Origin of the sequence: Kibdelosporangium aridum, from assembly GCF_900176515.1 — a bacterium.
Classification (GTDB): domain Bacteria; phylum Actinomycetota; class Actinomycetes; order Mycobacteriales; family Pseudonocardiaceae; genus Kibdelosporangium; species Kibdelosporangium aridum.
Genome location: NZ_FWXV01000012.1, coordinates 113,360 through 228,702, shown reverse-complemented (window position 1 = coordinate 228,702; position 115,343 = coordinate 113,360). Strand labels below are relative to the sequence as shown.

Sequence of the window (115,343 nt, the reverse complement as noted above, 5' to 3'; positions counted from 1 at the left end):
TGAGCTGATCCAGGTCGGGGTCATCCAAGTCGGCCATGCTCACGGGATATCCATTCCGCACCTCGCTCAAGCCTGGGGTGGCCTCGGCGCGGGCAAGGCGAAGCGACGGACCAGGTAGTTGAGTGCGGCGCCGATCAGCAGCCACACGAGCGCCGCGGCGCCGTAGTTGAACAGCACCGCCGCCTTGTCGGAGTCCGGCGCGAACAACCCGTCGAAGCCGAGCGACACCGCACCGGAGAAGCCGTCGATGAACGACGCGAAACCGTTGTCCGGGTTCGCTTCGGCGAGTACCAAAATGATCTGGAAGGCGAGCACGACCGCGAACAGCCCGCAGACGAACGTGATGGCCGCCCGGACCATCCGGACGGTGCGCACCCGCTGCGCTCTTCTGGCGTCCTCCGCTGCGGCCGGTGTCGCCTGACCACCTTCCTGGCCTGCGCTCTGGCCAGGTAACGGTCTGGTCCGCTGCGGATCAGGTTCCGGATATGTCATCACTCGATGGTCGCACCGCGTGGCCGCTTCCGCTTGACAGCCGACCCTGGTTGACGGCGTGACCTGCGGGGTATCCGGTCGGCGGAGTGATCATCGAGCGCCGGAGGGCCGTACCGTGGGCTTCATCGTCTTGCTGCTGGTGATCTGGCTGGCCTTGTCCGTACTCGGGTTCGCGATCAAGGGCCTGATCTGGCTGGCGATCATCGGCATCGTGCTGTTCCTGGCCACGGGCGCGTGGGGGTACTTGCGCCGAGGGGCACGTCGATAGGGCTGCATGGCTGCACTGGTCTATGCCGCCGCGGGCGCGGCAATGCTGGCAGCGGCGTTGCTGCCGAGGCTGCTGGGCAAGGCACCGGTCTCGATGCCGATGGTGTTCCTCGCGGTCGGGGCGGTGGCGTTCGCGCTGATCGACAGCCTGCCCGATCCGGACCCGATCAAACACGCCAGCGCCACGCAGCACCTGACCGAGCTGTGCGTGATCATCTCGCTGATGGGCGCCGGGCTGGCCCTCAACCGGCCGGTCGGCTGGCGGAGATGGGCCACGACCTGGCGATTGCTCGCGATCACGATGCCGCTGTCGATGCTCGCCGTCGGGCTGCTCGGCTGGGCGGTGCTCGGGCTGGGGGCCGCGGCCGCGGCCCTGCTCGGTGCCGCGCTCGCGCCCACCGACCCGGTGCTGGCCACCGAGGTCCAGGTCGCCGAGCCCGCCGACGACAAGGACCAGGACGACGACGAGACCAGGTTCGCGTTGACCTCCGAGGCCGGGCTGAACGACGGCCTGGCGTTTCCCTTCACCTACCTGGCGATCGCGCTGACCACGACGGCGCCGGGCTGGGTGCTGGAGTGGGTCGCCGTCGACGTGGCGTGGCGGCTGGGTGTCGGTGTGGTGTTCGGACTGGCGATCGGCTGGCTGCTCGGCAAGATGTTCTTCAGCGTCCGTTCCGAGAAGATCCGGCTGGCCGAACACGCTGAGGGGTTTGTCGCGCTGGCAGCGGTGTTCCTGACCTACGGCCTGACTGAACTGGTTGAGGGATATGGGTTCGTGGCGGTGTTCGTCTGCGCGTGCACTGTGCGTGCGGCCGAACGATCACACGGCTATCACCGGATTCTGCACCAGTACATCGAGCAGACCGAACGGATGCTCACCGTCCTGATCATCTTCCTGCTCGGTGGTTCGGTGGCGACCGGGTTGCTCGCGGGCGTGCGATGGCAGGAAGTTCTTGTTGCCGCGGCTGTTTTGCTCGTGGTACGGCCGTTGGCGGGGCTGGTCGGGTTGATCGGGGCTCGTACCGGTCCGAGAGAACGGATGGTGGTCGCGTTTTTCGGCGTCCGCGGGGTGGGTTCGCTGTTCTACCTGACGTACGCCGTGTCGTCCGGGCATTTCACTCAACCGGAAGCGTTGTGGCGGATCGTGGCGATGGTGGTGATCGGTTCGATCATCGTGCACGGCATCACCGCGTCGCCGTCGATGCACGTACTGGACAGGATCAGGGCCCGCGACGCCACATGAGTCCGCTATAGACGAAATCTCCGGACACGCCGCCGCGTGTCCGGAGATCTCTTGTCCTGACGAGGTTGTCAGTTCATCGGCACCAGAGTCCAGCGCTGCCATGGGTCACCGCGGTCGGCCCACTGCCTTACCGCCGTCGCGTTCCCATGATCCGGAGGGTTGTAGGCCTCGACCACCTTGGCCGAGTGCACGCTGCGAAGGGCGAGAGTGCCGTTCGCGGCGGTGGTGAACTCCCACTGCTGTGTGCTGCCGAAGTGGCAGTCGTACTGGACGATCGGGTTGAGGTTGTGCAGTTCACCCTGACGCAGGTCCAAGCACTTGCCCGAGTGGCGGTTCTTCAGCCCGTAGACGTTGTTGCCCATGCTGACCACGTCCCAGATCTGCTTGACGCCGGCGACGCAGTCCCAGAGTTCCATGGCCGCGAGGTTGTTCAACGCCTCCTGGCCGATCAGACCGGCGGTCTGGATGCAGCGTCCGGATTGGACTCCCTTGATCTCGACCGCCTTGTGGGTGACCGTCGTGGTCTGGTACGCGTTGGTGGTACCGCCATCGTTGCTGGCGTCGATCCGGCCGTTCTGGAACGTGTTACGGCTTCCCTTGGGCAGAGCGGTCTCGTCGGACGTCGGGTAGCCGAGGAACGACCGCTCCGCACCGAGTTCCCGGTACTTCGTCGCGATGGCACCGTAAACCAGACTTGCGTTGGTAGTGGGGTGCTGGTAGATCGCGGCGCCACCGAGGGAGAAGTTGACGACCTTGCCAACGCCGTCCGCGGTGGGCTGCGCGTCGGAGAGCGGGTAGCCCAGTTTGGCGAGCCCGACGTTGTGGTACTTCCGGTCGATCGAACCGGTGAGCGCGACGGTGCCGTTGCGCGGGGTGATGATGACCGACCCGCCGGAGAACATCTGCCAGCGAGCGCCTTCGGTGCCGAAGGGCGCCTCCGCGCCATAGGCAAGGCCGAGACCCTCCTCGAAGCCCAGCGCGGCGAACTTGCGGTGGATCTCGCCCTTGATCTCCTTGATGCCGGAGCTCGAGTGTTGGATGGTGCCTCCGGTGAACCGGCTGTAGACGACCCCTGGGGAGTACGTGATCTCGTCGGTGACCGGGTAGCCGTACGGGCCGATCTCCCCGCCGGAGGCCGCCCAGGTGTTACCGACGGCACCGTAGACCACGTGCGCACCCGTCTGCGGGCCCCAGATGATGTGGTAGTATCCGCCGCCCGGCCTGCCGATCCGGATCACCTGGCCCTTGCCGTCCTTGGTCGGCACCTGGTCGAACAGTTCACCTTGAATGGCGTTCGGGCCGCCGACGGCAAGGAACTTGTCCAGGACTGGTCCATTGTAGACAACGTGCACCGTGATGCGCCGGTAGTCCGATCCGCCGGTGTTGACCATGTCGGACGTCAGGTAGAGCCGGCCCTTCTCGTATGGTTTGTAGCCGAGGTTGTTCGCGTCCAGGACCGCCTCGCCGGTCGGCTTGCCCAGGCTGGTACGCAGGTTCGCGTCCGAGTTGTAGCGCCGGTCCATCGGCAGCAGCGGCGTCGGAGGTTCGGCGTCCCACTTGGCGGGGATGTTGGTGAAGCTGTCGTGGTCGGCGCCGGTGACGGTGAGGTATTTCTCCATGTTGCCGACAGGGCGTAGGACGATCGCGTCCGCGTTGCCGCGTACGCACCAGGTCGCGTCGATTTTGAACTGGCTGGTGCCGTCGGTCGGGGCGACCTTGCCGTCAACGCCGTAGTTCACCGGAACCCGGGCGTCATCCGGTGCGCCGCGGTAGCGGCCGGTATCCCGGACGAGGTAGTTGTGCGGGCGGCTGACCGACTGGAAGGAGAAGCATTCCGGGTTGCTCAGCCCGGGTTCGATCTTCCACTGCTGCTGCTTCTTCTGCTCTTCGGTGGTGTCTTTGCGCCACGGCACGATCACCGGTGTACCGCCGTGATCGGCCACGTAGGAGTCCACACCGTTGTAGGCGTTGATCCGCAACGTCTGAGTGCGGTGCTGGTACTGCCCAGTGGCCAGGAACTCGGTACGGTCATCCGGGGTACCGGCGAGGGCGGCGTCGGCGGCTTTGACCAATTCGGGGTAGACCAGGCTCTTGTCCGCCCGGGTCCGCAGCTCGACGATCTGACGGGTGCGTTCCTCGTCCACTCTGGCCAGGTGGTTTCTGATGTCGCGCAGGCGTGCGGCGACTGCTCCTTCGTTGATGAAGGCGGTGAACGCGGCCTCGGTGAAGACGCGGACGGCTGCCTCGGCGGATTTGTAGACCTCGCTGCCGTTGGGTGCGGCGTTCCAGACCGCCCAGACGAACTGCTGGTTGGACATCTTGCTCAGCCGCACTGCTTCGGCGGAGTCGACCTGGATGGCGAACCCCGCGACGGACAGCCGGGCGGCTTCTTTGCGCAGCTCCTCCTTCTCCGCCTCGGTCTTGTCGGCTCGCTCCTGGATCAGCCGGTTGGTGTCGTTCCTGTGCTCGGTGTGGATGCCGACCCTGAGGAAGTCCCACTGTGCCTCGGCGTTGCCCTGCAACGCGATCCGGGCGGCTGCCCGGACGGCCATGTTGTTGTGGGTGTGTGCGTTGAGGTCGATGTGGACGATGAAGTCGTACACCGACTTGGCCAGGACGGTCTCGTTGACCGGCAGGGAGATCGCGGTCAGGGCCTTGGCCTTGGTCTCGTATTCCGCGCGTCGGCGTTCGTTGCGCTCGGTGATGAGCCGGTGGTCTTCGGCGTGTGCCGCGTGGATGCCGGTCTTGATGAACCGGCTGCTGGCCTCTTCGCCGTCGATCGCGAGTGCGGCGATGGCCGCCTCTCGCTTCTTTTGGTGCATGGGTTCGAGTGGCCGGTTGCGGTCCAGCTCGTCTGCCTTGTAGTAGATCTTCGCGACGAACCCGCGCTCGGTCTGGCCGAGCCAGTCGGGGTCCAGCGTGACACCCACGAGCGCGGCGGCGTCGGCCCGCTGGATATCGTTCGACGGGTCCTCGGCCGCCGCCGCGGCTTGTGGCGGCGCCGCGAGTGCGACCTCAGGTAAAGCGACGCCGGCAGCCGCGACCATCGCGGTGCCGACGATGAATCTTGTGAAGGCTCCCTGGTGCCGTGCCGTGGGCACGGCGGAACCTCTGAATCTGTTCAAGGACATCCTCCCCTTGGATGAACGCGCGACCCGAAGTGTTCGGATTTAACGCGCGCTAGTCAAAGCGTTTCCGCCTCGGCTGAACCCTGGACAAGGGTTCTTTACGAGTGACTCCGACGTATGCCATAGTCGCCCGAGTTTCGCTGTCTGCGCACAATTCCGGGGGGACTGGGGATGAAATTACGCTTGACGGTCAATGTCCTTCTTGTTGCGGTATTGATCAGTGGCGTTGGGACTAATGTCGCTGCGGCGAACGGGCTAGCCGCGGCGGAAATAGCGAGTGTTTCAGGTATCGAGAGTTCGCCCTATTACCGCATTGTCCGGACGACCGCGCTCATTCACTCGCAGGAGCTCGTCCGGGCATCGGCATGGCGGGCGCTGCGGTCGGCCGATGGTGACGCGGCACTGCTCAGGTACATCCTGACCGGGCTGAACGAGGCCAAGCGGCTGGCCGAGAAGCAGGAGGCGCGGAACAAGGATTTCGCCCACCGGATCGCCAAGGTCTACACAGCGCAGTTCTCGCCGCGAGTGCACGCCGCGGCGCTGGAAGCCATCGAGAAAGGCCCCGTGGTTCAGGAGCACTTCGCCCGCGTCGGTTTCGCTGAGGCGAAGGCGCTGGACGACGCCGCTCGCGAGGCGGATGAGCAGCACAAACAGCAGATCCTCGAAGTGGATCGGGACTTCGTGCGGCTGCTGGCTCAGCTGGATCCCGGCCAGCACGTGCGGCTCGCCGCGCAGCACGCGATGCGCAACGGCGGCACGGAGGCCGACCTGCGGGTGTTCTTCGCGTCCGACTGGATGGCCGCGGCCGCGCTGGACATCGACCTCTACCGGATGCGCACCCTCGAGGCGGGTGTCCAGTTCCACGCGGTGATCCAGCAGCTGGTCCTCGACGCCAAGGATGCCGAGCGTGAGGCGCTGGCGGCCAGCGGCACCGCGGCCGAGATCGCTCGTGCGGTCGCCGCCCGTGCTTGGGCGACGACCAAGGAGAAGGCCGAAGTCGCGCGGCAGGCATGGGAAGACGAAGCGGCGGCGTGCGCCGAGCAGGCGCGGTACTGGCGAACCGTCATCGAGCGGGCCCAATCGGGTTCCGATCCGGTCTGGGCCGCGATCGCGGCAACGGCCGACAAGAATCGTGGCGCCTGGACGGGTGACGGCACAGTGGCCGATGGTGAACGGCTGCACTGGGTCAATGTCGAAAAAGAGGCCGACGAAGGCCATGCCCGAATGACCGCCCCGGCATAACTGTCCTTTTAGTAACTCCTGAAATAACTCATCCCTCTTTCGGCTTGGAGAGCAGGCTTTCTTCGGCATGAAAAAATTACCCAGAAGACCGGTTGTTCTCGCTGTGGTTGTCGCGTTGTTCGCGGGAATCGTCAACGGGAGCGCGACAGCCGCGCCAGAGCGCGTGGAACAGTCCCAGGTGCAGAACGAGCCGGATCCCGATCAGGAGCAGCTGCTCGCGCAGCTGGAGCGGGACCTGATCGCCGATATCGCCGGGTCCGACCGCGAGGACGAAGAGGTTCGTACGGCCGCACGGGAGACGCTGCGCAAGCTCGAAGCAGGGGACCGGGCCGCGGCGCAGATCTTCTTCGACGTCGGCTATCCAGCGGCGAAGGCGAAAGCGAAGAAGCGCAAGGAAGACGCTGACGCCGCCAACCGGGCGCAGATCCAGCCGCTGGCGGGCACTGGTGGCCCCGCGTTCCGGGCCGCGGTCGACCGTGCGCTGCGGGGTGATGCGCGCGCCCGCGAGGAGTTCCTGGCGTTTGGCCGGGATATCGCCGCCGAAGAGGATCGGCGCAACGGCGCTCACGAGAGGGAGCTGAAAGACCGTCGGCGGGCGCACGTGCAGACGGCCGCCCAGCTCGGTGGCCCTGAGGTGTCCAAGGCGGCGAAAGCGGCACTGGCACAAGGGGATGCGGCCATCGAGGAGTTCCTCAGGACCGGCTATCTGGCCGCGGCCCAGCGCGATGCCGAGGAGCGGGAACGGCAGCTCGCGGAGCTGGAGCGGCAGCGCAAAGAGGCCGCGGCGGCCTCGGAGCTGGCGCAGCGGACCGCGCGGGCGATGCGTGCCCGGACGGCGTTGCTCGCCGCGCACGCTGATGGCTTGAAATTCTTGGAGCGCACGGCGAATGACATGACGCTGGCGGCGAACGCCTCCCGTGAGGCGGCCAGGGTCCTGGCCGCGGACCTGGCCGGGGGCACGTATCACGCCGAGTTGTACCAGCGGGCCAAGGACGATGTCGCGCGCCAGCTCGGATACGCGGTGACGGACGCGGCCGCGGCGCAGAGTGCTGCGAACGTGGCGCGTACCCAGGCGAACATCTTGGTAGAGAACCAGATGCCGCATGGCGCGCAGTGGGCCAAGGTCGTGCAGGGCATGGGCGCGTCCGCGGAGGCGGCCAAGCTGGCCACGCAGACGGCCGTGCACGCGGTGGACGCGATCACGGCTGAGGCCGCGGCCACGGACGCCACCGAGAAGGCCAAGGCGCACATGGAGAACGCCAAGCGGTGGAACGCGACCGCCAAATCCCACGCCGACTCGGCCAAGGAACTCGCCACGGCGGCGAAGGAACAAGCTCTCGCCGCGGCGGACGCGGCTGCGCGAGCCAAGCAGGCGCGCCTTGACGCGGAAACCGCGTTGACTCGGGCGCAGGCGCACGCAGAGAACGTGAAGCGGGCCAGGACGACCGCTGAAGTCGAGCGGAACACCGCTGCCGAGAAGCGCGACGAGGCCCAGCGGTGGCGTGACGAAGCCGGGCGCAAACGCCTCGAGGCCGAGGCCAAGCAGCGGGAAGCGGCAGCACAACGGGCGATCGCCCAGCGGGAGGCGGGTGTCGCGGCCGCCAAGCGTCAGGACGCCGAGGCGCTGCAACGTACTGCCGCGCAGAAGCGCCGGGATGCCCAAGCACAGGAGCAGATCGCGGCGGATGCCGCGGCTGGTGCCCGCGCCCAGGAGAAGACCGCTTTGGACGCCATGAGACACACCCAGGATCTGGCGTCGCAGGCGAATCAGCTCAGGCAACAGGCTGAGGAGGCCAGCCGCTCGGCGGACACCGCCGAGAAGAAGGCCAAGGCGCTGGAGGACTTGGCCCAGCGGGCTGCTGGGATGGCCGACGCCACCCCGCAGGCGAAGGAGGCGGCACGGGTAGCGGCTCAGCAGGCCAGGACTGACGCCACCACTGCCCGCCAGGCAGCCAACGACGCACGAACTGCTGCCAACGATGCCGGTGCGGCCGCTGAGCAGTCCCGTGCGGCGTCCATTGCGGCCGATGCCGCGGCGGGACGTTCCCGTGCGGCAGCGGACCGTGCGCAGGCGGCTGCTTCAGCGGCAAGAGCAGCGGCCAACGAGGCTGAAGCCGCTGCGGAGAAGTCACGTGCGGCGGCCAATGAGGCGCAAGCGGCTGCGGCGCGGGCGAATCAGGCGGCCAACCAGGCCGAGACCGAAGCAGCGGCGGTCCACGCCGAGGCGATCAGGGCGAACGCTTCGGCTGAGGAAGCCACGGCGCAGGAGGCTCGTGCGGCCGACAACGCCCGCAAAGCCGTCGAACTTGCCAACCAGGCGGCATGGGAATCAGTCCAGGCGCTCGACGCGGCCCGGCGGACGCAGGACGAGGCCAACGCTTCGGCCATCGAGGCGGCCACAGCGGCCACACAAGCGGGCATCGCGACCCGGTCGGCTGCCGCGGCGACGCGGTCATCCTCGGCGATCGCCACCCCAGCGAGCACCGCGATCGACCTGACGAGCCCGTTCGCTGAGTCCGATGTGGACGCTGACTTCGTCGCGATGGTGGCCGCACGGGCCCGTGACCTCGGTGACTCACACCAGCGAGCGGCGAACCAGGCCGCGGCGAACGCCGCCGAGCAGGCCAGGCAGGCGGCAGCGGCAGCGGAGACCGCCCAGGGTGAGATCGCCCCAGCGTTCCACTCCGCGTCCGAGGCAGCGAAAGCCGCGCAAGAGGCAGCCAAATCCGCGGCGGCGGCGCAAGTGTCGGCTGCGGCTGCCGCGGTGGATGGAGCCGCAGCCCGTGCTGCGGCGGCACAAGCCAACGCGGTGGACGCGCAGGCACAGGCTGATGCCTTGGCCGCTCGCGCTGCGGCCAACGAGGCAGCGGCGGACGCGGCATTGGCCGGCCGTGCTGCCGATCAGGCTGAGGCCGATGCTCGTGCGGCACGTCAGGCGGCGAACAACGCGACTCGTGCGGCGGATGAAGCCAGGGCGGCCGCTAACCGTGCCACCCGGGATGCCGACGCGGCAAGGGCCGCGGCCGCCCAGGCGCAGATCGACGCCGATGAAGCACGTAAATCCGCTGACCGAGCGAACGAGCATGCCCTGGCGGCTGAGGAATCGGCGAAGAACGCCGAGAACTACGCGCGAGAAGCCGAGAAGAGCGCGGCCAACGCCGAGGCCAGTGCCAAGAACGTCGAGGCGATGCTCGCCCAGATGCTTGAGCAACTGCGGCGCGAGGCCGAAGAACGGAACCGGCGGGAGATCGAGGAAGTCATCACCGACGAGTCCGAGATCTCCGGCCTGACACCGGAAGAGGAACAGGCGCTGCGGGAAGCGCGGGGACAGCAGGGGATCGACGAGTTCAACACGGCACGGGCGAACGCGAACAAGACCCTTTTGTCCTACATCGAGGCCGAGGGCGGGCAGATCCTGCTCGACCTGATCGGCTACACCGACGCCAAGCGCTGCTTCACCGAAGGCGACTTCATCGCGTGCGTGATGACGGTGCTCAACGCGATTCCGATCGCCAGGCTGGCCAAGGTGCTGTCCAAGATCCCTGAAGCGGTCTCAACGGCCGTCAAGATCGTCAAGGGCCTGCGCACCTTCAAGGACGTCGTGACGCTCGGCCGCCGGGTGGCCAAGCAGATCAAGGAGTACGTCCAGCGCTACATCAAGAAGTGCAAGACCGGCATCGGTTCGAAGGCTCAGGGGCCGCGCTGCGACGTGGACCAGGAACAGTTGTGGGACCCGACCAAGTCGCCGAAGCCGGGGGAGACGCGGAGCAATCCGATCCCGTTCCCTCTCGCTCTGCACGACCCCCTGTTCCCCAAGCTGGAAGATGAGGACAAGAGAAGGGACAAGAGTTGCTCGGCTGGCACCGACCGGTGGGAGTTCAACACCAAGATGCATGACTTCGGTCCAGCACTGCGAGCCACGGGCGGCGCAGCCTGTGTCCTGAAGACCTCGGGCATACCGGGAAACCCGGCCACACCTGCCGGCCTTGACCCGAGCAAGCATGACAAGGGGCACATCATCGGGGCGGCCTTCTATGGGTCGAACGAGGTGAAGAACATCGTGCCGCAGTTCAGAACGGTGAACCGGCGATGGATCAACCTCTATCTCGAAGCGAAGGTCCGGCGGGCGCTGAAAGCCGGTGACCGGGTGTACATGGCGGTACTGCCGTACTACGGGCAAGATCCCGCGGTGCCGGAGAGGATGTACTTCTATGCGTACGGAATGAAGACCGACTTCCGGTGCATCGGGATGATGGAGAACACCGAGACTGCCACAAAACCAGCTGACTGTCTGATCTGATGACGTCACGCCTTGCCGACAATGTCGTCGGCAAAGCGTGACCGTTTCGAGAAAGGTCAACGAACACCTGGCGAATTTCGTCGAAGAGTTCGACCTGAAGCTGGAAGTCGCACGGCTGTCGCGGGAGGAATGCGACCTCTACGAGGTGTTTCCGGAGCCAGGAGGAGTGATCCCGTTCGCCTCCGACCTAGCGGGCGGGTCACTTTTCTGGCTGCCTCGGACATCCGATCCCGACGAGTGGCATGTGGTCTACCAAAGCAGGGACAGTCCCGAAGACTGGACGACAACGGAACTGTCGATGACGGCCGTGATGTTCGAACTGGTGACCAGTCAAGGCACTGACAACATCCTCGGCTGGGAGATCACCGAGCGGTCCTTCGTGCCTTTCTAGGATCAGCGGACGCGACGGCCGGTCTCGGCGCAGGAATACCCGCCGAGTGCCTCCACTTCGGCCTGGAACTCCGGGCGCGACAGCAGATCCCACAGCGGTGCGAGCAAGTCGTTGGACAGGTCGTCCGTGCGCAACACGAGGTCGTACGGTTCCTGCGCCACTGGCACGAAGTCCAAGTTGAAGGCACGCGCCGCGGCAAGGATCCCCAAGCCGGTGTCGGCGCGACCGGCGGCCACGGCGGCAGCGACGGCCAGGTGGGTGTGCTCCTCGCGGGCGTACCCGGGGATCGTGGTCGGGTCGATCCCCCGCTGATTGAGCTCGTAATCCAGCAAAGCCCGGGTTCCGGCACCGCGTTGACGGTTGACGTACCTCAGGTCCGGTTGTGTGAGGTCGTCGATTCCCTTGAGGCCCAGCGGGTTTCCCGGTGCCACGATGAGGCCCTGGTCGCGGTGCACGAGCCGGATCACCGCGATACCGTCACCGAGCAGTTTGTCCACATAGGGCAGTGTGTATTCGCCCGTTGCCGGGTCGAGCAGGTGGGAACCGGCGATGTGGCACAGTCCGTCGCGCAGTGCGACGAGTCCGCCGAGTGACCCGACGTTCGAGGACGCGAGGGTGATCAGCGGGTCGGCGGCGCGCAGTGCGGATGCCGCGAGGTCCAGCACGAGGTCGTGCGAGCCGATCGCCACGATCGTCCGGTTGATTTCACTGAGCCCGCGCAGGAGTTCCACGCGGACTTCGGATCCGGCGTGATGGCCCTCGACTCCGGCGGGCACGAGGAGCAGGCCGTCCGCCCGGACCAGCGAGGTGAGCACACCAGCGCCACGCGGCAGCGGAGTAGCGACGACTTGGTCCTGGGCGCGGCCGAGGCGGACGCGTACCCAGTCGTCCATTCCGAAGGCGGACGGGAGTTTGCGGGCCAGCCGGGCCGTTGTGGACGGTCGTTCGCGTGGTGCGGCGCCTTCGAGTTCGGCCAGCACTGGCGCGGCGAAGATGTCGAACGTCAACGCGGCCGACACCGGGTACCCGGGCACGCCGAGAACTGGCGTCGCCGGGTCGCCTTTGGCCGTCCCGAGCACGACCGGGTGGCCCGGGCGTACGGCAACTCCATGTACCGCAACGGATCCCGCGCTGGCGACTACGCGTGCCGTGTAGTCGTCGCGGCCCGCGCTGGAGCCGGCGATCAGCATGACGAGGTCGGCGTTCTCGGCGGCAGCGCGCAATGCCGTGGTGATGGCGTCCGGGTCGTCCACGACGACGTCCGTCACCCGCGCCTCGCACCCGGCCTCGCGGGCCTGCGCGGCGAGCATCAACGAGTTGGTGTCGAGGATTTCGCCGGGCCGCAGTTCCGACCCGATCGGCCGGATCTCGTCCCCTGTCGGGATGATCGCGACGACCGGCGCACGCCGGACCGCCAGCTCGACCACTCCGGCAGCGGCACAGGCGGCGACGTCAACGGGACGCAGCCGATGGCCTTGCGGCAATAGCAGTTCCGCCGCGCTGATGTCCTCACCGATGGACCGGACGTGCTGGTACGGCGGCACAGCGGCATGCAGCTCGGCGCCTTCGGCCGTCCGGTGCACGTGCTCGCGCATGACAACCGCGTCATAACCCGGAGGGAGCGGGTCGCCGGTGTCGACGACCTCGAAGTCGGTCACGACGACGGGACTTGTCTCCGACGCACCCACGGTGTCGGATGCGCGGACCGCGATGCCGTCCATGGCTGACGAGTCAAAGGCCGGGGAGGAGCGTTGAGCCCACACCGGGGCTGCCGTCACGCGGCCGACGGCCTCACCGACGGGCACGCGGATCGTCTCCACGCGCGCTGGGCATCCCGCGGCGGCGCGTGCCTCCCGCCAGGCGGCGTGGGCCTCGGCGGCGGGAACGTCGGAGACGAAGGGGCTGTTCATGGGTACAGCGTGACATCCACGTCGATCCCGGCGTCCAGGCCGGTCGCCGGTTCGGGAATGATCACGTACCCGTCCGCCCGGGTGAGCACGGACAGCAGCGCGGACGGCCCGAACAGCGGCTCGGCCACGCCGTCGGTGACCTTGACCTGGATGATGTCCAGCCGTCCCGCCGCGGACGCCAGGTCACGCGACAACCGGGCACGGACATTCGGCCGTGCGGGAGGCTTGTCGCAGCCGCTGATCCGCCACAGCAGCGGGATCCCGATCTGCCCGAACACGACCAATGCGGACAACGGGTTGCCCGGCAGGCCGATCAACGGCACCCGATCCGACGAACCTCGGCCGCACTCAGCCAGGAGCGTCGGTTTGCCGGGCTTGATGGCCAGCCCGTGACACCACACATCACCCACGGCAGCCACCGCGCCCGCGGTCTCGTCCCGTGCGCCGACTGACGACCCGGCCGAGACGACGACCAGGTCGGACTCGGGCAGGACCTCGGTCAGTTTCTCCTTCAGCGCACCGGGTTCGTCCGACACGATGCCCGCGATCACGGGCTCGCCGCCTGCCTCGATCACCAGCCCGGCCAGAGCGGAGGCCGTGGCATCCCGGACCTGGCCCGCGGTCAGGTGCGCAGTCTCCGGCGGGACGACCTCGTCCCCGGTGGAGATGATCGCCACCCGCGGCCGGGCGTGCACGCAGATCGACGTGACTCCGGCCGCGGCGAGAAGGCCCAGGTCAGGCGCTCGTAGTGGACGGCCGCCGGTGACGAGTGGGGCTCCGGCGGCGACGTCGTCATCGGCACGGACGATGCCGCCACCCGGCGCCACCGGCCGTGTCACCTCGATCGTTCCGGGCATGGTCTCGGCCGTGTACTCGACCATGACGACCGCGTCGGCGCCGTCGGGAATCACGCCACCGGTCGGCATCGCGACGCAGGCCCCCGGTTTGACGGAAACCGCTGGCGCCTCACCCATCCGGACCGAGCCGATCAGGTCCAGATAGGACGGCAGGCCTTCCGACGCGCCGTACGTGTCGGCCGCCCTGACCGCGAAGCCATCCACAGTGGACTTGGCAAAACCTGGCAAGGCTTGCGGCGACAAGATGTCGGCGGCTGGCACACGGTGCAAAGCCGCCGACAACGGAACCTCTTCGACTCCAGTGCGATGAGCTGGACGGAAACCCGCCAGTGCCTCGGCGACCGTGCGGGTGGTGAAGAATTCGCGTCCGCTCAACGTCCTGGCTGTTCCTTCGATCCTTCCGGCTTGGGCTGCGGACGTGCGGCTGCCCCGCCCTTGCCCAAGCCGAGCACCGAGACCACCGGGCCGAGCGCCACCTGGCCGAGGCCGCAGATGGAGGTCTTCCGCATGGCCTCCTCCAGCTGCAGGATCTTCCCGCGCTGCGCTTCGTCCAGAGTGGACCCAGAGTCCAGCACGCCACGCAGCAACGTGTGCGCCTTGGTCGACCCGACCCGGCACGGCACGCACTTGCCGCACGACTCGTTGCGGAAGAACCGCAACACGTTCGTCGACGCGGCCAGCAGATCCGTACCCTCAGCCAGAACCACGAGCGCACCCGAGCCGAGCATCGTGCCCGCCTTGGCCAAGGTGCCGAAGTCCAGCTGAAGGTCGAGCTGGTCCGGTCCGATGAAGTTGGACGACGCGCCACCGGGCTGCACCGCGCCGACCTCGGCGCCGTCCAGCACGCCACCAGCGGTGTCGATCAGCTCGCGGACGGTCGTGCCCATCGGAACGCAGTACACGCCGGGGTTCTGCACGTGCCCGGACACGGCGAAGAACTTCCAGCCGACCGACTCGCCGACGCCCTGCTCGGCCCACCATTCGGCGCCGCGCTGCAGGATCACCGGCACGTCGGCGAAGGTCTCCACCGAGTTGATCAACGTCGGCCTGCCGTGCAGACCGTAGTTGCCGGGGAACGGCGGCTTGTTGCGTGGCTCGCCGCGGTGGCCCTCCATGCACTCCAGCAGCGCGGTCTCCTCGCCGAGGATGTAGCCGCCAGGGGAGACGAAGATGTCCAGCTGCAGCCGTTTCCCGCTGCCGCAGGCGTCCGCGCCGATCACACCGGCCTCGCGCAGCGCGGCGATTTCCTCGCGCAGCACGTGCTCTTCCGGCCCGTACTCGTGCCGGATGAAGACCCAGCCTTCCTCGGCGCCGACCACGGCCATCCCGAGCAGCAGGCCCTCCAGCACCAGGTGCGGCTGGTCGGCAAGGATCTGGCGGTCCTTGAAGGTGCCCGGCTCGGACTCGTCGGCGTTGCAGATCGCGTACTTCACCGTGCCCGGCTGGGCCGCCGCGACCAGGCCCCACTTCTGCCCGGTCGGGAAGCCCGCGCCGCCCATTCCCCGCAGCCCCGAGTCCTTCAGCGTGGCCACAATGGACTCGGCGCTGATCTCACCGGCCAGGAACGCCCGCAGGGACTTGTACCGCTCCACGACACCGGACCCGGCCGGGTACGGGTCGTTCGGCCACGGCTCAGCCCGCCGCGAGGCCGAAGCGTGCCCGACACCCTCGCCGCGCGCCGACGTGACCAAATTGTCCACTTCGGACACGGGTGTCGGGTGCTCGTTGACCGCGGCGGCCGGAGCGACGTCGCAGCGGCCGAGGCAGGACACCTCGACCAGTTCGACGTCGGTGTCCTGACCGTACTTCGCCTTGATCTCGGCGATCCGGTCGTCGCCGGACCGCAGCCAGCAGGACAGGTCGTGGCAGACGCTCAGCTGGACCTTCTTCGGCGGCGTGGTGCGAAAGTGCGGGTAGAACGAGATCAGGCCCTCGATCTCGTACCGCGGCCTGCGCACCTCGCGGGCCAGTTCCTCCAGCTCTTCGCGAGGCAGCCAGCCCAGCCTGGCCTGGATCGCGTTGAGGGCCGGGATCAGCGACGGCCCGGGGAACTTGCCTGCCCGCGCTTCGACACCTGCAACCCGCTCAGGACTGATCGTCATTCCGCGACTCCAACCGCTTCGACGGCCTCCGCGTGCGCGGCGCCCAACGCCTCGACTTGCACGGCACAGAACTTGAACTCCGGGATCTTGCCGTACGGGTCGATCTCGTCGATGGTCAGCAGGTTCGCCGCGGCTTCCCGGAAGTGGAACGGGATGAAGCAGTTGCCCAGCTGTTCCCGGTGCGAGATCCGGACCTGCAGCTCGATCTCACCGCGCCGCGAACGCACCCGGACCCGCTCGCCGTGCGCCAGACCGCGGTCGGCCGCGTCCTTCGGGTGCAGGTACACCTCGGGGATCGGCGAGATCGTGTCCAACGCGAACGACCGCCTGGTCATCGACCCGGTATGCCAGTGCTCCAGCAATCGCCCGGTGTTCAACACGAGCGGGTACTCCGCGTCCGGCAGTTCCTTGGCGGGCAACCACTGCGCGGGAACGAGGTGCGCGAGGCCGTCGTCGGTGTTGAACCGCTCGTCGAACAGCACGACGGTGCCGTCGGAGTGCTCCGGGTCCTCGTTCGGGTAAAGCTTCCCGGACAGGCCCAGGTTGTCGTGCCGCAGGTTCTTGTACGACGGCATCAGCGCGACCATCTCGTCGAAGATCTCGCTGGGCGACGAGTAGTCCCAGTCCAAGCCGACGCGCTTGGCGATGTCCTGGACGATCTCCCAGTCCACCCGGGCCTGGCCCGGCGGGTCCATCACCTTGCGGCCGAGCTGCACGCGCCGGTCGGTGTTGGTGTAGCTGCCTTCCTTCTCCAGGTAGGAGGACGCGGGCAGGATCACGTCGGCGAACTCGGCCGTCTCGGTGAGGAAGATGTCCTGCACGACCAGGAAATCCAGTGCTGCAAGGGCTTTGCGGACCTTGTTGATGTTCGGGTCGGACAGGAACGGGTTCTCGCCGAGCATGTACATCCCGCGCACGCCGCCCGGCTTGAGCACCGAGCCGATGATCTCGGTGACCGTCAGGCCGCGGTTCGGGTCGAGCTGCGTACCCCACGCCTCCTCGAACCGCTTGCGTGTCGCGTCACGGTCCACGCCTTGGTAGTCCGGGTAGAACATCGGGATCAGGCCCGCGTCCGACGCGCCCTGCACGTTGTTCTGGCCGCGCAGCGGGTGCAGGCCGGTGCCGGGGCGCCCGACGTTGCCGGTGATCGAGCACAGCGCGATCAGGCAGCGCGCGTTGTCCGTTCCGGTGGTGTGCTGGGAAATTCCCATGCCCCAGTAGATGACGCCCGCACCGGCCTCGCCCCATTCCTTGGCGACCGTGCGGATCAGGTCCGCGTCCACGCCGGTGATCTGGGCGGCGCGCTCCGGCGGGTAGTCCGCGACTGTGCGCGCGAGCTCGTCGTAGTTGGAGACGCGCTCGCGGATGAAGTCACGGTCGATCAGGCCGAGCCGGATCACCTCGTGCATGATCGCGTTGTAGAACGCCACGTCCGTGCCCGGCTTGACCTGGCAGTGGTAGTCGGCGTGCTCGGCGACCGTGCTGGCGCGCGGGTCGACGTAGACGATCTTCGTGCCGCGCCTGCGGGCCTGCTTGAAGAACGAGCTCGCGACCGGGTGGTTCGCGGTCGGGTTGGACCCGGTGATGATCACGATGTCGGCGTTGGCCACGTCGCCGTAGGTCGTGGACACGGCACCGGAACCGACGCCTTCGAACAACGCCGCGACCGAGGACGCGTGGCACAGGCGCGTGCAGTGGTCGACGTTGTTGGTGCCGAACCCGGCCCTGATCAGCTTCTGGAAGAGGTACGCCTCCTCGTTGGAGCACTTCGCCGAGCCGAACCCGGCGATCGCACCGGGACCCTGGGTCGCGTGGATCTCCTTGAGCTTGCTGGCGACGAGGTCGAGCGCCTCTTCCCAGGTGGCCTCGCGGAAGTGCGGCATCACCTCGTCGTAGTCGACCAGGCCGCCGGGCTTGCGCCTGCCGTCCCGGCCTTTCTTGCCGCCGCTGCGTTCGCCGCCGTTGCCCGCACGGCCGCGGTCGTTGTGCGAGTCACCACGCACGTCCGCGGACAGCGCGCCCTTGGGGTACGAGGACTCCTTGCGGATCAACGGGACCGTCAGCCGCTGAGGTGAGGCCGCGTAGTCCCAGCCGTACCGGCCCTTGACGCACAGGCGGCTCTTCGAGCCTGGCTGGTCACGGCCTTCGGCGAACGAGATCGCGCCGCGCTCGCGGTCCACGTAGTAGGTCAGCGCGCACCCGACGCCGCAGTACGGGCAGACGCTGTCGACCGCGTCGAGCTGCTCGCGTGGCTGGATCGGGATGAGGTTGATCGGCTTGTTGGTCAGCGCACCGGTCGGGCAGGCCTGCACGCACTCACCGCACGTCACGCAGGAGCTCTGGCCCATCGGGTCGTTGAAGTCGAACGCGATCTTCGTCGAGTAGCCCTTGCCGGACCGGCCGATCACGTCGTTGCCTTGGATGTCGTCACAGGCACGCACGCAGCGGTCGCAGAGGATGCACGCGTCGTGGTTGACGTTGATGACCGGGTTGGACGTGTCGATGCCGCGACCGGAACCGCACGGCAGGTCGGTCGTCTCCTTGGCCACGTCGAACTGGTCGGCCAGCTCCAGCAGGAGGTTGTCGCCGGTCGTGGTCTGCTTGGGGTCCTCGGCGCGGTCGGGCTGGTCGGACAGCAGCAGTTCGGTGAGCGTGGCGCGGTTGCGCTCCAGCTCAGGTGTGTCGGTCTTGACCTCCATGCCGTCTTCGCACGGCCGGACACACGCGGCGGCGAAGACGCGCCCGCCCGTGTCCACGACGCACATGCGGCAGACGCCGACGGGGTCATAACGTTCGTTGTGACAGAGGACCGGAATATCCACGCCGACCTGCTTGGCAGCGTCGTAGATGCTCGTTCCCTCGGGCACGGTGACAGATTGGCCGTCGATGCTCGCCGTGATTGTGCGCACGGCTGTGGTGGGCTCGTCGACTGCCGTCATAGCTGACCTCCGTCAGTGGAGCGTATGCCGCATACAACATACGCCATACAATCACGCATCGAGGAATAGATCTGGCAAGTCCGCCGTGCTTACGCGTCCTGCCTCGTCAAACCCACGCGCAACGTAATAACCGTTGATCATCGTCTGCAAGCGGTCGGCCGTGAGTGTGGCGGTCCGGCCGGACGCGAGCTGCAACGGCGTCTCCAGCATCCGGGCGGGGAGCGTGTCGTCGGCTGCCGTCGCGCCTTCCCGCAGGTTGAAGGCCCTTTTCGCACGTACGATCCGGCTCGCCGCGGCCCGCAGCTCGGCTGCGTCCATGTCCCACCCGGTGACCAGCGACAGCAGCGTGGCCCACTCGGTGAACGGGTCCTCGAAGACGCCACGGAGGAACTTGCACAGGATCATCGAATCCATCACCGCGGCGCGGTCTTCGGTGCCGATCGCGGCGGCCACATGGGCAGCACCACCGTCGAACCGGTTCACGTCGCCGGACAGATCGGCCTCGTACGCGCCTGAGCGGTTGTGGTCGGCGCCCCGGGCGTTCACCGCGAGGCCCAACGCCATCGACTGCAGGCTCCTGGGCTCGTAACCAGGCAGTTCCAGGCCTTTGACCTGCGGTGCGAAGTCGATCGAGCCGTGCCCGACCCGGGCTGCCGCCTGCCGGGACCCTTGCGCGAGCAGTTCGCCGAGGCCGGGGGACCGCTCGCCGATGGCGTCGAGGGCCTTCAACAGCGCTTGTCCGTCGCCGAACTTCAACCATGGCTCGTCGATCAGGCCGCGTTCGACGCACTCCATCGCCCACGCGATCGTGCCGCCCGCGGAGATCGTGTCCAGCCCGAGCTCGTCGCAGCGGGCACTCGCGGCGAACACGTCATCCGGGTCGGAAACCCCGCACAACGGGCCCAATGCGAAGACGTTCTCGTACTCCATCCGCTGGCTGCCGCCACCCTTGCGCGAATAGATGTGCTCGCAGCCGATCGAGCACGACGCGCAGCTGTTGCGTGCCACGCCGCGCATCTCGTGCAGCTCTTCGGCGGCCAGCTTCGGCGCGCCCTCGAAGGTCGCGGCCGTGAAGTTGCGCGTGGGCAGCGTGCTGACCGCGTTGAACGCCAGCAGGTTCGCCAACGTGCCCAGCTCGCGGTACTTCGCCGTGGCCGGGCCGAAGCTGCGTTGACGCAGGTCCTTGGCGGCTTTCAGGACACCGGCCTGGTCGGCCACCGCCACCTTGGTCGCCGAGCGGACCAGGACGGCCTTGATGTTCTTGGCGCCAAGCACGGCCCCCAGGCCGCCGCGCCCGGCGTGCCTGCCGTCGTGGCTGATCGTCGCGTACCGGACTTGCCGTTCCCCGGCGGGACCGATCGCGGCTGTCCGCCAGCCGCGGCCGAACCGTTCCCGCGCTTGGGTTTCCGCCTCCGACGCGGGCAGCCCGGCGAGTTCCGGCGCCGGTTCAAGGCGTGCCCCGTCGCCGTCGATGAGCAGCACGGACAGTTCCGCGGCACGGCCGCGGATCACGATCGCGTCGTGCCCGGTCAGCTTGCCCGCGATGGCGAACTGGCTGGACGCCAGCGCGTCCGTGAGCAGCCCGGTCAGCGGGGACTTCGCCACCACCGCGAACTTCGCGCTCGTGGTGAGCGGCGTGCCGACCAATGAGGAGAACACGAACGCCAGCGGCGCCTCGGGAGCAAGCGGATCAACCCGCGCCGGGGCCAGCCGGTGCATCAGCCACGTACCGAGGCCGACACCACCCAGATACGCCCGCAGCACGCGCTCGTCCAGCTCGAACGGCGTACCGGACGCGCTGCGGGCGTCGACGTCGACGATCAGAGCCCGTCCGAAGAAACCACCAGCCGCCATGCTCAGAACTGTATGCCTCCTGGCTGGCGAAAAGCTCATCAGCCGCCGGCGTCGGCGGAGAGGAACGCCACTGAATCGCCTGCTACGAGCGGCAATTTGGCATCCCGGGTGACTTGGTCGCCGTTCACCGCGGCCACAACGTGCCGGTTGAGTTCCAGCCCGGCCTGCCCGGCCGCCTCACCCAGCGTGGCGGCCTGGATGTCGACCGGCCGATGCCCGTCTTTCCCAGCCAGCGCCCCGAAGCGCTCGACAGTGACCGTCGGCGACGGGCGGTTACGGGCAGCGGCGTAGTCCTCCGGCGTGTTGATGTTGAGAACGGACTCCAAATCCGGATCAAGGCGCTTGAGAGCGCTGTCATCCAGCAGCTGCGCGTCGTCGAGTTGCGCGACTTCGCAGTGCTTGACGAGCATGCCCGGCCGGAGGTCCCCTTCGCCGATCAGCTTGGTGATCAACTCCGCGAGGGACGTCCGATACCCAGCGGCCAGCGGCTGCCGGAAGCCGCGCGCGAACGGCAGCAGCATGTCGGCTTTGGTGTCGTTCAGGCCGCGCAGCACGCGCCGCACGAACGCGGGGTGCAGGAACGGCATGTCCGTCGAGCAGACGAAGGCTATGTCGGATCGGTCGGCGACGGCAGCGAGCCCGGCCGCGACGCCTTGCATGGGGCCGAGGCCCTCCACGGGGTCTTCGACAACCGCGACGCCGGCAGGGAGATCAGGCAAGGTCTGGCCTGGTGCGGCGACTACGACGACAGGTCCCTCGACAGTCCGGCTCAGCAGGGCAGCCGTGCGGTAGAGGAACGTCGAACCGTGCCACTCCAGCCCGGCTTTCGGGCGACCCATCCGCGTGGATCGGCCACCGGCCAGGACGACACCCGCTGCACTCCGCACGATGCGGATGATAGGTCAGGCCGATCGAGCGGAGTCCGGCCGGACAAGTTCAAGGGCACTTGAAGTCAAGCACTGGACCATTCGGGTGGCGGTGTACCGGAAACGCGGTCACGACCAGGGCAACCCTCATAAAGTTCGGTGTGTTGTGAGTAACACAGGGGAGACCGCCTCACACCCGCGACGGGACGATTCCGAACCCTGGCGTGCATGTCTGCGCGACGAGGACACCGGGGAAATCCTGGGTGCGGGAGTCGTGCTGACCGAAGGCGTGGTGCTGACCTGCGCACACGTCATCCAGAAGGCGCAGGGCTACAAGCCCGGCTCCGAGACTCCCGATGTCGCCGTCGCCGTCGAGGTGATGGCGCAGGACGAGCTGGCCTCGGCGCGGGTCATGCCTGGCTGTTGGGTTCCGCCGACGGAGGACGACCGCGGGGACGTGGCCCTGCTGCGCATGGATCGCGCGATACAGCCTGAGCCGCGGGTGCAGCTTCGGCGCCTGCGCTGTCCACGCGGTCGGACAGTCCACTCCTACGGCTTCCCGTATGTACGCGCGTATGGCATCTACGCCTCGGCCGTACTGTCTGGATGGGCTGGGCCTGGCGGGGAGTGGATCCAGATCGACTCGGTGCCCCAACGGGAGGTCATCCGCCCTGGGTTCAGCGGGGCTGGTGTGGTCGACGAACGCACTGGCGCGGTGGTCGGCATCGCGGCGATTGCCTATCACAGCGACCTGTCCCATCTGGCGTGGATGATCCCGGTCGACGTTGTCGCGGAGTACCTGCCGGCGTTCCGCGAGTGGCTTGGACCGGAGATCCCTTGTGACCGGTGGGCCTCGCCCGCGGGCGCCATTCTGATCGCCGTCGGCGCGCACGACGAGGCTGCCGTCGCGGGCATCCACGTGCCCAACATGGTTGATGCGGCTGGGAAGTCGGCCGACGAGGTGTATCGGGTCCTGCGGGACACACCGGCTTCCGAACCACGCGGCTCGGAGCCGGTCGGCGTGACCGGGATCGAACAGGCCCAAGAGCCCGAGAAGGTGCTCGACAGCGTGGTCGGCCCGATGGTCCGCAACGGAGCCACGGTTGTGCTGCGGTTGAGTGATGAGAACTCGCCGACGGCCAGGCTGGTTCGGCAGCGGCAGCGCGACGCGCTGCGTGTCCGGATCGACGCGCTCACCGAAGGCGTCGCGGATCTCGCCCAGCGCGAGGACCTTGCCAGGACACACCGCCGTCGGGCACAGGCACGGCTGCGTCCGCCACCCAAGATCACCGAACTGTCCGCACTCGCCGCCGAGCTCCAGCTGCCGCTCGCCGCATTGCGCAGCAGCGTTGACGACACGGACCCGGATCGCTTACGGCGTGCGGTGGAACGCTTCGAGCGCAAACTCGACCGTTACCTCGACCAGGTCGAGCGGGTCGCCAGGGAAGCGGACGCGGCGATGCTGGTGCTCGAGCGTCTGCGCGGTCTGGTGGCCAGCTACAACGCCAGGGCGGTCCAGCATGGCCTGTTGGAGGACAAGGAGCTCGAACAACCTCTACGCGCAGCACGGGAAGCTCTCGACGCGTATCCGTGCGATCTGAACATCGCCGAGGCACGGGTGAACGAGTATGTGCGCGCGGTGCAACACCGCCTTCGGGCAGGCCAGTGATGACGCTGACCTGCTGCGGAAAGCCAGTCAGTGTCACGGGATTCTGTGACGTCTGTGGCTGTCGCCGGGTCGCACCACCGGGGAGCACGCAGTCCACCCCGGGCGAATCGAAGCGCAGTGACCCGAGTTCGTACAGCGGCACGTTCGCGGCGGACGAGCTGTACTCGCTTCCTCCGGTCGAAGTGGACGATCCGGAAGCCGGCCTGCAGGCGGATCCGGTCTACAAGGAGGAACGGCAGTTCTGCGCCAACCCAGCCTGCAATGCACAAGTCGGCAGACGGATCGAGCACCAGCCGCCGATGCGGCGAGGCGTCTGTCCTTTTTGCGAGACGCCGTTCTCCTTCGTTCTCAAGCTCAAGCGCGGCGAGGTGGTGGCCAACCGCTACGAGGTGCGCGGATTCCTGGCCGCCGGTGGCATGGGCTGGATCTACCTGGCCAAGGACCGTGAGCTGCGGGACACATACGTCGTGCTCAAGGGGATGATCAATCCCACGCACGCGCAGCGGCTGAACCTGGCAGTGGTCGAGCGGGACGCGCTGACCCAGCTCAACCACCCGAACATCGTGCGGATCATCGGCTACGCCGAGCATCCCGACCCGGACACCGGCGAAGCCGACCACTACATCGTCATGGAGTACGTCGCCGGGAAGACCTTGCAGGAGCTGCTGCACGGCGGTTTCGAGCTACGGCTGGAGCACGTCACTGCCTACGGCCACGGGATCCTGTCCGCCCTGGCGTACATGCACGACGAGAAGAAGTTGCTCTACTGCGACATGAAGCCGGACAACGTGATGCACGCCGGTACGAGCGTCAAGATCATCGACCTTGGTGGTACCAGGGCGATCGGCGACCGCGACAGTGCGAGGGTTGTCACGGAGAAGTTCGTGGACAGCGAGGAGCTGGCGACCAAAGGGCTGACCGTCCGATCCGACGTGCGGACTGTGGGCATGACGCTGGCGATGTTGCTCGAACGGGCCAAGAGCCGCGAACCGGAGCCCGATCGGATGGCCGTCGGACTGGAGTCCCTCGAGCTGCTGATCGCCAGGGCCACCGAGAAGTACGACAAGAGGTTCGTCTCGGCGAAGGAGATGCTCGAGCAGCTGGACGGCGTGCACCGCGAGCTGCTTTCCCTACGCGATGGCCATGCACGGGCGGTGCCGTCCGCCCGTTTCGAGGACATGGTCGAGTTGCTGGACGCTGGTCTTGGCGCGGTACCCAGCTCGGACCGGTGGACCGCGAAGCTGGCCAGGAAGAACGAAGACGGAGTGCCGGCCGACGCGATCGACGATGGTTTGCCCGAGCCGGCGTCGGCCGCCAGCCGGCTGCCACTTCCCTGGATCGACGAGAACGACCCGGCGGCCGACCTGTTGTCCAACACCAGAGTGCTGGCTGAGCCACGGAAACGTCTGCGCGAGTACGTCGAAGAAGGCGGGCACCTGACTCACTCGGTCGAGCTCAACCTGGCTGCGGCGAGGGTGCACCTGGAGCTGGCTGCGGCGAGTGCGCAGCCGGAGCCGGGCGAGCTGGCCGATGCCGAGCAGCGCATCATGCTGGCACAGGAGAACCTCGGCGGGCGAGTGGCTTACGACTGGCGGATCGCGTGGCACGAGGGCTTACTGCGGCTGGCGAAGGGTGAGGTGGCGCTCGCTGAGGACCGGTTCCGCAAGTGCTACGGGTCGCTGCCCGGTGAGGAGATTCCCAAGCTGGCCATCGGCTTCTGCCTGGAACAGCGCGGCTACGCCGCAGACGCGAGCAAGTATTACGACGCCGTGCGGTGCCGGGACCCCCGGCAGGCGAGTGCCGTGTTCGGGTTGGCCAGACTCGCGCAGCGGCAAGGCGACCGGGAGGGCGCGGTATCCATTTTGGACGGATTGCCCCGGGTGTCCCGGCACTACTACGCGGCCAAGATCGCGGCGGTCCGGATCCTGCTGGCTCATCTGGCCAACCGGAAGCCGCAGGCCAAGGACATCAACAATGCCGCCGATCGGGTGCCCAAGTTGTTCCTGGACGGCGGCGAGCCGGACGGCGAAGCTCGGCAGCGGATGGTGGCACTGCTGCGCGAGGCCGCGTTGCGGCGGGTGTGGCGCTCCAGGCCCGACGCGCCGCAGCTGGACGGTGCCGTCGCCGAGGACGTCAGCGAGGACGGATTGCGCAAGCTGCTGGAAAGGTCCTACCAGGAGCTGGCCAAGCACGCCCGCGACCGGAAGGCGCACGACACTCTGATCGACCGGGCCAACTCGATCCGACCGTGGAGCTGGTGGTGACCTCGTTCTCCGTTGAGCTGAGCCAGAACAAGTATCTATCCACTTCGGACAAATATGCGCACGCCGTGTTCGTCGTGCGGGCCGAAGGCGGGCCTGCCGAACCTGTGGCCGCGGCCGAGGTGCTGCTGGTGGACTGCTCCAGCTCGATGGACTGGCCGCCGACGAAGATCGCCAACGCCCGGCGCGCCGCGGCGGCGGCGATCGACCTGCTCAGGGACGGCACGTTGTTCGCGATCGTGGCGGGTACCGAGCAGGCGACGATGCGTTATCCGGTGACCGAAGAGCTGTGTGCGGCCAATCCCGAGACGCGGGCCAGAGCCAAGGCTGTCGCGGCGAACCTGACCGCCAGCGGCGAGACCGCGATGAGCACATGGCTGGCACTGGCGGATCGGCTGCTGGCCCGGCATCCGAACGCGATCCGGCACGCGCTGCTGCTCACCGACGGGGTCAACCATGGTGAGTCACCGGCGGTGCTGCACCGGGTCGTTGACGAGTGCCGGGGCCATTTCACTTGTGACGCAAGGGGAATCGGCGACGACTGGGACCCGGAGGAACTGCGGCGGATCGCGTCGGTGCTGCACGGCACCGCGGACGCGGTGGTCGAGGACGACGAGCTGGCCGCCGACTTCGGCCGGATCATCCAGTCGGCCATGGGCAAATCGGTGCGTGAGGTGAGACTGCGGATCGTCACCCCGCCGTTCGCCCGGGTCGAGTTCGTCCGGCAGGTCGTGCCCACCCAGGTGCAGCTGGCCGGCCATGATCCGGCAGGCGGTGGCGTGGAGGTGTCGACCGGCTCGTGGGGACCCGAGACCCGTGAATTCCTGATCTGCCTGCGGCTTGACGACCTCACCGGCCGACCCCAAGGGCAGGACCTGCAGTTCGGCCGGGTGGAACTGGTGACCGAGGACGACGTGGGCGCGCTGCCCGACCCGTTGCCGATACTCGGGCATATCACCACCGACGTGTCGTTGTCCACCCGCATCGACGACAAGGTCCAGTGGCACACCCTGCAGGCCAAGCTCAGCGAAAAGCTCGGCGAGGGCTGGGCATACTACCGCGAGGGCGACCTGGATGCCGCCGCCCGCGCATGGGGTGAGGCCGCCCGGATCGCCACGAAGCTGGGTGACGAGAAGGTCCTGCGGCGGCTGCGGCGGCTGGTGGACATCGAAGACGCGACGCGCGGGGTCGTCCGGCCCAAGGACTCGGGGCGCCGACGGGACGGGTTCTCGCTGATCCTGTCCTCTCATTCGGAGCTGTCCGGCACACCGCGCGAGCAGCCAGTCCACCAGGACGGCGAGCCAATCCAATGCCCGGAGTGCGAGACCTTGTCCCCACCCGGCTCCAAGGTGTGCATGGCCCATGGGCACCCACTCGGTCCGGCTCCGGGAGGTGCTTCGTGAGCTGGATCCGCGGGTTCGGCCAACGGGTTTGGCAGGCGACGCGGACCGCCGTCGGGTTCGACGACAGCACTCGGCGTGCCATGCACGGCATGCGGATCACATTGGTGATCCTGACACTCATCGTGTTGGTGGCCACCACGTGGTCGACCGCCCTGCTTCGCTCCACTGTGGACGAAGTGCGGACCAGGACCGCGCCGGGACTGCTGGACGTCACCTCGGCGCGGGCGGCACTCGTCACGGCGGACCGAGCCGCTGTGGCCAGCTTCGACGCGGGCGCGGCCAAATGGATGGGGCCGGGTAGCGAGTACCAGAACGCGCTCGCGCTTGCCAACCAGGATCTGGCCCGCGCGGCCGAGAACGGCGTGGTGGGCGTGCAGTTCCTGGTCGGGCTGCTCACCGCGTACAGCGGATGGATGAGCGACGCCGACGCGTACTCGCGTGGCGAGGACAACCTCCTGCCCGGTGCGGTGAACCTGTGGTACGCCTCGCGGTTGCTGCACGACGACGGCGAGGGGATCCTGAAGCACCTCGACGACCTCAAAGCCAGCCAGCGCGCCAAACTGGAGCGTCAGCTGTCCACGGGGTGGCTGAATCCCGTCACCGCACTGGTCTGGGTGGTTCCCGCGCTTCTGTTGCTGGCAGCCCTGATCCGCGCACAAGTGTTTCTGGCGCTACGGTTCCGGCGGCGACTCAGCCCGTGGCTGGTGGGAGCGACCGCACTGTTGATCGCGCTCATGATGGCCAGTGCTCCATGGACTCAACCCGGAGGAGATACCCGCGCAGCAGCCGAAGAACTGTACAAACTGGTACCTGTTCCCCAGCCGCCCGCACCGGGTGAGCCCAAGCCGATCGAACCCAGTGAGGCTGATGCGCTGAAGTGGGTGAGCAAACAGTGCGCAGGGGCCGGGCAATGCGGTGACACGATGGCCTTGCTGGCGAACAGAACGATCGCGGCCGAAGTGAAACCGATCGCCCCCGCCGACGCCACCCGGGTGACTGCCGGGTTCGGACAGGCTGGTGACGTCGGCTGGCTGCCCGTCGTGATTCCCGTGCTGGGAACCGCGGTCCTGCTGTTCGTGTTCCTCGGTCTGCGCCGCCGGATCAACGAGTACGGGTATTCCTGATGAACCGCGCCAAGGCATTGATCGCCACCCTGCTGCTGTGCGCCAGTTCGGTGACGGGGTGCGCGGCGTTCGCCGCACCCACGCTCACCGTGCTCGGGCCGTGGACCGGCGGTGAGGAAAGGGCTTTCCGCACTGTGCTCAGCAGGTTCACCGAACGGACCGGCATCGAGGTGCGGTATCAGGGCACCAGGGCGGTCAACCAGGTACTGCAAGCCGACGTCCAAAAAGGACAGGCACCGGACGTGGCCGCGCTGCCCAGCGCCGGAGAACTCGCCCGCTACGCGCGGTCGAACGACCTGATTCCGCTGCGCAGCGGCACTCTGTCCGAACAACAGTACGGACAGCAGTGGCGGCAGTTGCTCAACCTGGGCAAAGCCGAACGGTACGCGGTGCCGGTGAAAGCGGATCTGAAGAGCGTGGTGTGGTTCAACGCCAGGGTTTCCGATCGCAAGCCGCGGACGTGGGACGAGCTGCGGACACTGACCAGCGACCTGATCGGCCGCGGGCTCACGCCGTGGTGCCTCGGTCTTGAGGCGAACTCGACCTCCGGCTGGCCGGGCACCGACTGGATCGAGGACATCCTGCTGCGCCAGGCCGGGCTGGCGAACTACCAGAAGTGGGTCGCCGGTACCCTGCCGTGGACGTCGCCCGAGGTCAAGCAGGCGTGGTCGAGGTGGGGTGAGCTGATCGGGCTTCCCGGCGCGGTGCGCGGCGGCCAGAGCGGGGCGTTGCTCACGTATTTCCTCGACGCACAGAAGACCATGTTCGACTCGCCGCCCGGGTGCGTGCTGGAACACCTGCCGTCGTTCGCCATCGGTGGGTACCCGCCCGAGAGCCAGCAGCGGTTCGACTTCTTCCCGTTCCCCGCGACTGTCGCGAACGGACCGCCCGCGTTCCACGTCGGCGTGAACCTGGCGGGGATGTTCCGGGACAGCAACGCGGGCAGGGAACTGATGGCGTTCCTGGCGTCCGAGGAAGCGCAAAAGATCTGGCCAGGGCTCGACGGCAGCACCGCGTTCTCGGTGAACGAGCGCGTGCGCGACAGCGGGCTCTACGACAACCGTGCGGTGAGCAAACAGGTTGCGCAGATACTCACGTCGAACAACACGCTGTGCCTTGACGCTTCGGATGTCATGCCAGGGGAATTGGCGGATGCGTTCTCCCGAGGGGTGCTGACGTTTGTCGCGAACCCCAGCCGGTTGGACGACGTTCTGGAAGGGTTGGACAAGGTCCAATCCGGACTGCCCACGCAGGACCGGTTGGCTGTGTCGTGCAGTAGATGAGGTCGTGCAGCAGAGGAGAGGGAGGACAGATGCCGGAGCTGGTGCGGTTTCCGCTCGAGGTCGGCGGGTCGGTGCTGGTGGAGGTGGAACCGGAACCGGGCATGCAGCGCGCCGCCAGGCCGGGATCGGTGCTCAAGGAGGCGTCCGCGACCTTGGAGCGAGCGTTGCACCAGGTCAGGGACGCCGCGTCGGCGGCGATGGCCGAGTTCCTCGCGATGCCACGCCGCCCGGACGAACTGGAGATCAAGTTCGGCCTGAAACTGGACGCCCAAGCCGGTGCGGTGATCGCGCGGACCGGTATGCAGGGCCAGTTCGAGATCAAGCTGAAGTGGATACGCGACGGCCTGGTCCCGGCACCGGCCGAGGAGCAGCCGCCGCCCGAGGCCTGACCGGGATCAGCTGACGCGCAGGCGGTCGGCCAGTTCGAAGGCTTCCACGGTTTTCGGGTGCGCCTTGCCCAGTTGGGCGTGCAGGATCTGCGCACCCCGGCGCGCGAGATCCGCGGCCGACGGGTCGTTCAACGCGTGCACGGCTCGGGCTTTGAGCAGCAGGGCGTACCCGATGTACAGGTGGTCTGGTGCGTAGCTGGCCTCGCGGATCTGCAGCGCCCGCGAGATCAGCGGGACGGCTGTGGCGTAGTCGTCGAGGCCGAGGTGGAGGTTCGCCAGCGCGATCAGGTCGAAGCTCACGTACGGGTCGTCCGGCCCGTGCGCCGCCTCGTCGATCTGGAGCGCCCGTTCGGCCAGCGGCAGCGCCGCTTCATCGTCACCGAGCCGGTGCATGATCCGCGCCAACGTGGCCAGGTCCGTTGCGATCGCTGGACTTTCCGGCGGCAGGGCGGACTCGTGCAGGCGCAGGGCGCGTTCCGCGAGCGGGCGTGCCTTCTCCGGCGCGCCGAGGTCCTGGTGGATCTGTGCCAGGGCGATCAGGTCGAAGCCGAGCTCCGCGTCCCGGTCCTCGAGCGCCTCGTCGATCGCGAGGGCACGTTCGCACAACGGCAGCGCCATCGAGCGATCCCCGATGCTCAGGACGTACTCCGATGCCAGCCTCAACAACACCGCCGCCTCCGCGGCGCACTCGGCCGGTGGATCGTCCTTGGTCACCGCCAACACATGCGGAAGCAGCTCCTCCCACCGCTCTCGCGCATTCGGGTCCCCGTGGATGTCGTGCGGGACGGCCGCGAGCAGTGCACGCGACACCTGAGTCCGAGTGTCCACGTGTACGTCGTCCGGCATCGAAGCCCGGATGGCGGCCTGGACGAGCCGGTGCAGCAACAAGGTCGTTTCCCCACGCCGCGCGAGACCGAGGCCGGCCAGAGCGCCGACGGTCGTGTCCCACACCAGCGGGTCGGCCACGGCGGCAAGGGTGTCCGGAGTGAACAAGTCCAGCGGAATCGGCTCTGGCGCCAGCAAGGCGCACAGCTGAAGCAGCCGGACCGCTTGGGGCTGGTCGGCTTCCAGGTTTCGCACACTGAGTTGCCACAGGGTGGAGACCACCACCGCTGGCCGGTCGGTCAGCTCGCCCTGCCCGATCATGTCCTCCAACCGGGACGTCAGCAGAGCGAGGTAGGCCTCGGGCGCTGTGTGGTTGTAGTCCATGTATCCGGCCGCTTGTTCCAACGCCAGCGGCAGGTCGCCCAGTCGTTCGGCGATCTGCTCAGCCACCGCTTCGGTCATCCCGGGCACCCGGCGCAGCAGCAGCTGGACCGACTCCTGCCTGCCGAACACGTCCAGGTCGATCACGCCCGCCCGGCTCGACCAGCCGCTCACCCTGGTCGTGACAAGGATGTGGCCGTGGCTCACCAGATCGCCCGACGGCAGCGCGTGCGCGAGCGTGCCCGGTTTCTCCCCGTTGTCGAAGATGATCAGCCAGGGCCTGCGGTCCACCAGCTTGCCGTACACCTTCGGGAAGACCTGGTCGGTGCTGACGTCGGTCAGCCCGAGTTCCCTGGCGAGCGATGCGAACTGAGGCGCCACCAGTTCGGGCTGCTCGGCGTCGACGAAGGCGACGAACCGGTACTTCGACCGGTAGCGGTAGGCGTACTCGACCGCGAGCTGCGTCTTGCCGACACCGCCCAACCCGTGCACGACCTGTGTCGTGACGTCGTTCGCTGAGTTGAGGCGCTGGCGTAGCTCCCGCAGAACGGCGTCGCGGCCAGTGAAGTTGGAGTTGCGCGGCGGGAGCCGGTACGTCGCGGGCGCGGGTAGGTCCTTCGCCTTACGGGTACGGCTTGGTGACTGCCAAAACCCGAATAACGCGAGGGGAATGAGGAGCAGCAGCACCACCCACGGGTTGGTGCGCACGAAGTCGAGCGGTCCCGGCCACCGGCTCTGCCCTGACGCCGCGTTGAACGCGAGGCTGCCGAGGAACAGCACGAGCAATGCGGCCACCGCGCTGGCCAGCGTCCGCCACATGGCTCCCTCTCGACGCCCAAATCAACAGCCAGCGGATCTTAACCCAGCGGCCGGATCGGCCGAGGCGGAGTGAAATTGACCGGTTACGTCAGGTGAAAGCGCTGGTGAGTGCAGTAGATCACGCATAACGGACGATTGAAGTTAGGCTAGGCTGCCCTCATGTCTGCGGCTGCTGGGGCAATGTTGGCTGGTCATGAGCTGATACTCGCCCATCACGACCACGAGGTGGTGCACGGTGTCTCGCTGGAGCTGACTCCAGGCGCCATCACGGCCCTCGTCGGTCCCAACGGCTCCGGCAAGTCGACGCTCCTGCGGTCCCTGGCTCGGTTGCACAAGCCCAAGGGCGGTGACGTCCATCTCGGCGAGCGCGCTGTCTGGAACGGATCTGCGTTGTCCGGCAAAGAGTTCGCGCGCAACGTCACATTGCTTACGCAGCAACGGCCTACACCGTCTGGTGTGTCCGTCAAGGACGTTGTGGGCTACGGGCGGCACCCGTATCGCTCCGGGTGGCGCGGGATCGACCCGGACGGCCCCGCTGCCGTGGCGAAGGCAATGGCGATGACTGGCGTGACTGAAATGGCCGACCGTGGCGTGGACGAGTTGTCCGGCGGTGAGCTGCAACGCGTGTGGCTCGCGTCCTGCCTCGCCCAGGAGACGTCCGTCCTGCTGCTCGACGAGCCGACCAACCACCTCGACCTGCGCTACCAGGTCGAGATCCTCGACGTTGTCCGTGACCTCGCCGTCGACCACCAGGTGGCCGTCGGCGTCGTGCTGCACGACCTTGACCACGCCGCCATCATCGCCGACCGCGTTGTTCTGCTGTCCCAAGGGAAAGCCCTCGCGAGCGGCACCGTGAAGGAAGTGTTCACGGCGCAGAACCTCACCGCGGCGTACGGCGTCGCGGTGCAGGTCGCGGACGATCCAGTGACTGGCTCGCTGCACTGCCGTCCGGTCGGCAGGCACACCCCCAAAGTTTGAACCAATACACGGAGAAACGAGCCATGCGCATCCCTGTCCTCATCGCGGCCACCGCGATGCTGTTGTCCGCCTGCGGAACCACAGAGACACCAACCACTCAACCCACCGAGAACGCCGGCGGACCGGTCAAGGTCACCGACGTGCGCGGCAAGACCGTCGAGTTGAAGTCCGCCGCGAAACGGGTCGTCGCCCTGGAGTGGGGTGAGGCCGAGATGGTCGTGTCGCTGGGTGTGATGCCGGTCGGAGTGGCCGACACCGCGGGCTACAAGACGTGGGATACCGCTGCGCCGCTTGACGCTTCGGTCAAGGACATCGGCAAGCGCAACGAGCCGAGCGTCGACGCGATCGTGGCGCTGAACCCGGATGTCGTCATCATCGCTGAGGAGCGTGACTCGACGCTGGTGCCGCAACTGGAGAAGTACGTGCCGGTCGTCGTGACGAAGTCCAGCGACGCGAGCCGCAACTTCGCCCGGCTGCGCGAGGACCTCAAGCTGATCGCCCAGACCGTCGGCAAGAGCGCCGAAGCGGACAAGCTGCTGTCCGAAATGGACGCCAAGCTGGCCGCGAGCAAGACGGCGCTTGCGGCGAAGGCCGGTACGCCGTTCCTGATGGCCGACGGCTGGCTGGAGGGCAGCACGGTCAGCATCCGCCCGTTCGGCAAGGGCTCACTGGTCTCTGACATCGCCGAGCAGATCGGCCTGCGCAACGCGTGGACGGGCCAGGTCGACGCGCAGTGGGGCCTCGGCCAGACCGACGTCGAAGGACTGACCGCGCTCACCGACCCGAACACGATCCTGCTCTACAGCGCGTCCGAAGAGGACGTGTTCACCACCGGACTCGCGCAGAACCCGGTGTACCAACGGCTTCCGTTCGTGGTGTCCAAGAAGGTCTACAAGCTCCAGCCCGGCACGTGGACCTTCGGCGGCCCGAAGTCCGTTGTGCACATCGCTGAGCAGATCACGAAGGCGCTCGCCTGACCGTGCGCAGCGCCGTCGTGACGGCGGCGGCCGTGGTGGCAATCGCCGCGCTCGCCGCCGTCCATCTCACTCAGGGCACAGCCGATACCGGTGTGCTCGATGTGCTCCGCGCCCTCTTCGGTGATGGCGACGAGCAAACACAAGCGGTTCTCTCGGGTTCTCGCGTGCCGCGCTTGCTCACCGCGCTGCTGCTCGGCATTGCGCTGGGCGTCGCGGGCGCGGGTATGCAGTCCGTGGCACGCAACCCGCTCGCCGCACCCGACACGCTCGCGGTCAACGCGGGCGCATGGCTGGCCGTCGTTGCGATCTCCGCGTTCGGCCTTACGCTGCCGACACTGCCTGCGGGTGCGACGGCGTTCGTCGGAGCCCTCGGCGCGGCTGTCGTAGTGCTCGGCTTGTCCGGCGCTGGCTCGACGACGCCAAGGCTGATCCTGGTCGGCTCAGCCGTGACGCTGGCCTTGCAGTCGATCACGATCCTGCTGCTGCTGATGTACGAGCAGGAGACGTCAGGCCTGTTCGCCTGGGGAAGCGGCTCGCTGAGCGTGGCGAACCTCGACGCCACAGCGCAGATGGCACCCGTCGTGCTCGCCGCGACCGTGGCACTGGTCGCGATGGGACGGTCGCTGGATCTTCTCGCGTTGGGTGACGACAACGCGACCGTGCTCGGGCTTAAAGTGCAGCGCACGCGCATCGGTGCGGTGCTGCTGACTGTGGCGCTGACCGCTGCGGCCGTCACGGTCGCGGGACCGGTTGGGTTCGTCGGTCTGTGCGCTCCGGTGATCACGCGCTTGCTGACGCCGGGAGAGGGACGGCATCGCGTGCTGCTGCCGTTGTCCGGTTTGGTCGGTGTGGTGCTGGTGCTTGGCGCGGACGTGCTCCTGCGGGCCGCGATGGGATCGGCCGAGGCGTTGCGCGTGCCCACTGGCGTCACGACAACGTTGCTGGGCGCGATCGTGCTGATTTGGCTGGCGCGTCGCGGCCGCTCCAGCGGCTCCCGGCCACAGGCCCCGGCTGGGCGCGTGAGTGTGGCAGGTTCACGGCGGCGTCTGGCCAGCACGAGCGTGGTTGTCGTAGTTCTGCTGATCGCCGCGCCGATCGTGGGCATGTTGCTTGGGGATCGCCTGGTGCTGCTGGGCGACTTGGTGAACTGGATGTCCGGCACGACAGGCAACGCGCTGACGTTCGTGCTCGACCAACGTCTGCCCCGGGTGCTGGCCGCTCTCACCGCGGGCGCCGCGCTTGCCGTGGCTGGCTGCGGTATCCAGTCGGTGAGCCGTAACCCGCTCGCTGAACCGGGGTTGCTCGGCATCACGTCCGGTGCGGGTCTTGGCGCGATCGGCCTGATCACGTTCGTGCCGCTGGCCGGTACGTGGCAGATCACCGGCGCGGCCGCGTTGGGTGCCGCGGCGGCGTTCGCGCTGGTCTACGGCCTGGCGTGGCGTTCGGGCCTGGACACCGACCGGCTGGTGATCATCGGCATCGGCCTGTGGTCGGGCGGGATGGCGCTGATCACCCTGCTGATCGTGACCTCGGACCCGTGGAACACCGCGAAAGCTCTGACGTGGCTGTCCGGCTCCACCTACGGCCGCACGCTCGATCAGGTGCTGCCGAGTGCGATCGCTCTGCTCGCGCTGACACCGTTGCTCTGGTCCCGCCATCGCGAACTGGATCTGCAGAGCCTCGACGAGGACACACCGCGCATCCTTGGCCTGCCCATGGAACGCTCACGCATGGTGATCCTTGTCGCCGCAGGCATTCTCGCCGCGACAGCAGTGTCCGCGATCGGCGTGGTGGCATTCATCGGCCTCGTCGCACCGCACTTGGCCCGCTCCCTTGTCGGCGGCCGTCACGCGCGCGTGCTCCCCATCGCGGCGGCACTCGGCGCCATCCTCGTGAGCGCCGCGGACACGTTGGGGCGCACCGTGATCGCCCCCGCGCAAATACCCGCGGGCCTCGTGATCGCTCTCGTCGGCACGCCTTATTTCGTCGTGGTGCTTTGGCGGACGCGGCAAGCCACCACAACGACGTGAATTGGCCTCCGCCGATCCGGTCGTGCCGGACCGGCGGAGGCGCCATCGGACACAACTACTCAGGCAGATCCGCCTTTAGTAGTCCCAAGGCCAATCGATCGCGATCGGCCCGACCACCGACTGTTGTCTGATTTTGTCCCAGGCGAAACCGTACTTGTTGAATACCGCGGCGCTGACGATGTGGCGGTAGCCGACGGAGCTGTCCCAGATGTAGACCGGGTCCGCGACGGTCAGCTTCGCGAGATGAGCATTGTGGAGTTCGACATACGTGGGATAGCAGCGTACGAGGTTGTCGTACGTCACGATCCCATCCCAGCTGTTCCACAGGTTGAAGTATGTGGCTTCGTCGGGAATCAAACGCAGCGTGAACTCCGGGTCGATCAGGTACACCTCGGCGAATGCCGATTGTTTTACTCGCTGGCCGGGTTGTGGGCAGTCGGCATCCACAGTGGCGGGTTTCGCGGTCGCGGACATCGCATCCGCTGCGACCGGTTTCGGTGGAGTAGGCGAGGCGTTCGCGGCTCCCGTTGTGCCGAGGGAGAGCGACAAGCCTGCCATGAGGACGACTGCGGCAGAGCGGAAGCGCCACCTGGTTTTCATCTTTGTCCGACCCCCTGTGTTTTTGTGTGTGAACTCACGCATTGAAATTAGTGAACTCGGGTTGGTGACTTTCTTGGATGTGCCTGAGCTGCGGAGACCTGGAGATGGTTCCGTGTGCTGCGGCAAAGTTGCCGCCGGGGTTGCCCCTGATGGACGTCGCGCAGCGTGACCGTTCGCGGCATCATGGGACACCGCAAGCCTGTGGGGGCGGGGGATGACTGATCCGAACGTGGGGGAGCTCGGTGCCGCTGTTCGCGCATACCGGGCACGCAATGGGTTGACACAGCGAGACATGGCCGAACTGGCCGGCATCAGCGAACGCGCGCTGCGTTACATCGAAAAGGGAACGATCCAACGACCGCGGCAGGCGTCGATCCGGCAGTTGACGGCCATCCTGCAGCGATCCGGTGGGCTGGCCATGGCCGTGCTCGGCCCGCTGGTTGTGCGTCGCGGCGATCGGCCAGTGGTGATCGCGCGCCCGCAGCTGCGTAGTTTTCTCGGGTTGCTCGCGTTGCATGCCAACCAGGTCGTGTCGCACGCGGAGATCATCGAGGTGCTGTGGGGACACGAACCGCCTGGGACGTACCGCGAATTGCTGCACGGGATGGTGTCGCGGCTGCGAAAGGTCCTTGGCAGCGATGTCATCAGTACCCGCCACTCCGGCTATCGGCTCGACATCGATCCGGATCAGCTTGACCTGCTCCAGTTCGACGCGGCGCGCGAATCCGGTGACGTGCGGACGATGGCGCGAGCCCTCGGGTATTGGCGGTCGAGCGTTCTGGAGGATCTGCCGGAAGCCGTGCGGCACCACCCGACCGCGATCGCCATCGACAAGCGGCGATTGGCGACTGCGCTTGCCTACGCCGAAGCAGCCATGGCGCAAGGCGAGTCTGCGAAGGCCGCCGACCAATTGAGGTTGTTGCTACCCAATGAGCCGCTCCATGAAGGGCTGCACGCCAAGCTCATGCTGGCGCTCGCGGCAAACGGCCAGCAGGCGGAATCGCTCGCGTTGTACGCCGAAATCCATGATCGCCTTGTTGCCGAACTAGGCGTGCGGCCAGGCGATGAGTTACGCAAGGCGCATGTGCGCGTCCTGCGAGGCAAGGTTGCTGGACGTCCGGAATCTCAGCAGCAGCTTGCTCCCGCTCAATTGCCCGCTGACGTCAACGGTTTCGCCGGACGCGGCGGTGATCTGGCGCGTATCGACGCACTGCGGACCAAGCAGCTCGTGGTGATTCACGCGATCGCGGGCATGGGCAAGACGGCGCTGGCCGTGCGCTGGGGGCACCGCGAGCTGGCGTCGTTCCCGGATGGCCAGTTGTACGTCAACTTGCGAGGTTTCGATCCTGTGGCACCGCCTGTGGATCCGGGACACGTGCTTGGCCGGTTCCTGCGAGCGTTCGGCGTCGATCCAGCCGGGATCCCGCAGGACACCGACGAGCGCGCCGCTCAGTTCCGCTCACTCCTCGCGGGCAAACGGGTGCTGGTCGTGCTGGACAACGCGGCCACCGCCGATCAGGTCCGCCCCCTGTTGCCTGGCACGACATCCTGTCTTGTCCTGGTCACGAGCCGCAACCGGCTCAGCCCCCTTGTCGCAATCGACGGCGGGTGCCCCCTCGCCCTTGCCCCACTCGAGCCTTCGGAAGCGTCAACGCTGCTGGAAAACGCACTTGGCCGGACACGAGTGGACGCCGAGCCTGCGGAAGCTGCCGAGCTGGCGAGGCTTTGTGGTCACCTCCCGCTCGCATTGCGGCTTGCGGCAGGGAAACTGTCGTCGCGTCCACAGCAGACGATCACCGAGGTCATCGGTGAACTGATCGGAGAGTACGGCCTCGCCGCGTTGCGACTCGCCGACGACCCACGGGCGAGCGTCAGCGCGGCGTTCGACCTTTCGTACGCGGCGCTCGATCCAGCGGAACAAACTCTGTTCCGCCGCCTGGGGCTCATCCCAGGTCCCGATTTCACCGTGCCCGCGGCCGCCAGTCTGCTGGACACTCCGGATCCACACCAAGCAGCCGAGCTGCTTGACCGGCTGATCGTCGCCAACCTCGTCGAGCCGTACGCCTCGGGCCGCTACCGCCTGCACGACCTCGTTCGCTTGTATGCCACGGAAATGTGCGGCGATGACAGGGATGCCTATGCCCGTCTGATGAACTGGTACCTGAACAAGGCACGAGCAGCCGCACGCCTGCTGCACGCCGACTTGCAATACCTCGACGACGGCCAGCCGTCACCGGCAGACGTCATGTTCGCGGACGCCGGACAGGGACGGGCTTGGCTGCAGGCCGAGGAGGTGAACATTGTCGCCGCCATCCGGGACGCGGCAGGCTCCTCGGTCGCATCGATGGCATGGCTTCTGGCCGATGCCACCAACGGCTACTTCTTGATGCGCATGCGCAATCTAGACGAGTGGCATGTCAGCACCCGAGCCGCCATCAAAGCGGCTGAACAAGTGGGAGATGGGCGTGCACACGCAGCCATGCAGCTCGCGGTTGGCGCAGCGTACTGGCGCGTCGGTGACCTGAAGAGGTTTGTCGAGTCCTGTACCCGCTCATGGGAACTGGCCAGGCGGGTCACATGGGAGCTCGGCATGGTGCACTCGTCGGCCTTCATCTGTGAGGGAAAACTAGGGCTCGGCCTGGCTCGCGAAGTGATGGAACCGGTCGAGCGCCTGATCGCCGATTCCCGCACGCGAGACTTCACCATTGGTGTGGTGCACGGCTTGATCCTGCGGGGAAGCGCGTTGGCTCAGATGGGTGAACTGCGCTCCGCGGAGCGATCCATGCGGGAAGGGGTGGCCATCGGCAGCCAGAGCAACTCCGTGGTCATACTCGGTGAAGCTTTGCGTTGCCTTGGCGGTGTGTACTCACAACTCGGACGGACACGGGAAGCCGAGCAGGCCTACGCCGATTCAGCAGTGGCTGCCAGGCGATCGGGCGCTTGGCTCCAGCAGATAGGCCATCTCATCGTGATGACAAGGCTTGCGTACCAGTCCGGTGATCGGGAAACCGCTGAAAGCCTTGTCCAGCGAGCACTGACGCTCGGCGAGGAGTCCGGCAACCGGGTGTCGCATGTGGACGTGCTGGGTTTCGCGGGCTGGCTGTTCAGCGCCTGCGGCTGTTTGCCAACAGCTTTCGAACAGTACCGAAGAGCACGTGAGATCTCACACCAAGGCGATTTCATCTTCGCCGAGGCTGAGGCACTGATCGGTCTTGCCCGCACAAGCGTTCAAATGGGGGACAACAGTGCGGCGCTTTCCTTCGCGCGGCAAGCTCTTTCCATCGCTGAGACCCAGGGATACCAAGTGGTCATCGGCCAGGCGTTGACCGCGTTGGCCGAAGCCGAAATCGAACAGGGAAACTTGGCACAGGCGAAAACCTACGCTCGCCGCGCACTGGATGTGCACCGGCGGACCGGCCACGAGCCAGGCGAACGAACGACTTTGAAGATCATCGAGAAGGCCTCGTGAGGAATCTCAGTCGAGTCGGTCATGGCTGATCCTCAGTTCGCGCTTGAGGATCTTGCCGGTGGCGTTCTTGGGCAGTTCGCCGACGATCCGTACCGTGCGCGGGTACTTGTAGGCGGCGACCTTTCCCTTGACGAAGTCCCGCAGTTCGTCGGCGGTGGCAGTAGCCGGGGGCTTCAGTGCGACGACCGCAGCGACCTCCTCGCCCAGTTCGGTATGCGGCACACCGATCACCGCGGCTTCGCCGACGGCGGGGTGTTCATAGAGGACTTCCTCGATCTCCCGTGGGTAGACGTTGTAACCGCCACGGATGATCATGTCCTTCTTCCGGTCCACAATGTAGTAGAAGCCGTCCTCGTCCTGGCGGCCCAGATCGCCGCTGTGGAACCAGCCGTCCCGGATCGCCTTCGCGGTCTGTTCCGGCTTGCCCCTATAGCCCTTCATCACGTTGTGGCCCTTGATCGTGATCTCCCCGATCTCGCCCGGCGGCACGTCTTCGCCGTGGTCGTCGACGATGCGGAACCGCACTCCGCTGACCGGCGTGCCGATCGAACCCGGCCGTCGCTTGCCGGGCACGTTGAACGACGCGATCGGTGAGGTCTCCGACAGCCCGTACCCCTCCATGATCACGCAGCCAAACGCTTGCTCGAACGCGGTGATCACCTCGGCGGGCAACGGCGCTCCGCCGGCGAGGCAGACCCGTAGCGACGACAAGTCGTGGTTCGCCCGGTCGGGGTGGTTGGCCAGCGCCACGTACATCGTCGGCACGCCTTCGAACACGGTCACCTTGTCGCGCTGCAGGACTTTCAACGCCTTGGCCGCGTCGAACCTCGACATCAGGGTCAGGCAGCCGCCCACGGCGACCACCACGTTGAGGCCGACTGTCTGGCCGAAGACGTGGAACAGCGGCAGCGCCCCGAACACCACGTCCTCGGCGGTGGCCTGGATCAGGTCGCGGACCGCGATCTCGACGTTGCGCATCAGGTTGGCGTGCGTAAACTCCGCGCCCTTGGGCCGCCCGGTGGTGCCGGACGTGTAGAAGATCACCGCAGTGTCCTCATCGGCCCGATCGACAACATGGTCGATCGGTGGCGCGGCAGTCAATGACCCGTCGACGACGACGCACGCCGTGTCGGCCAGCTTCGCGCCCGCCTTGGCTCCGGGCTGGAAGTCCTCCCACACGAAGAGCACCTTGGCGCCGGAATCGCTGAGGTAGTACGCCACCTCGCGCTCCTTGAACAGCGGGTTCATCGGCACCACAACCGCACCCGCGCGCAGTGTCGCGTAGTACAACACCGCGAACTGCGGCACGTTCGGCAGCATGATCCCGACGCGATCACCTGGCTGGACACCGTGTTCGGCGAGTAGCCCGGCCGCGCGTTTCGTCGCGTCGTCCAGCTCTGAGTACGTCAGCATCGTGTCGTCCAGCCTGATCGCGACACGATCCGGGTACTGGGCCGCCGTGCGGGCGAGGTTCGCGGCAAGGTTCACGACGGCCATAGTCGACAGAGGTCCCACGTCCCGCCTATGTTCGGCGGTACAAAACGTCCCCGGCTTCGGTGTGCGGCGATGACACACTTGCGCTGTGCGAAGCAGCAGGCGGGAACTTCCGGACGAGGGCGTGGCCAAGCTGGTGGCGGAGGCCGAGCGGCGGTTGCCCGAGGTCACCGACAGTGCGGTCAAGAAGGTCCAGGCGGCCATGGAGGTGTACCGGGCCGGAGCCGTGATACCGCCCGCCGAACTGCGTCAGTACGTCGAAGCCAACCTGCGTGAGATCGTGCACGGCCTGTCCGCACCCGGCACTCCCGAACTGACCAGGGCGCGTGTGACGGGCAAACGCCGCGCCGAACAGGGCGTGCCCCTGTCGGAGGTGGTGCGTGCCTTCCGGATCGGGTTCGCCGAGATCTGGAACGTCCTGGTCGAGGAGGCCGACCGGGTGGGCCCGGACATGGTGCGCACGCTGGTGTCGGCGGCCACCACGCTGTGGTACCTGGCCGACGACTTCGCCGAGGCGATGAGCGAGGCTTACCGCGACACCGTCGCCGAACTGGCTTCCCGGCAGCGGCAGCAACGCTCGGCACTGGTCGAAGCCCTGTTCTCCGGGCAGCGGCTCGACCAGGCCGCGCTGTGGCAGATCTCGGAGCTGCTGCAGATGCCGATCGACGGGTTGTTCCTCGTGGTCGCCGCGGAGTCACCGGAGCTGGGCGAGGAGGCGTTGCCCAGCATCGAGTCCAGGTTGGACGCGATGAACCTCGGCTCCGCGTGGCGGCTCACCCCGGAGACACAGGTCGGGGTGATCTCCTTGCGGTCCACGGCCGCGCAGGCCCCGGTACTCGACCTGTTGCGGCGGCACGCCACGTCCCGCATCGGTGTCAGCCCCGCTTTCAGCGGCCTGATGAGCACTCCACGGGCATTGCACTTCGCCACGGTCGCGCTCGCCAGCCTGCCGCTCGGCCAACCGGGTGTCTTCCAGTTCGACGACTCACCGTTGACCGCGTTGGTGGCCAGCGCGCCGGAGGAGGCGACACAACTGGCGCACCAGGTGCTCGGCGGCGTACTTCAACTCGGCGACGAAGGCACTGTCCTGCTTGACACCCTGCAGGCCTGGTTCGACTGCGCTGGGTCTACAAAGGACACAGCGGACCGGTTGTTCTGCCATCCGAACACCGTCCGGTACCGGTTGCGCGGGCTACAGGACATAACCGGACGTTCCCTGACAAATCCGGCACACCAGGCGGAGTTGCTCACCGGGCTGCGCGCCATCGGGACGTACCCCAAAGGCGAGCCCTTGGCATGACGTGACAACCGGGTGACGTGGATCCTGTGGCCCGGCACATGGGCCCTGGCGGGCACCGCTTCTAGGTTCGAGAACGTCCGGCTCGTTCTCCTGCTGGCGGCGTTGCCGCCCACAGAGGTGATTCATGTCCGCTTCCAGCACAGTCACGCCGGTGCGCGGTCGCCGGGTCGCGCTCGCCGCGATGGTCGCCGCGTCGATCGAGTGGTACGACTTCTTCATCTACGCCACGGCTGCGGCGCTTGTCTTCGGCAAGGCATTCTTCCCCGGAGTCAGTCCTGTCTCGGCGACGCTCGCCTCGTTCGCCACCTTCGGCGTCGGGTTCGCCGCCCGGCCGTTGGGCGGGATCGTGTTCGGGCACTTCGGCGACAAGCTCGGGCGCAAGCCGATGCTCGTGGTGTCCCTGCTGTTGATGGCCGTGTCCACCACGCTGATCGGTCTGCTGCCGACGTACGCGAGCATCGGCGTGTTCGCCCCGTTCGCCCTGGTACTGCTGCGAATCTGCCAAGGGCTGGCGATCGGCGGCCAGTGGGGTGGCGCGATGCTGCTGGCCATCGAGTCCGCGCCACCGGGCAAACGCGGGCTGTACGGCAGCTTCGTACAGGTGGGCGTCCCGATCGGAATGGTGCTGGGCAACACGGTCTTCCTCGTCGTGGCTGCGATCGTGAGCCCGGCGCAGTTCGACGCATGGGGCTGGCGGATCCCGTTCCTGCTCAGCTCGGTGACCGCGCTGATCGCGTTCTACATCCACCGGCGAGTCGACGACACGCCCGAGTACCTGGCCGCGGAATCGCCGGGGCGGCGCCGTTCCCCGGTCATCGAGGTGGTGCGCAGGCACCCGACGGCTGTGCTGTTCGCGTCCAGTGTCTACATCGTCCTCAGTGCAGCGTTCTACATCCTTGCGGCTGGTCTGCTGGACTACGGGACACGCACGTTGGGCATCCCGAAAAGCTCGATGCTGCTCGCGGTTCTGGTCAGCGTGAGCTCGATGGTGCTGACTCTGCCGCTGTTCGCGGCGCTGTCCGATCGAGTGGGACGCAAACCGGTCTTCGCGGTGGGAGCGGTGGCCACCGGGATATCGGTCTTCGCGGTGTTCCCGTTGGTCGAGACACTCAACGTGGGACTGGCCATCCTCGGCCTGGTGATCACGATGACCACGATCGCCATGATGTACGGCCCGCAGGCTGCTCTGTTCGCCGAGATGTTCCCCGCCCACTTGCGCTATTCGGGTGCTTCGTTGGGCTATCAGATCGCCAACGTGATCGGTGGCGGATTCGCCCCGTTCGTCATGGTCCTGTTGTTGGAGTCCACCGGGAGTTCGTTGTCGGTCGCGGTGTACATCGCCGTGCTGGCCGTGATCGCGTTGGTGGCACTGGCTTTCATCTCTGACAGGCATGAAGTCGATGCCGAGGTGAGCCGCTGACGAGTACGCACTCTGATCCGCGGGCGGACAACCGTTCGCGGCCGCATGCGTCTGTAGCTGTGCACCGCAGTCCATGCGAAGGTCAGGGGGTTGTTTTCCATGATGACATTCCAGGTCGGGCGAACACGGCGCTTGGCGACCGGGGCGTTGACCGCCACTGTCGCGATGGCTGTGCTGACCGGAACGGCACACGCCAAGGACACACATACGCTGGCGTACATCGGATATTCCGACAACCGAGGACAGGGCACCATCCTGGTCAGCGACGCGGACACGCACGAGGAGGTAACGCGTATCCGAGTGGCAGGCAGACCGAATGGCATCACCGCCACCCCGGATGGCAACTTCATCTACGTCGCCACAGAGTCCACGCCGGGTGTGCAGATCATCGACACCCACACGCACGAGATCATCCAAGAAGTCTCGGTGGGCGGCGGCTGGGCGAACAAGATCGCGTTCAACTCCGGCGGTGATCTCGCCTATGTGGCACAGGGTTCGAGTGGAGCGGGCGGCAGCCGCGGCCGGGTCTACATCGACGACGTCGCGACGGACCAGGTGATCGGCTCGTTCAAAGCGGGCGAATGGCCCACCGACATCGTCATCACCCCTGACGACACGCGGGCGTACGTCACGTCTTCCGAGTCGACCAACGTCTGGGTGATCGACCTGGCCACGCATTCGCTCATCGCCACCATCAACATGGGCGGCCCTTCCTCACCACGGCTCGCATTGTCGCCGGACGGCTCGAGCCTGTTCGTCACGAGTGGTGCCCGGCTGTCCGTGATCGACGTCGCCACCAACACGATCGGCAAGCACTTGGCACTGAGCGGACGGGCTGCCGGTGTTGCACTTAGCCCGGACGGTGCTCGTGCTTATGTCGGTGAGGTCCGCGAAGCGGGCTTCAAGGGCGTTGTGACCACTGTGGACACCACGGATCTTGCCAAGATCGGTGAGTCCGTTGAGGTCACCGTGGGCAAGTTGGCGGTTTCCCCGAGTGGAGCGGAAGTCTATGTGACCGGTGACGAAGGCAACACCGACACCGTGGTGCTCGAAGCCGAGACGGGCGAGATCCACACGGTCCTGCCCGCGCTGGAGAACGACCGGCCGTCCACAGTGACACTGGTTGCCGTGCCGAACGACTGAGCCACCAGCAGGTCTCCGGTACGTGGCCACCACCACGTACCGGAGACACGTTGATCACTTGACGGGAGTGATCGTCCAGCGCTGGTAGTCGAGCGTGACGTCCCACGCCATGATGACTTGCGTTCCGTTGGCCGTGCCACGGCTCTTGGCTTCGATCACCAAGCCCGTCGGGTCACGCAGGGCCAGCGTGCCATCCGGGGCGGTGGTGAACTCCCACGTGAAGTCGCACGACGAGGTCTGGCTGACATAAGGCGGGACCTGTGAGCTACGCATGTGCACCAAGCACAGTCCGGAGCTCCGGTTCTTCAGGGTGTACTTGTTGTTGCCCCGGCTGATCACGTCGAAGATCTGGTTTGTGCCTGCCGTGCAGTCCCACAGTTCGGCGTGGGCCCCGGTGTGCGTGCCGGCCATCTGCATGCAGCGGCCGGACGCGAAGCCCTTGAACTGGATGGCGCGGTGGGGCATGGGAACGGTCTGGTACCCCCACGCGAAACCGCCGACGGTGTTCTTGTCGATCCGGCCTTTCTCGAAAGTCTGCCGCCAGACGTACTCCAGCCGGACCTCGTCCGTGAGGGGAGCGCCAAGGCCCGCTTCGAAGCCCATCGCGGCGAACCGCTGGTGGATCTCGCCCTTGACCTGCCGGATGCCAGCGTTGGGCACATAGTAGATGGTGCCACGGGTGAAGCGGATGTAGACGATCCCCGCGTCGCCGTAGCGCTCAACGTCAGTGACCGGGTAGCCGTACGTACCGGTCTCCGCGCCGTTCTCAGCCCAGACGTCGCCGACGGAGCCGTAGACGATGTGGGCGTTCGTCTCGGGACTCCAGACGATGTACAGGTTCTGCCCGCCGGAGTTCGGCTTTTCGATGCGGACGACCTGGCCCCTGCCGTCCTGGGTCGCGACCTGGTCGCTGAACTTGCCGCCGAGGGGGTTCGGCCCGCCCAGCGAGAGCAGCTTGTCCAGGATCGGTCCTTTGTAGACCACGTGCACCTCGGGGCGTTTGTGGCTGCCGTAGTCGTTCGCGACCAGGTGGAGCCGGCCCTTCTCGTATTCCTTGTAGCCGAGGTGGTTTTCGTCGAGCACCGCGTCGCCGACCGGCTTGCCGAGCCGGTCACGCAGGCCTTGGTCCGAGGCGTAGCGCCGGTCCATCGGCAACTGCGGTTGCGGGGCTTCGACGTGCCAGACAGCCGACTGGCCGCCGTTCTCGTTGTCGATCGCGCCAACCACGTAGAGGTAGTTGGACGCTGTCTCGACCGGGTGGATCGAGATCCCTGCCCCGTTGCGCTTCACACACCAAGTCGCCTTCGCCTTGAACTGGGCGGTGCCGTCGGTCGGGTCGACTTTGGCGTAGGCGCGCAGCTTCTGCGGCACCGAGCCCCCGGCCTTGGTGGACAAGTCCTTGCGCCAGTGCAGGTAGTGGTTGGGGCGACTGACTGACTGGAACGAGAAACAGGTCGGATTGCTGAGTCCAGGCTCGATCTTCCAGGCATGCGCGGGGTGGGCGCCGGGCCGCCACGGTGCCATGACGACGTCACCGTTGTTGTCGGCGATGTAGCTCTCGGCGAGGTCGAAGCGCAATGACTGGTTCTGGTTCTCGTACTGGCCGACGCGCAGGAACCGTTCCCGATCGGTCGGGCTGCCGGCAAGTGCCGCGTCGGCGGCCGCGACCAGTGCGGGGTACACCAGGCTGTTGGCCGCACGGGTGCGCACCTCGGTGATCTGGCGGATGTACTCCTTGTCCCGCCTGTCCAACGCGATCTGGATGTCACGCAGGCGAGCCTCCCGCGCACCCGTGTCGATGAACTTCTTCCACACCGCCGGGTCGAGGCTGCGCACGGCTGCCTCGGCGGCGCCGGCGACCTCGGTACCGGCCGGCGCGCGATTCCAGACTTCGATGACGAAGTCCTGGTCGGTCTTGGTGATCAGGTTCTTCGCCTGTTCACGGTCGTAGCCCAGCGCGTGGTAGGCGGCATTGGCCTTGGCTTCCCGCGCGAGCTCCGCGGCCTTCTCCGCCTCCGTCTTCTCCTTGTCCTCCCGGATCAGCCGATCCAGGTCCTTGCGGTGCTCGTCGTGCACTCCGACCGTGAGGAAGGCCCACTGCGCCTCGGCCGTCCCGCTCAGCGCGACACGGGCGGCTTGTTTGACAGCCATGTCCTTGTGGTTGTCGGCATTGAGCTCGAGGTGGACGATGAATTCGAAGACCGGCTTGGCAAGGATGATGTTGTCGACGGGGATGCTCAGCGCCGCGGCGGCTCTGGCCTTGGCCGTGCGTTCTTCCTCCTGCCGCTGCCGCCGGTCGGTGACGATCGTCCGATCTTGGTCGTTCGCGGCGAAAATGCCGGCCTTGATGAACTGAAGGCACGCGGCGTCACCGGCGGCGAGCGCGGCGATGGCCGCTTCCTTCAGCTTCTGGTGCTCGGGTTCCAACGGGCGCGGCTTGTCGCGGTCGTCTGCGATGTAGTACATCGCGGCGACGAAGTCGCGGTCGCCGAGCGTCAGCAAGTCCTCGCCCGCCTCGATGCCGAACACCCTGGCGGCTTTGCTCTTCTCGATGTACGTGGCCTCGTCCGCTGCTGCCGCGGCAGCAGCAGGCGGTGGGGTAAAGACCACTGTGGACAACGTCATGCCGGCAGCCGCGGCTATCGCGGTGCCGACCACGAGTCTTCTCAGACCACCCCGGCGCCGTGCCGGTGGCACGACGGATGAACCCCTGCATCTGTTCAAGTACAGCCTCCCCTTGAAGAACGCGTGAGACCTAAGAGTTCGGTCTCGAACTCGCGCGACCGAAAGCTTTCCCTTGTGCCGGTCGAGCGCAAATCGCTCACGATCAGATGTGACCAGTTCGTGATCTGTAGATGTGATGCAGATCACCACGCTTTACGCGTGTACCGTAACTGTGCCATAGTCGGCGCGCTGTGTACGCACGCAATTCCAGGGGGGTCTTGGAATGAAAAGGCGCACGGTGCTCAATGCTGCCCTTGTCGCGGTGTTGGCCACCGGCATCAGTACTACCGTCACTACGGCGAACGGATTAGCGACAGGTGAAACGTTAGGCATTTCGGCTGTCGAGGACTCACCCTTTTATCCCATCGTTCTGCGTAACGCGCTGCATCACCCGGAGTCTTTGGTGCGGGTGGCGGCGTGGCACGCGTTGTGGTCCGACGAGTGGGAGGTGGCACTTCCCGCGTTCGTCACGCACGGGTTTGCCGAGGCCAGGGTGCTGGCCAGTCAGAAACACGCACGGAACCGCGATTTCGTGCAACGCGTCGTGAACACCTACAGTCCGCAGTTCTCCCCGAAGGTCCACGCCGAGGCCCAACGGGCGCTGAAGGGCACCGACGCGGATCGGGACAACTTCGTCCGCGCCGGTTTCGCTGCGGCGAAAGCGCTCGACGAAGCCACCCGAGAGGCCAATGAGCAGGAAAAACAGCAGATTCTGCAAGCCGATCGCGACTTCGTGGCCATGCTGGCAGGGCGGGATCCAGGCGAGCACGTGCGCCTGGCAGCGCAGCACGCGTTGCGAGCGGGTGGCACAGATGCCGACCTCCGGGCGTTCTTCGCGTCGGAGTGGATGGCGGCTGCCGCCGTGGACGTCGACATTTTCCGGCTCCGCAGCCACGAGGCCGGTATTCGCTACTACGCGGTGATTCCGCAGTTGATCGCGGACGCCCAGGACGCGGAACGGGAAGCGCTGGCGGCCAGCGGGGCGGCCGCGGAACAGGCTCGCGCGGTCGCGGCCCGGGCGTGGGCGACGACCAAGGAAAAGGCCGAAGCCGCGTGGAAAGCCTGGGAAGACGAGGCGAAGGCCTGTGCTGACCAGGCGCTGTACTGGCGCACGATCATCGAGCGCGCCCAGGCCAATATCGGCCCAGTGTGGGCTGCCATCGCGGCGACTGCCGACAAGAATCGCGGCACCTGGACATCGGAAGGCACTTTCGCCGACAACGAATCGCAGCACTGGGGAGCTGTGCAGCGGCAGGCACAAGACGGCTACAACCGGATGACCACTCCAGCCTGACGCTTTTTTCCTATTCCTGAATAATTCTTTCCCTCTTTCGACTTGGAGAGCAGGGTCGCTTTCGCATGAAAAAATTACCCAAGAGACCGGTCATTCTCGCCGTGGTGTTCGCACTGCTGGCGGGAATTGCCGGACAGGACGCGGTGGCAGCGCCCCCGGACGCGCCCGCGCGGCCTGCCGTGACTCAGCACCAGCAGGCCGCGGCGGAACCAGATCCGGAAATGGAACGGTTGATCGCCCAGCTGGAGCGGGATCTGATCGCCGATATCGCCGGCGCCGACAGTGAGGACGAAGAGGTCCGCGCGGCGGCACGGGAAGCGCTGCGCAAGATCGAAGCCGGTGACCGGGGCGCGTACCAAGTCTTCTTCGACACGGGGTACAAGCAAGCCAAGGCGCAGGCCAAGAAGCGCAAGGAGGCGGCCGACGCCGCCAACCGGGCGCAGATCGAGCCCCTGCGCGGCACAGGAGGACCGGCGTTCCGCGCCGCGGTCGAACGCGCGTTGCAGGGCGATGCCTGGGAACGGGAATCGTTCCTGGCGTACGGACGTGACCTCGCCGCGGAGCAAGACCGCAAGAGCGGCGCCCGCGAGAAGGAGCTCGCTGACCGGCGGCGGTCGCACGTGGAGATGGCGGCGGCGCTCGGCGGCCCTGAGGTGTCGGCCGCCGCGAAAGCCGCGCTGGCGCAAGGGGATGCGGCGATCGCGGAGTTCCTGAGGACCGGTTATCTCGCGGCAGCCCAACGTGATGCCGAGAACCGGGAGAAACATCTCGCGGAACTGGAAAGGCAGCGCAAGGAAGCCGAGGCTGCTTCGGAGCTCGCGCAGCGCACCGCACGGGCGATGCGCGCCCGGCAGAACCTGCTCGCGGCCCATGCCGATGGCGTGAAAGCGTTGGAGCGTACGGCCAATGACATGACCTCGGCCGCGAATGCCTCTCGGGAAGCGGCCAGGGTATTGGCCGCGGATCTGGCCGGGGGCACGTATCACCCCGAGCTGTACCAGCGAGCCAAGGATGAGGTGGCACGGCAGCTCAGGTATGCGGTAGCGGACGCTGAGGCGGCGCAGCAGGCTGCCGCAGGTGCCCGCACACAGGCTGCGATCTTGGTCGAGAACCAGATGCCGCACGGCACGCAGTGGGCCAAGGTCGTCGAGGGCATGGCCGCGTCGGCCGAGGCAGCAAAGCAGGCCGCGCAGACCGCTGTCCACGCGGTGGACGCGATCGCCGCCGAAGCCGCGGCCACCGACGCCACCGAGAAAGCCAAGGCACACGCGGAAAACGCGAAACGGTGGCGGGAGACCGCGGAGTCCCACGCCGCTTCGGCGGCGAAACTTGCCGCAGCGGCAAAGGAACAGGCGCTCGCTGCGGCGGATGCGGCTGCACGGGCCAAGCAGGCCCGCGCGGAAGCAGAAGCCGCACTTCGTAACGCGCAGACCCATGCGGCGAACGTGAAGCAGGCGCGCGCAGACGCCGAACGTGAACGCGACGTCGCCGCGGCCAAGCGGGCTGAGGCGGAGCGGTGGCGTGACGAGGCCGCGCGCAAGCGCGCGGAGGCCGAGGCCAAGGCGTTAGAGGCCGCACGGCATCGTGATACCGCACAACGGGAAGCTGCCAACGCTGACCAGAAGCGTCAGGAAGCCGAGGCGCAGCAACGTATTGCCGCACAGAAACGGCAGGACGCGCAGGCGCAGGAGCAGATCGCCGCGGACGCGTCGAAGAACGCCCGTGCCCAAGAGAAAACCGCCATGGACGCCGACCGGGACGCTCAAGCCCAGGAAACCAAGGCGCACCAGGCCAGAGAGAACGCCGCGGAGATCACGCGGTCGGCGGACACCTTGGAGAAGAAGGCGCAGGCGCTGGAAGAGTTGGCGCGGCGGGCTTCCCAGGCCACGGAGATCGCGCAGGCCGACAAGGACAAGGCATGGGCCGCGGCACACCAGGCCCGCGCCGAGGCCAACACCGCACGCGAAGCAGCCCGGCAGGCACAAAACGCCGCCGCGGAGGCGGGAGTGGCCGCGCAGCGGTCACGTCAGGCCGCGATCGAGGCGGACGCTGCCGCTGGCCGTTCACGTGCGGCTGCGGACGCCGCACAGGCTGCCGCTTCGGCAGCGCGAGCAGCCGCGAACGAGGCCGAGGCCGCTGCGGAGAAGTCCCGTGCTGCGGCCAATGAGGCCCAGGCAGCGGCGGCGCGAGCGGATCACGCCGCCGACAGGGCCGAGTCCGAGGCAGCAGCAGTGCACGCCGAAGCTATGCGCGCCAATGCCGCAGCCGAAGAAGCCACCGCGCAAGAAGCGCGCGCGGCGGACAACGCCCGCAAAGCCGTTGAACTGGCGAACCAGGCAGCATGGGAGTCGGCCAAATCGTTGGACGCGGCCCGTCGGACACAGGATGAGGCCAACGCTTCGGCGATCGAGGCGGCGACGGCGGCCACCCAAGCGGGCATTGCCACCCGTGCTGCCGCCGCGGCTCGGCTGTCGTCGTCCGGCATTGCTGACCCGGCGAACCGTGCGATCGAGCTGACCAGCCCGTTCTCGCCGTCCGATGTGGACGCTGACTTCGCCGCGATGGTGGCCGCGCGGGCGAAGGACGTCGGCAACTCCCAGGTCGAAGCCGCGAACCAGGCGGCACAACGCGCGAACGAGCAGGCCCAGATCGCGGCCAAGGCGGCACGGGAAGCGGCAGGCGAAGCCGTAGCGGCCTTCCAAGCCGCTTCAGCTGCCGCGAACTCCGCGGCCGAGGCAGCCCGATCCGCAGCGGCGGCTCAAGTATCGGCGGCTGAGGCAGCCGTCGACGCGGCCGCCGCACGAGCGGCTGCCGCCCAAGCCAACGCCCTTGATGCCGAGGCACAGGCCGACGCCCGGGCCGCTCGTGCGGCAGCCAACCAGGCAGCGGCTGACGCGGCACTGGCAGGCCGGGCCGCTGACAAGGCCGAGGCTGACGCTCGCGCGGCCCGTCAAGCCGCGGATCAGGCCACCCGCGCGGCCAACGAAGCCAGCGCGGCCGCAACTCGGGCAGAACAGGCTGCCGCCGCGGCGAAGGCAGCCGCCGACCAGGCACAGATCGACGCCGAGGAGGCTCGTAAAGCCGCGGAGCGGGCCCAGCAACACGCCAGGGACGCGGAAGCGGCGGCGAAGAATGCCGAGGACTACGCCAAGAACGCTGAAAAGCGGGCCGAGAACTCCGAAGCGAGCGCCAAGGACGTCATGGCGATGCTGGCGCAGATCCAGGAAGAGCTCCGCAAGGAGAACGAGGAACGCCAGCGCCGCGAGGTCGAGGAGACCATCAACGACGACAGCGATGTTCCTGAGCTGACCGCGGAGGAGGAAGACGCACTCCGCAAGGCACAGGGACAGGCGGCTGTCGACGAATACCGTGCGAACAGGGCCAAGGCCAACAAGAAGCTCGAGACGTTCATCGTCGAGCAAGGCGGGCAGATCCTGCTTGACCTGATCGGCTTGCCCGACGCCAAGCGCTGTTTCGTCAACGGTGACTTCATCTCCTGCGTGATGACGGTCATCAACGCGTTGCCCATCCTGAAGCTGGCCAGGGTCCTGACGCAGATCCCGGACGCTGTGTCCGCCACGATCCGAATCGTCAAGGGCCTGCGCACCTTCAAGGACGTCGTGGTCGCCGCCCGCAAGACAACCAAGAAACTCAGGGACGCCGCCCTGAAGTGGATCAGGTGCAACAAGGGCGGCGGTGGCAGGCCTGCCGCCGACTGTGACCTGGAAGCTGAGCCTGAGTGGGATCCACACCAACCGCCTTACCCCGACCCCCGGCCGGATCCCTACCCGTGGCCGGGGCCGGCCCCCGTGCCGGCTCCGGGCGTCGACACCGACAAGGACTGCCCCGAGGACAGCAGGGGATGGATCGACAACGACCGCATGCAGACCTTCGACTTCAACGGCGGTAAGAACAACGCGAGCCGAGCCACCGGTGGAACAGCGTGCATCATCAGGATTCTGCCGCGAGAAGCGGGAGATCCGTACACGCCTGTCGGGTACAACTCGGCTTTACACAACCGGGGCCATCTCATCGGATCCGTGCTCGGTGGTTCGAATCGGCAGGAAAACATAGTGCTGCTGTACATCAGGGCGAACGAACCCGTGATGAGAACCATCGAAGGAAAGATCGACCGCGCGGTGCGCAACGGTGAACAGGTGTACCTTCGGGTCAGTGCCTGGTACAGGGACAGCACGGCCTACTACCCGGAAAAGGTGTACATCAAGGCGTGGGGAATGAAAAAGACATTCCGGTGTATCGCGTTGATCCAGAATATCCCGCACTCGCCGTCGACAGAGTGTCACTAGGCTGATAACATGCCTGGCCGACGTCACCGCCGGTCAGGCATGTTTTGTCGCCTCGATTCCGCATTGTGGGGTTCACTCGATGACCGGTCCTCGCGACCTCGTCAATCGCATCGCTGCCGCCGTCGGCTGGACAGGATCCGTTTCACCGGAACTTGACTGGGACGTGGTCGAGGGCAGGCTCGGAACTCGGTTGCCCGCCGATTACAAGCAGTTCATGGAACGGTTCCCTTCGGGCATGTTCCGCAACTCCATCAGGATCTTCAATCCGTCCAAGGACGCGGCGAACATGGCTCGGTTCACCGCGGAGTTCGAACGCATCCTCGAGTGGGTCAGAATTGTGCGGAATGAGTTCGCGGACTTTGCCTCGTACCCGCCTTTTCCAGAGCCGAAAGGGGTTATCCCGTTCGCCGGTATCGCCGCAGGCGGTTCGCTTTTTTGGGTGCCGTGGACGGCCGACCCGGACAAGTGGCACGTGGTGTACCAGAGCGGGCACAGCCCCGATGACTGGACGAGAACAAGGCGGTCGATGACGGACGTGATGCTCGAATTCGTGACCAGTCGCAGCACACGCAACATCCTCGGCTGGGACATGTCCGAGCGCGACCGGTCGTTCGAACCCTTCGATCTCTGACGAAGGCTGATTGGTCGACGGCACCTGGAAACCGGTGGAGTAGCCACTTTCGCCGTCTTCGCACCACCGACCAGCCTAAGCGTCGAGGTGCGACCTGGCTGCTTCACAACCCCGCCGAGGCCGCCAGCAGCCGAATGCTGTCGGGTTGTGGGCGGCCGCCATCGGCGCCCTCTGGCACCTCGCCGGGTCACGCGCGAGAGTGACAGCAACTGTCGCAGAACCAACTCTCGTCGCTACCCGGGCCGTCGGCGACGCCCGTAAGCAATCAGCCCGCCGCTGACTCCGCGCCTGTCCGGATGTCGCGGGCGAACTGACCTGCCCGAGCGAGTGCGTCGGCGGCTTCGGGCAGGAATGACCAGAAGATCTGGAAGGCGTGCGTGGCGATCGGGTACAGCTCCAGCTGGGCGTCGACGCCGTGCGCACGGGCGTGGTCGACCAGCCGGTGTGCGTCCTCTACGACGATGTCACCCGTCCCGACCTGCACGAGCAGCGGCGGAAGACCGGACAGGTCCGCGTGCAGCGGGCTGACCAGCGGGTCGTCGAGAGGGTGACCGGCAAGGTAGAGCTGGATGAACTGGCGCAGCTGCGCGACGCTGACCGGCGGGCTTTTGCCATCGCCCGGTTGGTCACGCAGCGTGCTGCAAGTCGGGTCGATGGCGCCGGGGCTGAACAGGACCGCGCCGCCTGGCATCGGCATTTGTTGCTGTTTGAGGGTGTTGAGCAAGGACAGGGTGATGCTGCCGCCTGACGAGTCGCCGACGACCGTGATCTGGGACGCCGGCACCCCGGTCTCGAGCATCCATTGGTAGACCACGAGGATGTCTTCGAGCGCGGCGGGGAACGGGTGCTCGGGCGCCAACCGGAACTCAGGAACGAGAACACCGGCATCGGCCGCGACGGCCAGCGCACCCGCGAGCGGCCGATAACCGAACGCTGACCCGGACACGAACGCGCCCCCGTGCACGTAAAGCACCGTGGCAGGCGCTTGGCGCCCCAGCAGCAGGCTGGGCACCCCGCCGGCGTTGACCGAACGCACCGAGACCTCAGGCGGCGGCGAGAACTGGGCGTGCAACGCCTCGGTGGCGTCGCGGAGATCCTGCAAGTGCACGTCGATCCTGGCGAAGTCGGCGACGACTGGCGCCCAGTACTTGGCGATCCGGCTGGCCAGCTCGCCGCCGATCGATCGGGTCGCGGTGATGCCGTCCTCGAGCTGCCGTAGCAGTTTGCGGGCACAGTCCAGCAGGGCTTCGCCCGCGAGCGTGAGCTCGACCCGGTGGGTGGAACGCAGCAGCAGCGTGACGCCGACAAGCCGTTCCAGCGTGCTGATCTGCCTGCTCAGCGCGGGTGGGCTGAGGTAGAGCCTGGACGCGGCCCTGCCGAAGTTGAGCTCTTCGGCGACCGCGATGAATGCCCGCAGGTGCCGCAGCTCGATCGCGTCCGGCGCCTGGGTCAGCGGCAGCACCTTTCCGTCCATGGCGACGATTGTCACGCACGCGGGCCGCGTTGGTCTTGTCGTCGGTGCATGACCGTGTTGCGTGCTCGGACGTTCCCTCTCGGACACCCGGATGCCACGGTGAACGCCACAGAACTCAACGAAAACCCGGGTCCTGTGCTTATAGCTGGGGCAGGGGACCATGCTGACCGGAAGGACCACGATGAAGAGCGTCATCGCCACCGCGCTGCTGACAGCGGCGCTGATCAGCGGCAGCGCGACAGCTGCGGCCGCCGAGGACTACCGGACCTACACCGGGTCGATCGACGGCGCCGCGTATCTCGTCAAGGTGCCGACGCGGTGGAACGGCGACCTTGTGCTCTACAGCCACGGATACTTCCCTCTCGGCTACGACCCTGGCCGGATCGCGCTGGCGAACCGGCCGGAGACCGAAGGATGGCTGCTCGAGCAGGGCTACGCGTTGGCCGCGTCGGACTACAAGGGACGGACGGGCGCGGCATACGAGCAGGGCCCACGGGATCAGCAGGCGTTACTCGACTGGTTCGGCAAGAACGTCCGGCAGCCGAAGCGGACGGTGGCGCTCGGCTCCTCGATGGGTGGCGCGCTGTCGATCATGCTCGCCGAGAAGTCGCCGCGGCGGTTCGCCGGAGTGGCGTCGCTGTGCGGGCCGATCGACCTGAACTCGGCGTGGAACGGCATCCTCGACGTCAGCTTCGCGCTGAAGACCTTGCTGGCACCGGACAAGAACATCGAACTGGTCCGGGTCACCAACCCGCAGCAGAGTGCCGAGCTGCTCCAGGCCGCGATCACGCAAGCGCTCACCACGCCAGAAGGACGCGCCAGGCTCGCGTTGGCAGGCGCGTTGGGCAATGTGCCGGGCTGGGTCACGGCGGACAAGCCGCGGTCGGCCGATGTGGCCGAACAGATCAGGCAGCAGGCGTTTCAGATCTCGCTGATCCACGTCAACACGTTCGGCCCGTTCGCTCGGGTGGACCTGGAACAGCGCGCAGGCGGGAACCCCTCGTGGAACACCGGGATCGACTACGCCCGCCAGCTCGCCCGGTCCGGTGAGCGCGAGTTGGTTCGCGAGGCATACCGTGCCGCTGGTATGGACCTGCACGCCGACCTGGCGGCTTTGGCCGCCGCACCACGCGTCGGCGCGGACCCGGCAGCCGCGGACTGGATGTCCCGGTTCGCCGTTCCGAGCGCCACAACGCCCACCCCTGTCCTGACCCTCCACAATGTCGCCGACTCCGCCGAACCGGGCAACGAGCGCTGGTACGCCCAGCAGGTCCGGCGCTCGGGCGAGCCGAACCGCCTGCGTCAGCTCTACGCCGACCGCCCAGGGCACTGCAGCTTCAGCTCCGCCGAGGAAATCGTCGTCCTTGAGGCCCTGTTCGACCGGATCGACACCGGACGCTGGCCGCACCTCGACCCGCGGCACCTCAACGCCGCCGCGGGCAAGTTCGGCGCCGACCACCACAAGGTGACGGACGTAGCGACGTTCAGAGACGTGCCTGCGGCTCCCGGTTTCGTCCGGTTCACACCGGATCCGCTGATGCGTCCGTCCCGTTAGGATCCTCGTGGGTGGTTGTCTGGGGTGTAATCCCGGACACCCACCCACGGGTTGTCAGCCTGCGGACTGATGACGGGTAACCCCATCGGTCTACGCGTCTTCACGCTCCAGGGCGACGCGTGCGGATCGGCCTCTCTCTACTGTCTGATGTGGAGTCTCGGTCAAGGAGAGATGGTTGAATGAAGGTCAGCATCGCGTTGGGCGCCACCGCCGTCATCGGAGTACTCGTCGGCGCGTCGGCGTGCTCGAATCCCAGCGGCAAGTCCTGGGCCATCACCTACGAGGTGAGTGACCAGGGCGGCGGCACGCTTTCCGAAGTCAGCTGGGCTGATTCGCCGGACCGCTACGAGGACAAGGTCGTCCAGCGCGAGATGGCCGGTCCGGTCGGCGTGCCCTGGAAACAGGATGTGGTGGTGACCGCAGGCCAGAAGGCCATAGTGACCGCCAAACCGACCGGGCGACTCAGGCTGACGTGCCGGATCCTGTTGGACGGCACGAAGGAACTCGCCAAGGCCACGGCGCCTGCGGCCGGGGACCCGGTCACCTGCGAGAAAGTCACTGACTCCTGATCACTGGGCGAACCGGGTCATGTCAGGACGTAGTCGTCGGGCGGAAAGCTGCCTGCCTCGCGGAAGGCGTTGACCGTTGAGGAAGGCCGCAGCAGCGTCGCTTCGCCGTGCGGGTTGAAGTAGTAGCTGTTGGCCGTGGCGCACTGGCCGAGGACGAACACCGAGTCGCCGAGCTTCTCGGTCATCCGGTCGAGGAACGCGTCGTTGGCTTCCTGCGTGACCTCGAACTCGGTGGCGCCGCGGCGGCGCATCGCGGTGAACAGGCGGTCGATGTGCCGCATCTGCGTTTCGATGGTGGTGAAATAGGACAGTCCGGAGTAGGAGTACGGGCTGTTGAGGGAGATGAAGTTCGGGAACTTCGGGATGGTGACGCCCTCGTATGCCTGGAACCGGTTGTCGCGCCACCACTTCCCGAGATTCCGGCCGCCCCGGCCGATGATCTCGAACGCGGGGAAATTGGCCTCCCACAAGTCGAAACCGGTCGCCAGGACCAGGACGTCGATATCGTGGCGCCGGTCATCGGCGGTGACGATCCCGCTCTCGTCGATCCGAGCGATCGACGTGGTCTCCAGGTTGACGTGGTCACGCGTGAACGCGCGGTAGTAGTCGTTGGAGAACGTAGGACGCTTGCAGCCGAACGAATATCCGGGCGTCAGCTTCCGCCGCAGTTCGGGGTCGCGAACCTGCCGCCGCAGGTGCGCGCGGCACCACAGCTCACCGATCCGGTTAGCCGCCCGAAGTTGCTTGTAATGCAAGACGCCGGACACCATCAGCAATTCGAGTACGGCAGTCCCGGCGAACCGCGCGATCCGTTGCGTGAGCGGGAGAGCGGCGAACGCGCGCCGCACGGCGGGCGGGACCGGGAAGTCCAGTTTGGGACTGACCCAGATCGGAGTGCGTTGGTACACCGTGAGTTCAGCGGCGACCTTCGCAACCTCGGGAATCAGCTGGACAGCGGTCGCGCCGGTACCGATCACCGCGACCCGTTGCCCGGTGAGGTCGTAGCCGTCATCCCAGTCGGCGGTGTGGATGATCTTGCCCGCGAACGTGTCGATCCCACCGATATCGGGCTTCTTCGGCTGGGACAGGAATCCTGTCGCGGTGAGCAGGTACTTCGCGGTCACGGTCGTATCGTCGCGACGCGAGATGGCCCAGTGGTCGGTGTCCCACACCGCACCGGTCACCACGGTGTTGAACCGCATGTATTGGCGCAGACGATATTTGTCGGCCACGTGTTCGGCGTAACGCTTGAGTTCCTGGCCCGGGGCGAACAGCCGCGACCAGTTCGGGTTCGGTTCGAACGAGTAGGAGTACGTAGCCGAGGGAATGTCGACGGCCAAGCCGGGGTAGTGGTTGACGTGCCACGTCCCGCCGAGGTCAGACTCGCGTTCGAGGATGAGCAGCTTGTCGTAGTCGAGCCGGGTGAGCTGGATCGCCGCACCCATACCGCCGAACCCCGCGCCGACAATGACTGCGTCGTAGTGCGCGCTCATGCTTCCTCCAAGCGGGTCGCGGCGGTCAGTCCGACAATCGCCAACTTGCTCGCGTTGTACACGGTCAACCCTGGCACCGGGCACTTCCCTGGGTAGCGAGTCATGCCTGTACTCCTTGCTGGGCGAAGGCCCGGGACACGGTCCGCGCCGGCGGAGGTCCCAACCAGGACATCGGCCGTCCGCGGGTCCCACTCCGCCTGGGAGTGCAGTGCGTCGAGGACCGCGGCGGTCCACGCGAACCCCAGCGTGCCGCCGCACCCGATCACCAACGCCCGTGCGGAACGGTGTGTCATTTACGGAACGATATGTCATTCTCCAGCGTACGGCAATATGCTGGGCCTATGACGACGGAGACGACGCCGGTCAGCCGGGCCGAACGGAAGAAGCAGGAACTGCGGCGCGAGATCATCGAGACCGCGTTCGACTGCTTCGCCGAACGCGGCTACCACGCCACCGGCATCGCCGACATCGCCACCCGGCTGGGCATCGGCCACGGCACCTTCTACCGGTACTTCCAGAACAAGCGCGATATTGTCGACCACGTCATCACCGACCTCGTCGAGACGGTGGTCGCCGCGCTCGCCGCCGAGAACGCTCCGGAAGCCGTGAGCAGCCTGGCCGAATATCGGGTGCAGAGTGCGCGGATCGGCGACGTGCTCGGCGTGATCCTTGGCGGCGATCCCCGCGTCGCCCGTTTCCTGCTGCTCGAAGCGGCGGGCATCGACGCCGAAATGCGCGAGCGCGTCCTGGACTTCTACGAGACCGCCGCCCAGTTGACGGCCGGATACCTGCACCACGGCGTCAACCTGGGATACCTGCACGCGGACCTCGACGTCGACTCGACCGCGCGCGCGATCAACGGAATGATCATCGCCGCCGTGCTCACGTCACTGCGCGATCCCGGACCTGATGCCCAGGCCCGGATGAGCAGCGCCATCCGTCGCGTCATGTACGACGGGATCGCCGTCCGCGCTTAGCCTCCGCGTAACCGACGTCGGGCGTCTTGTAGGTGACCAGCGGGAGCGTGGTGGCCACGGGCGTAGCCAGGTTGTGGTCGACGAGGTCGCCGATCACTTGCTCGATGCGCTTGTATGCCGTTGGCGCCTCTTCGAAGAGCAGTTGACGGTCACCGCACACCACCAACGATCCCACGGATGTGTTGCGCAGCTGCTCGACCGTGTGCTTGACCTTGCCTCGGCGCAGGGCATCCGCGCGCGACATCTTGCGGCCTGCGCCGTGTGCCACGGAATAGTTCGCATCCGGTCCGGCATGCGCGGCCACAAGGTAAGAATGGGTACCTCGGGTACCGGCGATCAGCACGTCGCGGCCGTCGCCCGGCGCAACTCCCTTGCGGTGCAGGTAAACTCCGTCGCGGATCTCGACCAGGTTGTGGCACTCGTCGACGATCGGCTCGGTCGGTTCGGTGCCGAGCGCATGGGCGACCCGAGCCGCCATCAGCCGCCGGTTGAGCGACCCCCAACGCACGGCATCGTCATGCATCGCAAGGTATGCGTCCGGATCAGGGGCGGGACCCGCGCCGTGCACCTCGGTGTGTGCCCGCAGGATCCGCTCACCAAGCCCACGGGATCCACTGTGGACGATCAGGACGAGGTCACCGGCGTCGAGACCGAGACGTTCGGCGTGGCCTGGCTCGAAGACAGTGTCGATCTTCGCCAGTTCGACGAAGTGGTTGCCTCGCCCCAACGTCCCGAGCCCGTCGACGTGACCGCCGGGGATGCCGCTGTGCACAACGGACCAAGCGGGATCGTCGGACTCTGGTGGGCTGTCGAGATCGGGGAACCGCCCGGCAAGCCGCGCGGGCACGGCCCGCTTGAGCTTGATGGGGAATACGGCAATGCCGCACCCGATGTCGGAGCCCACCAGGAACGGGTACAGCACGCGCGACGCCATCGCGGCGCCAATGGGGGCGCCCTTGCCGGGATGTAGATCCGGCATGGCGGCGACGTGCAGCATGCCGTCAAGGGCAGCCACCTGGTGGCATTGCGTGACGGCATCCGACTCGATCCAACTCGTGGGCGAGGCGAACACGGTGACAGTGGACTGCTTGGTAGACAAAGACGCTCTCTTCATAAGGGCATTGCGGCTCGATGAAACGGGGTGTTTCCGTCAGAACGTCATGGGTCTACCGTCTCGCAACCTGCCGCGTCGAGCAACCTTATTTGTAGTACTCGGCGAGGGCAGTGAACGCGGCCTTTGGTTCCCACCGCATGTCGGGATAGGTCGTGCCGTGGTGGCCGTCAAGGACTTTGACGATGGCGGGACTGGCCAGGTCGAGATCCTCCTGGGGCTGCGGCCGGTGGAAGAAGCCGTCGAGTGCGAAAAGGAAGACGAAGGTGCTGTCGATGCCGCCTTCGTCGAAGATCTCCAGCAGCTCACGGATATAACTGGCTTGGCCGGCTTCGTCGCGGACGTACTCGCCCTTCAACCGGATCGGTACGCCGGTGTCCTTGTCGTACTCGATGATCTCCATGAAACGAGCGCCGAGGTCGCCGGCTCCGCGGAAGGCCGCCGTGCCGAATTCGGTGATCGCGACCGGCTTGCCTTGTGCGACAAGGTTTCGGACGCCATCGGCGAACTGGTCCGCGACGTCCGCGGACCGGTACAGGTCCACGCTCATGATGTCGAAGAGTTCCCAGCGGACGCGCTCGAGCGGGATGGCGGCGTACGTGACCTTGCCGCCGAATCGTTCACGGACAAGCGGTACGGCCTTCTCGAGGAAGTCGTTGACGCGCGCACTGATCTCGCCGACCCGCTCGGCCAGCCGATCTCGCTGGGACAGCAGCAGTTCGAGCCGTTCTTCCTGTGTGTCACCGGACAGGAAGCCTTTGTTCATCAGGCTCAGCTCCGCGCCGACGACGAACACGACCTCGGCTCCACGCTGCCGGAGCTGTTCCGCGCGCTCGGCGCAGTCGGCGAACAGTGCCAGCATCTCGTCGGTGGTCAGCTCAAGGGGGTAAGGCGAGAACCAGACCTCCATGCCGAGGTCGGCGGCGATGGTCGCGGCCTGCGCCAACCGTTCGGCGTTGCCGCCGGTGATGCGGACCGCGTCGCAGTGCAGGTCGTCACGGATGATGCGGAGCTCGCGCTTGACCACCTCCAGGTCGAAGCTTTCGCGGGAGATCCCGCCGTTGCGGACAAAACCGGTGTCGTAAGTGATGCCTTTGGCTCGCATGGAGCCAGGCTAGGCAGAAACCTGCGTGCGCGCAAGTTTGCGTGTACGCAAATCGCCGGATTGCGCAGCCCGACCGTGGCGAGATCAGCGTGCTCGGGTTCGACCCGCTGCGGGATCGCAAGAGGTGACCCGCCGGGGGTGGGATCCAGCTGCAAGACGTGGCGAGGCCTGTGCAGGTGGTGTTACGCCGCCGACTGATGGATCTGCTCGGCCAGCAGGCGCGGCTGGGTGATCATCGGCCAGTGGCCCGAGTCGATGTCGGTGAACTCGACGTGTTTCGCCTTGGCGAGCTCGGGTATCTGCCCGGCGCTGATCCACTGCTGAGCAACGGCTGGGCTGAATTCCGGGCATATGACCACGATCGGAACGTCGAACCGCCGCTCGTCCGCCAGCCGTACCACGCCCTTGGTCACGCCTTCGGGCACGGGAATCGCGGCGGAAGCGAAGCGGCGCTTGGCTTCCTCGTCCAGGTCGGCGGAGTCCGGTCCCTCGAAGGCGGCCCAGCCGGGGAAGGGCATGACACCGTCGGTCGGCTCGAAGAAGTCGGCGTAGGGCGTTCCGTCGGAGGCTGGGAACCCGCCGATCATGACGACTTTGGTGACCTTGTCCGGCCGTGCGTCCGCAGCCAACCACGCCAGGGTGCAGGCCGCGGAATGCCCCACGACCAAGGGTTTCCCTGGCGATGCGTCGACTGCGGCGAGCACTGCTGACACCTGGTCGTCGAGGGTGGCGGACGTGGATCCGTCGCCCTGCCCTGGAAGTGTCAGCGCCACCGGGCGGTGGCCGAGTTCTTCCAGTGCGGGAACGACTTCGTCCCACGCGGATCCGTCCAGCCACAGTCCTCCGACGAGCAGGATGTCCATGGTTGTTGCCTTTCTCCAGCAGACGGATCGTCCACCGACCCTAGCGGGCTAGGCGCCTTGCTCCGCTTCGACCTGCTGGTTCCACTCGCGTTTGCTGGACTGCCAGCCGTCCTCGTTCATGCCCTGGCGCCAGTAACCCGAAATGGACAGCTGGGACATCGGGATCTCGCGCTCGACGCGGAGGTAGCGGCGGAGCTCTTTGACGAAGTTCGCTTCACCGTGCACGAACGCCTGCAGCCGGCCTGACGGGAAGTCCAGTTCCCTGACCGCGGACACCAGTTGTCGGCCGATGGGTTGGTCGGCGCGGTACAGCCACTTGATGTCCGCGTCGCTCGGTGTCTCCAGTTTCTGCACCTCGTCGGCGTCAGAGACCTCGATGAACGCCTTCACCTGCGCGCCGGACGGCATCGCCTCCAACGCCGCCGCGATCGCGGGCAGTGCGCTCTCGTCACCGGCGAGAAGGTGCCAGTCCGCCTGGGCGTCCGGTGCGTAACCGCCGCCAGGACCCATGAACCGGACGAGGTCGCCGGGCTTGGCCTGCGTCGCCCACGGGCCCGCCACACCGGCGTCGCCGTGCACGACGAAGTCCACCCACATCTCCGGGATTTCGGGCACCCAGCGGCGGATCGTGTACGTGCGGATGACCGGCCAGGTCTCGGCTGGCATGGTCTCCCGGATGGCACCGACGTCGAAAGGCTCCGGATAGGTCGCGCCCGGCGGCGCGAAGAGGATCTTGATGTAGTGGTCGGTGTACTCGCCGATACTCAGCTCGGCCAGGTCACCACCGGTCAAGACCACTCGCACCATGTGTGGTGTGAGCTGCTCCACGCGGGAGACCACACCCGTTCTCGCCTTGCGGCCACGCCGTTCTGCCATGTCTACAACGTACGCGGGCCGGGCGGTCAGTGCAGGACCTTGAGCCCGGCGACGCCCGCGACGATAAGCACTAGCAATTCGCCCACCCGCCGGGAGATCGACCCGGCACCGAGCACCACGAGAACGACGATTCCCGCGCCGCGTAACAAATCATGGGGCAGGCTCAGCGAGTTGAGCACGATCGAGCCGAACAACGTGGTCAGCCCGAAGCTGAGCACCAGTCCCGCCACGACCAGATCCGGCTTACGCCTGCCCGCGCTGGTCAGCACGGGCAGGACACAGGGGGAGACGCTCGTGACGATGCCGGCGAGCAGCCCGGCGACCGGGATGAGCCCGTGTTTGTTTCCGCTGACATTCGGTCGGCGTCATCGCGGTGGAGGGCCGGTCTTTGTGCCTGCGCGCGATCGTTCGGTGCTGGCCGACATGTTCCGGTCGTACGCTCCAGGTCATGGACACCATGAACTTGTCCGAGGTTGCTGCGCTTCTCGCGGACTCGACGAGGGCCACGATGTGCGTGGCGATGCTGGATGGGCGTGCGTGGACCGTGGGAGAACTGGCCAAAGCGTGCAAAGTGGCGCCGTCGACGGCCAGTGAGCATGTCGAGAAGTTGCGTGGCGGCGATTTCGTTGCCACTGTGCGGCAAGGGCGGCATTCCTATGTTCGATTGGCCAGTCCGCACGTTGCCGAGTTGGTGGAGCGCTTGGCCGAACACGCCGAACGGCGCCCTGTTCACGGACTGTCCGCCTCCGTGCGTGCGAGGCGACTGGCTGCCGCGCGAACTTGCTATGACCACTTGGCTGGTGCTCTCGGCGTCGCCATTCGAGACGGGATGGCGGCAAAGCGTTTGCTGGACACGTCTTCGGGGCTCAGCCTCACCCGCGCTGGTCACACTGTCCTGCGCCAGTTGGGTGTTGTCGCACCCGAAACCACACGGCCAATGTTGCGCGACTGTCTGGATTGGACGGAGCGGCGTGAACACCTCAGTGGCGCCCTTCCCGCCGCACTGCTGGGGAAGGCGTTGGGCGACGGCTGGCTTGAACGTCGTCCCGATCGAGGAATCGTTGTGCGCCCATCGGCCGCCCAACCGCTGGAGATGCTGGGTGTCGACAGCGATCGATTCTTGACGAAGTGAGAACCCTGCTCGGATAGCCCCGCTATCCATTGGTCGCTGATCGCCGCGTACAGCAGCGTCCCGTGGCTCTGGATGTCTAAAGTGACCGAATGCGCGTGACGCTGAACGCCACGAAGACCCGGACTGCGCTGCGCTCGGCCGCGCGCATCTCCCTGGACATGTTGCTGATCCTGCTGATGACCGCGGCGGCGCTGTGGATCCTCGGCTGGATGTGGCCGGTCATCTGGCCACTGGTGATCGGACTGCTGCTCGCCACGCTCACGTGGCCGATGACCCGGTTCCTGCGTCGGCGCGGATGGCGGCCCGCGCTGGCCGCGTCGACGGTCACCCTCACGTTCATATTGGGCTCGCTGGGCACGATCGCGCTGATCGCCGTGCCGGTCGCGGCCCAGGCCGACGAGCTGACGGCCGGTGTGATCGACGGCATCGAGCAGTTGCGGAAGTGGGCGTCCGGGCCGCCGCTGAACATCGGCGACGATCAAGTCAGCCAAGCGCTCGACTCCGCGGTCGCCCGGGTGCAAGGCAGCATCGGCAGCATTCTCTCGGCCACTGTCTCCGGGGTCGGCGCGGTGGCCAACGGCGTGATCACAGCCGTGCTCGCGTTGTTCCTGATGTTCTTCTTCCTCAAGGACGGCCCGCGGTTCCTGCCGTGGCTGACCCGCCAGCTGCCCGGTCGCCTGGCCACGGACGTCCCGGCCGTGGCGGAGCGTTGCTGGGAAACGCTCGGCTCGTTCGTACGGTCCCAGGCGTTCGTCGGCCTGCTGGACGCCGTGTTCATCGGTCTTGGCCTGTGGATTGTGGGCGTACCCCTGGTGCTTCCGTTGGCAGTGCTGACTTTCGTCGCGGCCTTCGTGCCTATCGTCGGTGCGCTGTTCGCGGGTTTCGTCGCGGTGCTGATCGCGTTGGTGTCCAACGGCCCGACGGATGCGTTGATCGTCCTCGCGATCATCGTGGTGGTGCAGCAGCTGGAAGGAAACGTGTTCCAGCCCATGCTGCAAAGCCGCAGCCTCGGCCTGCATGCCGGTGTGGTGCTGCTGGCGGTCACGCTCGGCGGCAGCCTGGCCGGTATCACCGGCAGCCTGGTCGCCGTGCCGATCGCCGCCATGATCGCGGTGATCTGGAGCTATCTGCGCGAGCAGCTCAGCGATCCGGTGCAGGAACCCACGCCCGTCGCGACAACCGACTCCGCGTAGGTCACGCCTGGCAGCGGCTTGACTTGTCAGGGGTGAAGGTCAGCGGCACCTGCGAGGCATCGGGACGTGTCAGCGTGATGCGCAGGCACGCATGCTGCTGGGACGCGTTGGCCAGCGCGGTCTTGACGCGTGCGGCGTAGTGGTCCGCGACGACCTGGCACACGACGGCGGCGAAGAGAACCTTGAGCTGGGCGCACGCGGTGCGGAGGATCGCTGTGGACACGGCGGTGGCCGCCAGCGGGCGCTCGGCGATCAAGCCTGCGTATTTTCGCGTGGTGGTACGGCTCAGGTAAATCGAGCATCGCGTGTTTGTGCACGGGTCGGTTGAGAAAATGGGCTCCGGAATGTCCGGCTGTTGCGGCGGGCCCAGTAGTGCGTCGCGGGTCTTGGGACCGAAGATGCCCACTGGTGGATCTATGCTCCGGCTGCGCTGGAAGGCTTTCACGTTCGCTTCGGTTCGATCGGCGAATATGCCGGTCAGTTGCTGGTCGTAGCCGAGGCTTTGTAACTTTTTCTGTAGTTCGCGCACACATTTGTTCCCGTCGACCGGATCACGCTGGCCGCGCTTGAGTATGGGGCATTTGCGCAGGAGATCCGCTGGTTCGGCGGTGCTGCTGGCGTCCGCCGTCCCGGTCGACGGGTTGTCCGCGGGCGCGAGGAACGACAAGAGGGCAAGGCTCACCACCACCATGATTATTCTGAACACGTCGAGCCCCGCCCCTCGTTCGCCTGTGAAAGCCGATACCGCAAGGCTCACAGTTCGATGTGCCGGTGTCAACGTGGATAAGGTTCCACCGGAAAGGCTTTATTTGTGCGAAGTATTTGACGTTTTTCGGTTCGGTGTTCCGCGTAATTGCGAAGAATGCTGGTCGGCCGGATCTACCTCGTCCGCTCGCCGTTGAGGTGAACCAAACCGGTCATCAGGACTTGCAGATCGCGGCTGAACGTCTCGGCGAAATCGACGTGCGAGGCGGCCAGCCGGGGATCGTCGATCGCCTCGAGCACCGCGGGACCGGGGTTCGCGAACGGCCAGAGGCCGACGATGACGACGACTGAGGCCCTGACGAGTTCGTTTGCAGCCGCGTCGTCGAGGAAAGGCAGGCGCTCGGTGATCATGCCGGCCAACCTGAGCATGTGTTCTCGGTTCGCGAGCTTGAATTCCCGGATCACCGCGGGGGATACGTTGCGCTCCAGTACCGAGGCGAGCATGCTCCACAACTCGCACAACATCGGTCGCTCGGCCAACGAGCGCGCCCACGTGTCAGCGATCCGCGATACCAAGTCGTCCGGGCTGGATCCTGGCCGGGGCAGGCGTCGCTCGAGTTCGTCGAGCCACTCTTGCCGCGCTCGCTGCAGCAGCTCGAGGAAGAGTGCCTCGCGCGTCTCGTAGTACCGGATGATCCCGGACTTCGAGCCGCCAAGCCGCCTGGCGATCTCGCGCAGGCTGACGTCCTGTGCGGGCTGTTCGGCCAGCAGTTCCTGTGCCGCGTCGAGGATCGCCTTGCGGCGCACCTCGCGCTGTTCCGGCCGCCTGGCCCGCTGAAAGCCGTGCTCAGGTGCTGAATGCACGACGCCTCCCGAACTGTCTGATGGACCACGTTCAACGATAACAGTCCACTGGCCGCTTGTTACGAGTCCAGTGGACTGTTACCTTGAATTAAGGGGCCAGTGGACGCGTAAAGGAGGAGTTGTGAGCAAGGTGATCGTCGTGACCGGCACGGCGAGCGGGATGGGCAAGGCCACTGTGGACAAGTTCGCCGCCGAGGGCTGGAACGTGGTCGCGACCGTGCGCAAGGAAGCTGATTTGACGGTGCACGAAGGCAATCCGCGGGTGAAGACGCTACTGCTCGACGTTGACGACGAACAGGCCGCGCCCGCTTTCGCGCAGCAAGCGCTTGGGCAGTTCGGCCGGGTGGACGCGTTGGTCAACAACGCCGGCTACTACCAGATGGGGCCGATCGAATCGACCAGCCTCGACCAGATCCACCGGCAGTTCCAGACCAACGTCTTCGGGCTGATCGCGGTGACCAAGGCGTTCCTGCCGCACTTCCGCCGGCAACGGTCGGGCGTGATCGTCAACATCTCGTCGCTGACCGCCGAGCAGGGATATCCGTACAGCGCCGCCTATGCCGCGTCCAAGGCTGCCGTTGCCACCTTCAGCGAAGGGCTGAGTATGGAGATGGCCGAGTTCGGTGTCGTCGTGCGGGCGATCATCCCTGGACAGCACGCGACCAGGATCTTCACCAAGATCGACGTGGCCTCCGGCATCGACGAGGAATACCAGCCGGGGATCGAGTCATTCTTCGCCGCCACCCCGTTGACCGGGTCCTTGCCGCACGTCACCGCGGACGTGATCTACCAGGCCGTGGTGGACCCGCAGACCACGCGCGTGCGGTACTACTCGGGCCCCGACTCGACGGCCATTCCCGAGGCGAAGCGGATCCTCGGCCCGCAGCAGTACTGGGAAGAGTTCCGCCAGGCCGCCGTCGGCAGGCCGAGCGCACTGTTCCGAACCCTTGTCCCCGTACCGGGTCCAGAGCCGCTGGAACGAGAAGTCTGAACTGTCGAAGAGAGTTGTGATGTCTGGCCCATTCATCTTCATCGCCACCAACAAGGTCCGGGCAGGCAAGCTGGCGGACGAGAGGGACCGCGTACCCGGCTGGGTGCGGTACATCGAGGAGCGTGAGCCGCGCACGATCGGCTTTCACGAGTACCGCAGCGAGGACGGCACTGAGGTGGAGTACATCCAGATCCATCCGGACACCGACTCGTTCGAGCACCACCTGCGCGTGGTCGCGGAGTCTGATCTGTCCTACAAGGACACGCTGGAGGGTACGACCAGCATCCGCATCTACGGGCAGCCGTCCGAGGCGATCCTCGAAATGCTCAAGCAGCAAGCCGGTGCCGGTATCCCGGTCACTGTCCTGCCCGAACACTTCGGCGGTTTCACCCGGTAACTGAACGCCGATCAAAAGGCCCATTGGTGATCATCGCCAACGGGCCTTTTTGTATTCCGTTCAGTTGATGGCGGTGAAGGAGTCTCTGACCTGGGAGAGTTGACCGCCCCAACGCCTACATGTATACAGATACATGTATTGATAATGAAGTGCGAAGGAGTGTCGCCATGTCCGATCGGTTGACTCGGCGAGGAATGCTCGCCTTCGGTGCTGCGGCAGGCTTGGGCGCGACCGCGCTCGCCGGCTCGGCGTACGCACAGACCACGACACCAGCGCCGAAGTTCCTCCCGTTACCGCTGGAGGCCAAGCCGCGTCCAGTGCCAGCCGAGGGCTACATCCTCGACCGCATCGGCGATGCGATGTACGCCGTCACCGCGGGCGGCAACCAGACACCGTTCGTCGTCACGCGCACAGGAGTGGTCCTGATCGACGCACCGCCGAGCCTGGCCACGGTGCTGCCATCCGCTATCCGCCGGGTCACCGACAAGCCTGTGACGCACGTGATCTACAGCCACAGCCACGCCGACCACATCGCTGGTGCGGCCGCGTTCGGCGACGTGTTCCGCATCGCGCATGAGGAGACCGCCAGAACTATCCGGGTCGCCCGGGACCCGAACCGGCCGATGCCGACCGTGACATTCCGCGACCGCTACCGCCTCAACGTCGGCGGCCAGCACTTCGAGCTGTCCTATCCGGGGGTGAACCACGAGGCAGGCAACATCATCATCCATGTGCCGCAGCAGCGGGCCGCGGTGATGATGGACGTCGTGATCCCTGGCTGGGCGCCGTTCCTGAACTGGGGCACCGCCGACAGCGTCCCCGGAATCCTGACTGCCCACGACGGACTGGCCAAGCTGCCGATCGAGACGTTCGTCGGCGGGCATATCCACCGGCTGGGCACCCCGCGGGACATCAAGGACTCGCGCGACTTCAGCTACGACCTGTGGCACACCACCCAGCGCGCAGTCGCCGAGACCAGGATCGGCGACTACTTCGCCCAGGTCGAGCCGGGCCACCAGTGGGGCGCGTTCAAGCTGCACTACCAGGCGATCGCCGACCGTGTGGAACCGGAGATGATCCAGCGCTGGGGCGACAAGCTCGCCGGCGTCGACATCTGGACGCGCGACAACGCGACCACCATCGCGGTGTCGCTGCTGCTCGACGCACCCCGCAACGTCCAGTGACTCCTTGACGCACCGGGTGAAGCGCAGGCGACCATCGGATCCGCGAGGTCGTTCCGTCTGCTGTGCCGGTGGTGACGGAGGATGTGCTTGAGCTGGCCGGTGGCCAAACTCTGCTGGGCATGGCCGCTACCGGGACCGTCACGCTGCGGCCGCCGGTTCCTGGCAGGCGGTAAATCGTCTCTGCCGATGGCGCCGTGAGCGCCGACTACTACACGTTGTAGGATTACGCGTCGTAGTACTCGCGGCGTCCCTCGGAGATGCGACCATGGCAGTGGTGAGTGACTGGTTGTTCACCAGCGCGATCGGCATTTACATGCTGGCAGCGTTTCTCTACGCGGCCGAGTACGTGCTGGCGCGCCGCCCGGTCGCGGCTGGGCGGGTTGCCTCGGCTCGCAGGCCGAGGGAACGCGTTGAGCGCATGGGATTGTCGATGACGGTTCTCGGCGCTGGTGTGCACGCCTCTTCGGTAGTCCTTCGTGGACTGTCGGTAGGGCGTTTGCCGTGGGGCAACATGTACGAGTACCTGTCGGCTGTTGGTTTGGCGGCAGTGCTGACGTGGTTGTACGTCGTGCGCAGGCATCGGCCGGAGCGGGTGGCGGTTTTCGTGGTGCTACCGGTCGCGCTGCTGTTGTTCGTCGCTGGGAATTTCCTGTACACCGAGGCTGCCGGGTTGCAGCCGGCGTTGCGGTCGTACTGGATCGCCATCCATGTCGCCGCCGCGGTGCTGGCCAGTGGTGTCTTCCTGGTGTCCGGTGTGACCAGCGCTCTGCATCTGGTCAGCGAATACCGGCCGGAGCGGCGGGTCAGGCTGCCGCAGCCGCAGTTCCTGGACAAACTGGCCTACCGCAGCGGTGTTTTCGGGTTCGTCACGCTGACGTTCGCGATCATCAGCGGTGCGATCTGGGCCGAGGCCGCGTGGGGCCGGTTCTGGGGCTGGGATCCGAAAGAGACGGTCGCGTTCGTCTCGTGGGTCTGCTACGCCGCCTACTTGCACGCCAGGTCGACCTCGGGGTGGCGCACGCGACGGGCGTCGTGGGTGAACATCGCGGGACTGGTGATCGTGTTGTTCAACCTGTTCTTCGTCAACCTGGTGGCTGTCGGTCTGCACTCATACGCTGGCGTGCAATGACTACGACGGCTAGTAGTATTGCGTCATGAACACGCTTGGCGAGCTCGAGCGGGCCGTGATGGAAGTGCTCTGGGACCGGCCGGAGCCGGTGGCTGTCCGCGATGTCGCCCGTGCCCTTGCTGACCGTGATCTCGCCTATACGACAGTCATGACAGTGCTGAACAGGTTGACCAAGAAAGGCTTTGTGCAGCGGCACCTGGACGGCCGGGCGTGGTACTACCGGCCGACCGAGAGCCGCGAGAGCTACATCGCCCACCTGATGCTGGACGCCTTGTCCCTCACTGGCGATCGCGACGCCGCGTTGACGCACTTCGTCCGTTCGGTCAGCACGCCGGAAGCGCGAGTGATCAGCGAAGCGTTGGCGGAGAAGCAGCGCAAGGGCAAGAAATGAACGCAGCGCTGCACTTGGTGATCACCCTCGTGATCTGCACCTGTGCGATCGGGCCGTTGGCGCGGGCGCAATGGGTGTGGCGTGCTCCTCGCGTCGGTATCGCGCTGTGGCAGATGCTCACGTTGACATGGCTGCTCTGCGGGGTCGGTACGTTGGTCGCGATTGGACTGGCGCCCTACGGCAAGGACATCCCGCAAGCGTTTGGTCAATGGCTCGGCACCGAGCCCGCCGAGGGATTCACCACCCTGCACCTTGCCATGCTCGTCGCCGGTATCGGGCTCACTGTCGCTGTGCTGGCCGCGTTGGCGGTGTCGTGGATCAGCGTGTCACGTCTCCGCCGCAGACACCGCGACCTGCTGGGACTGGTCGCGCGCCAGGATGCCGCGGCGCCTGGGGCGTTGATCCTGGATCACCCGTTGGCCGTGGCTTACTGCCTGCCTGGGATCCGCGGCAAGGTCGTACTCAGTTCCGGTGCGCTGAAATCACTGACTCCGGATCAATTGGCCGCCGTTCTGGCCCACGAGCAAACACACATGCGGGAACGTCACGACCTTGTGCTACTGCCTTTCGCCGCTTTGCGCCGTCTCGCGCCAAGAAGCCGCATGGTCAGCCGCGCCGTCGAGGCCGTGGCTCTGCTTGTGGAGATGCGAGCTGACGAAGGTGCCTGCGAGCGGCAGCAACCCACGTCACTGGCGTCAGCGTTGAGCCGGTTCGGCGCGGTCAGTCCGCCGCCCGGCGCGCTGGGCGTGAACGAAGCCGTCTTGGCGCGCATCGAACGAATCACCCATCACCGGCGCCCGTTGCCGATCACAACCCGATGGTTGGCCTTGGTCACCGGCTTGGTGCTGGTCTCAACACCGTTGAGTTTCCTCGTTATCTGATGTCCTTGGTGAGCACTTCGAAGGCACGACGGCGATGCACAGCGAAAAGCTCAAGGGCCGCCTCGGTGTCACGGGCGCGTAGGGCTGCGACGAGTTCACGGTGCTCGTCGGGAATCGTCGACAGGTAGTCGTCGGAGTTGAGGCCGACGCGGGTCAACAGGAACAGATGAACCTGCGAGCGAATCGCGTACCAGGCGTCCTGGAGGCGTTGGTGGTGCGCGGCGGCGTAAACGGCGTCGTGGAATTCGATGTCGCAACGCACCATCTCGTGCTCGTCCGCGGCGCGTTCCATTCGTCGAGCCGCGTCCTCAATCGCCGTGATGTCCGCTTCGGAGGCGTGGGCGATGACATGACCTACGGCGAGATGCTCAAGCGCACCGCGCAAGCTGTCCAATTCGGACACGTCTTGCCTCGACAAGGTCGTCACGGTCGACCCGCGGTGCCACTCACTGCGGACAAGGCCTTCGCGTTCCAGCCGGAGCAGGGCTTCGCGCACCGGGCCGCGGCTCACGCCCAGTGCCTCGGCCAGTTCCACTTCGCGCAGCTGGCTCCCTGGCGGGTAGGCGCCGCTGAAAACGGCATCCCGGATCCGGTCCGCGACCTCGTCAGCCAGGCCCCGGCGCCGGGCTGGAGCGACCTTGCCGTGCTCAGCCATGTCGCAATGTTAACAAGGCTACTTCGGTGGCGAAGAGACGACAGCCTGAGCGTCGACCGTCGTTGCGAAGAGTGACGGTCTGCTTTAATCACCAGAATGCGCGGCGCGGGACGCAATCAGCTCGCGAGTGGGCTGACCAGCTTCGTCGGACGCGACGGGCTCCTGGCCGACCTGCATGACCTCTTGTGCCGGTCCAGACTGGTCACTCTGGTCGGGCCCGGAGGGGTCGGCAAGTCACGGCTCGCCGCTGAGCTGAAGCGGCGCCACGGCGGCTCTTTCGGCGCGGTCGCGGTCGTACGGCTGGTGGAAGTGGCCGAAGCGGGCGCTGTCGAGCGGGAAATGGCCGCGGCGTTGGGAATGGTCGACCACTCCGCGCGGCCTGCGTACGAAGGACTGGTCGAGCACCTGCGCAGCCGCGGTGAGGTCCTGGTGATCCTGGACAACTGCGAGCACCTGTGGGAAGAGGTCGGCGAGCTCGTCGGCGGCCTGATCGAGGATGTACCGAGCCTGCGGATCATGGCGACCAGCCGGTCGTATCTCGGTGTGGCCGGCGAGCACCTGGTTCAGGTGCCTCCGCTGTCGCTGACCGCTGTTGACCAGAGTGGACACTCCGAGGCGATGACGTTGCTCGTCGACCGGATGCGAGCGGCCGGATGTGTTGTGACGGACGCATTCGCCGACGAGGAGTCGCTTGCCGAGTTGGTGCGCTGGTCCGCGGGCTTGCCGCTGGTCCTTGAACTGATCGCGGTCCGGCTGGGCAGCGGCCTGTCCCCGGCGAAGATCCTCGAGCGGCTGGGCGGCGGCCGTCTGCTCAGCGCCGCCAACGCCCGGTCGAGCCGAGGCGTGCAACCGCATCACAAGACGCTGCACCACGTGCTGGACTGGTCGTGGAACCTCTGCACCCCAGCACAACAGGTGCTGCTCGCCCGGATCAGTGTCTTCGGCGGCAGCTTCGACCTCGACGCGGTGGAAGCCGTGTGTTCCGGCGGCGGCATCGCGCGCGAGGACGTGGTCGACCTGATGGGCGAACTGGTGCAGCAGTCGCTCGTGGCCGCCGCCTCGGGCGGCCGGTACCGGCAACTGCAGCCAATCCGTGAGTACGGGTTGCGCCGACTCGCGGACAGCGGCGAGGAACCCCGGATCCGAGCGGCGCATTGCGCGTATTTCAGACAAATGGCCGAGGCGGCCGCGACTTCGTGGTTCAGCCCGGACGAAGTGCGGTGGCTCAACCAGATCCGGTCAGACCTGCACAACTTCCGCGCAGCGGTCAACCACTGCGCCACCGCGCCGGAGACTGTCCCAGTCGGACTGGAGATCCAGTTCAACCTGACCAGGGCGCGCGCGTGGTTCTTCTTCGGAATGCTCAACGACGGCAACGAACTGCTGCACCGGATGCTCACGCTCGCGGACCTGCCGGTCGGGCCGGAACGCATCGGCGTCACCGCGTTGCTGGGGTTCAACCTGTTGTGCCGTGGTGATCAGGCCGGTGCGACCAAATGTCTTCAGCTGTGCCGGGAACTGGCAAGACAGGCAGGCGGTCACGAAGTTCCGCCGCTGACGTTCTTCGCCGGTTCGCATGCCTTGTTCGCCGACGAGTCCGAGCAAGCAGTTCCGCTGCTCAAGCAGGCGTGCGCACAGTTCGCCGCGGCAGGCCCAGGCTTCCGGGGCGAGCACGCGATGGCCGAACTGCTCGCGGCGATCGCAGGCGGACTGGTCGGCACGCCCGCCGACGCGCAGCTCGCCGACCAGAACCTGGTCAACGCCGAGGCCAGCGGCGCCGAATGGGCGATCAGCTGGGCGCTGTGGGCGAAAGGCCTGACGCCGCTGGTGCACGGCGATCCCAGGACGGCGTTCGGGTACATGCGGGAAGCGTTGTCCCGGCAGATCACCCTGCGGGAGAAGTGGGGGACATTGTGGTCGGTCGAGGGCATGAGCTGGGCGATGGCATCCCTGATCACATTGCTGCAGCTGGACGACACCGCGGCACGGCAGGCGGTTGAGCTGCAGGGCGGAGCTGAGCAGCTGCAGAAGGACAGTGGCATCACGATCGGCGGCCTGGCCCCGATGCGGCGGCTACGGGACCAAGCCAGGAAATCGATGCTGGCCTTGCTCGACGAGGCGGACTACGCCGCCGCCTACGAACGGGGGGCGGCGCTCGCCCGCGGCAACTCGGAGGATTTCCTCGCACACGCGCTGAAACTGGGCGTGCCGACCACGGAGAGCAGCATCGACGGGTTGTCCAAGCGGCAGCTGGAGGTCGCGCTGCTCATCGCCGACGGCCACACCACCAAGGAGATCGCTGCCAAGCTGTACCTCTCGACACGGACCATCGAAGGCGTGATCCAGTCGCTGTTCGCCAAACTCGGCGTCACCCGTCGCGCCGCGGTCGCTGCCTGGGTCACCGCACAGCGGTCACACGGTTCACATCAGCGAACCTGATCGCATCCGCTCCCGCCGGTCCGCAGCCCGAAGACTGCGGACTTCCGTCTGGCGGGCGCTCGCGTACGCCGCAGACGATGTGCCGTGCACCAGTCGACTAGCGCGAACGGAGCCACACGTGCTGGCGTATCGGCCGGAAGGACCCACGGCAATGGCAGCAGAGGACGAGCACGGGCAGCGAAGTCGTCTCAGCGATGACATGCTGGCCGAACCACGCTGGCCCGAGGCGCCTCTGCCGCGTCGATCATCGATTGGCGAGCTACGACCAGAAGGCAGCCGACGAGATCTCCGAGCATCCTGCGGGCCCTGGTAAGGAACGGTTTTCCGGCTCATCGCGGTGAGACCGTCATCCTGATGTCGTCCTGTGCCCACAACACGAATCGTTCGACGGGCGTGACTTCATGCCCCGGCACAGGCACGAAGTCGAAGCGCTTCACCAGGACCGCGAGCATGAGTTTGATCTCGACCATCGCCAGTGCGGCTCCTTCGCAGCTGCGTGGCCCGAACCCGAACGGGATGAACGCGAACTTCGGCCGTCGCTGCGCCTCCGCGGCGGTGAACCGATCGGGATCGAATCGTTCCGGCTCGGGCCAATACGCCGGATTGAGGTGGATCGCCCAGATCGGGTACATCAACGTGGTTCCTGCCGGGATCAGATAGTCGTCCAGCACGAGGTCCTCGGGAAGTTCGCGGGCCGCGTACGGGCCGGGCGGATAGCGCCGCATCGCCTCCTTCACAACGCGTTCGAGGTAGTCGAGGGACTTCAGTTCGTCGTACGCCGGCGCGGGCCGGTCACCGAGCACGCGATCCAGTTCGTCCCGTAGCCGCTGGGCGACTTCGGGATGGTGCGCCAACAGGTGCAGCGCCCAGGACACCGCCACACCGGACGTGTGGTACCCGGCCATCACGACCACCAGTGCGGTGTCCCTGATCCGCGCCGGATCCCAGCCCGACTCGGCCAGCATGGTCACCAGGCCCGCGCCCGGCTGTCCCGCGTCGAGGATCCCGGTGATCGTCCGGCGAACGTGTGCCAGCATCTCGGCCGCGTGCGCTTCGGAGAACTCCGAGCCGTACTGGCGGCCCAAGTACTCGGCGATCAGGTCACGGAACGCCGTGCTGGTCCGTTGCGCCGATCCCACCTCGCTGCCCATCGCGAACTCGACGATCAGCCGCAACGACAGCTCGCTGAGCTCTTCCTGCAGCGAAATCTCGCCGGCATGGGCGGCCCATCGATCAGCCAGATCAAGCGTGAGCCGGGTGAACTCGCCGAAATGCGCTTCGTGCGACCGGTGATTTCCCAAGGCGGACAGCAACAACCGCCGCCACGGCACGTGCTCGTCCTCCCCGATCGTCTGCAGGTTCCCGGCCTCGAACAGCGGGGACAGGAACTCGAAGAGCTCCTGCGGCCGCCGGTTGATCCGTGACGTGGCCGCGAGCAACTCGGGGTCGGCGACCGACACCACTCGCGTGCCAGGCAAATCGAAGCGCGCGACCGGTCCGTACCGTTCGTGCAGTTCCAGCTGGAAGGTGTGCAGTCCGCCCGCCGCCGCGATATCGGCCAGGTTGCCGTTCGGCGGCGTGGGCACCGGGCCTGGGATCGTCCGAAACTCAGAGCTCACACCCCGATGCTTCGCCACCCGCACCGCCACGGCAAGTCAATGGCGTTGTTCTGTCCATGGGCGGAGTTTCTCGGGGTTGCGCACGGCCCAGATGTGCTTGATCCGGCTCTCCGCCACGTCGAACGCCAGCACCGCCGCGATGGTGCCTTCGTACTGGATCACCAGGCCCGGCTGGCCGTTGACGGTGCGCTCCAAGAAGATCGCGCCGGGTGCTTTGCCTGCGAGATCGGCCATGTAATGCGCGATCTCGACGCCGCCGTGGATGGGGTGCGGTGCGGCGGTGGCCAGGCCGCCACCGTCACCGATCGCCGTGGCGTTGGGATCGAGCAGTCCGATGAGCGCGTTGATGTCCTTGGCCTGCCACGCCTGTGCGAAGTCCCGGACGATGTCGGCGCGCTGGGCTGGGGATGTCGCCGGAGCCCGTGACGCGTCGATGCGGCGGCGTGCCGATGTGGCCAGTTGACGGCACGCCGCCGGGGTGCGGCCGACGATCTCCGCCACTTCCGGGAAGGGGTACCGGAAGACGTCGTGCAGGATGAACGCGACGCGCTCGGCCGGGGTCATCGATTCGAGCACGACGAGGAACGCCATGCTGACCGACTCGTCGAGGGTGACCCGGTCGGCCGGGTCGACGGTCGACCACTCGGTGCGGTCGGGCACGGGTTCCGGGATCCATTCGCCCACGTACCGTTCGCGCCGGGCCCGCGCCGAGCCGAGCAGGTCGAGGCAGATCCGGCTGGCGACCTTGGTCAGCCAGGCGCCCGGGGAATCGATGGCTTCCTGCTGCTCGCGGGACATGGCGTACCAGCGCGCGTACGTCTCCTGCACGACGTCCTCGGCGTCGGCGAGAGAGCCGAGCAGCCGGTACGCCAGGTTGATCAGCTGCCGCCGCTCGCCCATGATCGCGCTCAGGTCTTGCATGCTCATTCCCTTGGTCGCATTCGCCTGGTACACGTCCGACGAAACAGCGGGCCGAAGTGTGAGGTTGGCGCGTCACCTCACACTACGACGGCCTGTCTCGTCGTACCGGACATGAACATCGCTTTGTGGATCATTGCCGGCCTGTTGGCCGCGGCGTCCCTTGGCGGCGGCCTCATGCTGGTGACTCAGTCTCGCGAGAAGCTGGTCGCCTCCGGGCTGGGATGGGTCGAGGACTTCAGTCCCGGTGTCGTGCGGACCATCGGCACGCTCAAGGTACTGGCCGCCTTTGGCCTGATCCTGCCTGCTCTGCTTGACATCGCGCCGGTTCTGGTGCCGATCGCCGCCATCGGCTGGGTCCTGCTGATGGTCGGCGCGATGATCACGCATCTTCGCCGGCATGAGTCGCAGGCAATCGTCGTGAACCTGATCCTGCTCGCCTTCGCCGCCTTCGTGGCGTGGGGCCACTTCGCTGCATAAGGAAACCAATGGTCAACGCCACCATCATCTACTACAGCGCCACGGGCACGGTCCATGCCTTGGCACAAGCCGCCGCCGAGGGCGCGGAGAAAGCAGGCGCACAGGTGCGACTGCGTAAGGTCGCCGAAACGGCCCAGCCTGAAGCGATCAACGCCAGGCCAGAATGGGTCCAGCACCTGCAGGACACCGCGGACGTCGCCGAAGCGCACCTCGACGACCTGGCTTGGGCCGACGTGGTCCTGTTCGGCACGCCCACCCGCTTCGGCAACCCGGCCAGCCAGCTCAGGGCGTTCATGGAAACCATGAATGTCCTGTGGTTCCAAGGAAAACTCGCGGACAAGGTGTACTCGGCATTCACCGCGTCCAACACGGCGCACGGCGGCCAGGAATCCACGCTGCTGGCGCTGGGGAACACGTTCTACCACTGGGGAGGCATCATCGTGCCGCCCGGCTACACCGACCCGATCCAGTTCCAGTCAGGCAATCCCTACGGCGCCTCCCACGTGGCAGGCGACGGCCCGCCGGGTGACGTGTCCTTGCAGGCAGCCCGCTACCAAGCCCAGCGAGCCGTGGAAACCGCGGCGGCACTGCGGAAAGGAAAGTGATGCACGACCTCAAAGCGATCGCCGACCGAGTCGAGATCGACGCATTGCGCGGCGACTTCACCGACTCGGCGCTGACACGCGACTGGGACCGCTTCGCTGCCTTGTTCACAGTGGACGGTATGTGGCGGATCCCAGGGGCGGCGGAGTTCTTCAGCCGCGAGGAGATCCGCGCGGGGATCGAGCGGCTGCAGGGGAACTGGGAGTTCTTCGTCCAAGCCAACCACCAGGGCACAGTCTCGATCGAGGGTGACTTGGCGGTCGGCCGCGTGTACGTCTCGGAGTTCGGGCGCTTCCACGACGGCCGGTCACACCGGAACTTCTCCGTCTACCACGACCGGTACCTGCGGACTCCGGATGGATGGCGGTTCACCGAGCGCGTTTACGAGGTCAAGTACGTCGACAGCAGCCCGCTGACCGGAGCGCCGCCTGTGCCCGTGTCGTGAGGACGGCGTCAGGGTGGCTGGGGGTCACCCTGACGCCCAGGGCCGGCATCAGGCCGTTTGGGCTAACTTTGGTCTGATCTCGGCATACTTTCGTTGACTTGCGACGAAAGTGTTCGTACGTTCGCTGGGCGTCAGGTGGAGACCCTGCCTCTTCCTCAAGGAGCAAAGATGCTTCTCGCTGTCCACGAACGATGCCGCCAGTCGCTCGTTGCGGCGTTAGTCCTGTTCACGTTCCTGTCCGTATTCGTAACGGCTCCCGCCCAAGCGGCTGTGCCGCCGCAACAGCCTGGGGTGACACTTCGGGTTTTCGATGTCCAAACTGGGCTGGACAAGCTGTGCACCATCAAGTCCGGGCAGACCCCCAACGTCGACAAGCTGATGCCGGTGATCAACTGGACCGGTACGGCCGACTTCGGGATCAACGACTTGTTCGTGTCCGAGGTGACCGGCAACATCAACATCACCACCGCCGGCACCTACCAGTTCCGGCTGACCAGCGATGACGGTTCGAGACTGCGCATCGACGGGCAGGTCGTGATCAACAACGACGGCCTGCACGCGCCGACACCGGTGACCGGGTCGATCCAGCTCAGCCCCGGCTATCACGCGTTGCGGATCGACCATTTCGACAACATGTACGACCAGCAGGTCACGTTGGAATGGCAGCCTCCCGGAGCGTCGGGCTTCGTCGTCGTGCCGAACTCGGTGCTGAGCACCGATGCGGATGTCGTACGCGTGACGTCGCCGGGGCGCAAAGAGTGTGAGGGCACAGCGGATTCTCCGGGTGACGGGCTTCCGCTGACCTCTGTGCACCCCGGCTTCACGTTGACCAACCTGCGCCCTAACGGTTTCCAGCCGCAAGTCACCGGGATGGACTGGCTTCCCGACGGCAGGCTGGCGATCGCCACGTGGGGTGGTTCGAACAACGTACTCGGCGAGGTCTACCTGCTCAGCAACGTGACGGGCCAGACGGACCCGTCACGCGTGCAGGCGCAACGCGTCGCGAGCGACTTGAAGGAGCCGATGGGCGTCAAGTACGTCGACGGCAAGTTGTACGTGTCCGAAAAGCACCGGCTCGTCGAACTGAACGACACCAACGGCGACGGCGTGACGGACAACTACCGGACGGTCGCCACGTGGCCGTTCGGTGGCAACTTCCATGAGTTCGCGTTCGGTCTGCTGTACAAGGACGGCTTCTTCTACGCCAACCTTTCGGTGGCCATCAACTACGGCGGCGCCACGACCGACCCGCAGCCCGCGCCGAACCGCGGCACCACTGTCAAAATCGACAAGGCCACCGGTGAGGTGTCCTATATCGCCGGTGGGCTGCGTACGCCACACGGCATCGGTTGGGGCCCGGAAGGTGACATCTTCGTCACCGACAACCAAGGTGGTTGGCTGCCCGCGAACAAACTCGTCCGGGTCAAGCAAGACCGGTTCTTCAACCACTACACCAACCCGGCGGGCCCGTTCGACGCGCGACCGGTGACCGCGCCCGTGCTATGGCTGCCACACAACGAGATCGCCAATTCGCCTAGCAACCTAGTCATGCTGCAGCAAGGAATCTTCGCTGGGCAGCTTGTCTACGGTGACGTGACCTATGGCGGCCTTCAGCGTGCATACCTTGAGAAGGTCAACGATGAGTACCAGGGTGCTGTTTTCCGTATGACCCAAGGCCTTGAGTCCGGCGTGAGCCGGATCAGCCTTGGCCCGGACGGTGCGATCTACACCGGCGGCATCGACGGCGGCGGCAACTGGGGCCAGCCCGGCAAGCTCGCCTACGGCCTGCAGAAGGTGACGCCGAACGGCGCCAACGCGTTCGACATACTTGCCATGCGGGCTGTCCAAGGCGGGTTCGAGCTGGAATACACCCAGCCGCTGTCGGCCGAGACTGTGCAGAACCTGCTAGCCAAGTACCAAGTCTCGCAATGGCGTTACGTGCCGACGCCCGCGTACGGCGGCCCGAAGGTCGACGAGCAAACGCTTGCTGTCGCGAGTGCGTCGGTTTCGGCCGACCGCAAGAAGGTCACACTGCAGATCCCGGGCCTGCAAGCCGGGCGCGTCGTGCACGTGCGTTCGCCGCGGCCGTTCTCCTCGGAGTCCGGCTCATCGTTGTGGAGCACTGAAGCGTGGTACACCCTCAACTCCATGGTGGGTGGCCCGGCGACGAGTGTGACCTACGAGGCGGAACGCGCGACGCTGAGTGGCGGTGCGGCGGTCAACACCAACCACACGGGCTACGAAGGCACTGGCTTCGTCGACGGTTACTGGAACCAAGGCGCCGCAACAACATTTTCCGTGAACGCGCCGACCGCCGGGACGTACAACGTCGGCCTGAGGTATTCCAACGGCCCGGACCCTAGTGCTGGCACCAAGTCCGTGAGCGTGTACGTCAACGGTACGAAGGTTCGGCAAGTGCGTCTGTCCAGTACGGTCACGTGGGACAATTGGGCGCTGCAACCAGAACAGTTGACCCTCGCCGCAGGCACGAACTCGATTTCCTACCGGTTCGACGCAGGCGACGTAGGCAACGTCAACCTCGACAACATCACGGTTACCCCGGCCACGCGCGTTCAGTTGTTCAACGGAACCAACCTCAACGCGTGGGAACTCCGGTCCGGCGGTGCCGCACCATGGCCGATCGCCGGTGGCTCGACGGAAACCCTCGGCGGGGACATCCGGACCAAGCAGAAGTTCGGCGATTTCAAGCTGCACGTCGAGTGGTACGAGCCGAACTACCCCCCGAACGTGACCGGCCAGGCTCGTGGCAACAGCGGGGTGTATCTGCAGGAGCGCTACGAGGTCCAGGTGCTGGATTCCTACGGTGACACCAGTCTCGCCAACGACGAGGCTGGCGCGATCTACTCGAAGAAGGCGCCTGACGTCAACGCCGCGACCGCACCACTGACGTGGCAGACGTACGACATCACGTTCCGGGCAGCGCGCTTCGACAGCGCGGGCAACAAGACCGACAACGCACGGGTGACGGTGGTGTGGAACGGCGTGACAGTCCACAACAACGTGGAGATCGACGGTTCGACAGGCGGGGGCGATCCGGAGAACGCCAGTCCTGGCTCGATCAGGCTGCAGGACCACGGTGACGCCGGGGAGAACCCGAGGTTCCGCAACATCTGGATAGAACCGATCAGCTGAGGCGAATCGCTTGCGGGGCTTGCTTTCGCGAGCCCCGCAAGCGTGGCTGGCCAGCGGCGCTGAACCATCGCCGCCCGGTTTTGTCGGACCCCCTTGGTAACGTGAAATCAGGGGCCCCCGGGAATTGCCGGTGCGGTGAAGGCTGGCTTGTGGGGCCCGCAGCCCCGCAAGCCCCTTCTACTTCGGTGCCGCTGTGCCGAACCAGCGGTTCAGCGCCGTGGTGAGGTTGTTGGCTGGTCCGGCGGCTGATGTCCAGGCGATGTAGCCGTCGGGGCGGACCAGCACCGCCTCCAACGCGGGGTCCGGGGCGACAGCCGTTGTACTCGCGACGACCTTGATGCGGTCCGTCCAGCCTTGGGCGGTCTGACCGTATTCATCGTTCGTAGTGATGAGCAACCCTTGGGCTGAGTGCAGGAGGTCGGCGACTCGGGTGCGGGTGCCGTCAGCGAGCGTCAGTTTGTGGTCGGGCGGCATGCGTTTGCCGAGCAGCGGATGGTCGCATGGGCCCATGTCGTAACGGATCCCGAGGCCGCTCAACATCCCAGCAAGGTGCTCGGCCGCTCCCTTGTGCGACATGAGCTCCGCCATCACGCCACGGACCGGGTCCATGTCCGCACCCGTCAACCGCAGTTCGATCGCGGCACGGGCATTCCGGGCCAATTGCTCCCCAATGGGATGGCGTTCGGAATGGTACGTATCAAGCAAGCCAGCAGGGGCCCAACCCTTGACAGTCGCCGCCAGCTTCCAGCCAAGGTTCACGGCATCCTGCACGCCCACGCTCAACCCCTGCGCCATCGCCGGAGGCTGCACATGAGTGGCGTCGCCGGCCAGGAACACCCGGCCAACCCGATACAAAGACGCCACCCTGGAAGCGTCGGTGAAACAGTTCAGCCACCGAACCTCCGCATGGTGAATGGACTCACCGGTCAACCGCTCCCACGCGTCCGCGAGATGGTTGAACCGCAACGTTTCCCGGTCACGCGGCGGCATGCCTCGCTCATGCACGACAACCCGGGTGACGCCGCCTTCCAGGTCCATGGCCATGACCATGCTGCCGCCGGGCAAGTCTTCGCCGGTGCGCCTGCGGCGGGTTGAGATCCCGGTGACGTCCGCTGTGTAGAACCCGCGTGTCGGTTCCGGGCCGGGGAAGTCGATTCCAGCCAGCTTTCGGATCGTGCTTCGTCCGCCGTCACAGCCGACCAAGAACACCGCTGTGTCTTCGAAAGGACCTTGTGGTCCATCGAGAGTCACCACGACCCCCGCAGATGTCTCGCGGTAGCCGGTCACCTCGCAGCCGCGACGTACCTGCACGCCGAGCTCAAGAGCCCAGTCCTCGAGCATCCGCTCGGTGCGGAACTGGGGAATGCCACGAGCGCCCGCGTGATCTTCCGAGAACATGCCCAGATCCAGCGGTATGCCGCCGAAATGGCCGTCGGCGGGCTCGGTCGCCGGCAGTCTGGTGAGCAGCCCACGCTGATCGAAGCACTCAGCTGTGCGCCGGGTGAAGCTCGCACCGCGCGATTCCCGCGGCGGGGTGGGCAGCTTCTCGTAGACGACCACATCGACGCCGCCGAGGCGTAGTTCCCCGGCCAGCATCAGCCCGACTGGTCCGGCACCGACGACAATCACGCTCATTGCAACGCTCCCACGCGGTCACGCGCGCCGAACCAGCGGCTGAGCGCATCGGAGAGGCCGATGGAGCTGCCAGGGGCGGTCCATGCGACGTAGCCGTCTGGACGGATCAGCACCGCGTCGAGGCCGAGACCTGGGTTGGCGGTGACAACGTCGATCCGGTCGGACCAGCCGTTGGCGGATTGGTTGATCAGCACGCCGCGTCCGCTGTGCAGCAGTGACGCGATCCGGGTGCCGTCAGGGAGTTCGTGATCTGGCGGCATCCGCTTGCCCAGCAATGGATGGTCGCCTGGGCCCATGTCGTAACGGATCCCGAGCCCGCTGACGATTCCGGCGACGTGCTCAGCGGTATCCTTATGTTCCAGCAGTTCCGCCAGCACGCTGCGGATCGGGTCCATGTCCGCGTCGCCGAGGTAGATCTTCGCCGCCGCCTGGGCGTTGCGGATCAGTTGCTGGCCAACGGGATGACGTTCGGCGTGGTACGTGTCAAGCAAATCAGCAGGGGCCCAGCCCTTGAGCGTCGCCGCGAGTTTCCAGCCGAGGTTTGCCGCGTCCTGCAGACCTGCGCTGAGTCCCCAGGCCGCCAGCGGCGGGATCTCGTGCGCGGCGTCACCGGCAAGGAACACGCGGCCACGCCGATACGAGGTAGCCAACGCGGCCGAGTTGCCGCATGCCCAGAGCCACTGTGGCTGCGCGGAATGGATGGACTCGCCGGTGAGCCGCTGCCAGGCGTCGGCGACCTCCTTGAACGTCAACGCATTGGGGTCAGGGCGTGGAGGCAGGCTCGTGTCGTGGACGACGACGCGGTAACGTCCCTCGCCGCCTAGGGGAGTGCACACGACCATGTTGCCGCCGGGAAGGCGCTCACCGATCGGGCGCGGGCGCAGCTTCACCCCGGTGATCTCCGCGGTGTACATGCCGCGCGTGGGCTCCCATCCGGGAGCGTCGATGCCCGCCAGCCTCCGGACTGTGCTTTGTGGACCGTCACATCCGACGACGTAGTCGGCGGTGTCCTCGGCAACGCCCTGCGGCCCATCAAGAGTCACCACGACACCGGAAGGAGTCTCGCGCAGATCAGTCAGCTCGTAACCGCGCCGCACCGGCACGCCGAGGTCGGCCAGCCAGCCCGCCAGTGCCGCCTCGGTTCTGGCCTGCGACAAGCCAAGCACGCCGCTCTGATCTTCGTCCAGCATGCCGAGGTCGAACCGGACGCCGCCGAAGTGCCCCATCGGACCCCACCGGAACTCGCCGAGCCGGGGCAGCAGCCCGCGTTGGTCCAGGGTTTCGGCCGCCCGCCGGTTGAAGCCGAGCGCGCGGGACTCCCCGGACGGCGCGGTCAGCTTGTCGTAGACGGTGACCTGCGCACCACCCAGGCGCAGCTCGCCGGCCAGCAGCAAGCCGACCGGCCCCGCACCGACAACTATCACGCCAGTTCTCATTTTCCGGCCCCAGTGCTGTCGCTGTTGAATCGGCATCACTACGATGAATACAGCAAAGTCGGCCGGGCCTGCCGCTTGTTCGAGTGCGGACGTCGGGAAAGTTGAACGCACACCTCCTGCGAGAAGAAAAGGACGCATCACGTGCCTGCCGAGAAGATCGCGCTGATCACGGGCGCCAACAAAGGCATCGGATTCGAGATCGCCAGGCAGCTCGGCGAATTGGGAAACGTCATACTCCTCGGCGCGCGCGACGAGGTGCGTGGCAAGAACGCGGCCGAATCACTGGCAGGCCGCGGCATCACGGTCGAACCGGTGCGGATCGACGTGACAGACCCGGCCTCAGCCGCCGAAGCCGCCGCTGACATCGAGCAACGCCACGGCCGCTTGGACATCCTGGTGAACAACGCGGGCATCGCCGGCAGCTTCCACGGAGCGCCGAGTGAGGCGAGCGCCGCCGATATTCGCGAGGTGTACGAAACCAACGTGTTCGGCGTGGTGTCGGTGACCAATGCGATGCTGCCGTTGCTCCGCCGTTCGGCAGCCGGGCGAATTGTCAACATGTCCAGCCACATTGGTTCGCTGACGCTGAATTCGGATCCGGAATCCCCGTTCGCGCGGCTGAACCTGATCGCGTACCAGTCGTCGAAAACGGCGTTGAACGCCATCACGATCGCTTACGCGAAAGAGCTGCGAGAGACACCGATCAAAGTCAACGCGGCCGACCCGGGAATGGTGGCAACGGACATCAACAACCATCGCGGGCGGCGGACTCCGGCGGAGGGTGCCGTGATCGCGGTCCGGCTGGCACTGCTGGACGACGAGGGCCCGACGGGTGCGTGCCTGGCCGAGGACGGGGTCGTTCCCTGGTAGGTCAGACCCCGACTTTGTCGAGCGTCCGGGAGCGTGTGGGGACGGTGGGTGCGCCCGGCACCGGCCGTACCCACAGCTTCGCGCCCGGACTGATACCGAGCGCCTTTGCCTGGGTACGAGTGAGCGTCACCAACACAGGCGGATCATCCCGGACAACGAGCCACGCCCTGACCTCGAACCCCACCCGGGCGACCCGGTCGACCGTGCCGAAAACCGCGCCACCGCCAGGATTCTCGTGGTACAGCTCAAGGTCGTGCGGCCGAACCAACGCTCCGTCCAATTCGGTCACCGGACCGACGAACCGCATCACGAAGTCGTTCGCCGGAGCGTCATACAGCTCGTCCGGCGTGCCGATCTGCTCCACCCGGCCCTCGTTGACCACCACGATCTGATCGGCCACCTCCATCGCCTCTTCCTGGTCGTGGGTGACGAAGATGGTCGTGACCGAGACCTCGTCGTGCAGCCGCCGCAACCAATCCCGCAACTCTTTGCGGACATTGGCATCCAGCGCGCCGAAAGGCTCGTCCAGCAACAACACGGTCGGTTCCACCGCCAGTGCCCGCGCCAATGCCATGCGCTGCCGCTGCCCGCCGGAAAGCTGTGCGGGCAGCCGATCAGCGAACTGCTCCAGGTGTACCAACTCCAGCAGTTCGTGCACCCGCGCCCGCACCTCCTGCGCCGGCCGCTTGCGAATCTCCAGCCCGAAAGCCACGTTCCGGTACACCGACAGGTGTTTGAAGGCCGCGTAGTGCTGGAAGACAAAGCCCACATTGCGTTTCCGCGGCGGCAGATGGGTGGCGTCGACGCCGTCGATCAAAACCTGGCCCGCGTCGGCCTCCTCCAGCCCGGCGATGATCCGCAGCAGCGTCGACTTGCCGCCGCCGCTCGGCCCGAGCAACGCGGTCAACCCGCCCGCCGGGATGGTCACCGAGACGTTGTCCAGCGCGACGAAGTCACCGAACTTCTTGTGCACACCACGGACGTCGATACTCATGACGCGGACTCCTTCGGGCGGATGATCGACACCACGACCAGGCACAGCACGGCGGCGAAGGCCAGCAGGAACGACGTGGCGTACGCGGTGGACTGCTCGAAGTCCTGGTACTTCTGCTCGACCACGAGAGTCGCGGTCTGGGTGTTGCCAACCAGATTGCCGGAGACGATCTTCACGGCGCCGAATTCACCGAGCGACCGGGCCAGGCTGAGCACCACGCCATACACCACAGCCCACCGGATCGCGGGCAATGTGATCCGTAGGAACACCTGCGGTGCGGTCGCACCCAGGCTGCGCGCGGCCTGCTCTTGCTCGTCGCCGATCTCCTGCAACACGGGCACTACTTCACGGATGACCAACGGCAGCGCCACGAACGCGGTGGCCAGCACAATGCCCGGCATCGCGAAGATGACCTCGACGCCCACGGACTCCAGCGCCGGGCCGAACCAGCCGTCGACTCCGCCGTAGACAAGCACCAACGCCAGGCCGACGACCACCGGCGACACCGACAGCGGCAAGTCGATCAATGTGGACAGCAATCGGCGCCCGGGAAACCGGTAGCGCACAAGCAGCAGCGAGATGCTGACCCCGAACACCGTGTTGATCAGTACGGACCAGAACGTCGCCTGCACGGTCAGCCACAGTGCGAACGTCACGTCCGGATCGGACAGTGCATGCCACACGGAGTCCAGGCCGTCCGCGAAGGTGTTCTGCACAACCAGAACCAACGGCCAGACAACCAGCATGGCGAGGTAGCCGATCGCTACGGCACGCAGCACCCAACGCACCCGGCTACCCACGACGGGCCAGCTTCCGTTGCAGTACATCGAGAATCACGATGACGGCCAGTGCGATGATCAGCAGGACAGCGGCGACGGCGGACGCGGCGGCCATGTTGCCGTTCTCAATGAAAGTGAGGATGCGCACCGACGCGGCTTCGGTACGCATCGGCAGGTTGCCAGAGATGAGCACCAGTGAGCCGTACTCGCTGATGGCCCGGGCGAAGGACATGGCGGCGCCAGCCGAGATGGCGGGGAACAGGGCAGGCAGGATGATCCGGCGGAACACCACCAACGGCGAAGCGCCCAGTGATGCCGCGGCCTCCTCCGCCTCAGGGTCCAATTCGGACAGTACGGGCTGCACGGTGCGCACGACGAACGGCAAGGTGACGAACAGAAAAGCCAGGAACACCGCGGCCCGGGTGTTCGCCACGTCCACGCCGATCGGGCTTCGCGGGCCGTACAACGACAACAACACGAGCCCGGCCACGATGGTCGGCAGCGCGAACGGAATGTCGATGACAACCTCGAGCGCACGCTTGCCCGGGAAGCTGTCACGCACCAGAACCCAGGCGATCAGCGTGCCGAGGACCACGTTCACTCCGGTGACCCCGAGTGCTTGCAGCACAGTCATTTCGATCGCCGCCAGCGTCTGATCGTCGGCGACCGTCCGCCAGAACGCCGACCACCCGCCACGGGAGGTCTCCACGAGCACGGCCGTCAGCGGAATCAGCACCAGCAGGCTGAACCACAGTGTGGCCAGCCCGAGACCGATACCGGAAGCACGAGTCAGCCGGGAACGGGAGATGGCCGTGCTCACGACTTGCCCGCCTGCTTTTGGATCCGGGTGATCACGCCGTTCGTCTCGTCGAAGAACTCCGTGGCGGCCTTGTCCCAGCCGCCGAAGTCCTTGGCGATGGTGAGCAGTGCCTTCGGGACAGGGTACGGATCGGCCGGGTCGTTCGCGCCGGGAACGTCGACGGCGGCGATCCGGGTGAGCGGGCGGAAACCCTTCTTGGCGAACTCGGTCTGGCCGGTCTCGCCCAGCACGAACTCCAGCCACTTCCCGGCTTTCGGCCCGGCGGCCTTCAGTACCGCACCAGGGTTCTCGATGAGCAGGGTGGTGTCCGGCACGACGTAGTCGAAGTCCTCGCCGCTCTGGCGGGCCAGGATCGCCTCGTTCTCGTACGTGACGAACACGTCGCCGGTTCCGCCGGTGAACGCCGTGGTGGCGTCGCGGCCGCTGCCCGGCAACGCGTCGACGTTGCGGAAGAACGCGGTCAGGTACTCCTCGGCCTGTTGTCGCGTGCCGCCTTTGGCCAGCACCTGACCGTACGCGGCAAGGATGTTCCACCGGGCCGCCCCGGATGACCCGGGGTTGGGGGTGACGATGCCGATGCCGGGTTTGACGATGTCGTCCCAGCCTCGGATGTTCTTCGGATTTCCCTTGCGGACGGCCAGAACCACCACGGACTGGGACACGATCCCCTTGGTGGGGCCGGTGTTCCAGTCCGCGGTGACCAGGCCGGCGCCGACCAGGCGGGTCACGTCGGTCTCCAGCGAGAAGTGCACGTAGTCGGCCTTCAGGCCACTCACCACGGCACGGCTCTGGTCACCGGAGGCGCCGTAGGATTCCTTCCACCGCACGCCTTTGCCGTGCGCGGTCTTGGCCCATGCCTTCTGGATGGCGTTGTTGGCCGCCTTGGGCACCGCGAAACCGACAAGGGACATCGTCTCCCCGCCGCCCGTCCCGCCTGTACCGCACGCGGCCAGCATCAGCGCGGCGAAGGCCAGTATGAGGGCGTTCTTCATTGGTGCTACGGCTGGGCGGGCGGAGTCCAGCTGGTCCGCACCCAGCTTTCCAGCGAGACGAGGTCGGGCCGCATCCGGCGCAGCGCAGGCAGGTCGGCCTGGTAACCCTCACGTTCGAACCACTCGAACATGGCGGCCAAGTCGTCGCGCCGCCCACGCAGCGGTTCGAGAGGCAGTTGCTGATACCGGGTCGGGGTTCCGGTGGCCCGCTCGAACGCCTCGGCCATCTGCGGTCCGGTCAGTTCGTCACCCGCGATCTCGATCTGCCGGTCGATCCACGTGCCCGGATCGTCGAAGGCGTCGGCGGCGAACAGGCCGATGTCACTGGTCGCGATGAGCTGCACCGGGATGTCCGGGCGGACCGCCAGGCCCAGCATGAACTGGCCGTTCACCACGCGCGGGGTGATGTCGTTGAAGCATTCGTGGAACATGACCGGCCGCAGCACGGTCGCGGGCAGGCCGAGCTTCTGGATGTGTTGCTCGATCGCCCATTTGCTTTCGAAGTGCGGGATACCAGTGGAGCGTTCCGCGCCGCCGACCGACGTGTAGACGAAGTGGTGCACGCCTGCCTTGGCCGCCGCTTCGGCTACCGCTTTGCCCTGGCGTTCTTCGGCTTCGACCCCGCCAGGGGTCAAGAACGTCTGGACGCTGAACACGGCGGTGATCCCGGTCATCGCCGCGCGCAACGACTCCTCGTCATTCATGTCACCGCGCACGAGTACAGCGCCCGCCTCGGCGAGCGCCAATGCCGGGCGCCTGTCCGGATCACGCACCAGAGCGTGCACAACCCGTCCTCGGCGCAGCAGCTCGCGTGCCACCGCGCCGCCCTGTTTGCCGGTCGCGCCCAGCACCAGGATCGTCTCGTCCACCGTTTTTCCTCCACATCTGTGCCACGAAGTGCTTTAGTAGTTGCCGAGCCCGCCGCAGACGTTGATCGCCTGCGCGGTGATCGGCGCGGCGGCGTCACTGATCAGATAGTTGACCATTCCGGCCACTTCTTCGGCGGTGGAGTACCGGCCGAGCGGAATCTTCGCCTGGAAGCGCTCGAGGATTGCTTCCTCGGTCGTCTCGAAATGCGCGGCATAACCCTGCCGGACGCGCTGCGCCATCGGAGTTTCCACGTATCCGGGGCACACGGCGTTGACCGTGACACCGGTCTTGGCCAGTTCGAGACCCAATGCCTTGGTGAATCCGACAACACCGTGCTTCGACGCGGAATATGGCGCACCGAGCACCACACCTTGTTTTCCACCGGTCGATGCGATGTTGATGATCCGGCCCCAGCCGCGTTCCACAAGCTTCCCGGTTGTGAGCACTTCCCTGGTCATCAGGAAGACGCTGTTGAGATTGGTGTCGATGACGTCGTACCAGAGTTCGTCGGCGATGTCAGCGGTCGTGCCGCCGCCGCTGCGGCCCGCGTTGTTGACCAGGATGTCGACCTGCCCGAACCGTTCAACAGCCGTGCCTACCAGGCGCTTGACATCCTCGACGCGCCGGACGTCGGCGACGGCCCCGTCGGCCTGGTAGCCGTTCGAGCGGAGCTTGCCGACCGTCTCGTCGACCGATTCCGCGCTGCGAGAGCAGATGAAGACCTTGTGCCCGTTACTCGCGAGGGTATCGGCGACCGCGAGGCCGATTCCGCTCGTCCCACCGGTGATCAGCGCAACCTGCTGCCCGTTGTCCGCCATTTCCGCGCGCTCCTTCGTGGATACGGTGTTTCGGCAGTCTGGCATGGATTCGGCCAATCCTGGTCGAGCCTGAGTGGACCCCGGTTCGAGTGCGTGGATTCGCCAGTTGAACGACGTTTGCGGGCATAAAACGCGCCGCTCTATCGTCGCCGCTCAGGGCCTAGAAATTCTGGAGGGAAACCATGTCCGCAGCGCCGGCCGTGCGGGACCAGACTGCCGCATACTCCTTGCTCGACCTGATTCAAGGATCGGTGATAACCCAGGCGATCTCGGCCGCCGCCAAGCTTGGCATCGCGGATGTGCTGGCCGACGGCCCGTTGCCCGCGGAGGAAATCGCGAAACGGGTCGGGGCCGATCCCGAGGCAACGTATCGGCTGTTGCGCACGCTGTCGGGCTATTCGGTATTCGCCATTCAACCGGATGGCCGGTACACGCTTACCCCAATGGCTGACGCGCTGCGGGAGAACGCGACGGACTCGATGCGTGGCATGGCCATGCTGATGGGTCACCCGCTGCTGTGGGAAGACTGGGGCCACCTGCTCACGTCCGTGCGCACCGGCGAGGCCAACATGCCGAAGCTGCGCGGCATGGGTGCGTACGAGTTCCTCATGTCCAACCCCGAGTACGCCGGTGAGTTCTTCCAGGGGATGGGCAGCATCTCCCAGTCGGAGACCGATCCGGTGCTGGCGGCGTACGACTTCTCGCAGTTCAGCAAGATTGTCGACGTCATCGGCGGCCGTGGTGCCCTGCTCGCCGGGATGCTGAACCAGGCACCTGACGCGAAGGGTGTGTTGTACGACCAGGAAATGGCGACCACGGACGCGAAGCCGGTGTTGGAAGCGGCCGGTGTCGCCGACCGGGTCACGATCGAGAACGGTGCGCCTTTCGACAAGCTGCCCGCGGGCGCGGACGCCTATGTGCTCAAGCACGTTCTGCACGACTTCCCGGAGGACGCGTGCCTGACGATGCTGAACAACCTGCGCGAGGCGATCGCCCCGGACGGCAAGGTGCTCGTGATCGAGTACGTGCTCAACGAGAACAACGAGCGGCACATCGGCAACATCATCGACCTGTGGCTGCTGCTGTTGCTCGGCGCCAAGGAACGCACGCTGCCGCAGTACACCGAACTGTTCGCCAAAGCGGGCCTGAAGGTCGTCAGGGCGGTCCCGACCAGCTCGCCGGTCTCCATCATCGAGGCGATCCCTGTCTAACCACCGAAGCTGAGGACGGGAAATGGATACAGATGTCATCGTTATCGGTGCCGGGCCGACGGGATTGATGCTCGCGGCCGAGCTTCGGCTTGGCGGTGCGAACGTCACCGTCTTCGAGAAGCGCGCCGAGCGCAGCTGGGAGTCGCGCGGAATCGGGTTCACCGCACGCGCGACGGAGATCTTCCACCAGCGCGGGCTGATCGACCGGCTGGAGAACACCGAGATCGCCCGGCAGGGGCACTTCGGCGGCATCCCGATCGACTACGGGATCCTCGAAGGCTCGCACTTCGGCATGCGTGGCGTCCCCCAGTACAAACTCGAGGAGATGCTCGAGCACTGGGCGCTGGAACTGGGTGTCTCGCTGCGCCGCGGCCACGAGCTGACCAGTTTGGACGACGTCGGGGACGGCGTTTCCGCGATCGTGCAAGGACCTGACGGTCTGAGCGAGTACACAGCCCACTACCTCGTCGGTTGTGACGGCGGCGCGAGCACCGTTCGCAAGCTCGCGGGCTTTGACTTCCCTGGCTCAGACGCGATGCGCGAGATGTACCTCGCCGACGTCACCGGCTGCGACATCAAGCCGCGGATGATCGGCGAGCTGCTGCCGAACGGCATGGTCATGTCGGCGCCCTTGGAGCAGGGTTACTTCCGAATCATCGTGTGCGAGAACGGGGTATCGCCGGACAAGAACCGCCGCGAGGTCACCTTCACCGACGTCGCGGACGCATGGCAGCGGCTGACCGGCGACTCGATCCACGGCGGAAGCGCGCGGTGGGTCAGCAGCTTCACCGACGCCACCCGCCAGGTCACCGAATACCGGCGGGGCCGCGTGCTGATCGCGGGCGATGCCGCGCACATCCACCTGCCAGCCGGCGGCCAGGGGCTGAGCATCGGTGTGCAGGACGCGGTCAACCTCGGCTGGAAACTGGCCGCGACCCTCAAGGGCTGGGCGCCGGACGACTTGCTCGACACGTACCACAGCGAACGACACCCAGTCGGGGCAAGGGTTCTGCGCAACACACTCGCCCAAGGCACGCTCAACCTCAGCGGCAAGTCGGTCGAGCCGCTGCGGACCGTGATGGCGGAGATCTTCGCGCTCCCGGTGGCGGCGCGGCATCTGTCCGGAATGGTCAGTGGGTTCGACATCCGGTACGACATGGGCGAAGGACATCCGTTGCTCGGCGGGCGGATGGCCGACCGCGAGCTGAAACTCGCTGACGGTGGCACGGATCAGATCGCGCGGTTGCTGCACGGGGCCAAGGGCGTGCTGATCACTACGTCGGACGAGGTGAGCAGGCTCGCCGCCGGGTGGTCCGACCGCGTCGAGCGGGTGCGGGTCAAGAGCTTCCCGACCGGGCCGGAAGAAGGCGGCACCGCGACGGAATCGGTGCTGATCCGTCCGGACGGCTATGTCGCGTGGGCCGCACCGGGCGCGGGCGACCTGACCGATGCGCTGAAGCGCTGGTTCGGGGCCGCCAAGACAAGTGCGGTGCGTGTCACCGAACACACGATCAACGTCGCCGCTCCGGCCGAGCGGGTGTACGCGCTGATCGCGGACGTCAGCACCTGGCCGACGATCTTCCCGCCGACCGTGCACGCCGAATGCGTGCGACGCGACGGGAACGCGGAACTGATCCGGCTGTGGGCGACCGCGAACGGCGCGGCCAAGAGCTGGACGTCCAGGCGTGAGCACGACCCGGCGCGGATGAGCGTCACGTTCCGGCAGGAGCGGTCCGCGCACCCGGTCGGCGGCATGGGCGGGGAATGGATCATCGAGCCCATTTCCTCGTCCGAGTGCCGGGTACGCCTGCTGCACGATTTCTTCGCCGCCACTGACGATCCCGCCGATCTGGAGTGGATCAGCCAGGCCGTCGACCGCAACAGCATGTCGGAGTTGAACGCGCTCAAGACAAGCATGGAGCTGACCGGTCCCGACCAGCTCATCACGTTCGACGACACGGTGACGGTCGAGGGCCGCGGCAAGGACGTCTACGACTTCCTCAACGAGGCCCAGCTCTGGTCACAGCGACTGCCGCACGTGGCCAGGGTGTCGTTGCAGGAGGAGACACCCGGGCTGCAGATCCTGGAAATGGACACCAGCACGAAGGACGGATCCGTGCACACCACGCGATCCGTGCGTGTGTGCCAGCCAGACACCACCATTGTGTACAAGCAGATCGTGTTGCCTGCGTTGATGACGCTGCACACGGGGCGCTGGCTCATCGAGGAGCGCGACGGCGGTGGGGTGTCGGTGACCTCGCGGCACACAGTGAAGATCAACACTGCGAACATCGAGCGTGTCCTCGGTCCTGATGCGACAGTGGCGACCGCGCAGGACTATGTTCGCAAAGCTTTGAGCACCAACAGCATGACGACGTTGCGCGCCGCCAAGGCCTACGCCGAGGGCGCAGGCACGCGCGCGGCGTTGTGACGCGGCCCCAGGCCACCGCGCCGGTCGTCATCGTCGGCGCGGGGCCAGTCGGGCTGCTACTGGCCTGCGAGCTGGGCAGCGCCGAGGTGCCGGTCGTCATCGTGGAACGCTTGGCCGAACCGATGACCGAGTCGCGGGCCAGCCAGCTGACCACACTCACCGCCGAGCTTTTGCACAAACGCGGCTTCGGCGAATTGCTCGACGCGGCCGCGCATGAACCACGGGCACACTTCGGCGGGATGGGCTTCGACCTGTCCGGTTTGGACAGCCCGTTTGCCGGAAACTGGAAAGTGCCTCAGTACAAAACCGAGGCCGTGCTTGCTGCGCGTGCCGAACAGCTGGGGGTCATCCTGCTGCGGTCGCACGAACTGACCGAGATCGCAGAGCACGACGACTATGTCGTGTGCGGGATCCGTACCCCAGCGGGCGAGCTGCGCATCCAGGCGCAATACGTGGTCGGTTGCGACGGTGCCAACAGCACAGTTCGCCGTCTGTGCAGGTTCCCAGTTTCGGCCAAGACTGCGACTAAGGAACTGTTGCGTGCTGACGTGGCGGGCATCCAGATCCGCGATCGCAGGTTCGAGCGGCTGGAAGCCGGGTTCGCCGTGGCGTCGACCCGGGACGGTGTCACGCGGGTGATGGTGCACGCAGCCGGGCAAGGCGTGACCGAACGCACCGGGCCACCGGACTTCGAGGAAGTCGTCAGGCTCTGGCGGAAAGTGACCGGCGAGGACATCTCCGGCGGCACTGCCATCTGGCTCGACGCTTTCGACAACGCGTTGGGACAGGCCGATTCATACCGTCGTGGCCGGGTCCTGCTGGCAGGCGACGCTGCGCACTGGCACATGCCGATCGGTGGCCAGGCGTTGAACGTCGGCCTGCATGACGCGGTCAACCTTGGCTGGAAACTCGCCGAGACAGTGCACGGCCGGGCCGCGCCCGGTCTGCTGGACAGCTACCACGGCGAGCGGCACACTGTCGCCAAGCGTGTGCTCGATCATGTTGCGGCGCAAGAGCTTGTGCTGATCGGCGGCCCTGAATTCGAGCCGCTGCGCACAGTTCTCGGTGAACTGACTGGCCTTGACCAAGTCCGTGCGCACTTCGCTGGGGTTGCCAGCAACCTCAACGAGCAGTACGGCACGGCCGATGCACCATCCCCACGATTCACGCGAAGGTAGGAAGGCAAATGCCAGAGTTTGATGCGGACGTCATCGTCGTGGGAGCCGGGCCGACAGGCCTCATGCTCGCCGGTGAACTCGGCCTGGCCGGAGTCAGGACCGTGGTGCTGGACCGGCTCGCCGAGCCGATGAAGCAGTCGCGTGCCCTTGGTTTCTCGGCTCGTACCATCGAAGAGTTCGACCAGCGGGGGCTGTTGCCGCGATTCGGTGAGCTGCAGACCATTCCGTTCGGCCACTTCGGCGGGTTGCCCATCGACTACCGCGTGGTCGAGGGCGGCTCGTATGGCGCACGGGGCAAGCCCCAGTCGATGACCGAGGGAATTCTGGCCGGCTGGGCCGCCGAGCAGGGGGCCAAGGTTCTCCGGAGCCACGAAGTCACTGGCGTCAGCCAGGATGCCGACGGCGTGACTGTCGATGTCGCGACGCCAGAAGGCGCCAAGCGTTTGCGCGCCCGCTACCTGGCGGGTTGCGATGGCGGCCGGAGTGCCGTCCGCAAGATGGTCGGTATCGAGTTCCCCGGTACGGATCCCGTGATCGAGCTGTGGTTCGCCGACGTGGCCGGTATCGCCCTGCGTCCCCGGTTCTCCGGTGAGCGGGTGCCGGGTGGGTACGTGATGGTGCTGCCGATGGGCCCGGAGGTGAACCGGGTCGTCGTGTACGAGCGGAGCGCCGCCAAGCGCCGCGACGCCGACGACGTGCCGAGCTTCAAGGAGATCACCGACGCCTGGCAACGGCTGACTGGTGAGGACATCACGGCCGCGAAGCCACTGTGGACGAGTTTCACCACCGACTCCAGCAGGCAGGCCGCCGAGTACCGGCGCGGCCGTGTTTTCCTGGCCGGCGACGCCGCGCACGTCCACCTGCCGATCGGTGCACAGGGGATGAGCGCCGGGATCGGCGACGCGATGAACCTGGGCTGGAAGCTCGCCGCGGTCATCAAGGGCACCGCTTCGGCGGACCTGCTGGACACCTACCACACCGAGCGGCACCCGGTGGGCGCTCGCATTCTGGCCAACACCCTTGCCCAGCGCATCTTGTACCTCAGCGGTGACGAGATGGACCCGATGCGAGCGGTGATGGCCGAACTGCTGGCCTACGAGGACGTCCAGAAGCTGCTCGTCGGCATGGTCACCGGCCTGGACATCCGCTACGACGTCGGCGAGGGCGACCACCCGCTGCTCGGCAGGCGGCTGCCGGATGTCGAGCTGATCGGCAAGTCCGGTACGGCGAACGTCTTCACGTTCCTGCACTCCGGCCGCGGCATCGTCCTTGACCTGACAGGCAACGGCAAGGTGCGCGCCGCCGCTGAGCCGTGGACCGACCGGATCGACATCGTCACTGCGACTCCGCGATCTGCCGGTGCCCTGGAAGGCGTCGACGCGGTGCTGGTTCGCCCGGACGGCTACATCGCGTGGATCGGCACGGCCGTGGCTGGTCTCGCGGCGGCCCTCGAGCGCTGGTTCGGCCAGCCGCAATCACAGGGCGCGTCGACCTCTGCGGCCGCAGCCCGTCCGTAGTCCACTCTCGATTCAATGGATGCGAGGAGAGCATGCCGTTCATCAATCCCGAGAACGGGTACCTGACGGTCATCAACCTGTTCAAGACCGACCTGTCGCAACGAGTGGACCGGCTGGTCACCGAGATGAAGAAGATCGTCGACATCGCCGACTACCCCGGCTGGATCTCCAGCACGGTGCACCGCGGCCAGGAGAAGTTCGGCACCGCGAACTTCATCCAGTGGCGCGGCATGGACGATCTGGAGACCCGGTACGCCGGAAGCGAGTTCAAGCACCACACGATCCCGGTCTTCCACGAGATGACGACGTTCGTCCGGCTGATGCAGACCGAGGTCGAACTCGGCCAGCGCCACCCTTCGCTCGGTGACGTCACGGAGATCTCGCCGAACCGCGACGACTACACGGTCATCGAGATCCTTGGGGTGCAGCCCAGCAACCAGACTGAGTTGATCTCGACGCTGGGTGCGGCGCATGAGTGGCTTGTGGACGTTCCCGGCTATCGGTCGCAGAGCGTGATGCGCGGAATCCGTTCCCGCAATCTCGGTGCGGGCGACGGAACTCTGGCCACCGTGGGTGCGGACAACGACTTCGTCGTGGTCTATTCCCAGTGGGACAGCAAGGAATCGTTCGACGCGTACCGGACGTTGGCAGCGGACAAGCAGCATGCGGCACGGCGGAAGAACCAGGACAAGCGGAACTCTTTGACCACGGTGACCGACTGGAACACCTACCGGGTCGTGCACACCCGGTCGGCAGCGGAGCCGGTCCGAGTCTGATCCCGGCAGCACCAAAGCCCGCGGCCCCTGGCGAGCAAGCCAGGGGCCGCGGGCTTTGTCATCTCCTACTGGGCGATCTGCTGCCAGTGCCACTGCGAGTCGAACTGGGCGATCTCGATGTCCGCGCCCTCGGCGACCAACCCGGCCGCGAGGCTCGTCGCCTTCGCGATGAAACCGGAAGTCCGGTGCGCCGCAAGCAGATCCTGCTCGTCGAACGGCAACCCGTCACACCGCAACAACCGCAGATCGATGAACCCGTTGAACGTCCGCCCGACCACCTCCACGGCTTGCGGACTGCGGATGCTGAACCGCACCTTGGCCGCGACGTGCCCGTGGTGGTGCTGGTCGGAGTAGTACGCGATGTCCGGGATCCTCGGCGGGACGAAGTAGTCCCGTGCCGCGATCGCCGGGACCTTCGGCAGGTTGCCCACCAGGAAGTGCCACGAGTTGTACTGCATCCGCGCGGAGATGGACCACGACGTGTCCGCGAGGTGGGCCTTCGAATTGCCGAAGTGCCTGCTGGCGTCGGCGCTCGGCACGACACAGCAGAAGAAGTGCGGGATGTCCCACGTGGCGATCTTGTCCCACTCTTCGGCGCGCAACGCCGCGGTCAGTGCCGTGAGCGACCGCATGCCGCGGCTCATCGCGAAATCGGCGTTGAAAGTCGATGTCGCCGCACGCACGGTCTCGTACACAAGGGACTCCAGGCCCGATGCGTACTGGCCATGCGGCTCGGCTAGCCACCCAGGTGACGCCTCGACGCCAGCCGCGAGCTCCGCGAACGTCGTGCCGGAAACGGGAATCCGCTGCTGGATACGCGCGCAAAGCTCCGCCTCCAGTCGCCGCGCATCGTCAGCCGGAGCTCCCGCGACTCGTTCGATCTTGTGCATCAACGGACCGTGGATCTCTCGATACAACTGAACCCGCCCGGCGATCTCCATCCGCCGCTGGGCAAGCGCATCCGCGAGTTCGGAGAGCGCCACAGCCCGGGTCGACTGCGCGGGCGGCACAACCTCGCCCCCAGGGACACTGTTGTACGCCTGGCGCGTGCCCTCAAGCAGGTGCGCCACGTGCTCGGGTGTGAGCTGGGTGTTGTTGGCTTCCTCGATCCGGGCGAACCCCGACGACCGGACGAGCAGCGTCAGGCAAACCACCATCAGCACATCGCTGTCCGACCACAGTTCGAGCGGCACCGGTGCCAGACTGCTCAACGCGCAATCCGGGTGCCCCGGCCACAACGTCTTGCCGGTCAACGTGTTCTGGTCACGGAAGTTGGTGTACTGGCGGTCACCGGAGTACAGCACGAACGGCGCCGTCCGCAGCGCCGCCTCCTGCAGGTTGTCGAGCATGTCCTTGCGCCCGGCCGGACCCGCGGCCGCCAGCCACGCACGGCAGTCAGCGACTGCGGAACGCAACCGCGCGGCAGCACGGGCAAGCTCGGCCTGGTAGTCCGCCAGGTGTTGAGCGGACCACGGAACCCGTAACACACCGCCCACGAGTTTGTGCTCGCCGGCCAACGGGCCCTTCGAAGGCACACGGATGACCACACGGCCGCTCGTGTTCAACCCGATCTCGCCGAGGAACGCCATCTCAGCCTCGTCGGCCGGATCGACCGAAAGGTTCTTCTCCCGCCATGTCCTGCCGAACAGGACCCGCAGCGCGCATTCGTCCGCGGTGGGCAGTGCTCGCAGCTGGATGTCCATCGGCACGTGCCCGGCGAGCGTCAGCAACGTGTCCACGGCCTTGGGCAGGTCCGGCGCGGTGACCGCCTGCTGCCAGGTTTGCTTGAGCAGGCCGGGGAATCCGGCGTCGTCGGCCACCAGGTAGTCCGGTTCGGGCGTCGCCCCGGCTCGTTGGCCGAGTCTGCTCGGTCTGCGGCTCTGCCGCGCCTTGGCCATCGCGGCCTTGCGGGAAAGGGTGGCGTCTCGCTCGGTCGGCAGGGTCATGCCGGGTCTCCGGTCGTCAGCTCGATGTGACTCCACATCTGGTCTCCAGTCGGGGTCCACTCCTCGTCGACGTAGATGCAGTCGACCGGGCAGACCAGCACACACTTCGGGCAGCCCGAGCACAGTTCGGGGATGATCACGACATCCAGCCCGCGGTCGAAGATCGCGCCGAACTCGGGCGGGCAGTTGCGCAGGCAGGTGTCGCACGTGATGCATTCCGAAGACTCGATGCGGCGTGGTGGTTTCTTCCAGTTCTCACTGCGGGATCGTTGTGCGATCCGGTCGGCACGCGCGGTGTTGGCTTGCATGGCGCGCTCTCACCTCGGCTTCCTGGAGCGCCCCGGGCCTGGCATGCCAGGCCCGGGGCGTGTGGTCAGCTCTTTGCGTGTGATCAGTGGGAGCGCTCGACGATCTTGCCCAAGATTCCGTCCCACAGTCGGGTCCGTGCGGCGAGAGCGGTGTTGATGGTGTCCTCGCACTCGGCCCATTTGGTCTCGTCCTCGCCGCACAGGTCGGCGAGCATCTGCATGGCCATCGGGGTGTGTTCCTCGGCGTCCACCTGGATGTGCCGCCTGAGGTAGTCCACGAACGTCGACAGCGCACCGAATTCGGCGTCGAGCGCGGCGACCTGGTCGAACATGTCGGGGATCAGGTCCTCACGGCCGAACGCGAACGCCGCGGCCTGGCAGTGCACCGGTGCGTTCTCGATGAAGTTCCACGTCGTGGCCATGAACTCGGCCGACGGCCGCGGAACTCCGGCTTGTTCGATCGAAGGCAGCACGGGTTTGCCTTCACGCAGCAGACCGATGAAGGCGTCGATGCGTGACGTGTCCGCGCCCGCCTGCCGCATGCCGTCGACGTAGAGCTCGAAGTGGCTGATGAAGCCGGTTCCGAGCTCGTCGCTCTCCTCGACGAGAGTGATGTCGTTGATCAGGCGCCTGCTGCTGGGCAGCGCGGAGGGCACCCACGGCACTTCGACGCAGGTCAGCCTGCGCTGCAGGACTTTCAGCAAGGACATGAAGTCCCACACCGCGTACACGTGATGTTCCATGAAGGTCACCACCGCGTCCACTGTGTTCAGTGTGCTGTACAGCGGATGGCCGGTCACCTTCTGGCGGGCCGGCTCGATGGCGGATTTGAGCTTCTCGATGGCAGGATGGGTCTCGCCCCAGGCATACCGTGACATGACAGAATTCCCTTTCGCTCGGCGTGCACCGTTGTTCAGAAGACACCGAAGTACTCGCGTTGTTCCCATTCGGTGACTTCGTTCATCGTGTCCTCAGTGGAGGAACGCCAGGCGTCGAAACGGGACGCCTCGCTTTCCTTCAGCTTCACGAGGCACGTCTTGAGGGGAGTTCCGAGCAGTTCCTCGGCGCTGCTGCTGGCGCGGAACGCGTCCAGCGCCTCGCGCAGCGACGTCGGGAGTGCCGGATACGTCGTCCGGTTGGCTGGGGCGCTCATTCCTTGCAGGCCCGCGTGGAGCTGGGAAGCGATCAGGAGATACGGGTTCGCGCACGGCTCCCCGATCCGGTTCTCCACATGTGTCGAACTGCCCCCGGGAAGCACTCGGACCATGGCGCTGCGGTCCTCGTAGCGCCAGTTCACCGAGGTGGGGGAGAGCGTGAATTCCGGTGCCAGGCGCCGATACCCGTTCACGGTCGGGACCGACAGCAGGCAGAACTCGCGTGCCCGGGACAGCAGCCCGCCGATGTAGGCCTCGCCGTCGGCGGAAATCGACTCCTGCGTGCTGTCGTCAGCAGCGAACAGGTTGGCGTTCGTCTTCGTGCTCGTGACCGACTGGTGCAGGTGCCAGCCGCTGGAGTCGAAGCTTTCCAAGCGTGGCAACGTCATGAAGGACGCGTGGTATCCGCGGCGCCTGCAGGCCTGCTTGACCTGGGTACGGAACAGCAGCATCGCGTCGGCCGCGTCCATCGCCAGCATCGGGTTGAAGGTCGTCTCGAGCTGACCGGGACCGGACTCGTGCTCGAAGGAACGCAGCGGCAATCCGAGCGCGATCAGCATGGCGGCCAACGGGTCCGCGACGTCGGCCACCGAGTCGTAGTAGCTGTCGAGGTTGAACTGGTAGCCGGGGTTCACCGCCTCCACCACCGGCGCAGGTCCTTGCAGGCCGAAGCCGTTGCCCGCGTTGCCGGGCGGGCCGCCTGCCAGCCGGGTGAGGTACCACTCGACTTCCAGCCCGATGACCGGGGCCAGGTCACGTTCGGCGTACTCGGCCACGACGCGGCGCAGGACGTTGCGGGAGGCCAACGGATGCGGCGTGCCGTCGCGCAGGTACTCGTTGCCCAGCACCCATGCGGTCCTCGGCTCCGTCCGGGGAAGAACCTGGAACGTGCGCGGATCCGGGACGAGCACGAAGTCACCGGCGCCGAGCAGTTCGCCGACGCCGACGCCTGAGTCGGCAAGGAAGTCGACGGCGACGGCGTGGCCGGTGTCGAAGAGGAACGGCCCCGCGCTGAAGTCCATGCCGTTGCGCAGTACTGAGCGGAAGACGTCGGCCGGCACGGTTTTCGACCGGGCCAGCCCGTGCGGGTCGCAGAACACCACACGTACCAGGTCGACGTCGTTGAGCTGCACTTCGACCTGTTCGGCCGCAGCGGACTGCCGGTCGTCCCATAGCCCGAACTCGGCCACAAAACAGGGACGCCCGACGCCGCTTTCGTTGCCGTACAGGGACCACGGCCTGGAGGTCATGATCATTCGCCTTTCGTTTCGTGGCCGGGCGGATCCATCGCGAGGCCGAGGTCGGCCTCGAGCCGGGCCGCGGCGCGCAGTACCAGCTCGTCGGCACCGACCCGGCCGACGAGCTGCAACCCGGCAGGAAGCCCGCCGGACGTGACGCCGACCGGGAGGGACAGCGCGGGCTGGCCGGTGATGTTGAACGGATAGGTGGCGGGCGACCAGGCGAGCCACAGCAGGTCGTCCGGATTGGCGGCCCAGGCAGGGCCGATCGCGTCGGCGTCGAATGGCTCGACCGGAACGGTCGCCATGGCCAGGAGGTCGTAGCGGTCCATCACCGCGCCAAGCTGCGTTCGCAGGGCGAGCCGTGTGTCCTCGGCGCGCATGACCGCCGCGCCGCTCAGGGAGCGTCCATATCGGACGATTGCGGCGCGGCCTTCGTCGCACCGCTGCTCGTCTTCCGGAGTCGTGCCGCTCGCTTCGGTGGCGGCGAGAATGTCCACCAAGGCGGGGTACGGATCAGCGAACGGGACATCGATCCGGTCGACGCGGTGTCCCTGCGCGGCCAGTACCGGCAGGACGGCTTCGGTGACCCTGCGGATCTCGTCGGAGGTACGCGGGAACTCCATCCACCCGATTCGCAGCGACACGGGTTCTCTCGTCACGGCAGGTGCGGCGGTCACCGAGTCCGGGTCGCCCGGATCCGGGCCACCCAAGACCGACATGAGTGCGGCGACGTCGGCCACGCTTCGCGCGAGCGGCCCCGCGTGCGCCAACCGCTCGGAACACGGTGGCACGTACGGAATTCGAGCGAAGGAAGGTTTGAACCCGACCACTCCGCAGAACGCCGCGGGGATCCGGATGGATCCCGCGCCGTCGGTGCCCAGCGACGCCGTGCACAACCCAGCTGACACTGCGGCAGCCGACCCGCCGCTGGAGCCGCCAGCGGATTTGTTGCGCGCCCATGGATTCCGGGTGGGCGGGGCGACTCGGCTCACCGTGCTCGCGCTCCACCCGTACTCCGAGGTCGCTGTCTTCCCGACCACGATCGCGCCTGCCGCACGGAGGCGAGCGACCGCAGGCGCGTCCACGGCAGGACGGCGGTTGGACAGCAACGATCCCCGCCTGGTGGGCAGGTCCTGGGTCTGGATGAGGTCCTTCACGGACACCGTGACCCCGAGCAGCGGCCGGTCGCGGAAGGCGGCGTCGCCAAGGCCGGCGATGAGCCGGTCGGCGGCTTGCGCCGCGCGCAGAGCACGATCGTCTGCGACCGCCACGAACGCGTTGAGCTCCGCGTCCGTTTCGCGGATGGCGGCCAGCACGGTCCGGACGTGCTCGACGACCGTGGAATGGCCTCTCAGAAACGCCTGTTTTGTTTCCTGAATACTGCGGCAGATCGGCTGCCTATTTCTCGCTGCGATGGAGACTGGCACGAAGCAACTACATGGCTTCGCCAGATGTGGTGCAAGTCGCGGATACTTTGGAACAGGCCGGGCTGGGGCAATCTGGGAGAAGAAATCCGGCTACTGGCCGGGTCTGATGGCGTTCAACTGGCGAGATCTCTCAGTCGAACGGGAGCACTTTCGGAGAAATTGGCCCTGGCGGCTGCGCAAAGCTGCTGTACACCCCGTCCGGCGAATTAATCTTCCGCTGGCGGTTGACTTCGGAGGGACCACGGTCATGATATCCCGTTACTCGCTGCCCGAGATGGCCGAGCTCTGGTCTGATCAGGCCAGATATGCGACATGGACCAAGGTGGAAGTCCTTGCGTCACAAGCACAGGCGCTGCTCGGCCGGGTTCCCGACGACGCGTTGGCGGACATCCGGCGGGCCGCGGTGCCGTCAGCGGCACGGGTCGCTGAGATCGAACGCGAACGCGACCACGAGATCCTTTCCTTCCTCGCGGCGTTCTGTGAGGACATCCCGGAGGACTCGGCGCGCTGGGTACACCTCGGCATGACGAGCTACGACCTCGTCGACACGGCCTTGGGCTACACCCTCGCGCGCGCGTGCGACCTTTTGATCGGTGTGGTGACAAGGCTTCGAAACGTGCTGGCGGACAAGGCAGTCGAGCACTGGGCCACGGTCTGCATCGGACGCACCCACGGCATGCACGCGGAACCGACGACGTTCGGCCACAAACTCGCCGGGTTCGCCTTCGCGATCGACCGCTGCGTCAAGCGTTTGGCAGCCGCACGCGAGGAAGTCGCGGTGGGCACGATCTCGGGATCTGTCGGCACGTACGCGCTGATCGATCCCTTCGTCGAGGAGTACGTGTGCGCGGAGCTCGGCATTGGTGCCGAGCAGGCACCGAGCCAGGTTGTGGCTCGCGACCGGCATGCCCAACTGGTGCAAGCGGTGGCGACACTCGGCGCCTGCGTCGAGCAGATCGCCATCGAGGTGCGGCTGCTGTCCCGCAGCGAAGTCCGTGAGGTCGAAGAGCCACGGACAGTCGCCTACCAGGGCTCGAGTGCCATGCCGCACAAGCGGAACCCGACGACCAGCGAGCGCTTGGTCGGGCTCGCTCGGCTGTTGCGCGGATATGCCGGAACGATGGTGGAGAACGTCGCGCTGTGGCACGAGCGGGACCTGTCCCACTCGTCGGTCGAGCGAGTCGCCATGGTGGACGCGCTGATCGTCGCGCACTATCAGGCGACAGCAGCGGCAGACCTGGTAGCGGGGCTCGATGTGTTCCCGGACCGGATGCGCGCCGCGATCGACCAGACGAATGGCCTGGCGTACAGCTCCGCCGTGCTGGCCGATCTATTGGAGAACGGCACCGAACGAGAACACGCATACCGAGCCGTTCAGGCCGCCGCGAATAGCGCTGTCTCCGGCGGCGATGATTTCGGTACGCTGCTGCGGGCCGAGGGAATTGATATCGGCCCACTGCGGCCAGAGCGTTTTCTGGTTCGGCACGACGTGATCCTCAAACGATTGGAAACACTCCGTGACAAGGGACATCAGGCGTGAGAACGGCATCGATATGGACATGCGTGAAGTCCTGGAGGTCTACCGGTCGTCGGGGCTGGGTGAACGGCGGCCGATAGCGGATACCGAGCGCATGGCGGAGATGGTCAGGAACGCCAATCTGGTCGTTACGTGCCGTATCGACGGCAAGCTGGTCGGTATTGCCCGCAGTATCTCGGACTTCTCTTACGTGACATACCTCTCCGACATCGCCGTCAGCCTTGAGCACCAGCGCTCGGGTATTGGTCGAGCACTCATCGACGCGACCAGGAAAGAGGCGCCGCAGGCCAAGATCGTGCTCCTTTCGGCACCGGCCGCGACAGATTACTATCCGCACATCGGCTTTACGAGGCACAATTCAGCGTGGGTGCTGAACCCCTAGCATCAATACGTTATCGAGGCGGCGGGTTGAAATGCACAGTAATCTGATCGTGGCCCGGATGGACCCTCATTCGAGTGCTGATGTCGCGCAGCTCTTCGGCGCTTTCGACGAGACCGACATGCCACACCGCATGGGCACGCGGCGGCGTCAGCTGTTCTCGTTCCGTGGCTTGTACTTCCACGTTCAGGACTTCGACGACGACAACGGCGGCGAGCTCATCGAGGAGGCGAAGACGGATCCGCGCTTCATTCGGATAAGCGAGGACCTCAAGCCGTTCATCCAACCGTACGACCCCGCGACGTGGCGATCGCCTGCCGACGCGATGGCGAAGCGGTTCTACAGTTGGGAGTCCGCATGAACGAGCGACGGGTGGTCATCACCGGAATCGGGGTGATCGCGCCAGGAGGAATCGGAGCCAAGAGCTTCTGGAGCTTGCTCAGCGAAGGCCGGACCTCGACGCGCGGAATCACGTTCTTCGACCCGTCGGCGTTCCGGTCACGGGTGGCTGCGGAGGCCGATTTCGATCCTTACGAGCACGGTCTCGGGCCACAGGAAATCCGGCGGATGGACCGGGCGGCGCAATTCGCCGTCGTCACAGCCGCGGAGGCGATGGCCGACAGCGGCCTGGACCTGAGCGGCGTCGCTCCACATCGGACCGGCGTGACCGTCGGCAGCGCGGTGGGTGCGACCATGGGGCTCGACCAGGAGTACCGAGTGGTCAGCGACGGCGGCAGGCTGGATCTCGTCGACCACGAGTACGCCGTTCCCCATCTGTACAACTACTTCGTGCCGAGTTCGTTCGCCGCGGAGGTCGCCTGGTCGGTCGGCGCCGAGGGCCCGGCGACGGTGGTCTCCACCGGGTGCACGTCAGGGCTGGACTCGGTCGGCTACGCGGCCGAACTGATCCGGGACAACTCAGCCGACGTGATGATCGCCGGCGCCGCCGACGCGCCGATCTCGCCGATCACCGTGGCATGCTTCGACGCGATCAAGGCGACCACGCCGCGCAACGACGATCCCGAGCACGCTTCCCGGCCCTTCGACCGCACCCGAAACGGTTTCGTGCTCGGCGAGGGCGCCGCGATGTTCGTGTTGGAGGAGCTGGAATCGGCGCGTCGCCGTGGTGCGCACGTCTACGCCGAGATCGCCGGGTACGCCTCTCGGTGCAACGCCTTCCACATGACCGGATTGCGCCCGGACGGCAAGGAAATGGCCGAGGCCATCCGGGCGGCGCTGGACGGCGCGAAGATGGGCCCGCAGGACGTCGACTACGTCAACGCGCACGGCTCGGGCACCAAGCAGAACGACCGGCACGAGACCGCGGCGTTCAAGCGCAGCCTGGCCGAACACGCTTACCGGACGCCGGTGAGCTCGATCAAGTCGATGGTCGGCCATTCGCTCGGCGCGATCGGCTCGATCGAGATCGCCGCTTCGGTGCTGGCCATGGAGAACAACGTGGTGCCGCCGACGGCGAACCTGCACGAGGCCGACCCCGAATGCGACCTCGACTACGTGCCGCTGACCGCGCGCGACTGGAAGACCGACACGGTGCTGACCGTGGGCAGCGGCTTCGGCGGTTTCCAGAGCGCGATGGTGCTGACCCGTCCCGATCGGACCGCGGTATGACCTCGCAAGCCGTGGTGACCGGCCTCGGTGTCGTGTCACCCAACGGATTCGGTGTGACCGACTACTGGAATGCCACCTGCGGCGGCAAAAGCGGCATCGGCCGGATCACCCGCTTCGACGCACGGCGGTATCCGGCGAAACTCGCCGGCGAGGTGGCCGGGTTCAACGCGAGCGACCACCTGCCCAGCAGGCTCATCCCGCAGACCGACCGGATGACCCAGCTTGCCTTGGTGTGCGCGGACGACGCGCTCGCCGACGCCGACGTGCGCACGGACGAAGCGACGCCCGAGTCCCAGTTCGGGATGGGCGTGGTGACGTCCAGTTCCTGCGGTGGCTTCGAGTTCGGCCAGCGTGAACTGCAGAACCTGTGGAGCAAGGGCGGCCAGTACGTCAGCGCGTACCAGTCGTTCGCGTGGTTCTACGCGGTCAACACGGGCCAGATCTCGATCCGGCACGGCATGCGCGGTCCCAGCGGCGTGCTCGTCAGCGACCAGGCAGGTGGCCTGGACGCCCTCGCGCACGCGTGCCGACTGGTCCGCAACGGCACTGATTTGATCGTGTCCGGTGGCGTCGACGCGTCGATCTGCTCGTGGGGTTGGGTCGCCCACCTCGCCAGCGGCAGTTTGAGCGTCAGCGAAGAGCCGGAACGGGCTTATCTTCCGTTCGACACCGACGCGGCCGGGCATGTGCCAGGTGAGGGTGGCGCCTTGCTGATCATCGAGAACGCCGACGCCGCGCGCCGACGGGGCGTGACCCGGGTCTACGGCGAGATCTGTGGCTACGGCGCCACATTCGACCCGAGGCCCGCAAGCGGGCGGGAGCCCACGCTGCGCAAGGCAATCGAGATCGCGCTGGACAACGCCGGCATGCTCCCGGAGGACATCGACGTCGTTTTCGCCGACGCCGCGGCCATTCCGGAGCTTGACGAGGTCGAGGCGAAGGCGATCAGCGAGGTCTTCGGGCCGCGCGGAGTCCCGGTCACCGCGCCGAAAACGATGACCGGCCGGCTCGCCTCCGGCGCCGCCGCGCTGGACGTCGCCACCGCGTTGCTGGCCATCCGAGCGGGCGTGATCCCACCGACGACGAATGTGGCCCTGTCGCCCGACTACGACATCGACCTGGTGGTTCAAGGACCGCGGCACACGCCCCTGAACGCGGCCGTCGTCCTGGCGCGTGGCCACGGCGGCTTCAACTCCGCCGTCGTCGTGCGATCCGTCGACTGGAACTAAAAGGAGAAAGGGGAGCAGCCGCAATGGAATTCACGGTCAAGGACCTCAGGCGCATCCTGCATGAGGCCGCTGGCGCGGACGAGGGCATCGATCTGGACGTCAGCACGTTGGACACCGAGTTCGTCGAACTGGGCTACGAGTCGATCGCGTTGCTGGAGACCGGCGGCCGGATCGAGCGGGAGTTCGGGATCAAGCTGGACGACGAGACGATGACCGACTCGGCAACGCCGCGCGCGCTGATCGACGCGGTCAACGCGCGGATCTCCGAGTACCAGAGGGATCCGACCTTCACACCGTCGGTGTGATCACGATGAGCTCACCTGGCCCGGTGATCGGGATCTGCGCTCGGACGGCGCCGGTCACCTTACAGGGCGCGGGCTTGACCGTCAGCCTCGCTCTGCAGTCGCATGTGGACATGCTCGCGTCGGCGGGCTGTACTCCCGTGCTGCTTCCGTTGCTGCCCGGCATCGAGCGCCTCGTCGGCAGGCTCGACGGCTTGCTGATCCCCGGCGGTCCGGACGTGGATCCGGCGCTGTACGGCGAAACTGCGCACCGCAGCACCCGCGGAGTCAGTCCGGCGGCGGACGCCGCGGAGCTGGCGGTCGTGCGGCAGGCGCTTGGCACGGGCATGCCGATCCTCGCCATCTGCCGCGGCATGCAGCTGCTCAACGTGCACTTCGGTGGCACGCTGCACCAGCACCTGCCTGAGGCCATTGGGCACGACGGCCACCGCCCGGAGGCCGAAGTGTTCACGTTCGGCAGATACCGCCTCGACGTGAAACCTGGCAGCCTGATCGCCGGAATCCTCGGTGAGGAAGAGAAGTTCGACACGGCATGCCATCACCACCAGGCGATCGACCGGCTCGGTCCGGGCCTCACCGCCACTGCTTGGGCGCCAGACGGGGTCATCGAGGTGGTTGAGGCCGACGGTCACCCGTTTGCCCTTGGCGTGCAATGGGAAGCGGGTCAGACCAGCGACGAGAGGCTGCACCGTGCCCTCGCCGAAGCGTCCCACCTCGCCACCACAACGACTTGAGTCAACCCACGGGAGGAAGACCCGATGAAACCACGGATGAACAACCCGTCGCTGGTGGTGGAAGACTCCTTGCCGCCCTTGCTCGAGTTGACCAAGGTCATCGCCAAGACCGGTGTGCCCAAGTCGACGCTTGACCTCGTGCGCCTGCGCGTGAGCCAGGTCAACGGCAGGGATATCCGTGTTCCCGCGCAGTCCGGTGAACTCGAGGACACCGACCCGCGGTTGCCCCTGGTGGCCACGTGGCGGGACGTGCCGGATTTCACCGACGCGGAACGGGCCGCGCTCGCGTTGGCCGAGGGCGCCACGCGGATCAGCGACAGCGACGATCCGGTGCCGGACGAGGTCTGGGATGAGGCCGCGAAGTACTACACCGAAAAAGAACTCGGCGCGCTGGTCATCCAGATCGGCCTGGTCAACCTGTGGAACCGGGTCAACGTCGTGACCAGGCAGGTGCCGGTCGACTGGAGCTGACCGGCCGCGATCAAGGGAAGGGCACCGCCTTGTTGAAGCTCATCAACGCCGGCCTTGGCCGGACGGGTACGACGTCGCTGCAGGTCGCGTTGGAGCGACTGGGTTTTGGGCCGTGTTACCACATGTTCGACATCGTCGGCAGCCAGGAGCGGCTCGCGCAGTGGGAGAAGATCGTCTGTGACGGGCAGAGCCCTGACTGGCCCGAGGTGTTCGACGGCTACACGTCCGCGGTCGACGGTCCGCCCGCGATCTACTACCGGCAGATCGTGGAGGCGTTCCCCGAGACGAAGGTCGTACTGACGGTGCGCGACGCCGAACGTTGGTACCAAAGCACTTACGAAACGCTGTACCAATTCGTCGCCAATGGGCAGGCCCCGCCGCCGGGTTCACCGCCTGCCAGGTTGCGCCGCGTGGTCAACACGATGGTGTGGGACGGTCTTTTCGACGGGCGGTTCGCCGACAAGGACTACGCCATCGAGGTCTATCACAACCGCAACCAGGAGATCGTGAACACCGTCCACCCGGACAAGCTTCTCGTGTTCGACGTCAAGCAGGGCTGGGAACCGTTGTGCGCCTTCCTGGGCGTCGACGTGCCCGCCGAAGACTTCCCGCACGCCAACGACACCGAGAACATGCAGCAGGTGATCAAGCGGGTGGCCAGCGGCACTGGTCCGGTTTCTGCCGGATAAGCGGCCGCGGGCGATTCGTCCCGGTATCATCGCCTGCGGCGAGCTGACGAGACGGCGGGAGCAGAGTATGAAGTTTCGGTCCACTGTCGAGCCTCCTGAGCCCATGAAGGGGTTGGAAGTCCCGGAGAAGGTGATCGAGGCGCTCGGCGAGGGCAAGCGGCCACGGGTGACCGTCACGATCAACGGGCATTCGTGGCAGACCAGGATCGCTGTGTTCGGTGGCCGCTACCTGATCGGTCTGTCCAACGCCAACCGCAAGGCCGCCGGGGTCGAGATCGGCGACAAGATCCAGGTCGACGTCGAGATCAACAACGCGCCCCGTGCCGAGCTGGTCGAGCCGGAGGACCTCGCGGCCGCGCTGAACGCCGATCCGGCCGCCCGCGCCGCGTTCGACAAGTTGTCGTACAGCAACAAGTTCAACCACGTGCAGCAGGTGGACAGCGCGAAGAAGCCCGAGACACGCCAGCGGCGGATCGAGAAAGTCCTCGCTGAACTGAAGGGCTGACGTTTCCGCGAAAAATGAGTGCCCAGAATCGGTGTTCGCCGATTCTGGGCACTTTTGTGTCTCGTACCGGATCCACCCGTCCTTGACCGGGACTGCAGTGGCCTTTGCCAGGCTGATTTCAGCAATCGCCTTCTCGGCGGCATTTCTTCAGTGGCCCAGACAAGATCAACCTTGAGGACGGACATGGGAGCAGTCGAGGTACCGGTTCTGATCGTGGGCGGCGGTGGATGCGGTCTTGCCGCTTCCGTTTTCTTGTCTGACCACGGCGTCGGCCACCTGCTGGTGGAGCGGCACGCGGACACGTCGATAATTCCGAAGGCGCATTACCTCAACCAGCGCACAATGGAGATCTTCCGCCAGCACGGCGTGCACGAGGCGGTGATCGAGCAGGGCGCGTCGCTTGAACTGTTCGGCAAGCTGCGCTGGCTGACCACGATCGCCGGTGACGCGCCGATGGACGCGCAGCTGATCCACGAAATGGACGCTTTCGGTGGCGGTTCGCTGCGCGAGACGTACGCCGCGGCCGGGCCGCTGCTGCCCGTCAAGCTGCCTCAGGTGCGGCTCGAGCCGATCCTGCGCAAGCGTGCGGACCAAAGCAATCCAGGGCAGATCCTGTTCGGCCACAACCTGACCTCGTTCACTGATCATGGCGACCACGTCACCGCCGAGGTCCAGAACATCGAGACCGGCGAGACCACCACGGTCAAGGCGCAGTACATGATTGCTGCCGACGGCGGCCGCACGGTCGGCGCCGCGCTGGGCGTGCAGATGGAAGGCCTGAAGGCACTGCTGCGCGTCACAACCGCGTACTTCAGCGCGGATCTGTCGAAGTGGTGGCAGGAAGGCACGCTGCTGACCCACTTCGTCAACCCGTACCACCCGGACCTGTCGAGCAACCTCATCGAGATGGGGCCGACGTGGGGGAAGGGGTGCGAGGAATGGGTTCTGCACCTCCCGCCGAGCGACCCGTCCGAATTGGACGAGGCGACGGTGATCGGCCGGATCCGTGAAGTCCTTGGCCTGCCGGACTTGGAGGTCGCCCTGCACCACGTGACGAACTGGACGGTGGAGGCGTTGGTCGCCGACCGCTTCCGGGTCGGCCGGGTGCTGCTGGCCGGCGACGCCGCGCACCGCCAGCCGCCGACCGTCGGCCTTGGCCTCAACAGCGGGATCCAGGACGCGCACAACCTCGCGTGGAAGCTGGCTGCGGTCATCAACGGTCGTGCGGACGACAGCCTGCTCGACACGTACGAGGCGGAGCGACGGCCCGTCTGCCAGCACAACGTCGACTGGGCGGTGTCCGCGGCGTCCCACCACCAGTCCATCCTCGAGGCGATCGGCCTCGGCCCGCACACGCCTCCGCAGCGCCGGGAACGGGCGTTCGCGGCGTTCTTCGACCCTTCGCCAATCGGTGACGTCGTGCGCGCACGGACATCGGAGATCCTCGACACCCACCGCGCCGGGGCCCAGGCACACGACCTGGAAATCGGCTTCGCATACGAGCAGGGCGCTGTCATCCCCGACGGCAGCCAACCTCCGCCCCGTACGCCCATGCGCGACGTGTACCACCCCACCACCCGGCCTGGGCACGTACTGCCGCACGCGTGGGTCGAACGAGATGGCCAGCGCTTGTCGACCCACGACATCACCGGCACAGGAACCAGCTTCGCGCTGTTCACCGGCCCGGACGGGGCAGCGTGGCGGGAAGCGGCAGCACAGGTGGCCGAGAAGTTCTCGGTTCCGATCGTGGTCGCCCAGGTCGGCGCGGAGCTGGTTGATGTCGATGGCAGGTGGGGGAACGTCCGCGAGATCGCCGACGACGGTGCCATCCTGGTACGCCCGGACAACCATGTGGCGTGGCGGAGTCTGGCTGGCAGCGAGCATCCGGCGACCGTCCTGGCCAACGTGATGTCCCGCATCCTGGACCACAACGCCGCCTGACCGGCCGACGAAATCCGCGTACCCGGCTTGGGGTACGCGGATTTCCTGTGTGGCAGACAAAGCAATTTGTACGTGGCAAATAAAGCTAAACGGCCGGGACAAGCATCCCGGCCGTTTCCCCTTGGCGTCAGTCGAAGACCGGTTGCCGGTCTCGAGTACGTTTGAGCTCGTAGAAGCCTTCCGTTTCGGCGACCAGACGCACGCCGTCCC

The 115,343-nt window shown here is 66.5% G+C and carries 94 protein-coding genes (2 of these 94 running past the window's edge); 54 read left to right on the top strand and 40 right to left on the bottom strand.

Annotation, left to right across the window (positions count from 1 at the left end):
• Positions 1-37, bottom strand: partial view of a hypothetical protein gene (locus B9C43_RS46010; RefSeq protein ID WP_033388409.1) — the beginning only. It extends 305 nt beyond the left edge of the window; only the first 37 of its 342 coding nucleotides appear in the window; it begins with the start codon at positions 35-37; the stop codon falls past the left edge of the window.
• 29 nt (positions 38-66) lie between these two features.
• On the bottom strand, positions 67-492 hold the full coding sequence (locus tag B9C43_RS46005; protein WP_200826007.1) for a hypothetical protein: 426 nt from the start codon (positions 490-492) through the stop codon (positions 67-69).
• Positions 493-607: 115 nt separating this feature from the next.
• Between B9C43_RS46005 and B9C43_RS57920 the strand changes: the two genes are divergently transcribed.
• Positions 608-760, top strand: coding sequence for a hypothetical protein (locus tag B9C43_RS57920; protein ID WP_033388410.1), 153 nt, complete (start codon positions 608-610; stop codon positions 758-760).
• A 6-nt stretch (positions 761-766) separates the two neighbouring features.
• Positions 767-2,002 carry a cation:proton antiporter gene (locus tag B9C43_RS46000; RefSeq protein WP_084433655.1) on the top strand — a complete coding sequence of 412 codons (1,236 nt, stop codon included), beginning with the start codon at positions 767-769 and terminating at the stop codon, positions 2,000-2,002.
• A 68-nt stretch (positions 2,003-2,070) separates the two neighbouring features.
• On the opposite strand, the gene B9C43_RS45995 is transcribed toward B9C43_RS46000, so the two are convergent.
• Positions 2,071-5,127 (bottom strand): RICIN domain-containing protein, encoded by a 3,057-nt coding sequence (locus tag B9C43_RS45995; RefSeq protein WP_160097180.1) that lies wholly within the window; start codon positions 5,125-5,127, stop codon positions 2,071-2,073.
• Between the two features lie 174 nt (positions 5,128-5,301).
• On the opposite strand from B9C43_RS45995, the gene B9C43_RS45990 reads away from it, so the two are divergent.
• The 3 genes from B9C43_RS45990 (at position 5,302) to B9C43_RS45980 (ending at position 11,063) form a co-directional block, all read left to right on the top strand.
• On the top strand, positions 5,302-6,372 hold the full coding sequence (locus B9C43_RS45990) for a hypothetical protein (RefSeq protein WP_235039230.1): 1,071 nt from the start codon (positions 5,302-5,304) through the stop codon (positions 6,370-6,372).
• A 67-nt stretch (positions 6,373-6,439) separates the two neighbouring features.
• Positions 6,440-10,672, top strand: coding sequence for a DNA/RNA non-specific endonuclease (locus tag B9C43_RS45985; protein WP_084433653.1), 4,233 nt, complete (start codon positions 6,440-6,442; stop codon positions 10,670-10,672).
• Between the two features lie 37 nt (positions 10,673-10,709).
• A complete protein-coding gene (locus tag B9C43_RS45980; protein WP_084433652.1) occupies positions 10,710-11,063 on the top strand; it encodes a hypothetical protein in 354 nt (117 codons plus the stop codon).
• Between the two features lie 2 nt (positions 11,064-11,065).
• Here B9C43_RS45980 and B9C43_RS45975 read toward each other — a convergent pair whose 3' ends face one another.
• The 6 genes from B9C43_RS45975 to B9C43_RS45950 are packed head-to-tail and all read right to left on the bottom strand — an operon-like array spanning position 11,066 to position 21,612.
• Complete coding sequence (locus tag B9C43_RS45975; protein WP_084433651.1) at positions 11,066-12,973, bottom strand: molybdopterin biosynthesis protein; 1,908 nt, start codon at positions 12,971-12,973, stop codon at positions 11,066-11,068.
• On the bottom strand, positions 12,970-14,205 hold the full coding sequence (locus B9C43_RS45970) for a molybdopterin molybdotransferase MoeA (protein WP_084433650.1): 1,236 nt from the start codon (positions 14,203-14,205) through the stop codon (positions 12,970-12,972). Before B9C43_RS45970 ends, B9C43_RS45975 begins: the two co-directional genes overlap by 4 nt.
• Positions 14,202-15,932 carry an NAD(P)H-dependent oxidoreductase subunit E gene (locus B9C43_RS45965; protein WP_084433649.1) on the bottom strand — a complete coding sequence of 577 codons (1,731 nt, stop codon included), beginning with the start codon at positions 15,930-15,932 and terminating at the stop codon, positions 14,202-14,204. Before B9C43_RS45965 ends, B9C43_RS45970 begins: the two co-directional genes overlap by 4 nt.
• A complete protein-coding gene (gene fdhF, locus B9C43_RS45960) occupies positions 15,929-18,871 on the bottom strand; it encodes a formate dehydrogenase subunit alpha (RefSeq protein ID WP_035883112.1) in 2,943 nt (980 codons plus the stop codon). Before fdhF ends, B9C43_RS45965 begins: the two co-directional genes overlap by 4 nt.
• A 51-nt stretch (positions 18,872-18,922) precedes the next feature.
• The gene (locus B9C43_RS45955; protein ID WP_084433648.1) at positions 18,923-20,725 is read right to left on the bottom strand and encodes an aldehyde ferredoxin oxidoreductase family protein; all 1,803 of its coding nucleotides are present in this window, start codon (positions 20,723-20,725) and stop codon (positions 18,923-18,925) included.
• 38 nt (positions 20,726-20,763) lie between these two features.
• Positions 20,764-21,612, bottom strand: coding sequence for an NTP transferase domain-containing protein (locus B9C43_RS45950; RefSeq protein WP_200826006.1), 849 nt, complete (start codon positions 21,610-21,612; stop codon positions 20,764-20,766).
• A gap of 145 nt (positions 21,613-21,757) precedes the next feature.
• Here B9C43_RS45950 and B9C43_RS45945 point away from each other — a divergent pair, with 145 nt between their 5' ends.
• The 6 genes from B9C43_RS45945 to B9C43_RS45920 are packed head-to-tail and all read left to right on the top strand — an operon-like array spanning position 21,758 to position 29,720.
• Positions 21,758-23,260 carry a S1 family peptidase gene (locus B9C43_RS45945; RefSeq protein ID WP_160097178.1) on the top strand — a complete coding sequence of 501 codons (1,503 nt, stop codon included), beginning with the start codon at positions 21,758-21,760 and terminating at the stop codon, positions 23,258-23,260.
• Positions 23,260-25,524 (top strand): serine/threonine-protein kinase, encoded by a 2,265-nt coding sequence (locus B9C43_RS45940; RefSeq protein ID WP_084433646.1) that lies wholly within the window; start codon positions 23,260-23,262, stop codon positions 25,522-25,524. Before B9C43_RS45945 ends, B9C43_RS45940 begins: the two co-directional genes overlap by 1 nt.
• Positions 25,509-26,924, top strand: a complete 1,416-nt coding sequence (locus B9C43_RS45935) for a vWA domain-containing protein (RefSeq protein ID WP_084433645.1) — start codon at positions 25,509-25,511, stop codon at positions 26,922-26,924. Before B9C43_RS45940 ends, B9C43_RS45935 begins: the two co-directional genes overlap by 16 nt.
• Positions 26,921-28,048 carry a hypothetical protein gene (locus B9C43_RS45930; protein ID WP_084433644.1) on the top strand — a complete coding sequence of 376 codons (1,128 nt, stop codon included), beginning with the start codon at positions 26,921-26,923 and terminating at the stop codon, positions 28,046-28,048. The genes B9C43_RS45935 and B9C43_RS45930 overlap by 4 nt, the downstream gene beginning before the upstream one ends.
• A complete protein-coding gene (locus tag B9C43_RS45925) occupies positions 28,048-29,331 on the top strand; it encodes an ABC transporter substrate-binding protein (protein WP_084433643.1) in 1,284 nt (427 codons plus the stop codon). The genes B9C43_RS45930 and B9C43_RS45925 overlap by 1 nt, the downstream gene beginning before the upstream one ends.
• Positions 29,332-29,360: 29 nt before the next feature.
• The gene (locus B9C43_RS45920; RefSeq protein ID WP_084433642.1) at positions 29,361-29,720 is read left to right on the top strand and encodes a CU044_2847 family protein; all 360 of its coding nucleotides are present in this window, start codon (positions 29,361-29,363) and stop codon (positions 29,718-29,720) included.
• 6 nt (positions 29,721-29,726) lie between these two features.
• On the opposite strand, the gene fxsT is transcribed toward B9C43_RS45920, so the two are convergent.
• Positions 29,727-31,745: an FxSxx-COOH system tetratricopeptide repeat protein gene (gene fxsT, locus B9C43_RS45915; protein ID WP_084433641.1), complete on the bottom strand. Its 2,019-nt coding sequence runs from the start codon at positions 31,743-31,745 to the stop codon at positions 29,727-29,729.
• 159 nt (positions 31,746-31,904) lie between these two features.
• On the opposite strand from fxsT, the gene B9C43_RS45910 reads away from it, so the two are divergent.
• From B9C43_RS45910 to B9C43_RS45900, 3 genes are read left to right on the top strand one after another with little or no spacing between them, the layout of a single operon-like run.
• Positions 31,905-32,723, top strand: coding sequence for an ABC transporter ATP-binding protein (locus tag B9C43_RS45910; protein WP_084433640.1), 819 nt, complete (start codon positions 31,905-31,907; stop codon positions 32,721-32,723).
• 23 nt (positions 32,724-32,746) lie between these two features.
• A complete protein-coding gene (locus B9C43_RS45905; RefSeq protein ID WP_033392173.1) occupies positions 32,747-33,700 on the top strand; it encodes an ABC transporter substrate-binding protein in 954 nt (317 codons plus the stop codon).
• Between the two features lie 2 nt (positions 33,701-33,702).
• Positions 33,703-35,730, top strand: coding sequence for an iron ABC transporter permease (locus B9C43_RS45900; RefSeq protein ID WP_407657165.1), 2,028 nt, complete (start codon positions 33,703-33,705; stop codon positions 35,728-35,730).
• A gap of 75 nt (positions 35,731-35,805) precedes the next feature.
• On the opposite strand, the gene B9C43_RS45895 is transcribed toward B9C43_RS45900, so the two are convergent.
• Complete coding sequence (locus B9C43_RS45895; RefSeq protein ID WP_143447070.1) at positions 35,806-36,288, bottom strand: hypothetical protein; 483 nt, start codon at positions 36,286-36,288, stop codon at positions 35,806-35,808.
• Positions 36,289-36,544: 256 nt separating this feature from the next.
• Here B9C43_RS45895 and B9C43_RS45890 point away from each other — a divergent pair, with 256 nt between their 5' ends.
• Complete coding sequence (locus B9C43_RS45890) at positions 36,545-39,799, top strand: BTAD domain-containing putative transcriptional regulator (protein ID WP_084433637.1); 3,255 nt, start codon at positions 36,545-36,547, stop codon at positions 39,797-39,799.
• Positions 39,800-39,805: 6 nt separating this feature from the next.
• Here B9C43_RS45890 and B9C43_RS45885 read toward each other — a convergent pair whose 3' ends face one another.
• Entirely contained in the window at positions 39,806-41,296 is a 1,491-nt protein-coding gene (locus B9C43_RS45885; protein WP_084433636.1) for a long-chain-fatty-acid--CoA ligase, read from the bottom strand.
• 85 nt (positions 41,297-41,381) lie between these two features.
• On the opposite strand from B9C43_RS45885, the gene B9C43_RS45880 reads away from it, so the two are divergent.
• The 3 genes from B9C43_RS45880 to B9C43_RS45870 all read left to right on the top strand — a co-directional run bounded on the left by B9C43_RS45880 (position 41,382) and on the right by B9C43_RS45870 (position 45,156).
• Positions 41,382-42,593: a PucR family transcriptional regulator gene (locus tag B9C43_RS45880; RefSeq protein ID WP_235039229.1), complete on the top strand. Its 1,212-nt coding sequence runs from the start codon at positions 41,382-41,384 to the stop codon at positions 42,591-42,593.
• Between the two features lie 124 nt (positions 42,594-42,717).
• Positions 42,718-44,013: an MFS transporter gene (locus B9C43_RS45875; protein WP_084433635.1), complete on the top strand. Its 1,296-nt coding sequence runs from the start codon at positions 42,718-42,720 to the stop codon at positions 44,011-44,013.
• 99 nt (positions 44,014-44,112) lie between these two features.
• Positions 44,113-45,156: a beta-propeller fold lactonase family protein gene (locus B9C43_RS45870; RefSeq protein ID WP_084433634.1), complete on the top strand. Its 1,044-nt coding sequence runs from the start codon at positions 44,113-44,115 to the stop codon at positions 45,154-45,156.
• A 54-nt stretch (positions 45,157-45,210) separates the two neighbouring features.
• On the opposite strand, the gene B9C43_RS45865 is transcribed toward B9C43_RS45870, so the two are convergent.
• On the bottom strand, positions 45,211-47,814 hold the full coding sequence (locus tag B9C43_RS45865; protein ID WP_084433633.1) for an RICIN domain-containing protein: 2,604 nt from the start codon (positions 47,812-47,814) through the stop codon (positions 45,211-45,213).
• A 289-nt stretch (positions 47,815-48,103) separates the two neighbouring features.
• On the opposite strand from B9C43_RS45865, the gene B9C43_RS45860 reads away from it, so the two are divergent.
• The 3 genes from B9C43_RS45860 (at position 48,104) to B9C43_RS45850 (ending at position 54,112) form a co-directional block, all read left to right on the top strand.
• Entirely contained in the window at positions 48,104-49,174 is a 1,071-nt protein-coding gene (locus B9C43_RS45860) for a hypothetical protein (RefSeq protein ID WP_160097174.1), read from the top strand.
• 65 nt (positions 49,175-49,239) lie between these two features.
• On the top strand, positions 49,240-53,481 hold the full coding sequence (locus tag B9C43_RS45855; RefSeq protein WP_084433632.1) for a DNA/RNA non-specific endonuclease: 4,242 nt from the start codon (positions 49,240-49,242) through the stop codon (positions 53,479-53,481).
• Positions 53,482-53,560: 79 nt separating this feature from the next.
• Entirely contained in the window at positions 53,561-54,112 is a 552-nt protein-coding gene (locus tag B9C43_RS45850) for an SMI1/KNR4 family protein (protein WP_084433631.1), read from the top strand.
• A gap of 265 nt (positions 54,113-54,377) precedes the next feature.
• On the opposite strand, the gene B9C43_RS45845 is transcribed toward B9C43_RS45850, so the two are convergent.
• On the bottom strand, positions 54,378-55,586 hold the full coding sequence (locus tag B9C43_RS45845; protein ID WP_084433842.1) for an alpha/beta hydrolase fold domain-containing protein: 1,209 nt from the start codon (positions 55,584-55,586) through the stop codon (positions 54,378-54,380).
• A 160-nt stretch (positions 55,587-55,746) separates the two neighbouring features.
• Between B9C43_RS45845 and B9C43_RS45840 the strand changes: the two genes are divergently transcribed.
• Both B9C43_RS45840 and B9C43_RS45835 read left to right on the top strand, forming a co-directional pair.
• The gene (locus tag B9C43_RS45840) at positions 55,747-57,141 is read left to right on the top strand and encodes an alpha/beta hydrolase family protein (RefSeq protein ID WP_084433630.1); all 1,395 of its coding nucleotides are present in this window, start codon (positions 55,747-55,749) and stop codon (positions 57,139-57,141) included.
• Between the two features lie 179 nt (positions 57,142-57,320).
• The gene (locus B9C43_RS45835; protein ID WP_084433629.1) at positions 57,321-57,710 is read left to right on the top strand and encodes a hypothetical protein; all 390 of its coding nucleotides are present in this window, start codon (positions 57,321-57,323) and stop codon (positions 57,708-57,710) included.
• 17 nt (positions 57,711-57,727) lie between these two features.
• Here B9C43_RS45835 and B9C43_RS45830 read toward each other — a convergent pair whose 3' ends face one another.
• Positions 57,728-59,203: a flavin-containing monooxygenase gene (locus tag B9C43_RS45830; protein ID WP_084433628.1), complete on the bottom strand. Its 1,476-nt coding sequence runs from the start codon at positions 59,201-59,203 to the stop codon at positions 57,728-57,730.
• On the bottom strand, positions 59,200-59,496 hold the full coding sequence (locus tag B9C43_RS59025; protein ID WP_084433627.1) for a hypothetical protein: 297 nt from the start codon (positions 59,494-59,496) through the stop codon (positions 59,200-59,202). The genes B9C43_RS45830 and B9C43_RS59025 overlap by 4 nt, the downstream gene beginning before the upstream one ends.
• Positions 59,497-59,544: 48 nt before the next feature.
• Here B9C43_RS59025 and B9C43_RS45820 point away from each other — a divergent pair, with 48 nt between their 5' ends.
• On the top strand, positions 59,545-60,180 hold the full coding sequence (locus B9C43_RS45820; protein ID WP_084433626.1) for a TetR/AcrR family transcriptional regulator: 636 nt from the start codon (positions 59,545-59,547) through the stop codon (positions 60,178-60,180).
• Here B9C43_RS45820 and B9C43_RS45815 read toward each other — a convergent pair.
• From B9C43_RS45815 to B9C43_RS45795, 5 genes are all read right to left on the bottom strand, one after another.
• Entirely contained in the window at positions 60,149-61,294 is a 1,146-nt protein-coding gene (locus B9C43_RS45815) for an RNA ligase RtcB family protein (protein WP_084433625.1), read from the bottom strand. The two genes, B9C43_RS45820 and B9C43_RS45815, sit on opposite strands and share 32 nt — an antisense overlap.
• An 85-nt stretch (positions 61,295-61,379) precedes the next feature.
• Positions 61,380-62,396, bottom strand: a complete 1,017-nt coding sequence (locus B9C43_RS45810) for a hypothetical protein (RefSeq protein ID WP_084433624.1) — start codon at positions 62,394-62,396, stop codon at positions 61,380-61,382.
• Between the two features lie 182 nt (positions 62,397-62,578).
• A complete protein-coding gene (locus B9C43_RS45805) occupies positions 62,579-63,259 on the bottom strand; it encodes an alpha/beta fold hydrolase (RefSeq protein WP_084433623.1) in 681 nt (226 codons plus the stop codon).
• Positions 63,260-63,307: 48 nt separating this feature from the next.
• Positions 63,308-64,135 (bottom strand): siderophore-interacting protein, encoded by an 828-nt coding sequence (locus tag B9C43_RS45800; protein ID WP_084433622.1) that lies wholly within the window; start codon positions 64,133-64,135, stop codon positions 63,308-63,310.
• 26 nt (positions 64,136-64,161) lie between these two features.
• Positions 64,162-64,404 carry a hypothetical protein gene (locus B9C43_RS45795; protein WP_084433621.1) on the bottom strand — a complete coding sequence of 81 codons (243 nt, stop codon included), beginning with the start codon at positions 64,402-64,404 and terminating at the stop codon, positions 64,162-64,164.
• A gap of 179 nt (positions 64,405-64,583) precedes the next feature.
• On the opposite strand from B9C43_RS45795, the gene B9C43_RS45790 reads away from it, so the two are divergent.
• Complete coding sequence (locus B9C43_RS45790; protein WP_084433620.1) at positions 64,584-65,267, top strand: ArsR/SmtB family transcription factor; 684 nt, start codon at positions 64,584-64,586, stop codon at positions 65,265-65,267.
• An 89-nt stretch (positions 65,268-65,356) separates the two neighbouring features.
• Positions 65,357-66,460 carry an AI-2E family transporter gene (locus B9C43_RS45785; protein WP_084433619.1) on the top strand — a complete coding sequence of 368 codons (1,104 nt, stop codon included), beginning with the start codon at positions 65,357-65,359 and terminating at the stop codon, positions 66,458-66,460.
• A 1-nt stretch (position 66,461) separates the two neighbouring features.
• Here the strand turns inward: B9C43_RS45785 and B9C43_RS45780 are convergent, their stop codons facing one another.
• Both B9C43_RS45780 and B9C43_RS45775 read right to left on the bottom strand, forming a co-directional pair.
• Positions 66,462-67,217, bottom strand: a complete 756-nt coding sequence (locus tag B9C43_RS45780) for a peptidoglycan-binding domain-containing protein (protein ID WP_143447068.1) — start codon at positions 67,215-67,217, stop codon at positions 66,462-66,464.
• 122 nt (positions 67,218-67,339) lie between these two features.
• Entirely contained in the window at positions 67,340-68,029 is a 690-nt protein-coding gene (locus B9C43_RS45775) for a TetR/AcrR family transcriptional regulator (protein WP_084433617.1), read from the bottom strand.
• 121 nt (positions 68,030-68,150) lie between these two features.
• Here B9C43_RS45775 and B9C43_RS45770 point away from each other — a divergent pair, with 121 nt between their 5' ends.
• The 6 genes from B9C43_RS45770 to B9C43_RS45745 all read left to right on the top strand — a co-directional run bounded on the left by B9C43_RS45770 (position 68,151) and on the right by B9C43_RS45745 (position 73,002).
• The gene (locus tag B9C43_RS45770; protein WP_084433616.1) at positions 68,151-69,020 is read left to right on the top strand and encodes an SDR family NAD(P)-dependent oxidoreductase; all 870 of its coding nucleotides are present in this window, start codon (positions 68,151-68,153) and stop codon (positions 69,018-69,020) included.
• A 19-nt stretch (positions 69,021-69,039) separates the two neighbouring features.
• Positions 69,040-69,417: a hypothetical protein gene (locus B9C43_RS45765; RefSeq protein WP_084433615.1), complete on the top strand. Its 378-nt coding sequence runs from the start codon at positions 69,040-69,042 to the stop codon at positions 69,415-69,417.
• A gap of 167 nt (positions 69,418-69,584) precedes the next feature.
• Positions 69,585-70,601 (top strand): MBL fold metallo-hydrolase, encoded by a 1,017-nt coding sequence (locus B9C43_RS45760; RefSeq protein WP_160097172.1) that lies wholly within the window; start codon positions 69,585-69,587, stop codon positions 70,599-70,601.
• Positions 70,602-70,866: 265 nt separating this feature from the next.
• Positions 70,867-71,730, top strand: coding sequence for a c-type cytochrome biogenesis protein CcsB (ccsB, locus tag B9C43_RS45755; protein ID WP_084433613.1), 864 nt, complete (start codon positions 70,867-70,869; stop codon positions 71,728-71,730).
• A gap of 25 nt (positions 71,731-71,755) precedes the next feature.
• On the top strand, positions 71,756-72,121 hold the full coding sequence (locus B9C43_RS45750; protein ID WP_033387908.1) for a BlaI/MecI/CopY family transcriptional regulator: 366 nt from the start codon (positions 71,756-71,758) through the stop codon (positions 72,119-72,121).
• Positions 72,118-73,002 (top strand): M56 family metallopeptidase, encoded by an 885-nt coding sequence (locus B9C43_RS45745; RefSeq protein ID WP_084433612.1) that lies wholly within the window; start codon positions 72,118-72,120, stop codon positions 73,000-73,002. Before B9C43_RS45750 ends, B9C43_RS45745 begins: the two co-directional genes overlap by 4 nt.
• Here the strand turns inward: B9C43_RS45745 and B9C43_RS45740 are convergent.
• Positions 72,995-73,657 carry a GntR family transcriptional regulator gene (locus B9C43_RS45740; RefSeq protein WP_084433611.1) on the bottom strand — a complete coding sequence of 221 codons (663 nt, stop codon included), beginning with the start codon at positions 73,655-73,657 and terminating at the stop codon, positions 72,995-72,997. The genes B9C43_RS45745 and B9C43_RS45740 overlap by 8 nt on opposite strands.
• Before the next feature lie 96 nt (positions 73,658-73,753).
• Between B9C43_RS45740 and B9C43_RS45735 the strand changes: the two genes are divergently transcribed.
• Positions 73,754-76,096, top strand: coding sequence for an ATP-binding protein (locus B9C43_RS45735; RefSeq protein WP_084433610.1), 2,343 nt, complete (start codon positions 73,754-73,756; stop codon positions 76,094-76,096).
• A gap of 329 nt (positions 76,097-76,425) precedes the next feature.
• On the opposite strand, the gene B9C43_RS45730 is transcribed toward B9C43_RS45735, so the two are convergent.
• Both B9C43_RS45730 and sigJ read right to left on the bottom strand, forming a co-directional pair.
• Entirely contained in the window at positions 76,426-77,715 is a 1,290-nt protein-coding gene (locus B9C43_RS45730; RefSeq protein WP_200826005.1) for a cytochrome P450, read from the bottom strand.
• Positions 77,716-77,751: 36 nt separating this feature from the next.
• Positions 77,752-78,636, bottom strand: a complete 885-nt coding sequence (gene sigJ / locus B9C43_RS45725) for an RNA polymerase sigma factor SigJ (RefSeq protein WP_200826004.1) — start codon at positions 78,634-78,636, stop codon at positions 77,752-77,754.
• A 111-nt stretch (positions 78,637-78,747) separates the two neighbouring features.
• Between sigJ and B9C43_RS45720 the strand changes: the two genes are divergently transcribed.
• The 4 genes from B9C43_RS45720 (at position 78,748) to B9C43_RS45705 (ending at position 83,314) form a co-directional block, all read left to right on the top strand.
• A complete protein-coding gene (locus B9C43_RS45720; RefSeq protein ID WP_084433608.1) occupies positions 78,748-79,113 on the top strand; it encodes a DoxX family protein in 366 nt (121 codons plus the stop codon).
• Between the two features lie 8 nt (positions 79,114-79,121).
• Complete coding sequence (gene wrbA, locus B9C43_RS45715; RefSeq protein WP_084433607.1) at positions 79,122-79,718, top strand: NAD(P)H:quinone oxidoreductase; 597 nt, start codon at positions 79,122-79,124, stop codon at positions 79,716-79,718.
• Positions 79,718-80,161, top strand: a complete 444-nt coding sequence (locus tag B9C43_RS45710; RefSeq protein ID WP_084433606.1) for a nuclear transport factor 2 family protein — start codon at positions 79,718-79,720, stop codon at positions 80,159-80,161. Before wrbA ends, B9C43_RS45710 begins: the two co-directional genes overlap by 1 nt.
• Positions 80,162-80,329: 168 nt before the next feature.
• Positions 80,330-83,314, top strand: coding sequence for a 3-keto-alpha-glucoside-1,2-lyase-like domain-containing protein (locus B9C43_RS45705; RefSeq protein ID WP_084433605.1), 2,985 nt, complete (start codon positions 80,330-80,332; stop codon positions 83,312-83,314).
• Between the two features lie 177 nt (positions 83,315-83,491).
• On the opposite strand, the gene B9C43_RS45700 is transcribed toward B9C43_RS45705, so the two are convergent.
• Together B9C43_RS45700 and B9C43_RS45695 are read right to left on the bottom strand one after the other, a co-directional pair.
• Entirely contained in the window at positions 83,492-84,949 is a 1,458-nt protein-coding gene (locus tag B9C43_RS45700; RefSeq protein ID WP_084433604.1) for an FAD-dependent monooxygenase, read from the bottom strand.
• Positions 84,946-86,373, bottom strand: coding sequence for an FAD-dependent monooxygenase (locus B9C43_RS45695; RefSeq protein ID WP_235039228.1), 1,428 nt, complete (start codon positions 86,371-86,373; stop codon positions 84,946-84,948). Before B9C43_RS45695 ends, B9C43_RS45700 begins: the two co-directional genes overlap by 4 nt.
• Positions 86,374-86,526: 153 nt before the next feature.
• Between B9C43_RS45695 and B9C43_RS45690 the strand changes: the two genes are divergently transcribed.
• Positions 86,527-87,255: an SDR family oxidoreductase gene (locus B9C43_RS45690; RefSeq protein WP_084433602.1), complete on the top strand. Its 729-nt coding sequence runs from the start codon at positions 86,527-86,529 to the stop codon at positions 87,253-87,255.
• A 1-nt stretch (position 87,256) separates the two neighbouring features.
• Here B9C43_RS45690 and B9C43_RS45685 read toward each other — a convergent pair whose 3' ends face one another.
• The 6 genes from B9C43_RS45685 to fabG are packed head-to-tail and all read right to left on the bottom strand — an operon-like array spanning position 87,257 to position 92,528.
• Entirely contained in the window at positions 87,257-88,249 is a 993-nt protein-coding gene (locus tag B9C43_RS45685) for a sulfate/molybdate ABC transporter ATP-binding protein (protein WP_084433601.1), read from the bottom strand.
• Complete coding sequence (locus tag B9C43_RS45680) at positions 88,246-89,049, bottom strand: sulfate ABC transporter permease (RefSeq protein WP_200826003.1); 804 nt, start codon at positions 89,047-89,049, stop codon at positions 88,246-88,248. The genes B9C43_RS45685 and B9C43_RS45680 overlap by 4 nt, the downstream gene beginning before the upstream one ends.
• A complete protein-coding gene (gene cysT / locus B9C43_RS45675; RefSeq protein WP_200826002.1) occupies positions 89,042-89,848 on the bottom strand; it encodes a sulfate ABC transporter permease subunit CysT in 807 nt (268 codons plus the stop codon). Before cysT ends, B9C43_RS45680 begins: the two co-directional genes overlap by 8 nt.
• Positions 89,845-90,840: a sulfate ABC transporter substrate-binding protein gene (locus B9C43_RS45670; protein WP_084433599.1), complete on the bottom strand. Its 996-nt coding sequence runs from the start codon at positions 90,838-90,840 to the stop codon at positions 89,845-89,847. The genes cysT and B9C43_RS45670 overlap by 4 nt, the downstream gene beginning before the upstream one ends.
• 5 nt (positions 90,841-90,845) lie before the next feature.
• Positions 90,846-91,709 carry an NmrA/HSCARG family protein gene (locus B9C43_RS45665; protein WP_143447067.1) on the bottom strand — a complete coding sequence of 288 codons (864 nt, stop codon included), beginning with the start codon at positions 91,707-91,709 and terminating at the stop codon, positions 90,846-90,848.
• 33 nt (positions 91,710-91,742) lie between these two features.
• Complete coding sequence (gene fabG / locus B9C43_RS45660) at positions 91,743-92,528, bottom strand: 3-oxoacyl-ACP reductase FabG (RefSeq protein WP_084433598.1); 786 nt, start codon at positions 92,526-92,528, stop codon at positions 91,743-91,745.
• Between the two features lie 182 nt (positions 92,529-92,710).
• Here fabG and B9C43_RS45655 point away from each other — a divergent pair, with 182 nt between their 5' ends.
• Genes B9C43_RS45655 through B9C43_RS45635 form a run of 5 tightly spaced genes read left to right on the top strand, consistent with a single transcriptional unit; the run spans position 92,711 to position 99,641 of the window.
• On the top strand, positions 92,711-93,739 hold the full coding sequence (locus tag B9C43_RS45655) for a methyltransferase (protein ID WP_084433597.1): 1,029 nt from the start codon (positions 92,711-92,713) through the stop codon (positions 93,737-93,739).
• Between the two features lie 22 nt (positions 93,740-93,761).
• On the top strand, positions 93,762-96,170 hold the full coding sequence (locus tag B9C43_RS45650) for an FAD-dependent monooxygenase (protein ID WP_084433596.1): 2,409 nt from the start codon (positions 93,762-93,764) through the stop codon (positions 96,168-96,170).
• The gene (locus B9C43_RS45645; protein WP_084433595.1) at positions 96,167-97,348 is read left to right on the top strand and encodes an FAD-dependent monooxygenase; all 1,182 of its coding nucleotides are present in this window, start codon (positions 96,167-96,169) and stop codon (positions 97,346-97,348) included. Before B9C43_RS45650 ends, B9C43_RS45645 begins: the two co-directional genes overlap by 4 nt.
• Positions 97,349-97,356: 8 nt before the next feature.
• Positions 97,357-98,865, top strand: coding sequence for an FAD-dependent monooxygenase (locus B9C43_RS45640; protein ID WP_084433594.1), 1,509 nt, complete (start codon positions 97,357-97,359; stop codon positions 98,863-98,865).
• 32 nt (positions 98,866-98,897) lie between these two features.
• Entirely contained in the window at positions 98,898-99,641 is a 744-nt protein-coding gene (locus B9C43_RS45635; RefSeq protein WP_084433593.1) for an antibiotic biosynthesis monooxygenase family protein, read from the top strand.
• A 65-nt stretch (positions 99,642-99,706) separates the two neighbouring features.
• Here B9C43_RS45635 and B9C43_RS45630 read toward each other — a convergent pair whose 3' ends face one another.
• The 5 genes from B9C43_RS45630 to B9C43_RS45610 all read right to left on the bottom strand — a co-directional run bounded on the left by B9C43_RS45630 (position 99,707) and on the right by B9C43_RS45610 (position 105,717).
• Complete coding sequence (locus tag B9C43_RS45630; protein WP_084433592.1) at positions 99,707-101,587, bottom strand: hypothetical protein; 1,881 nt, start codon at positions 101,585-101,587, stop codon at positions 99,707-99,709.
• Positions 101,584-101,895 (bottom strand): 4Fe-4S dicluster-binding protein, encoded by a 312-nt coding sequence (locus tag B9C43_RS45625; RefSeq protein ID WP_033387946.1) that lies wholly within the window; start codon positions 101,893-101,895, stop codon positions 101,584-101,586. Before B9C43_RS45625 ends, B9C43_RS45630 begins: the two co-directional genes overlap by 4 nt.
• 83 nt (positions 101,896-101,978) lie before the next feature.
• Positions 101,979-102,773 carry a DUF3050 domain-containing protein gene (locus B9C43_RS45620; protein WP_084433591.1) on the bottom strand — a complete coding sequence of 265 codons (795 nt, stop codon included), beginning with the start codon at positions 102,771-102,773 and terminating at the stop codon, positions 101,979-101,981.
• A 35-nt stretch (positions 102,774-102,808) separates the two neighbouring features.
• Complete coding sequence (locus B9C43_RS45615) at positions 102,809-104,299, bottom strand: glutamine synthetase family protein (protein ID WP_200826001.1); 1,491 nt, start codon at positions 104,297-104,299, stop codon at positions 102,809-102,811.
• Positions 104,300-104,301: 2 nt separating this feature from the next.
• Entirely contained in the window at positions 104,302-105,717 is a 1,416-nt protein-coding gene (locus B9C43_RS45610) for an amidase (RefSeq protein ID WP_200826000.1), read from the bottom strand.
• A 247-nt stretch (positions 105,718-105,964) separates the two neighbouring features.
• Here B9C43_RS45610 and purB point away from each other — a divergent pair, with 247 nt between their 5' ends.
• From purB to B9C43_RS45555, 11 genes are all read left to right on the top strand, one after another.
• Complete coding sequence (gene purB, locus B9C43_RS45605; RefSeq protein WP_084433588.1) at positions 105,965-107,257, top strand: adenylosuccinate lyase; 1,293 nt, start codon at positions 105,965-105,967, stop codon at positions 107,255-107,257.
• On the top strand, positions 107,235-107,636 hold the full coding sequence (locus B9C43_RS45600; RefSeq protein WP_084433587.1) for a GNAT family N-acetyltransferase: 402 nt from the start codon (positions 107,235-107,237) through the stop codon (positions 107,634-107,636). The genes purB and B9C43_RS45600 overlap by 23 nt, the downstream gene beginning before the upstream one ends.
• Before the next feature lie 31 nt (positions 107,637-107,667).
• Positions 107,668-107,994, top strand: coding sequence for a TcmI family type II polyketide cyclase (locus B9C43_RS45595; RefSeq protein WP_084433586.1), 327 nt, complete (start codon positions 107,668-107,670; stop codon positions 107,992-107,994).
• Complete coding sequence (locus tag B9C43_RS45590) at positions 107,991-109,262, top strand: beta-ketoacyl-[acyl-carrier-protein] synthase family protein (RefSeq protein ID WP_084433585.1); 1,272 nt, start codon at positions 107,991-107,993, stop codon at positions 109,260-109,262. Before B9C43_RS45595 ends, B9C43_RS45590 begins: the two co-directional genes overlap by 4 nt.
• Positions 109,259-110,491, top strand: a complete 1,233-nt coding sequence (locus tag B9C43_RS45585; RefSeq protein WP_033387955.1) for a ketosynthase chain-length factor — start codon at positions 109,259-109,261, stop codon at positions 110,489-110,491. The genes B9C43_RS45590 and B9C43_RS45585 overlap by 4 nt, the downstream gene beginning before the upstream one ends.
• A gap of 23 nt (positions 110,492-110,514) precedes the next feature.
• Positions 110,515-110,796: an acyl carrier protein gene (locus B9C43_RS45580; protein WP_084433584.1), complete on the top strand. Its 282-nt coding sequence runs from the start codon at positions 110,515-110,517 to the stop codon at positions 110,794-110,796.
• 5 nt (positions 110,797-110,801) lie between these two features.
• A complete protein-coding gene (locus tag B9C43_RS45575; protein ID WP_143447066.1) occupies positions 110,802-111,527 on the top strand; it encodes a gamma-glutamyl-gamma-aminobutyrate hydrolase family protein in 726 nt (241 codons plus the stop codon).
• A 24-nt stretch (positions 111,528-111,551) separates the two neighbouring features.
• Positions 111,552-111,998, top strand: a complete 447-nt coding sequence (locus B9C43_RS45570) for a carboxymuconolactone decarboxylase family protein (protein ID WP_033387957.1) — start codon at positions 111,552-111,554, stop codon at positions 111,996-111,998.
• A 29-nt stretch (positions 111,999-112,027) separates the two neighbouring features.
• A complete protein-coding gene (locus B9C43_RS45565) occupies positions 112,028-112,687 on the top strand; it encodes a sulfotransferase family protein (protein WP_084433838.1) in 660 nt (219 codons plus the stop codon).
• Positions 112,688-112,754: 67 nt separating this feature from the next.
• Complete coding sequence (locus B9C43_RS45560; RefSeq protein ID WP_033387959.1) at positions 112,755-113,192, top strand: YdeI/OmpD-associated family protein; 438 nt, start codon at positions 112,755-112,757, stop codon at positions 113,190-113,192.
• Between the two features lie 183 nt (positions 113,193-113,375).
• Positions 113,376-115,133 carry an FAD-dependent monooxygenase gene (locus B9C43_RS45555; protein WP_084433583.1) on the top strand — a complete coding sequence of 586 codons (1,758 nt, stop codon included), beginning with the start codon at positions 113,376-113,378 and terminating at the stop codon, positions 115,131-115,133.
• Between the two features lie 127 nt (positions 115,134-115,260).
• Here the strand turns inward: B9C43_RS45555 and B9C43_RS45550 are convergent, their stop codons facing one another.
• Positions 115,261-115,343, bottom strand: partial view of a mycothiol-dependent nitroreductase Rv2466c family protein gene (locus tag B9C43_RS45550; RefSeq protein ID WP_033387966.1) — the final stretch only. 532 nt of this gene lie beyond the right edge of the window; the window shows 83 of its 615 coding nt (coding positions 533-615); the start codon falls outside the window, past its right edge — the gene reads right to left on this strand; the stop codon is at positions 115,261-115,263.

Coding starts and splice junctions, on each gene's coding strand:
- B9C43_RS46005 (WP_200826007.1), bottom strand. CDS start 492: ATGACATATCCGGAACCTGATCCGCAGCGGACCAGACCGTTACCTGGC.
- B9C43_RS46000 (WP_084433655.1), top strand. CDS start 767: ATGGCTGCACTGGTCTATGCCGCCGCGGGCGCGGCAATGCTGGCAGCG.
- B9C43_RS45990 (WP_235039230.1), top strand. CDS start 5,302: ATGAAATTACGCTTGACGGTCAATGTCCTTCTTGTTGCGGTATTGATC.
- B9C43_RS45985 (WP_084433653.1), top strand. CDS start 6,440: ATGAAAAAATTACCCAGAAGACCGGTTGTTCTCGCTGTGGTTGTCGCG.
- B9C43_RS45975 (WP_084433651.1), bottom strand. CDS start 12,973: ATGAACAGCCCCTTCGTCTCCGACGTTCCCGCCGCCGAGGCCCACGCC.
- B9C43_RS45965 (WP_084433649.1), bottom strand. CDS start 15,932: ATGACGATCAGTCCTGAGCGGGTTGCAGGTGTCGAAGCGCGGGCAGGC.
- fdhF (WP_035883112.1), bottom strand. CDS start 18,871: ATGACGGCAGTCGACGAGCCCACCACAGCCGTGCGCACAATCACGGCG.
- B9C43_RS45955 (WP_084433648.1), bottom strand. CDS start 20,725: ATGGCGGCTGGTGGTTTCTTCGGACGGGCTCTGATCGTCGACGTCGAC.
- B9C43_RS45940 (WP_084433646.1), top strand. CDS start 23,260: ATGACGCTGACCTGCTGCGGAAAGCCAGTCAGTGTCACGGGATTCTGT.
- B9C43_RS45925 (WP_084433643.1), top strand. CDS start 28,048: ATGAACCGCGCCAAGGCATTGATCGCCACCCTGCTGCTGTGCGCCAGT.
- B9C43_RS45920 (WP_084433642.1), top strand. CDS start 29,361: ATGCCGGAGCTGGTGCGGTTTCCGCTCGAGGTCGGCGGGTCGGTGCTG.
- fxsT (WP_084433641.1), bottom strand. CDS start 31,745: ATGTGGCGGACGCTGGCCAGCGCGGTGGCCGCATTGCTCGTGCTGTTC.
- B9C43_RS45910 (WP_084433640.1), top strand. CDS start 31,905: ATGTCTGCGGCTGCTGGGGCAATGTTGGCTGGTCATGAGCTGATACTC.
- B9C43_RS45905 (WP_033392173.1), top strand. CDS start 32,747: ATGCGCATCCCTGTCCTCATCGCGGCCACCGCGATGCTGTTGTCCGCC.
- B9C43_RS45895 (WP_143447070.1), bottom strand. CDS start 36,288: ATGGCAGGCTTGTCGCTCTCCCTCGGCACAACGGGAGCCGCGAACGCC.
- B9C43_RS45890 (WP_084433637.1), top strand. CDS start 36,545: ATGACTGATCCGAACGTGGGGGAGCTCGGTGCCGCTGTTCGCGCATAC.
- B9C43_RS45885 (WP_084433636.1), bottom strand. CDS start 41,296: ATGGCCGTCGTGAACCTTGCCGCGAACCTCGCCCGCACGGCGGCCCAG.
- B9C43_RS45875 (WP_084433635.1), top strand. CDS start 42,718: ATGTCCGCTTCCAGCACAGTCACGCCGGTGCGCGGTCGCCGGGTCGCG.
- B9C43_RS45870 (WP_084433634.1), top strand. CDS start 44,113: ATGATGACATTCCAGGTCGGGCGAACACGGCGCTTGGCGACCGGGGCG.
- B9C43_RS45860 (WP_160097174.1), top strand. CDS start 48,104: ATGAAAAGGCGCACGGTGCTCAATGCTGCCCTTGTCGCGGTGTTGGCC.
- B9C43_RS45855 (WP_084433632.1), top strand. CDS start 49,240: ATGAAAAAATTACCCAAGAGACCGGTCATTCTCGCCGTGGTGTTCGCA.
- B9C43_RS45850 (WP_084433631.1), top strand. CDS start 53,561: ATGACCGGTCCTCGCGACCTCGTCAATCGCATCGCTGCCGCCGTCGGC.
- B9C43_RS45845 (WP_084433842.1), bottom strand. CDS start 55,586: ATGGACGGAAAGGTGCTGCCGCTGACCCAGGCGCCGGACGCGATCGAG.
- B9C43_RS45840 (WP_084433630.1), top strand. CDS start 55,747: ATGCTGACCGGAAGGACCACGATGAAGAGCGTCATCGCCACCGCGCTG.
- B9C43_RS45835 (WP_084433629.1), top strand. CDS start 57,321: ATGAAGGTCAGCATCGCGTTGGGCGCCACCGCCGTCATCGGAGTACTC.
- B9C43_RS45830 (WP_084433628.1), bottom strand. CDS start 59,203: ATGAGCGCGCACTACGACGCAGTCATTGTCGGCGCGGGGTTCGGCGGT.
- B9C43_RS59025 (WP_084433627.1), bottom strand. CDS start 59,496: ATGACACACCGTTCCGCACGGGCGTTGGTGATCGGGTGCGGCGGCACG.
- B9C43_RS45820 (WP_084433626.1), top strand. CDS start 59,545: ATGACGACGGAGACGACGCCGGTCAGCCGGGCCGAACGGAAGAAGCAG.
- B9C43_RS45815 (WP_084433625.1), bottom strand. CDS start 61,294: ATGAAGAGAGCGTCTTTGTCTACCAAGCAGTCCACTGTCACCGTGTTC.
- B9C43_RS45810 (WP_084433624.1), bottom strand. CDS start 62,396: ATGCGAGCCAAAGGCATCACTTACGACACCGGTTTTGTCCGCAACGGC.
- B9C43_RS45805 (WP_084433623.1), bottom strand. CDS start 63,259: ATGGACATCCTGCTCGTCGGAGGACTGTGGCTGGACGGATCCGCGTGG.
- B9C43_RS45800 (WP_084433622.1), bottom strand. CDS start 64,135: ATGGCAGAACGGCGTGGCCGCAAGGCGAGAACGGGTGTGGTCTCCCGC.
- B9C43_RS45790 (WP_084433620.1), top strand. CDS start 64,584: ATGGACACCATGAACTTGTCCGAGGTTGCTGCGCTTCTCGCGGACTCG.
- B9C43_RS45785 (WP_084433619.1), top strand. CDS start 65,357: ATGCGCGTGACGCTGAACGCCACGAAGACCCGGACTGCGCTGCGCTCG.
- B9C43_RS45765 (WP_084433615.1), top strand. CDS start 69,040: ATGTCTGGCCCATTCATCTTCATCGCCACCAACAAGGTCCGGGCAGGC.
- B9C43_RS45760 (WP_160097172.1), top strand. CDS start 69,585: ATGTCCGATCGGTTGACTCGGCGAGGAATGCTCGCCTTCGGTGCTGCG.
- ccsB (WP_084433613.1), top strand. CDS start 70,867: ATGGCAGTGGTGAGTGACTGGTTGTTCACCAGCGCGATCGGCATTTAC.
- B9C43_RS45750 (WP_033387908.1), top strand. CDS start 71,756: ATGAACACGCTTGGCGAGCTCGAGCGGGCCGTGATGGAAGTGCTCTGG.
- B9C43_RS45745 (WP_084433612.1), top strand. CDS start 72,118: ATGAACGCAGCGCTGCACTTGGTGATCACCCTCGTGATCTGCACCTGT.
- B9C43_RS45740 (WP_084433611.1), bottom strand. CDS start 73,657: ATGGCTGAGCACGGCAAGGTCGCTCCAGCCCGGCGCCGGGGCCTGGCT.
- B9C43_RS45735 (WP_084433610.1), top strand. CDS start 73,754: ATGCGCGGCGCGGGACGCAATCAGCTCGCGAGTGGGCTGACCAGCTTC.
- sigJ (WP_200826004.1), bottom strand. CDS start 78,636: ATGCAAGACCTGAGCGCGATCATGGGCGAGCGGCGGCAGCTGATCAAC.
- B9C43_RS45720 (WP_084433608.1), top strand. CDS start 78,748: ATGAACATCGCTTTGTGGATCATTGCCGGCCTGTTGGCCGCGGCGTCC.
- wrbA (WP_084433607.1), top strand. CDS start 79,122: ATGGTCAACGCCACCATCATCTACTACAGCGCCACGGGCACGGTCCAT.
- B9C43_RS45710 (WP_084433606.1), top strand. CDS start 79,718: ATGCACGACCTCAAAGCGATCGCCGACCGAGTCGAGATCGACGCATTG.
- B9C43_RS45705 (WP_084433605.1), top strand. CDS start 80,330: ATGCTTCTCGCTGTCCACGAACGATGCCGCCAGTCGCTCGTTGCGGCG.
- B9C43_RS45700 (WP_084433604.1), bottom strand. CDS start 84,949: ATGAGCGTGATTGTCGTCGGTGCCGGACCAGTCGGGCTGATGCTGGCC.
- B9C43_RS45685 (WP_084433601.1), bottom strand. CDS start 88,249: ATGAGTATCGACGTCCGTGGTGTGCACAAGAAGTTCGGTGACTTCGTC.
- B9C43_RS45670 (WP_084433599.1), bottom strand. CDS start 90,840: ATGAAGAACGCCCTCATACTGGCCTTCGCCGCGCTGATGCTGGCCGCG.
- fabG (WP_084433598.1), bottom strand. CDS start 92,528: ATGGCGGACAACGGGCAGCAGGTTGCGCTGATCACCGGTGGGACGAGC.
- B9C43_RS45655 (WP_084433597.1), top strand. CDS start 92,711: ATGTCCGCAGCGCCGGCCGTGCGGGACCAGACTGCCGCATACTCCTTG.
- B9C43_RS45650 (WP_084433596.1), top strand. CDS start 93,762: ATGGATACAGATGTCATCGTTATCGGTGCCGGGCCGACGGGATTGATG.
- B9C43_RS45640 (WP_084433594.1), top strand. CDS start 97,357: ATGCCAGAGTTTGATGCGGACGTCATCGTCGTGGGAGCCGGGCCGACA.
- B9C43_RS45635 (WP_084433593.1), top strand. CDS start 98,898: ATGCCGTTCATCAATCCCGAGAACGGGTACCTGACGGTCATCAACCTG.
- B9C43_RS45630 (WP_084433592.1), bottom strand. CDS start 101,587: ATGACCCTGCCGACCGAGCGAGACGCCACCCTTTCCCGCAAGGCCGCG.
- B9C43_RS45625 (WP_033387946.1), bottom strand. CDS start 101,895: ATGCAAGCCAACACCGCGCGTGCCGACCGGATCGCACAACGATCCCGC.
- B9C43_RS45620 (WP_084433591.1), bottom strand. CDS start 102,773: ATGTCACGGTATGCCTGGGGCGAGACCCATCCTGCCATCGAGAAGCTC.
- B9C43_RS45615 (WP_200826001.1), bottom strand. CDS start 104,299: ATGACCTCCAGGCCGTGGTCCCTGTACGGCAACGAAAGCGGCGTCGGG.
- purB (WP_084433588.1), top strand. CDS start 105,965: ATGATATCCCGTTACTCGCTGCCCGAGATGGCCGAGCTCTGGTCTGAT.
- B9C43_RS45595 (WP_084433586.1), top strand. CDS start 107,668: ATGCACAGTAATCTGATCGTGGCCCGGATGGACCCTCATTCGAGTGCT.
- B9C43_RS45590 (WP_084433585.1), top strand. CDS start 107,991: ATGAACGAGCGACGGGTGGTCATCACCGGAATCGGGGTGATCGCGCCA.
- B9C43_RS45585 (WP_033387955.1), top strand. CDS start 109,259: ATGACCTCGCAAGCCGTGGTGACCGGCCTCGGTGTCGTGTCACCCAAC.
- B9C43_RS45580 (WP_084433584.1), top strand. CDS start 110,515: ATGGAATTCACGGTCAAGGACCTCAGGCGCATCCTGCATGAGGCCGCT.
- B9C43_RS45575 (WP_143447066.1), top strand. CDS start 110,802: ATGAGCTCACCTGGCCCGGTGATCGGGATCTGCGCTCGGACGGCGCCG.
- B9C43_RS45570 (WP_033387957.1), top strand. CDS start 111,552: ATGAAACCACGGATGAACAACCCGTCGCTGGTGGTGGAAGACTCCTTG.
- B9C43_RS45560 (WP_033387959.1), top strand. CDS start 112,755: ATGAAGTTTCGGTCCACTGTCGAGCCTCCTGAGCCCATGAAGGGGTTG.
- B9C43_RS45555 (WP_084433583.1), top strand. CDS start 113,376: ATGGGAGCAGTCGAGGTACCGGTTCTGATCGTGGGCGGCGGTGGATGC.